The sequence below is a fragment of the Peribacillus aracenensis genome (assembly GCF_025175645.1).
Classification (GTDB): domain Bacteria; phylum Bacillota; class Bacilli; order Bacillales; family DSM-1321; genus Peribacillus; species Peribacillus aracenensis.
On the sequence record NZ_JANZMJ010000012.1, the window covers coordinates 1 to 115,343 of the forward strand.

Here is a 115,343-nt window from a genome sequence, read left to right on the forward strand (position 1 = left end):
TAAAAAACCTCACCATCCCACCCCCATTTCCTTCTTAAAATTTTTCGTTCATTCGATTATTGTAACCACCCTATTTAAAGTTAGTCATGATCCACCGATATCTTTAAAATAGGAAAAGACCTATCCGGAATCCACCGGATAAGCCTTTACGTCTTAATTTTCTTTAATGAATACCAATTACCTTGGACTTGGAAAAATACGTGTTACTAGATCACGGAACTCATCAGCGAATCCTGCAACGGGTTTTCCATTCTGAATATCATTCGCATACCCTTTCATCCTTTGAACAAAGTCCGGGTTTGTCGACACATAAACTTGGTCCACCGAAGGATCGGCTCCCCTTACTGCATCAGCAATCCTATCTTTAAGGTCATTTGAGATATCCTTATCCCCGCCGTCTTTCAATACTGCCCCTACATAGGCATTATTTTCAGTAACGATGACACTTGCGTTACTTACTTCCTTCAAGGCTTCGACCCGGTTTGAGATATCCTCGGAGACCCTCATATCGTTTATGCCATTATCATTGTTGTCATTATTATCATTAACGTTATTATTAACGTTATCATTAACGTTTTGCCTTGTGTCGCTTACATTCATCGGATTATCCAAATTATCTTGATGGGTGCGATTCAGGCCAAGATTTTCACTGGCACCTTCTTTATTATTAGCTGAACAACCTGTAATCACTAAAGCCATCATCACACTTGATACTATCGCTTTATAATTCATAATCTTCACTCCTCTAAATCGTTTAACATTACTATTTACGAGGAGAGGATAGATTATTCAGAAGAAGTGATTTTCAAGCCGATAATCCCCACCAAAATAAAACCGACGAATACCAAACGCATCGCATCCTTAGGCTCGTTAAAAACGATGATGCCAACCAGAACAGCCCCAAGAGCCCCTATTCCGGTCCAAATTGCATACGCTGTTCCCATAGGCAGGGTTTTTATCGCCGATGATAAAAAATAAAAACTAATAACCATACCGGCAATCGTTATGATAGAAGGCAATAATTTCGTAAAACCCTCAGTATACTTTAAACTTGTCGCCCATACCACTTCAAATAATCCGGCAATCACCAATTGAAGCCAAGCCATCTTTTTTCCCTCCAATTACAGAAAAAGCCCGAAAGGTCATAATTCATAACCTCCCGGGCTTTTTTCCCTCCGTGTACGCAGATTCCTGCGCGTTTCTCTTGGACCATTCCGGTAAAATTCAACCGAGGAACCCTAGAAACTCATTATTTCCATACTATATCATGTACATTTCAAATCGGTCAAACACTTATGCATCGCTTCTGTTTCTTAGCTTCCACTTGTCACCTTTTATTGAAAACCAAATATTTTTAAAGGGTTCAGGTATTTCTTTAGCCGCATCAACCGTATATTGTACGGCCTCTTTTTTATATTGAACATCTCCAGTGATTTCTTGCTGTGTCATGGCAAGTTGGTCCGTCTCCGATTTAATTTGGTCCGTTTTGGCCTGGATACGCGTAACGGTTTCAGTCACATTTTTAATTGTCGGTTTGGAATCCTTAAATGTTTTAAAAGCAAAAAACGCTAAATAGATAATCGAGCCGATAAAGAGGGCAAGACTAATATATACAATGATCACCTAGATTCCTCCTTTTATTTTACCTTTATTATACCCGTAATAATTGGGCAGAAAACGAATCCCCATGTATTTTCTTTTATGCCTGGTCATATTATTGATAGAAAAAGGAGGAATGAAAATGAATCAAATGCCTCTGCTTAAAGCCTGTTTTAAAGCTGGAATACACTACATTAGACATCTGACCATACAGCAGGCTGCCACTATTGCAGGAATCATTTTTTTAATCATTCATCCAGAAGTTTTCAGCCCCCTTTGGCTTACATTGGCAACCTCCGTCTTGATTCTGCTCCTGCTTTGAAGAATATTAGTAACCTCCCGCACACTGGTTGAGTTATCGATTTCTTCGCTAACATCCCCATCCAGATCAGGAGAACACCGAGGATATGCAACTACATTCCTCTCTTGATCTTAGAAGAACGTTCCTGCACGAATCAAGCTGCCATGGGGATTCGAAAAGTAGAACTGCTTCTATGCATACTATCCTATGGAAGTACATACAGTGGAAAACACTATTCCCGCTCTTCTGAAATTACGGCATTGAATTAAAAATCTGCACACTTAAATCTCAAACTCTTCATAATGATGGACTATTAAGTTTAATCAATCGATTGATTAAAAAGGAATTTGATTTGTACCCCCTTGTAACATCAGCACTTCCCTCCCCTTTATCTGTTGAATACACTACATTCACCATTTTATCAAACAGCAAACTATTAGAAAATTAGAAAACTTGTGTATAATTAGGTTATATTCATTAACTCTTAAGGAGGAATCATAGTCATGGATACTCTCATTCAACAGTTCAGGAATTTGCCCACCACGGCGATTTCCGATGCAATGGAAGGGCTGAGCAATCTGGAATCAGCGATTAAACCCTTAAAGGAAGAATTTCATATGGCCGGACGAGCTTTGACTGTACAGATGCCCGTTGGTGATAATTCAGCCGTGTTAAAAGCAATCGGCCAAGCCAAGCCTGGGGATATAATAGTCGTTGACAGCAAAGGTGACACATACCGGGCTATAGCAGGAGACTTCGTAGTCGGCATGATGCAGACCATGGAAATCGGCGGCCTCGTAGTAGATGGAGTCATTCGCGATCTTGAAGCCATTAAAGAGATGAATTTTCCTGTTTTCAGCAAAGGGACGACGGTTGCCTCAAGCGGCAAGGCAGGTGTAGGCGAAATCAATATTCCCATTTCCTGTGGGGGTGTCACCGTATTTCCAGGGGACCTTATCATAGGGGACATAGATGGAGTCGTGGTCGTGCCACAGGCCAGGGGTGAAGAAATCCTTACCAAAGCAAAGGATAAAATCATGAAAGATGAACAGCGTGCTGAAAAATATGCAGGGAAGCCTGATGAAATAAGAAAGTATATTGCCATGATGACCAATAAAGCATGAACTTGAGCATAAAAGAACAGGCAGGAAGCGATGGCTTCCTGCCTGTTCTTTTCATTAGCCTTATTTCTCGGTCTTGTCGTCTTCCTTTGAACCTTCTGCATCATATGTGTAATCATAATCAGTAGGGTCTATCGGTTTAAAACCATTTGGAGTATAGAAACGGAGTAAGTCACCGTTCACTACTTGGTCGGATAAATTGAGCATCGTTTCAGCTCTCTTTTTATAATTGAGGATGTCATCATTTTCCTCGACCAATTCCCCTGTTTTAGTATCGTAGTATTTACCTTTAATGGAAGTGACATCAGGTGTAACAAAATCACCATTCCTGAAAGGTACCACTTCATTATGATCTTTTGACAATAAATCTGAACCGAATTGTACATAATCTTTAGATTCGATTCCTAACAGATGCAATAAAGTCGGGAGAAGGTCGACCTGTCCTCCGTATTGGTGCATTTCCCCGCCTTCAACACCCGGAACATGAATCAATAATGGTACACGCTGCAATTGGGCATTCTCAAATGCGCCAACATCCTTGCCAAGCACTTTTGACATTGCTTCTTTATGGTTTTCGGAAATACCATAGTGATCACCATACATAACGATTACCGAGTTATCATATAGACCGGATTCCTTCAGATAATCGAAAAACTCTTTAAGCGCCTCATCGGCATAGCGTGCAGTCTGGAAGTAATTATCTACGGAAGCATCGCCTGTCGTATGCTTACCGATTGTTGCTTTTTCCTGGTCCATCGCATATGGGAAATGATGAGATACGGTTATGAATTTTGTATAGAAAGGCTGTTTAAGCGTTTCTAACATTGGAATCGATTCCTTGAAGAAAGGCTTATCCATTAATCCATAACTTAGTACTTCCTCTTTATTTTCCATATTATAATGGTTTGCATCAAAGAACTGATTAAAACCAAGAGACTTATACATATTATCCCGGTTCCAGAAAGATTTATAATTACCATGGAACACAGCCGATGTGTATCCTTGTTGTCCTAAAATCGCTGGTGCTGCTTGATACGTATTTTGGGAACGGTTTGTGAATGCTGCCCCCTGTGGTAAACCGAACAGGGAATTTTCAAGCATGAATTCGGCATCCGCTGTTTTACCTTGGCCCACTTGATGGAAGAAATTATCAAAGCGCATGAAATCCGACTTATCATGTGCAAGTGAGTTCAAGAATGGAGTTACTTCCTCCCCATTCAACTTATAATCGATCAGGAAATTCTGCATCGATTCCAAATGCAGGTAGATAACATTCTTACCTTTGGCTACACCAAAATACTTAGGGTTCGGTTCAGCGCTTGTTGCCTTCGTATAGTTGACGACTTCTGCGATATCCGTGCTGTTTGCAGTCGCACGCTGAGCATATGTTTTAGTATTCTGAACGGCATCATAAACCGTATAGTTATACATGCCTAGATATTTGACAATATAGTTCCTGTCAAACGTTCTCGATAATAATTGCGGACGATCCTTTTCAGCAAGTCCCAAATTGATAGCGAAAATTGCAAGTCCTGCAAGGTAAACCAATCCAACTGTACGACGTTTAACTTTGATGTCTTCCACTTTAAAGTCTTTGAATTTATATAAAACAATTAAAAGAACCGTATCAAGGAAATACAATACATCATGGGGTTTAAATAATTCTAAAACACTCGGTCCCAAATCCCCGGCATTATTTTGCACTTGTGTCAAGGTTGGTAATGTAATGAAATCTGTAAATGAACGGTAGTATACAATATTGCAGAATAGCCATAAGGACATCAATAAGTTCAACCTGATAATCCATTTAAACGATTTCTTGCCTCTAGCCAATAGTGCCAAGCCAAAGAATAAAATGGCTGAACTAATTGGGTTTATGAACAGTAAGAACTGCTGCAGGCCATTTTCAATACCTAAGTTAAATTCAACTCGATATCCAATATAAGTTTTTATCCAAAACAAGACTACCGCAATAAAGAAAAAGCCTAGTATGTTATCTGCAAATAAATGCCGGCTTTTTTTTAGAAAATTATTCATGCTTTCACCTCTATTAATCTAGTGGTTTATTTATATAAATTTTTACAAACTTACAAAAGACGGAAAATCAGAAACCCTATAATAGCATTCTTTCACTTGGATAGTCAAGATTGTGATAACCACCTTTTGTCACATCCATAACTCTTCTATCCAGAACACTTCTTTAGCTTATGAACAAGCCTTTGAAAAAATAACAGAGTTTCGCCCGTCTCGAATGTTCAGCGCACCTATAACAAATATATAGGAACTCCATGTCTTAATCCAATAAATATCACCGTAACTTTTTGTGATGAATGCGGATGACTGTCGCTAATTAGTTTCACGTCCTTCAGGCTTTTACCATTATAAACGACTCTTTATAAAAAAACCAGTACATTACAAAATATGTAAAGATGTAAATCTTCAATTGTTTAAAGCCATGGATAGATCCAGGATTTCTTTCCCGATGATTCGACAGTTAAAAATGGATGGCCGGTTACATGGATGCATCTCTCCTCCGCACTTTTGATACCCCATCCAAAATCCACTCCTTCAAAAGTTTGACTAGCTTATTATTGGGTCCTGCACCCTTTGAATTCCATAAAACAACAATTTAGTTTCGCGTAATATCGACATTATTCCCCTTCGGCATATTTAATTAGCTTTTTCAAATAATTTTTCCTGAAGGTGATGATCATATTGTGTTTATATTTTTAACTTTCCAGGATAATTTATCATCCATAAAAGATTCAATTTACCAAATTTCACTTAAATTACAATTTTAAGATCCCTCCTGGAAACGGAAAGGATGCAAATGACATTATAATAGGAAGAAACAGAATTTTCCCATATCGGCTGAAGGGTTATTTTCTTCCGATAGCAGCCCATATGACCATAGCCAGCGGTAAGAAGCTTGAATATAGGTCTTGTCTTTTCCATTCCCCTTAATGGTGGTTGTGGCGCCTTATAAGCTTACCTGTGTTTTGCTATAAATCTTCTCGTCCCTTTGTTAGTATATTTGTTTCATCCAGCTTTATTATAAAAAAATAAAAATCCTGCCCTCGATCGAGGACAGGATTCCTTATTTATATTACTTGATGCCTTCAGAAATTTCTTTAACCATAGCGTCAACAGATTCTAAACCGCCGCCTGATAGGTACCAGTAGTTAGGGTCTAGATAAATGATGTTACCTTCTTTAAATGCCTTTGTATTTTTCACAATATCATTTTCAATAGTTTCTTTTGCTGCAGCTCCATCACCGGCAACCGCATCCCTATCCACAACGAATAGGTAGTCAGGATTCTTTTCAGCGATGTATTCGAAAGAAATACTTTGACCATGTGTCGATACTTCCAATTTATCATCTACTGCAGGCACTCCGAATACATCATGGATGATACCAAATCTTGAATCCGGTCCGTAAGCACTTACTTTTCCACCGCTTGAAAGAACGATTAAACCAGTTTTGTCAGTTGGGGCTTTTTCTTTCAAAGCATTAATGTTTTCTTCAACACTTGCCAATTCTTTAGCTGCTTCGTCTTTTTTATCAAAGATTTTACCTAAAAGTGTTACGTTTTCTTCAAAGGATTCCATATACTTTGTTGTATCCACACCCACAAAAACAGTAGGAGCAATTTTGCTTAATTCTTCATATGCTTCAGATTGACGGCCAGAAATAAGGATTAAATCAGGAGCAATTTCGTTGATTTTTTCGAAGTCAGGCTCTTTTAATCCGCCGGCATTTTCAGTTGTACCTTCATATTTAGAAAGGTATTCTGGAAGGCCATCATGAGGAACAGCTGCTACGTCCACACCCAATTTATCAAGAGTATCAAGAGCACCCATATCGAATACAACGACTTTTTCAGGGTTTGTTTTCACTTTCGTTTCGCCTAGTTGGTGCTTAACCGTGATTTCTTCGCTTTTAGCATTATCTTTTTTCGCACTTGATTCTTCTTTTTCCTTATCTGATCCACAAGCTACAGCCACTACAGCCAGCATTGCAACCAAAAGCAGTAAGGATAATTTCTTAATCATTATGGTCACCTCGAAATTTTTTTTTATTTAAAATTACATGTTGAATCCTCACCTTCACAGAGTTCACCTTCATCACTTTCCCTGCCGTATGAACAGGAGGCGGCTAAAGTCTTGGGCGCCCGCCAACTCTTAACTGCCTAAGAAGCGTATGAGGTGATTCCGGGAAGGCTACGAATACTGAAGTAATTTAAAACCAAATGGAATGTTCTTACGTGAAGTACACACAGATCTTATTGTCATTGATGCTTTGGATTTCAATATCCATATCATAGATTTCCTTTAATACGTTGGAATTGATGACTTGCTCGGTAGGTCCATTATGAACAACCTTGCCATCCTTCAATGCAACAATATAGTCGGAATAGCAGGATGCAAAATTAATGTCATGAATGACGATGATGACCGTTTTCCCTAATTCATCGGCCAATCTCCTCAATACTTTCATGATTTGGACGGAATGCTTCATATCAAGATTGTTCAGGGGTTCATCAAGTAGTACATATTCCGTGTCCTGAGCAATTACCATGGCAATGAACGCCCGCTGTTGCTGCCCGCCGCTAAGCTGGTCAAGAAACTTATCCTGCATGTCGGCAAGTTCCATATATTCAATCGCTTCATCGACGTGTTTCCAATCCTCTTTGGTCAGCTTTCCTTGTGAATAAGGAAAACGGCCAAAGGCGACGAGTTCACGAATCGTTAAACGGATATTGATGTGGTTAGCCTGCTTTAAGATGGCAATCTTTTTAGCAAGTTCATTGCTATTGAATTTCCCCATATCCTTACCATCGATCAGGACTTCTCCCGAATCCCGGGTAATGAGACGGCTGATCATCGAAAGGACTGTACTTTTCCCCGCTCCATTGGGACCGATGAAGGATGTGATTTTCCCTTTCACTATTTCAATGGAAACATCCTCGACAACCGTTTTACTATTATATTTTTTGAATAACTTTTTCACTTCTACCATGATTTATTCTCCTTTAATAGAAGATAGATGAAATAGACACCGCCGACAAAGTTGATGATAACACTTAGAGTGGTGGAGAACGTAAAGATCCTCTCCACAATGAATTGGCCTCCGACCAGGGCAATCACACTGATCAGCATGGCACCCGGGATGATATGTTTATGCTGATAGGACTTAATGAATTGATAGGCCACATTTGCAACAAGTAATCCAAGGAACGTGATCGGACCGATCAGGGCAGTCGAAATGGAGATCAAAACAGTAACGACGATTAAAACCCGCTTGGTGACAAAATCATAATCCACACCCAAGTTTATGGCTTGGTCCCTCCCAAGGGACATGACATCTAAATATTTCAAAAATCTCATGAAATATACCATTGCCGCTATCATGAGGATAATAGCTAACGTTAACAGGTCCGTGTTGACATTATTGAAGCTGGCGAACATTTTATTTTGAATGATTTGAAACTCATTCGGGTCAATCAATACCTGCATGAATGAAGACATGCTGCCGAATAAGGTTCCGAAGATGATACCGATCAGCAATAGGAAGTAAATATTGCGGTTTTTCTTGAACATGAACTTGAACAGCAGGCTGGAAAAAATAAGCATGGCCGCAAGTGTAATCAGGAAATTGAGATTTTTATTCATGATCATGATATGCGTTGAACCGAAGATGAAAATCACTCCCGTTTGGATCAGCATATACATGGAGTCCAACCCTAAAATGCTCGGTGTCAGGATTTTATTATTCGTGACCGTCTGGAAAATCACCGTTGAAAAAGCTATTGCACAACCAACCACGATGATGGCGATGATTTTAATAACCCTTCTCGGCAGTGCATAATCCCAATTGGGGCCAAGGTCCCAAAAGATATAACCTGCCGTTAAAGCTGCTGCAAGAACAGCCAATATAATGATCCTACTTTTATTATTCATATGCCTTTCTCCTCAGTATCAGATAGATAAATATGGCGCTTCCTATCACACCAACCACGAGTCCGATCGGGATTTCAAATGGATATATGAGGATCCTGCCCAGAATATCGCAGAACAATAGGAATACGGCCCCTAGCAATGCTGTATGAGAAAGACTCTTTTTCAAATTGTCACCAAGGTAAAGGGATACAATATTCGGTACGATCAATCCTATGAAAGGAATCGTTCCCACCGTTAACAAAACGACAGTGGAGGATAATGCCACGATGATCAACCCAAAATTGACTATAAACTTATAATTGATTCCTAGATTGATGGCAAACTCTTCACCCATCCCTGCCACAGTGAATTTATTGGCAAAGAAGTATGCGAGAATGACTAGAGGGATACTTAGATATATAAGTTCGTACCTTCCCGACATGATCATCGAGAAATCTCCATTCATCCATGTGTTGAGGCTTTGAATCAAATCATATTTATAGGCAAAGAAAGTCGAGATGGATCCGACGATATTCCCAAACATCAAACCAACCAATGGAATGAAAATCGTATCCTTATATTTCACTTGATCAAGAATTTTCATGAACAAGAATGTACCTGCCAAAGCGAATATGAAAGCGAATGCCATTTTCTCAATAAGTGCTGCCGATGGAAAAATGATAATGGCAAGAAGAAGTCCAAGCCGTGCAGAATCCATGGTTCCGGCAGTCGTCGGGGAAACAAATTTATTGCGGCTCAATTGCTGCATGATCAGACCGCTTATGCTCATCACGATACCGGCAATGACTATGGTCACCATTCTAGGGAAACGGCTTTGCAGCATGATTTGCACTTTATCATCACTTAAATCCAATAAATCCAGGGGAGTAATATCTTTTACTCCAATGAATAATGACGTAAATGATAAAACAATTAACGCCATGACTAAATATCTTATCTTCATCTACATTTCCTACTCTTCCTATCTCATTTAATACAGCGATAATATTTTCAATTAAATATATTTGAATGAAGACTATCACAAAGTCACCTATTAAAGTGGAAATCATGAAGTCGCAATAGTTACAAAGTCTTCCCAATCGTGATAATGAGATTCATTATCATTAACTCTTATTCTATCATTTCTCGGACATGTGTCAATATATACAAGGGAATTACTTTGATATTCTCACAATAGTCATATTGTAATGAATTTGGGTGAACCAATCATGCATTTGGTTACAGGAAGTGATAAAATCAAAATAACAAATATTTACTCTTCCAATGAAAGAAGCGATATGATGAAAAACTTGCTATCCAAAGTATTCTCAAAAAAGGCGAAAATCCAGATTGAATTTTGCCAAAATAATCTTGACCGCTTCCTTAATGAAAAAACAGTTGCTGATTATGGTAAGTTCTTGGCGAATCCAATGATTCAATATAAGGAGTATGAATGTTTGAGTGAGTGTAAACTTTGTAAGAAAACCCCCTATGCGAAAGTGAACGGCCACGTAATGAGCGGCGAAGATTCACAGGATCTTTTAAATAAGCTACATGATGAATTGAAATGATACGGGCCAAGCAAATTGCTTGATCCGTATCATTTTGACTTTCCACCTGTAACTATACAGAATACAGGTGATGAACATCTATTAAAAGGAATTGCGAATCATGCCATGGAATCATTCATCTAGTCGTTAATTCCTGTTTTTCACTATTTCCTACGTTTTCACTGTATATATAGCTTAATATATGATAATTTATGGAAAAAGATAGACAGGAGGACGTCCATGAAAAAAATCATTCCTACCATCGTATCAGCCGTAACACTAAGTCTTGTCACTGGTTTGCCTGGCCCCATAGCCGAAGCAGAAGAATTCACCCCTTATTATGGAAATGGTCCAAGCTACATTCAACCAGATAACCTCTCCCACCTTTTCCCTGAACCTAATGTATCTTTTAACACCCCTGCCTTTAAACAAAACAAGATCGCCTTTACGAGCCAGGAAGAAATGCTGGATCATATCAAGTCCCTTTCCCATAAATACAAGTACATCCAGTTCAAGACGATAGGCAAATCCACAGAAGGACGCGACATCCCGATGCTTCTATTCAGTAAGGACTCAAAAAGACCGAATAAGGATTCCCATAAACCATTGATTTGGATTCAAGGTCAGATCCATGGCAATGAACCCGCTTCAGGTGAATCAACATTAGTCCTTGCACAATGGCTGGCTGAAGGCAAGCTTGGTGATGTTCTCGATAAAGTGAATGTTGCCATCGTTCCACGCGTCAATCCTGATGGCTCTTATTATTTCAAACGATATACCGCAAATGACATGGATGCGAATAGGGACTACTTAAAAGTGGAATATCCAGAAGTACAGACGATTCATCAGTCAATCGATGATTATGAACCGGAAGTCATTCTGGATGTACATGAATATACAGTGAATCCCGCTCCCCTGAAAAAAGTGGGAGCAAATGGATCGATCGCTTCCTATGATTTACTCATCTCCTCAGCCAAGAATTTAAATATTCCCAAACAGCTTCGAAAAGCTTCCGATGAACTGCTTTTACCTAATGTTTTTAAAGCATTGGAAAAAGAAAAGCTTTCGTACCACGATTACTATACACTGGCCACTTCTGATGATGGAGTCCTTACCGCCACGGAAGGAAGCACAGAAGCCCGGATTGGCCGAAACGCCCTCGGTTTGAAAAATACAATGACCTATTTAATTGAAACGAGGGGAATCAATATCGGCCGTACGGATTTTAAACGACGTGTTTTTGCTCAAGCTACAGCTCAGGCAGCCTTCATCAAAACGACAGCCGAACAGGCCGGTAAAGTTAAAAAGGCCGTTAAACAGGCCGAAACTGAAGTCGTCCAAAAAGGGCGAAAAGCAAATGATCATGATAAAATTGTCATCACAAGTGAAAATAAATTGGTTAAGGATCAAAAATTGACAGTAGTCGATTTAGCGACAGCTAAAATGGCCGATGCCTCCATCGATTGGCTGGATTCTACCGATGCCTACCCTACCCTTGTTAGAGATCGTCCGACAGCCTATATCCTTCCACCGGAATATAAAAATATCGCCAAGAAACTTCAGCTATTAGGGGTAGAAGTTAAACAATTAAAAAAACCTATGAAAATAGCTGTTGAAAGCTATAGTGTCAAGGATTTAAACGTTTCCGCTGAACTGGAAAGCGGACATTCCACAAGGGAAATCACGACCACCGTTACTTCAACAACCCGGGATTTCCCAAAAGGAAGCTATGTTTTCGACATGGCCCAGCCTGATGCCAACTTCATCCCCCTTGCCCTCGAACCTGAAGGCATTGACAGCTATGTGACATTCAATTTCATCCCGGCTGAAAAAGGAAAAGAACTGCCGATTTACCGCTATATGCAGCCATCTTCCTTACCAATTGAATGATGCATAGTATCTAAATGACGCATTGGCAGCTTTCATTGCCAATGCGTTTTTTAGTTTCCCCCTCCTTTATTCATGTGGGGCGACGCGCCTGACATGATTTCTTGAATGCGACGACAAGTTTTGAATATACATATAAACGGAAAATGTGTTTTTAGAGGAGGAAAATCATTGAACCAACATGTACAATTGGAAATCAATCGCCTTGTTCATCGCCTGAAACAAGACCAATCCGCTGATGGTTCGTGGAATTATCCCTTTGACACCGGGGTAACGGCAGATGCCTATATGATCATATTATTGAAAATTTTAGATATGGAAGATGCTGCCCTTATAGAGGCTTTAGTAAAAAGAATTGAAAGCAGGCAAACGGAGAACGGTTCATGGAAACTTTTCCAAGATGAGAAGGACGGCAATGTTACGGTTACGATCGAGGCTTATTATGGCCTTCTTTATAGCGGACTCCGCAATAAGAACGATCCCCATATGAGGAAAGCTCAACAATTCATTCTTTCCAAGGGTGGCATCAAACAGGCCAAAATGTTAACGAAAATGATGCTTACTGTCACCGGACAATATCCATGGCCGCGCCTGTTCCCCATTCCTCTCGAAGTGGTCTTGCTACCTCCCACCTTTTTCGTCAGCATTTATGATCTTTCCGTATATGGGCGGGTCCACATGATTCCATTGCTATTGCTAGGCCATAAAAGGTTTCAGATCAAACCCCCGGACACGCCAAGTTTAAAAGAATTATTTCAAACAAGGGAGGACCTTTCCGAAGAGCATGTGTGGGAAGAGTATCGTACAGAAGAATATCGTTCCTTCTTCTCCAAACTTCAAACAGGCGTCAAAACTTTGATTGGTTATCCCGATTATTTACATTCCCTAGCCTTGGATTCAACGAAAAGGTTCATGCTCGACAGGCTGGAACCAGACGGGACGCTGTACAATTATTTCGGTTCAACCTTTTTCATGATCTTTGCCCTCCTTTCAATTGGATATTCGAAAAAGGATCCAGTGATTCTAAAGGCCATTTCCGGTCTGAAGGGGATGGCCTGCTCCATTGAGGGACACACACATATCCAGCTCACGACGCCCCATGTTTGGAATACCTCCTTAATAAGCTACGCCCTTCAAGAAGCCGGCATACCTTCCAAAGACCCAACGGTCAAGGCCGCCAATCAGTATTTACTGTCTCGCCAGCATTATATGTATGGCGATTGGCTGATCCATAATCCTAACGCGATTCCAGGCGGCTGGGGGTTCTCGGATTTCAATACCATGAATCCGGATGTCGATGATACGACCGCCTCACTGCGGGCGCTGGCTAAGCAACTGCAAGCAAAACCTGATAATCGGGACAGTTGGGAGCGCGGTGTCTCCTTCACGATATCCATGCAAAATGATGATGGCGGATTTCCAGCCTTCGAAAGGAATAACGATCATAAATGGCTGCATCTTCTTCCTATAGAGGGTTCGAAATATCTCCTGACCGACCCTTCTACCGCTGATTTGACAGGGAGAACGCTGGAATTCCTGGGGAACTATATAAATATGAAGAAGCCGGAAGAGGTCAGTAAAAGAGCGGTGGATTGGCTATTGAAAGACCAGAAGCGTGACGGCTCCTGGTATGGGCGCTGGGGCATCTGCTATCTATATGGCACATGGTCTGCACTGACCGGCATGAAGGCAGCAGGGCAAGCCACTGGACATCCATCCATCCAAAAAGCCTTAACTTGGTTGAAGAAAATTCAAAATGAAGATGGTGGCTGGGGTGAATCTTGTTACAGTGATATTAAGCAACGATACATCCCCCTCGGAGAAAGTACACTGACACATACAGCTTGGGCTGTGGATGCGTTAATATCGGCAGCCGAAAAGCCGACAGCCGAAATGGAAAAAGGCATTGCCTATCTCATCCGTGCAGGTCAACAGGACAGCTGGACCAATGATTATCCTGCAGGCCAGGGAATGGCCGATTTTTTGTATATGCATTATCATAGCTATCGCTATATTTATCCCCTTTTAGCCTTAAGTCATTACAATAAAAAATACCTGAAGACTTAATTGCCAGTTTGTTTATCATATAAAGGTGAATATGTGGATTACCTGTGGAAAAGTAGTGAATAACACCGGAAAGTTATCCACAATCCGAGGTTATCCACATTCATTTATCCGTAAATGTGTTAAAAGCAAGAAATTCCCCGTCATATTTGTTGATTAATTCATTTCAGATATGTAAGAATGACTTGTTTTATCCAAGCTTTGTGGATAGTTTGGGGATGATCACTATTATGTGAAGATTTTATCCAGTTTATCACTATAAAATTCTATGGCCTTAGCATAAGATTGTATGTCTCGATCCTTAGAGGTTTCGGCAATTATCTTCAATAAAGATTCCATTGCAAGATCGTGTTGGCTCAAATTATAAAAAGCCATGGCCCTGAATACCAATAAATCCTTATGCCCAGGAAACTTCGCCAGCCCCGATTCCAATGTCTGTTTTGATTTTTCATATTCCCCTATGGTGCGATATGTGCTTCCCAATCCTAGGTAGGCCCCTTTTGCATCCTCCTCCGGCAAACCTAATTTGAGTGCCTCTTCATAATAGGGCACCGCCTTTACCTCAAGTCCGAGAATATCCAAACTCCAGGCACACTGATACTGTATGACTGCATCGCCGGGATTTTGCTTTGCCAGATCCATCAATAATAGATTGGATTTTTTGAACTCTTTCTTTCCTCGTAATGACAGTGCCATTTCCAAATTCCCCATTTACATTCCTCCATTATATAAGATTCCTTATTACCCCTATTCGTGATTCCTTTTTTAACTCCTTCATGACCGCGAATATTTTCAGAGGTCATCAGCTATACGGTGGTTTCTCCCCCCACCCGCCTCTTCATCTAAGGAAAGTTTCTTCTTTTCCCCTAATTTCGCTTGAGAACCGTAATGGCATAAAAAAAGGATCTGCCATTCGGCAAATCCTTTCATGCACTTCAGTTCATGATCATTCTTAGATCACAGATTACCATCGATTAATCATCCAATTGGTTTTTCAATACTTTTCCCGTAGTGGCATCCACCACTACATCATATTCCTTTTGTCCTTGTTTTATTTCCAGCTCGTACACAAGGGTGCCATTCTCCGAATCAAGCTCCATGTCCGTTACTTGACCATCCACCGCTTCCAAGGCAATCTTTTCGGCTTGATCACTGCTGACTTTTACAGTTTCCGCCGCTTGTTGTCTGCTCAGATCGTCATCGTCATCGTCACTGTCTTCCATTTCCTGAGAAAGTATCTCTCCTTTTTCAGCATCAACGTCAACTTCTTGGTAGCCTTCTTTCGTTTTAACGGTCATCTCATAGGTCATCGGCTGGTCCCAATCCTTTTCAAATTGAGTGACTTCCCCGCCTAGTTTTTCTGAAATCATTTTGACAGCCTCATCCTCGGATAGGTTACCCTTATTGACTGCATATACCGCAGTTCCAGCAGCACCGCCGAAAAGTAAAACGGAGGCCATGGACACCGTCATGATCACCTTTTTCCTTTGAATGATACCTTCTTTAATCGTCCTCCACTGTTTTTTCATGAATGAATTCCTCCTTTAAGTTGTTACCTTAATAATAAGCATCCTTCATGAAACGAACATGAGCGTTAGATTAGAATTTGATGAGAAAGAGTAATCGTCACCAACGTTCCCTTTCCCACTTCGCTTTGGATCTCCAATTTACCGTCGAATGACTCGACAAGCGACCGGGCAATGGAAAGCCCGAGTCCATTGCCTCCGGTTTTCCTTGCCCTCGATGAATCCACGCGATAAAAACGTTCAAATACATGCGGGAGATGTTCTGGTGATATCCCTGCGCCGCGATCTTTCACACCGATGATAATTTCATCCGCCTGCCGTTTTATCATGACCTGTATACTTGAGTCACTGTATTTCATAGCATTGTCCAATAGGATGACAATCACCTGTTCAAGCTTACTGGAAATCGTCATTGCATATATTTCCTTAAACTCTGATTCTATCGTTATTTCACGTTTCCCCGTCCTTCTGAATGTTTGGGCAATCCCTTCACAAAACGAAATAAGTTCTATTTTCCCCTCCACATCTGCTGAAGGTTCCGTCTGGGAGGCAGACTGCAGAAGATGTTCCGTCAGCTTTTTCATCCGCACGGCTTCATGATGGATTGCCTCCACCGCCTCTTCCTGAATCGCCTCATCCTTCATTCCCCAGCGTTTCAATAGGGAAGAGTAACTTTCTATGACCGTAATCGGTGTTTTCAATTCATGTGAAGCATCTGAAAGGAATTGCTGCTGTTGGTCATAATTCCGCTCAAGCCTTTCCATCATCTTGTTGAATGCCAATCCCATCACCTGCAGCTCATCCTTTGATTGGTCCGATAGCGGTATTCGTTTGAAGTCCCCGCTTTTCTCAATATCCTTCATCGTTCCGCTCATGATCGATATCGGTTTGAGGATCAGGTTGGCCAGCCACTTCCCTGCAAGAATAGATAAAAGAATGACAAAAAGCGATGCACCGCCTAAAACGAGGGCAAGCACCGATAAATTATCAAGGAGTGTATCTTGCGGCTGTGTGACCTCGATCATCCCAAGCTTCTTCCCTTCATCAGGATAAGGATAACGGTAGGTCATGACATATTCCCCGTCAGCTTTGGTAAAATCATAACCCTTCTCGTTAATGGCTTTAACCGCAAGCCCCTCAAGGTCCTCTTCATCGGTAAATGATTTTATCAACCTTCCGTCAGTATCGAATATCCGCACCATTCCATCGTCAGGGATATACGGCTCCATTAAAGCAGGATCACCGGAAATCAAATCTTTTGCCAAAATATTTTCTTCAATTAATGAAGCTTGATCTTCAAGCAGGTCCAGTTCCCTTTCTACTGATATCCAAAGGAAGGCGATTAAAACGATGATACTCAACAATATAAGCATGACACTTAAAAAAAGACTGGAATACGTTTGGATTTTCGTCCGGATCTTCATACTGGCTCCTTTAAGCTGTAACCTACACCGCGGTAAGTATGTATGAGCTGCAGCTCAAAGGGATAATCTATTTTTTTGCGTAAATAACGGATATACACATCAACCACATTCGTATCCCCTGCAAAATCATATCCCCATACATGTGTCAGGATTTGCTCTCTAGAAAGTACTTGATTTTTATTTTGCAAAAGATAAACCAGCAAATCGAACTCGCGGGAAGTCAGCTCAATCCTTTTGCCTTGCCTGTGAATGTCCCTTGTACCAAGGTTCAACTTCAGATCATGAATCTTTAGTTCATTCACTTCCACTTCTGGTTGGCGCTCCCGTACATTGGTACGGAAACAAGCACGGATCCGTGCGAGCAGCTCTTCGATTTCAAATGGTTTCGTTACATAATCATTTGCACCATGGTCAAGGCCATTCACCTTGTCTGGCACAGCATCCCTTGCGGTTAGAAGGATGACCGGTGTTGATCCATTCTTTTTCCGGTAACGCCTAAGTACTTCTATGCCATTCAGCTCGGGCAGCATCACATCCAATAAGATTAAATCCCACTCCTCGGCTTCTGCCCTTTCCAGACCTGCCTTTCCGGTAAATGCCGATTCTGTTTGATACCCCTCATGATTAAGTTCCAGCTGGAGAACCCTCGCAATTTTTTCTTCATCTTCTATAATTAAAATTCTTTTATTCATGATCATCACCACCTACCCCTTAGTGTACTGAAGAAATATGAAAATATCATGAGAAATTGAACTCTATGACTTTAATTTTTTGCGTCTTTAAAAAAGGTCAAAAAAAGAATCGGGTGTGAAAACACACCCGATCCTTTTCATTCACCGTTCCAATGCTGGTTAATGAATTCATCGCGGCCCGATTTCGCACGGTCCGCTTTATAGTCATCTTTGTTTTTTTTATGATAGCCTTGATGGTATTCTTCGGCAGGATAAAAGGGTTGGGCCCGAAGGATTTCCGTTACGATGGGTTTCTGGAACCTCCCGCTGGCTGCTACCTTTTCTTTCGATTCAAGAGCCAGTTTCTCTTGAGCTTCATCATGATAGAAGATGGCCGTCCGATATTGGCTTCCTCTGTCATGGAATTGACCGCCATCGTCGGTAGGATCAATTTGCTGCCAATATAGTTCCAGCAATCTTTCATAAGGAAATAACTGAGGATCGAAGGTGATTTCCACGACTTCATAATGTCCCGTAGTTCCCGTCTTCAATTCCTCGTAAGTCGGGTTTTCAATATGTCCTCCGGAATAACCGGATACGATTCCCCCAATCCCCGGTAGTTCATCAAATGGTGTCACCATGCACCAAAAACAGCCTCCAGCAAATGTAGCCTTTTGCATAATGGCCAGCCCCTTTCCTGTATGTAATAAAAATTAATATACCATATTCCAATCCTGACACTGCGCTTTTTTGATTTGAGAAGCCGCCATTAAATGCGCCAAAACTGATTTACCTTTGATCAATCTTTTGACCAGCCCTTTTCCTTGAATCTTACAATCGCTTCAACGCGGTTGCTTACATCCAATTTATCAAGGATGACCGATATATAATTACGAACCGTTCCATTAGTTAAATAAAGCTGGCTTGCGATTTCTTTTGTTGTCTTACCATCCGCAATCAATTTGAGCACTTGGCACTCTCGTTCAGTCAAAGGGTTTTCTTCTTCGAAAGCCATATCCACCAGCTCAGGGGCATAAACGCGCCGCCCGTCCATGATGACACGGATCGAATTCGCCAACTCATCACTTGGGCTATCCTTCAGCAGATATCCACCTACTTCTGCCTTTCTGGCTCTTTCAAAATACCCAGGACGTGCAAAAGTGGTCAAAATGATGACTTTGCATTGATGGCCCTGATCCTTGATCTCCTCGGCTACATCGAGCCCGGTTTTAACTGGCATTTCAATATCGGTTATGCAGATATCCGGCTTTAATTGATTGACGAGATTCATTGCTTCTTCCCCATTGCTCGCTTTTCCTACAACTTCCATGTCACTTTCCAAATCAAGGATGGAACCTAGCGCGCCAAGCAGCATCCGCTGATCTTCGGCAATTACGATTCGAATCAATGTCAATCTCTCCTATCCATTATTTTTTATCGCATTCGGAACCCTTATATAAAGCGTCGTTCCATCTGTCGTTTGAATATCCAGGCTGCCATTAACGAATTCAAGCCTTTCTTTCATTCCATGAAGCCCATTGCCTTTAAAAAACTCTGATCTATGTGAAAGCCCCACTCCATTATCCTGTACTGTGATCGTCACCCCTGTTTGTAATTCTTCAATGACGATATGACAGCAGTCGGCTCCGCTATGTTTGACGATATTGGTCACAGCTTCTTTCAAGCACATGCTTAAAACCGTTTCAACAAGCAATGGGGTATCTTTCAATTCCGTGGTGCCTTCCAAATTGAATTCTATCCCTGCCGCTTTCAATATTTGCTTGACCCGGATGATTTCATCGCTAAGCTTGGCCCCACGCATTTCCGACACCATTTCACGGACTTCCTTGAGTGCCGTCCTCGCCGTTTGACGGATATCCTTGATTTCCTTCTTGGCCGACTCCGGCTTCAAATCGATCAATTTCCCTGCAAGGTCACTTTTCAAGCCAATCAAAGACAGCTTTTGTCCAAGTGTATCATGTAAGTCACGGGCAATCCGCTGGCGTTCCTCCATTTTGCCAAGCTCTGATATTCTTTTATGTGCGTCCTCCAATTGTTCTTCCAGCCTGCCCCGTTTATTTCGATTATATGTGTTGAATGGGAGCAGGATCACGCCTACCACACAAATGAGCATAAAGGGAAATTGCGAAAAGAATGTAGGGTCCTTCATGATGAATCCAATATTGACCGACACGATGGTAGCCAATAGCTGGATCGAATATAATACGAAAAAACCAACCTTATTTTGAACATTCCCAATAAAGAATGCTAAAAACAGCGAAAAGTAAATATAGCTGAAAAATATGGTCATGGATATGGATATGACTATTTGTATCGCCGTCCATACGTATACAGGCCATCCCTTCGAAACGAATGAGAGACCATATGATATGAAAAACAAAATGATCATGACGATTCCAAAGACTATCTCCAACATCGATGAGGATTTGAAGATGAAATAAAAAGGAAGGATACAAAAAATGATCCAGACATAAGGGCTCAGCCCTGTGTTTTTCGGAAAGATATGATACCAACTTTGCATGGCGCCGCCTCTATTTCTTTTTATCCTAGTATATACTAAGGAGTTTCATCAAAAAACCATCCAATGGGAATTGGATGGTTTTTTGATGAACAGTTTATTGAAACCTGGACGTTCATTATTGATTTTGTTTTCTTTAAAACGACAGGCGTCTTGTTTTTGCCATTAAGCCATCCGTAACATTTTGGTACGCCCGGACTAAGATTGTACGTGGTGAAAACCATCATATAGCAAAAAACAAGATCCGCCGTTTGGCGAACCCATTTATAACTTGATGGCATACACCCGTTCAGGACGTCCTACCGTACCATATGTTAAATCGGCATCAATTTTTTCCTCTGACATCAAGTGCTCCAGATAACGCCTTGCCGTTGTCCTGCTCACCCCGATTTCCTTTGCCACTATTTCGGCCGTTAAGCCAGGGGAGGATTTCCCCAACACAGCCATCACCTTCTCCAAAGTCATCCGATCGATCCCTTTTGGCAGTGAAGACTGTTCCCTCTCATTTTCTTTCACTTCTTTTCGCAGAAGCTTATCAACCTGTTGCTGTGTTACTGGAAAATTGCCCTTTTCCAATTCTGACAGTTTAATGTGATACTCTTGATATCTGTGTAAAGACTGCTTGAAACGTTCAAATGCGACAGGCTTGATAATATAATCAAATATGCCGATTTTGATGGCTTCCTGGACTTTTTCTATTTCTTTAGCCGCCGTTATCATAATGACATCCATTTGTTTGCTTTGCTGCTTGATTTCTTTCAGGATATCGAGCCCATTCATATCCGGAAAATACATGTCGAGAAGCAATAGATCCGGCTGCATGATTTCAATGAAGCTTTTAGCTTCATCATAGCTTGAGGCGATCCCTATCGTTTGAAAACCCTCAAGCTTTTCGATGAATAGCTTTTGTATCTCGGCAATCCGCAGGTCATCTTCTACGATTAAAACTTCTATATCGCGATTGGCCATCATCAAATCACCCCTCTGTTTTTTGGCAGTGCTACAGTAAAAATCGTATATTCCCCTTCTTTTGTCGAAAAAGTGATATACCCCCCTAATCCATCTATCGCTTCCTGAACAAGTCTCAAACCTATACCTGAATTGGTTTGATGGCTTTTCGTCGTAAAACCGTTCTGGAAAATCAGTTCGGTAACATCTGGATTCATCCCTTTTCCATTATCTTCAACCTCTATGATCAACTCTTTACCCAAGTCCGTGACGAACAACGATACCCTTTTTTCCTCCCTTTCGTTTTCCCGTACAGCTTCGAAGGCATTATTGATGAGGTTGCCGATGATCGTCACCAATAAATCCCGATCTATTTCGGGCGGAACATCTTTAAAACTGCTCTCTCTATCAATTGTAAAATCAATTTTCAGCTCGCTCGCCAAACTCACCTTCCCTAAGATGAACCCAGCAATAATCGGATCAGGTATTTCCTTCATTAGAAAGTGAATGAAGCCTTGGGTGACATCGACTTCCTTCGATATGAAATCCATCGCTTCTTTATATGAACCAAGTTGAATCAGGCCTAGCAAAGTATAGAGCCGATTCGAATATTCATGTGTCTGGGCCCTCAGCCCTTCTGCATATGCCTTTACATGTGACAGTTCCTGAAGGAGATTGGATAGTTCCGATTTATTTCTCAAACTTGCAACGGCACCGATGACTTCACCCTGTCCATTCAAAATGGGAATCCGGCTTGCCAAAAAAACTTCACCGTCAATCATGAATTCCTGATCATACTCGGCCCGTGCCGTGCTGACTACATCCAGCAAATGTGTATGCATTATGACTTCTTCGATTTTTTGCCCGCGAAGCATGACGTCTTTAGGGATATGAAGGATTTTATGCGCTGTTTCATTGACGACCGTGATTTTCCCATGAACATCAATGGCAATGATGCCTTCATGAATGGTTTCCAAAATGGCATGCTTCTCTTGGAACATCCAGGCAATCTCTTTCGGCTCCAGACCCAATATCGCCTTTTTTATATTGAATGAAATGAAAAAGGCGATCAATAAACCGCCGATTAATATAAAAGAGATGATCCAGACGATCTTTCTTTGTATACTGGACACTTCTTTTTCAATATCATCCTGAAGGTAGCCAACAGAGACGACTCCAATGACTTTTTCATTTGCGATTATTGGGGCTTTCCCCCTTATGGAAGGACCCAATGTACCAATGGACTCCGTGATGATGGATTTCCCATCCCACACCTCGGCGTTATCTCCCCCTACCATTTTCCTCCCGATCATGTCGGGATTTGGATGGGACAGTCGTGTTTCATTCTTATCGCCTATTACTATGAATTCCGCATCGATCTGCCTGCGAACCCTTTCCGCGATGGGCTGAATGATTACAGAGGGATCATCCGTTCGAAAAGCTTGTTTAATTTCAGGCAGCAAAGAAATGGTCTGGGCAACCGATAATGCTTTTTCCCCTGTTTCCTGCTTCAGGTTATTTTCCAGGATATTTATAAAAATAACTTCAAAGATTCCGCCCATTAAGATGATTAACGTACAGATTCCCAGCATCAACTTGGTGTGTAAACGCATTCAATCACCTCTACTTACATCATATAAAAAAAAACCCCTTTAAAAAAGGAGTTTTTTCACAACATTCGGAAAATATGAGTTAACCTTCAATATTGATGACAACATCCTTCCCTCTCTTTTTAAGCAAAACCGGAATGAGCAGCCATAATGCCGTTATGATCAGGAATGTCAGGGAAAGCGGCCTGGTAAAAAACAAACTGTAATCCCCATCGGATATCGTCAGGGCCCTGCGCATATTATTTTCTATCATCGGTCCTAAAACCAGCCCTAATACCAATGGGGCGATTGGATAATCATTTTTACTTAAGAAATATCCCAAGACCCCGCACCCTAATAATAGCAATAAATCATAAGTCGATACTTGTACCGCATAAACGCCAAAAATGGAAATCGCGATAATGAGCGGAATCAAATATTTCTTTGGCGTTTCAATGATTTTCGCAAAAACCTTAACGAGCGGGAGATTAAGGATCAGCAGCATCAGATTCCCGATGAACATACTGGCGATAAGCCCCCAAGCTACCTGAGGATGGTCCTCGAATAATAATGGACCTGGCTGAACATTGTACATCATGAGCGCACCCATTAAAATCGCCGTTGTACCGGAACCCGGAATTCCCAGCGTCAATAATGGAATCATCGCTCCGCCAGATGCCGCATTATTGGCCGTTTCAGGTCCAGCCACCCCAGCGATCGCGCCTGTACCAAATCTCCAGGGTTTTTTTGAAATCCTTTTTTCCATAAGATATGAGAAGAACGAAGCAAGAGTAGCCCCTGCACCCGGCAAGATTCCTACAAAGAAACCTAAGAGCGACCCCCTCGCAATCGGACCGGCGGATTCCTTGAATTCTTCTTTGGAAGGAAACAAATTTTTGATCTTAGCAATGTCCCCATCATCCTCTTCTTTTTCCAAGATTGTCTTGAATACTTCTCCAAGTGCGAATAGACCCACTGCGATCGTCAGGAACTCGACCCCTTGATAAAGCCAAGGAATGCCGAATGTAAAACGGGCGATCCCGGATACATTATCGATGCCTATCGTCCCGATCAGCAAACCGCAAACCGTCATGATCAGTGCCTTGGTTACGGATTTTCCCGCGAGGCCGCTGACGGCCGCCAACCCTAGAAGCATGAGCGAAAAATACTCCGCCGGACCGAATTTGATGGCAATCGTCGATAATGGCTGTGCCAAGGCAATCATGGCGATAAGGGTGACTATCCCTCCGACGAAGGAGCCGATTGCCGAAATGGATAAAGCACTCCCGGCCCTTCCCTTTTTCGCCATTTGGTAACCATCCAATGTGGTGACGACAGAAGAGGATTCGCCAGGTGTATTCAATAGGATTGAAGTTGTCGACCCTCCATACATCGCTCCATAATAAACACCTGCAAGTAAAATGATGGCGCTTGTTGCCGCTTGCTCTGGTGGAAGTCCCCCTGTAATCGAAGCGGTTACCGGAATCAAAAGAGCCACTCCGCTCATCGGCCCGATCCCCGGCAAAACGCCGACAGCCGTACCGATCAATACTCCGACAAATGCAAAAAGGATGTTATACCAAGTTAGTGCCGTTTCAAAACCATGCAATAAATAATCAAAAGTGCCCAATTCACATCCCCCTTCCTTTTATGAAAACCAGATTGGCCAACCCGGCAGTGTTCCCTTTAAAACATTCACGAATAAATAATAGATGATTCCAGAAAATCCTGCGGAAATGATGAGCGATGTCATCCACTTATTCCGTTCCATCGTTTGAAAGCAAACAAACAAAAAGAGAAAGGTCGTAATGACATATCCTATCGTTTCCAATGTCAAAATATAAATCAGGGTGGAGACCAGAATGATGATAAAGGGTTTATATTCCAGCTTTCCCTTACCCGATTCCTGCACCTTGCCCCGAAATGCCTCATAGAACAGGCGAATACTTAAAACAGCGAGAACGAGCCCCAATACAAAAGGGAAAATGTCCGGTCCTACCGAACTTCCATAAGAAGAACTGGCCAGTTTCCTGCTTCCTATCATGAACAGCACCCCGACAGCCAGAAAGGCTACAGATGCAAAGCGATCAAATTTCACGTCCATCCTAATCCCTCCATTTCAGAAAACAAGAAGAAGGTGAAAGCACCTCCTTCTCCCCGATTATTTTTCCATGCCTAAAGCTTCTAATAATTGCTGCACCTGTTTTTCTTGTTCTTCTAAAAACTTGCTGAATTCTTCACTATTTTTATATTCCTGTTCCCATCCTTGAACTTCCACTTCCTTCTTCCATTCAGAAGTTTCAACTAGCTTTGCAATGGTTCCGTCCCAAAAGGTTTTCGCTTCACCAGACATATTCTGAGGTCCAAAAACCCCTCTCCAAATCGTGAATTCAGCATCAACACCCTGTTCCTTTGCCGTCGGTATGTCTTTAAGATCGCCACCCAAACGTTCAGTCGACGTTACGGCCAGCACTCTAATCTTCCCTGCTTTTAAAAATTCCCTGACACTGGATGCATCCGTTCCAATCACATCCGCATTACCGCCAAGCAAGGCCGTAATCGCTTCCCCGCCACCGTCATACGAAACGTATTTAAGTTCTGTTGGATTCAAGCCATATTCATAGGCTGGAAGAATGGAAATCAAATGATCCATGGATCCAGGAGCCGATCCCCCTGCAAACGTCAGCTTACGCGGATCTTTCTTCACCGCTTCCAGCACTGATTTCAAATCCTTGAATTCGGAATCCGCCTTTACCACTATCGCCCCATAATCCTTTGTCAGCTGCGCCAAAGGGGTCGTATTTTTATACCCATATGGACTGTTGCCTTCTTTTTTAAGGTTATTGATGATGATAGGCGGTGAATTCACGAACAGCATGTCATTATTATCCGCTTGCTGTGTTGCATAATCCGCCATGAATACAGCGCCCCCGCCACCGGGTTTGTTTTCGACGGTCAATGGCTGGTTCACCAGTTTGGTCTCACTCAAGACCTTTGTAAATGAACGGGCGGTTAAATCCCATCCCCCGCCTGCGCCCGATGGAGCAACGACCGTTATGGATTTTTTCGGATAGCCTGTACTTTCTTTCTTTTCTCCTGATGTATCCGAACTGCTGCATGCACCTAAACTTAAAGCTAACGAACCTGCCAAAATGACCGCTGAAATCTTTTTACGAGAAAACATAATAATCCTCCTTTTGAAAGCGTTTTCTTGATTCTACAAAAATATCTTCCTTTTTTTTGATTATTAACCTAAGATGCATAAATTCCATAACCTCTATATTGTTCATAAAGTTTTATCGGGAGACATGGGAAAAAGGCCCGCCCATTAAGAGCAGCCCTGCTAGAATAGTATTTTTGATAGATAGACGACCATCGTTACCGTTATACTGCTGAATAAAGTCGACATCAAGACTGCTTGTGCCGCATACTCCGGATGGTTGTCATATTCCAAAGCGAATAATGCGCTGTTTCTCGATGTTGGAAATGAACTTGCGATAAATAATCCCTGAGCGACAGTTCCTTCCAAGTCCAGCAGGAGGATGATAAGGAATGCGATGGATGGCGAGAGTATTAACCGGCCAATCAAGCTAAGGATAAGCGGAAGCGGGAATTGCGTAATTTTCAAATAGGCACTCTGTGCACCCAACGTGATCAAGGCAATGGCTATGAAAGCACTCGCGATATTTTCAATCGGGGTCCATAAGAACAGCGGAATGTCGAAAGAAGCGGAATGTAATAGAAAACCGAGTAATAAAGCATAAATGACGGGGTTCTTCAAGAACTCGCGAATGGCGCCCTTCGCACTTTTTGTATGGACGGAAACGGAATTCATCAATCCATAGGTATAGGTCAACAGGTTTTGAAAAATAATCACGATGACTTGGATCGACAGGCCAAGAGGATTCCCATTAAAAACCATCTGGCTTACGGGTAACCCGAAATTGGCTGAGTTATTCAGGACTACACTATTTTTAAACGTGGCAGAAAGACTTTGATCAAACCTGGCAAGTTTGGCAATCACTGTACTCACGATGATGAGGCTTACTGCTTGAAGGGCGAGGAAGCTGAATATCTGGACGATCATCCCCCCGCCCATTTTACTTTGATAGATATTGACAAAGCTAATGGCCGGCATAAGCAGGAAGTGATTCAATTTAGACAGCGTATTCATATCCAACTTGAATTTACGATGCAGGATGGCCCCAGCCCCTATTAGGAAAAAGACGGGCACAATGACATTCAGTACGATCAGAAACAGGACACTCACATGACTTCCTCTCCATTCCTTAGGCAAATTCATGATGATTTACATCTCCCATCTATCATAATCCCGGGATAACCATAGTTAAAATACCAATAAATTATCGTTATCCATTCATAAAAGGAATGACAAAAAAAGCACAGAGATATCTGCGCTTCCAGTTAAATATCACTCATGAAATCGACGTCTTTGACAAATTCGACAAACGCCTTGACCAGTTTTAATTCCAGTGACTTTTCATGATATAGCATCCACGTATTCCTGATAAGGGGATTACCCTGCTTATCCCTAAGGTCCATCTGACTTAGACTTTGGTCCTTCTCCAATAAAACACTGGGAAGGATGCCATATCCCAGGCCATTCCTGACCATTTCTTTGCATGTATCACCTTTGTCCACTTCCATCCCAACCAAAGGCGGTCCTGAAAAATTATCTCTCCACCAATTATCGATCATTGTTTTTAATAGGGCGTCCGTCCCATAATCGATCCTCGGCAAGAAAGGCAGGTCCCGGACTTCGATTTCTTCCTTGGAAGCAATGCAAATCGTTTCCTCAAAAAGATGGTGCCTTGACCCTGCCCATTGATAGTCCCCCCGAACGATCCCTACATGCACTTCTTCCTTGTAAATGAGGTTCAGCACTTCTTTACTCCAACCAGTCGTCACATGGAAATCCACTTTAGGATATCGCTCACGAAACAATCTCAACAGGCCAGGCAATTTATGCAGCGTGATATAATTGGAAACACCCAGCCGTAATGTCCCACTGATCTCCTGGCCCATATTGAACGCTGTCTCTTTTATCTGCCGGAGCCTGATCAGCATTTCATCTGCACAGTTGGCCAAATATTCCCCTTGAGGGGTGAACTGCACTCCCCTTGTTCCCCGCTCCACAATCTTTAGATTGAATTCCTTCTCTATTTGCTGAATTCGTTTCGTTAAAGAAGGTTGCGATATATATAAACTTTGCGCCGTTTTAGTAATATTCTTATGCTCATGCAACACCTTTAAAATATGCCAATCCCTTTCATTCATAACCCTTCCCCCGATACCGCTTTTTCCATGAATGTCCTATCGAAACTGTATCATCTAAGGCTTGTTGGATATATCCAAGCCATGCCGGCAGGGACTTTCCCAAAGCGCATTCTCCAGCTCGCCTTAGGAGCGGCATCTTTCACGCTCAGTCATTCAATTGTATTCTTTCAGGGCATGTATAGATATTCAGTGAATCATTACGAATGAACCCGACCGTGGTGATTCCCAATCCTTCAGCCAACTCCAAAGCCAATTCGGTTGGAGCGGATTTCGAGAGGATCAGTTCACAGCCGATTTTCGCCACCTTCAAGAGAATTTCCGATGAAATCCGGCCGCTGAACACGATAGCTTTCCCTTCTATCGAAATACCATTTTTCAAGCAATGGCCGTATATTTTGTCCAAGGCATTATGCCGGCCGATGTCCATCCTGCTTAATACGAGGCCATCGACATCACATAAAGCGGCATTGTGGACCCCTCCTGTGTTCTGGAAGGTGACAGCGGAATTTTGTAAATCCTTCATCAAGCGGAAGCAGTCATCGGGAGTCAGTTTCACCGAAACATTATCCATTTTCTTGGCCGTCAAAGCATCATTCACAAAGACGAACCCTTGTCTGCTCATTCCGCAGCATGATGTAATATACCGCTTATTTTGAAAGTCCTGGAAGTAGGGATTCACTTTATCTGTCTTCACATGAACAAAGCCTTCTTTTTCCTGGACCCAGATTTCTTTTATCTCATCATATTTTTTGATGATGCCTTCCGAAGCCAAATAGCCAATCACCATATCCTCGATGTATTCAGGTGTACAAACCATCGTGACGAATTCCTGGCCATTTATTTTGACAGTGACGGGATACTCCGTTACGATCGTATCTTCCGTCCGCCCGATGTTGCCTTTGGTTATCCGGATGATGTCCCTCTTGCTTTCAATCGCTTTCATGCTCCCACTCCTTTTACTATCCAGGAGCCAATTGACCAATATGTAAGGAACGTGGTCAATGCCCGTTGAGTTTGTCCGCTATATCCTTATCAAATACGAATACGGAAATCGCTATGTTCTCCTTGATTTTGATATCTGAAAACAAATGGACCAGTTTAGCTCCAACCAGTTCTTCCATTCCAACAGGAGGACTCTCCGAATACACATCCTGAACCATTTTGGTACGTGCAGAATGGACCATGTCCCTTCCTTCCTCCGATCTTGATATGAACATTTCCGTAGGAGTCAAATTCCCATATAACGTGGAAACGGCCATATTCTCCACGAAAACCGTGTGTATGCGTTCTGGTCCTTTACCGAATAGTTCCTTGCGCAGCTTACGAATCATATCATTGAATTCATGGATAACCTTTGACACCGTTACGTCACTCCAATTCAAGAAAATTAAGTTCTCAATTTTCTAATCATAAATCAACGCGAAGAAAAACGAAAGGAATTTGGGAATGATAGCCTCTTTCCAGGATTGTTTCTTGATAAAATTAAAGGTATACTATCAAAGAGGAAAGTTGGGAGCATAATAGTGTACTGTTGTGTCCTATCTTTTTTAAAAATCATCCTTTATGGTATGGATTGGTATATTGGCAAGCTTTGCTATTAAACTATTCCACCATGACCTACATTTCCGTTCAGAGCCGGAGGTGTGATCATGGTGGTTTTTTTTCGTGTTTTTGGCTATAAAAGGGGGAAATATAATGAGCGATTCAAACATCACCATCAAAATCAATGGGAAGGATTATACCGCTAATGAAGGAGCGACAATTCTGGAGGTCATCAACCAAAATGAGATAGCTCATCCACAGATTTGTTACGTTCCTGAAGTGGATCCGATCCAAACATGCGACACATGCATCGTCGAAGTTAATGGGGAACTCGTCCGATCATGTTCGACAAAAGCAGCGGGTGGCATGGATATAGCCTTGGATTCAAACAAGGCAAAAGAGGCCCAAACCGAAGCCATGGACCGGATCCTGGAAAACCATTCTTTATACTGTACTGTATGTGATAATAATAACGGAAATTGCAAACTGCATAACACAGCGGAATTAATGGAAATCGAACACCAAAAATATCCTTACACACCGAAAGTGGAATTGGGTGCAGTCGATATGTCCCATCCATTTTACCGCTATGATGCCAATCAATGCATCGCATGCGGCCAATGTGTCGAAGTCTGCCAAAACCTTCAGGTCAACGAGACGCTGTCCATCGACTGGGAAGCGGAACGCCCCCGGGTAATCTGGGATGAAGGAACGGAAATCAATAACTCATCTTGTGTAGGCTGCGGACAGTGTGTAACCATTTGTCCATGTAATGCATTAATGGAAAAATCAATGCTGGGTGAGGCTGGCTTCATGTCAGGTTTGAAAAACGATATGCTTGAACCAATGATTGACCTTGTCAAAGAAGTGGAACCTGGATACAGCGGGATTTTTGCCATTTCAGAGATTGAAGCGGCAATGCGTGATACACGGACGAAGAAGACAAAAACGGTCTGTACGTTCTGTGGGGTAGGATGCACATTCGAAGTCTGGACAAAAGGCCGTAAAATCCTTAAAGTCCAACCTACCCATGAAGCACCCGTCAATGCGATATCCACATGTGTCAAAGGGAAATTCGGCTGGGACTTCGTAAACTCGGAAAAACGTTTAACCAAGCCCCTGATTCGGAAAAATGGGAGATTCGTTGAATCAAGCTGGGATGAAGCACTTGATTTGGTTGCATCCAGACTTGGTTCGATCAAACAGCAATACGGCGGAAATTCAGTAGGCTTCATTTCCTCATCAAAGATCACGAATGAAGAAAACTATGTGATTCAAAAACTGGCACGTCAAATGTTCGAAACGAATAACGTCGATAATTGCTCGCGTTACTGTCAATCCCCGGCAACAGACGGACTGTTCCGTACGGTCGGCATGGGCGGAGATGCTGGTACGATTAAAGATATCGCCGCAGCAGGTCTTGTCATCATCGTTGGCGCTAACCCTGCAGAAGGCCATCCCGTATTGGCGACACGCGTAAAACGGGCACACAAGCTTCACGGACAAAAACTGATCGTAGCTGACATCCGCAAAAACGAAATGGCCGAACGCTCCGACATCCATATCAGTCCAAAACAAGGAACAGACCAGGTTTGGTTGATGGCGGTTACAAAGTATATGATCGATCAAGGCTGGCATGATCAAGAATTCATCAATGAAAATGTTAACTTCTTCGACGATTATCAGGAAGTACTTGAAAAATACACCCTGGAATATGCCGAAACACACACAGGCATTTCAAGGGAAACATTGATCCAAATAGCTGAGACCATTCGCGATGCAGACGGAACTTGCATCCTCTGGGGAATGGGCGTTACACAAAACACCGGTGCTTCCGATACTTCAGCGGCAATTTCCAACTTGCTATTGGCTACGGGTAACTACCGTCGTCCAGGAGCGGGAGCTTATCCGCTTCGCGGCCATAACAATGTACAGGGCGCTTGCGATATGGGTACCCTGCCAACATGGCTTCCAGGATATCAGCATGTTACCGATGACGTGGCACGTGCTAAATTCGAAAAAGCTTATGGAGTGAAAATCGATGGCAAACCAGGCTTGAACAATATTGAAATGCTTAAAGCGATAGAAAAAGGCGACATGAAGGCCATGTATCTCGTCGGAGAAGATATGGCACTTGTCGATGCGGATGCAAACCATGTTGATAAAGTGTTATCCGGATTGGATTTCTTTGTTGTCCAGGATATTTTCCTTTCAAGGACAGCCCAATATGCCGACGTGGTATTGCCAGGGGCCCCATCTCTTGAAAAAGACGGAACGTTCACCAATACGGAGCGCCGTGTACAGCGTTTATATAAAGCCCTTCCCACCATGGGGGATTCTAAAGCGGACTGGGAAATCACTCAAGAGATCGCCAACCGCTTAGGTGCAAATTGGAACTACACTCACCCTAGTGAAATCTATGAAGAAATGGCAAGCCTGTCACCGATATTCAGCCAAGCGAATTACGAGGTGCTGGAAGGGTGGAACAGCTTCCTCTGGGGGAGTCATGATGGATCAAACACACCGCTTCTTTATGTGGATGGCTTCAACTTCCCTGATAAGAAAGCGCGCTTTGCACTGGCTGACTGGGTGGAACCTCATAAATTCCCGGAAGAATATGACCTTCATATCAATAATGGACGCATGCTGGAGCACTTCCATGAAGGCAATATGACGAACAAATCCAATGGAATCCAATCGAAAGTACCTGATATTTTCGTTGAGGTATCACCGGAACTTGCCAAAGAACGTAAAGTCGGCGATGGCGGACTCGTTCGCTTAGTGTCTCCATTCGGGGCCGTTAAATTAAAAGCCCTGATTACAGACCGTGTAAAAAATAATGAGCTATTTTTACCGATGAACTCAGTTGATAAAGACTCTGCCATCAACTTCCTGACTGGTCCCATCTATGATCAACGCACAAGCACGCCTGCTTACAAACAGACGATGGTCCGCATGGAAGTATTAAGCGCAAGCGGAGACATCCCATTACCGGGTACCAATCCACGGAACAAAAAACGTCATCCTCAAAATGGTGTCGAGGTTGAACGTAAGTGGGCCCGTCCAGGGTATGTTCACTTAACGGATAAATAAACAGGGAGGGTGAAGATCATGGCAGCTCCTATTACGGAAATCCATAATCCCATTACTGAGGAAGAAATTAAGCTACAAAAACTCGAAGAACTGAAAACACTGATTACCGATAATGAAGAGGCATTGAACAATATGTTTAAAATCGTCAATGAACTGAATGACTCGGGAGTATTCGAAGCCGCAACCTCCATGCTTCAAGGAAAAGAACAAATCGCGAAAATCGCTCTTCAACAAATCACAAGGCAACCTGTCACAAACCTGATCAATACCCTAATGGGGGCAACAGGAGCCTTGATGAACGCCGATGCCGCACAATCCACGAAACTGCTAAACAGCGCACTTGCAGGAATCGATGAAGGAAACAAATTCCTTCAGGCCGATAAGAAGATCGGAGTTTTGGATTTAATGAAAACACTGAATGATCCAGACATAAACCGGGCGATCGGCTTTGGCGTCCACTTCCTAAAGGGAATGGGCAAGGAATTAAAAGAATAGAATCGGAAAAAAGACTCAAGAGAAGCTTCTTTTGAGTCTTTTTTTATCATGTTTGACGATATTGATGCAAAATTAATCTGGGGGATTTCCAAAATGTTGACTTACGTAGGGCCAAATCACTCATCAAAATAGAGGCTGTACACCCTCCCCTTATTCGCACCACTGCTTGTCAGATTCAATGATTGCAAGATCCTCGTTGCACTGGATGAAGAGGAAATGTTTAAAAAATCCCTCAACTGCCGGTTCGTTATGGTCGAGCCTAATAGATAAAAATAATCTCGTAAAGCCGGCATATGTGCTTTTTTACTGGATAGTTGGCATTGAGGGCAAATCCATGTGCCATGCCTTCTACATAACTGATTCCCCTTGCACTTCTCACATATCACTCCTTTTATTAGGTCCTCTTCGGTGAGGTTGTATCGTTCCAGAATGGAAAAGTCCGCATCGATGTGGTGTTTATTCATTACGCGAACGGCTTTTTTCAAATCTTTTTCACTAAAAATGGAGTCTGTTATGGAGTCTTCCATTTGACTAATTTTAAAAGGAAGTGCATCGCGATGGATAACTTTATAGTGGAGTTTATGGTTACCAGGAGCTGTACGGATGATTGTTTGGGGATTACTGATGACAATTAAAGAAAGGATGGGAAGTGAGGGAAAACCATTTTTCAAGAACCAATTGGTTAACTGTGATTCCTGGCGGTTGACTTGTATGATGGGATCTGGAAATGCCGTCTCTTTTCCTTCTATCGTTCGAATGAGCTGGTTGAAATGCGGATCAAAATAGATTGCCCCTGCAATGTTCTTCACTTCAATAATAAGCGCATATTTCTTGGAGATCAATAAGGTATCCAGTTGAAAAAATCGTGATTGATCCTGCAGCCTTAAATCGTGGAAGATGAAATAGCTTTTCGGTTCAAGAAAGCTTAATGGAAAATCAATGGAACATTCCCCTTTATGGCCCGCTTCCCTTTTTTTGAGATCGTTCATGATTAAGGGGAGTTTGGGGTGATTCGGAGGAAGCCTGTACGCTAATGCACGTAATTTGCGGATGGCAAGAGGAACTTTTCGCTTTTTTACAATCAATTTAATCGCTCCAATCTTGGTTTCTCCCAAATGATTCTACAGTAGAAGGGAATATCCCTTTAAATGATGACGATTGTACAATTTATCTGCGAATTTGGGAATATATCTTCGAAAATGGAAATATATCTGCGAAAACTCCTGATTTATCTGCGAATTATGCGATTTATCGATTTTTCGACAAAAACAACTACCTAATCCTTATAGGGGTACCGCCAACATTCCGCTTTTATCTGACGGTACCCCAAATGCCAGTCAGTGTTTTCTACGAACAGCTGATTAAGGACAAAGCGTGCTATTCAACGCAGGGAGGGCCTGCCGTACTGTCATGACAAAAGCTTAATAATAATTTTCCTTCTTCATACCGGCGCAATGTATCTTTAGCCTAGAATATCAGTAAGTGCACTTTGTACGTTTGGAAATTGAAAGGAGTAATTGTGGTAAAGTGCTTTTTGAGGGAGTACCCGCTGCCCTTTTAATACCAACTGACTCATTTCACCAAGTACTAATTTTACTACAACCCCAGGAACATGAAGCCAATATGGGCGGTGAAGGACGTCTGCAATGGACTGTCCGTATGATGACATGCGTATTGGATGAGGCGAGGTCACATTCAACGGTCCATCTACTTCAGAATTAATTATGGCGAAGTAAACCATCTCAACCGCATCTTGAATGTGCACCCAGGAAATCCATTGCATCCCACTGCCGATTGTCCCCCCAATACCTAATTTATACGGTAGCACTATTCGTGGAAAGGCACCCTCTTGACCCAGAATGATGCCGAAACGCGCGAAGACCGTTCGAACGCCTAATTCTTTCGCCATTGCCCCTTCTTTCTCCCAGCTCTTTACAACACTGGCCAAAAAATCGTTTGCATCACTTTCGGAGGACTCATTAAACGTTTTGAAGTCTGACATCCCGTAGTAACTTACACCTGAAGCGTTAACAAGAACTTTTGGCCTTGGATGAAGATGTCTCAAAATTCGAATGACCTCTTTTGTGGCTGTAAGACGGCTATTCAAAATAGCCTCCTTTTTACTTTGGATCCACCGTCCGCTATTTATTGATTCCCCGGCTAAATTGACCATCGCATCGACATCCTTAAGTTCGTTTTCAGGTTGATGATCTGCAGAAAGCCAATCAACATAATGAACGAATTCACTTGTACTTTTATGATCAGGAAGACGCGTTAATATGGTTACTCGATGGCCTTTTTGAGTCAACAGGTGAGTCAAGGCTTGACCTACAAACCCGCTTCCTCCCGTTATAACAACATGCAATTTCCTCACCGCCTTCTTCAACTGCTTTCTTATAAGTTAGTGAATAAAATAACGGCCTAAAAGATTGCCAACAAGAAAAATCGGGATCATGAGCAGGCTGACCGGGAGACTTGCAATAAGTAAATGCCCGTCTATCAGACCGTGTTCGAACAAACTGTCATAGGCAATAAGACAGTAAGGGATGAGAAGGAATAGCGCCGTTATGATGCCAGGTGTGTAGCCTTTGAAAAAGATGGACTGAACAATATGCATGATCGCTTGCAGAATAAATAAATTGAGAATAGCTGTATATAAAAGAAAGCCCCCTCCGTTTAATGTGAGATGGGCAGTCACCACTGTAGTGAATGAAATAATCAACAAAATCCATGTAGCCGAAACAGAAAGCTGGGCAGCGGTCGAACCTAGTTTTTCCCTCATATTTAATATTAGTTGGACGAAAGAAGATTTTTGAAACCTATTTTTACTTGCCTTCATGGAAGATTCAATGGTTATGATCTCTTCTAAGTCATGGAAAACAAAAATGATTGGGCACAACCAAATAATTGTATGAAGATCGAAAAATTGGCGGAAAGTTTCAAGCATCTTTTGCCTCCTGCTTGTTGTAGTTTTGTTCATTGAATGGGACAAACTTTAAAAATATGCAAAAAGTCACTTGAAAGCTATTTGAATCCACAGATCCCTGTTTAGCTCCCTTCAGCTAATTTTTGATAATGGGCCAAGGCCAATAACGGAAAAACGTATTCGTAACAATGATAATTGATATAAAAGGCTCCCGCCATTCCCCTTCCTTTCGGGTAGGCCTTTGCCCAATCTTTTTCTTTTCCATCTACTAAAAAAGCTGCGCCGCGTTTAATGTCAGGTGTGACTTCAGCCGCGGCTGAGATAAGTGTATCAAGGGCCCATGCTGTATGGGTGCGGGTACTTTCGCCCAACGGCACATAACAATTTTCGATATCGCTTTTACAGGATTCCCCCCACCCTCCGTCTTGATTTTGAATGGCTTTTAACCAGTTTACAGCCTTCTGAATGGCAGGATGCTTCGGGGAAATCCCAACCGCAACCATTCCCGTTACAGCCGCCCATGCGCCATAAATATAGACGCCCCAGCGCCCTACCCAAGAACCATCTGACTCTTGATTCTTTAACAGCCAACGAATCCCGCGTTTCACCATTGGATGATGAAAATCCAAATGGGTATAGTTCCCGAAAAACTCTAATGTCCTTCCCGTTAAATCAACCGTCGACGGATCAATCAACAAATCTTTTCCGCCCTCGATCGGTAACAGGTTCAATATTTTCTTATTTACATTCTTTTCGAATGCCGCCCATCCACCGTCATTGTTTTGCATGGAAATGAGCCAGCTGATTCCCCGATCCCATGCCTGTCGACAATCCACCCTTTCAATGGCTAACGTTCGAATCGCTCTTAGTGCTGCCGTTGTGTCGTCAATATCCGGATGGATTGTATTCATGTCCTCAAAGCCCCAGCCTCCCGGCAACAGGTCTGGTTCATGAATGACCCAATCCCCGTATTTGACATGTTGCCGGGAGAGGATATATCGGTTTGCCTTCTGGACGGTATTCGATGAATAAGGGATTCCGGATTCTTGCAGAGCATAGCTGATTAACGTCGTGTTCCAGACCGTAGCCGTCGCATATTGGCAGTGGAGTTCTCCATCAATCCGGCAGGTCATCTCCTTTAAGCCTTGCAAGGCACGGGTAATCACCGGATGTGTATTCGAATATCCCCTCGCCAATAAGGCAAAAATCATCATGGAAGTTGAACCGAAATAATTACATAAGGTGCCATCCGGTTCTATTCTATCCAGCATATATTGTTCGGCGCGATTTAAAGCTAACTCGCGAAGATTTCCGGGGTAGTCTTTCAGGCCTTTTATCCCTTTTTGAATCGAATCGATAACCGAGCGGAATTCCGGATCTTCTGTAAAAAAGCGATTTTCTTTTTTGAGATACAAATCAGAGAGATCAGGAGACCGCAGCGTTCTCCTGCTAAAACCCAAATTGGCCAGAATCAGTAACGGGATGATGTTCGTTCTGCCAAACATGGAGAAGTCAAAAAGATTAATTGGAAAGGAGTCCGGTATAAGCAGCACTTCAATCTTAATGGGGAAAGGCGGCCACTCGCACTGTCCGGTTAAAGCCAACAGGACTTTAAAAAACATATGGACTTCTGTAGCCCCTCCGTTGGCAAGGATAAACCGCCTGGCTGCCTGGATATCCGGGTCATCCCGATCCCGGTAACCGGAGTAAAGAAGGGCATAATAAGCTTCCACAGTGGACGTAAGGTTCCCTTTTCCTTCATCATAAAACAAACCCCATGAACCATCTTTCTGCTGTTTCCCTGCAATACGTTCCACCAGTTCTTTTATGAACGCCTCATCATTTATCTCCAATGTCCGCAATAAGATAATCATGTGACAGTCTGTTCCGATGCCGGTCTCAAAAGGATATTGCCAGGACCCGTCATCTGATTGGTCCCTAATGAACTGATCGACGATTCGGTTCATTTCCTCATTTACCCGATGTCCCATGTTACCCCCCTCTTTCGAATACTCACGTTGTATTCATATTCCTCTAGCAATATGAATATGCATTTCTTTAATGGGAGAATCGAACGCTGTTAAAATGAAATGTTGATAAGGGATGATGTATTTTTGCTTGATTCCTATTCGGATGTAAAGAAGGATTTGAAAAAAAAATTAAAAAGTAAATCTTCCGGCCTCCTGCCCTTTTTATCCGAAAACGATAAACAACGCATTCACTATATAAGAGAACAGACAAAACAACATAATCAAAACAATGTTACACGGACTCGGGCTTATTATAATTTTTATCTCGAGCATCCAGAAATCCATTGGGCCCTCCTTGGACATATGGTATCGAGGAACGTTGGCTGGAACATGACCGATTTAAAAGGGGATTTGCTGACAAAACTTCTGCCAGAAAGAGATCAGATGGCGATTTATTCTTTTTTGGAACGCGGCAGCTGGTTGATTTTTCAGGATGTGTATCCCCAGTGTTTGATTTATGACCTAAGTGTGAAAGCCAACCAGGAAATGTTCCACCTTTTACACTTTTTTCACATTTCCACCTTTATGGAAACGATGTGGCGTTATTTTTGGAACAGCGGGGATTCCTACACTCTTGCGATTGCGACTGTGATAAATGAACAAAGTTATTTGGAAAAAAGAGTGATCCAAAATGATCATTTTAAAAAAACCGTAACCGGTACGGCCAGCTTCAAGTTGTATGATTTTTTGCGTTTCAATCACATTCTTTTTCCATACTGTGCAGAGGGAAATAGGCAACGAGCCTTACTAGCCGGCGCTACCTCGCGCCATTTCACTTCACTTCACGAACGAATTTTATTCGGAAAAAGATTGTATGCCCTTCTTTTTCAGCGTACAAATATTTCAGCGGGCATTTTGAAATGGGCGAACGATCATCCCCATACGGGTTCACGAAAAGATTATTGGCCAGATTTGTTTAACGATGTAAACGAATTTTTCCCCCGTTCCCTTTATAAACCTCGGGTCAAGAATTGTAAGTTGAGAAAAGGCGCCGCCGACCGGTTGTACAGTCCACTGTTAAAATACGCCTGGCCGAATACTTCTCATGAAGATGCGGAAGGTGGTGACTGGTTTGAGGATTGGCATGTTCTGGACTATATTCATAAGGAAGTCGATGTGAATGGAGATATATTCGGGAATTATTGCAAAACGCTTGAAATAATTGAGCTTGCGGTCATGGGAAAGGAAGCCCTTCTGTTTCGGGAAGAGGAATAACCATCAACGTGCGGAGATTTTGACAGCTGTTCTATATATTTGCATTGGTCGCTCCTTTCATTTTGACTTTTATTCCTCGAATTGTTGATTGTGTACTTCGATTTAAGTGATCGGTTCCGTTATACAGCAGTTCAAATTAGATAAATGAAACAACATTCTTGTAGACTTCAGAGCCCCCGACAACTCCAATAGAAGTTGTCGGGGGCTCTGTGTAATATTGGACTAGATCAACATTATAAACGAATTTATAAAGCATAAAGATGTTATGATGACAATTTTATGCTTCAAGTCACACAAATAAAAAACCACCAATATATGTATTGGTGGAGACGGTGGGAGTCGAACCCACGTCCAGACATAACGGCACTTAAGCTTCTACGAGTGTAGTCGATATATTCGCATTTCGCGAACTCATTAGCCTATCGACAGGCGGCAGAGCAGCTAGTCTGATTGGTCTCTTCCTTCATCCTCAGACGGTGGATTCCGGCGTATCCCACTTAGAGTGAGTCCCTTACCCTACCACGTGGGCCATGGAGGGAGGAACAGCTATCGACTGTTATTAAGCAGCGAAAGCTAGGTTGTTGTTTTGTTTGCCAGTTATAGGCGTTGACGTTTTAACGAGGCCGATCCCCTCGACTCGCAACTTAAGCTCGAACTATCCCTGTCGAATCCGTAACGTCCCCATGATAGAAATGGAGCGTACGAGAAAAGAATAGTCAGCAAGTTGGCTGATATTCAATTGTCATCGGTACAGGATTAATTATAACAGATTGGTTCAAAAAATCAATTGTAAGGTCTTGGCAGTTCTACATCTTCTGCCGCTCACGGAAAGCACGTTCGATATCACGTTTCGCTTCCTTCTTCTTCAGGTCTTCACGCTTGTCATATTGTTTCTTCCCTTTACCCAGACCGATTAAAACCTTGGCAAAGCCATTTTTCAAATACATTTTCAATGGCACGATCGTGTAACCCGTTTCTTTCGTTTCGCCAATCAGTTTACTGATTTCTTTCTTATGCAAAAGAAGCTTCCGTGTCCTTAACGGGTCATGGTTAAACTGGTTTCCCTGCTCATATGGACTGACATGCATATTATGAAGATAGATTTCGCCATTTTCTATTTTAGCAAAGGCATCCTTCAAATTCACTCGGGCCGCACGGATTGACTTGATTTCCGTTCCTTTCAAAACGATACCCGCTTCAAACGTTTGTTCAATAAAGAAATCATGATAAGCTTTTTTATTTTGTGCTAGTTGTTTACCTGAGCCTTTTGGCATCTAACTCTCCCCTTTTTACATCCAATCGCGGCGAGAGGATGAAATGATCATCCCCCCGCCCAATCTTTATCTCTTTTTTGGTTTTCTCTTGCGCTTGGCAGCTGGCGCATTTTCGAAGAATTTTTTCTTCTTTTTCGGTTTTCTTCCAGAAGAAGGCGAATCTCCATTACGGCCGCCGCCTTTTCCTTCCTTACGCCCTCCATTGCCGCCTCGGCCGCGTTTGCGTTCGCCTGAATTGGCTTTGAATATTTTCTTCTCGCCAGATGGACGCGGACGGCTTACCTTCATGCCGATGATTTCAAAATCGATGGCGCGTTCCTCCTTATTGACGTTGGAAACACGTACGTCGATCTCATCGCCAATCCGGAACACATTACCGGTACGCTCCCCGATCATTGCAAGCTGACGCTCATCGAAGCGGTAATAATCATCCGTCATGAAGCTGACATGGACAAGTCCTTCAATGGTGTTCGGCAACTCGACGAACATCCCGAAATTCGTAACCGAACCAATGATCCCGGTATATTCTTCGCCGATCTTATCCAGCATATATTCCGCTTTCTTCAGATCATCCGTTTCCCGTTCAGCATCTACTGAGCGACGTTCACGTTTCGATGTGTGATCGGCAATCTCAGGTAAATTGGCATTCCATTTCTCCTTCGTGGCTTCATCCATTTTACCTTCCACCAAGTAGGTCCTGATCAACCTGTGCACAATCAAATCCGGGTAACGGCGAATCGGCGATGTGAAATGTGTATAAAACTCAGCAGATAAACCAAAGTGACCTAAGCTCTCCGGATCATATTTCGCCTGTTGCATGGAACGAAGCATGACGGTTGAAATGACCGTTTCTTCCGGTTTACCGGCAACTGCCTCAATGATTTCCTGTAACGCCTTAGGATGGACGTCATTGGCGGATCCCCGTACAATATATCCGAAATTCGTAATGAATTCGAAGAAACGCTGCAGCTTTTCCGGCTTTGGATCTTCATGAATACGGTAGATGAACGGAACGTCAAGACGGTGGAAATGCTCTGCAACGGTTTCATTTGCCGCAAGCATGAACTCTTCAATCAGCTTTTCCGCAACCGACCTTTCACGTAAAACTACATCAGTCGGATGGCCCTCTTCATCAACGATGACTCTCGCTTCATTGAAATCAAAGTCGATCGCACCGCGGTTCATCCGGTTTTTACGAAGGATGGCCGCTAACTTCTCCATGTCCTGGAACATTGGCACCAACGCTTCATAGCGTTCGAGCTGTTCTTCATCTTTATCCACAAGGATTTTATTCACATTGCCATATGTCATACGTTCCGTCGTCTTAATGACACTTTCAAAAATGTCATGATTGACGACTTTGCCATCTGGCGTGATTTCCATTTCACAAGAGAGTGTAAAACGATCGACTTGTGGGTTCAAGGAACAAATGCCATTCGATAAACGATGCGGGATCATCGGTATGACCCTGTCCACCAAATAAACGCTCGTCCCTCTTTCCAAAGCTTCCTTATCAATTGGAGATCCTTCCTTCACATAATGGCTGACATCAGCAATGTGAACACCCAGCTTGTAATTGCCATTTTCAAGTTTAGAAACAGTGACGGCGTCATCCAGGTCCTTTGCATCCGCTCCATCAATCGTGACCAAAACATCATTGCGCAAATCCCTGCGGTTGCCTATTTCACTTTCTTGAATGGTATCCGGAACGGCATTGGCTTGCTCCATTACGTCTTCCGGGAACTCCATCGGCAAACCATATTTATGGATGACAGAAAGAATATCCACGCCAGGGTCATTTTTATGCCCCAGAATTTCAATGACTTCGCCTTCGGCACTTATGCGTCCTTCAGGATAGGAAGTAAGCTTGACGACAACCTTATGCCCCTCTACCGCTCCATGTGAAGCGTGCTGCGGGATGAAGATATCACTTGCGATCTTTTTATCATCGGGTATGACGAAACCAAAACTTTTACTTTCAGAGTATGTACCGACCACTTGTGTAATTCCGCGTTCAAGGATTCTGATGACCGTGCCTTCTTGCCTTGAGCCGGATGTTTCCGAAGATACTCGTACCATGACGACATCCCCATGCATCGCTGTGCCCGTTTCATTTGGCGGAATGAAAATATCATCCATTCCTGGGTTGTCCTCAGGTGTCACAAAGGCAAACCCCTTTGCATGCCCCGTTAATTTACCGCGGAACAAATTCATTTTTTGCGGCAGGCCGTAACGATTGCTTCTTGTTCTGACCACCAATCCCTTTTCTTCCATTTTCACTAAAGCCTTAACGAAGTTCTTGAAATCTGCCGAGTCTTCGATTTTCAAAGCCTCTTCCAGTTCTTGTACCGTTAACGGCTTATACGCTTCATCCGTCATGTAGGTCAGAAGCTTATTAATATGTTCTTGAATGTTATCTTCCATGAAAACCCTCCTATTCAGGGTATAATAAATTTGTTATTCGGACCAATCCAGACTTTCTAAAAATTCCAATACATCTTCATGCAACTGGTCTTTTTCTTTATCAAGAGTTATGACATGGCCGGATTCTTCATACCACTTGATTCGTTTGACCGGTGATTCAATGGAATCAATAATAATATCGGCACTTTTTGGATTGATAACATCATCATGCCGGCCCTGCACGACAAATGTCGGAGCGTAAATAAGGTCGACGTGTTCTCTTACATCCGTTATCAATTCCTGAAGGGCCTTCAATGTATTCATCGGTTTATCGGCAAGGAGGTCCATTTCAAGCTCTATTTGCTCTTGAGTTTTTCCTTCATACTTCTTAAATTCTCTGGCGTACTCCAATACTCCTTTAAACATCATTTCTTCACTTTTAATATGCATAGGCGCACACATCGATACGATACCCTTTATAGGTACAGTGTAACCTAATTTTAGAGAAAATACGCCTCCTAATGAGAGTCCGGCAACAGCAATTTCTTCATGGCCTTTGCTTTTCAGAAAATCATAGGCCATCATGACATCTTTCCACCAATCTTCCGGGCCCGTTTTCACCAGCTCCTCTGGCGGGACGCCATGCCCTTTATAGTGCGGGGCATGGCAGGTGTATCCCTGTGTCTCCAAGTAACGGCCCAGCATCCGTACATCCGCCGAATTCCCCGTAAATCCATGTAAAAGTAAGACAGCCCTTTTTCCGGCTTCAAAAGTAAAGGGCTGCTGCAGCTTGATTTTCATGACTTCAAACTCCTTTATCAGTAAATAGAATGAAAAATATCCCTATCCTATAATTAAGTACTAAAATCACTATATCTATTCATGCAACTATTGTGCAAAGAAAAAAGCCTAGCTAATTAGCTAGACTCATTTTTGATCCATTACACATCAAAGAAAGCAACAAGTAAAGTTAAAGCAAAGAATAAAATCGCCAATACTATCGTTGCACGATGTAAAATCAGGTCCAAACCGCGTGCCTTTTGCTTTCCGAATAGCTGCTCGGCACCGCCGGCAATCGCACCAGATAAACCTGCACTCTTACCTGATTGAAGCAATACCGTCACAATGAGGGCGATACTGACAATCACTAAAAGCGTTATGAGAAATGCATGCATGCAATTACACCTCCTGAAGAACCAATAAACAATTACTTTAACTTTACCACACCCAATAAATATCCACAATCTTTGTTATACTATGATGGTAAGAATTCCTAAAACCCATAGTCATTTATTTCTTTTTGAAACAAAGTTTGAGATAATTTGCATAAATAGAGAAAGAGGTGTCAACATGTTTAAGTCCATACTTCGGATTCTTGATCTCCTGACCATCCTATTCTCGGCGGTTGCCGGCTATTCTTTATGGACAGGCGGAAGCAATCTTATCAGTGTCCTATTAATCATCCTATCACCGCTTTTATTGCTGCTGGCAAAGTATCACGGAAATCGATACTTATTATTTGCTGCATATATCACGACAACCGTTTATTTTACTGCTATTATTTATAATGGACTTTCCAATAGCGGTATCGACTTTTTCCAATCAAGCTTCCATGTCCTCCTGATCGGGGCAGCAGCCGTCTTGCTGAGCATCATAGCAGCGGTCATCGGGTTTGGGACCAATACCCTTACGATCCTTTGGTTATCGCTGCACGGTCTTGTCACATTCGAGACAATCAGGATGTCATCTGGTTTCCTTTCGCACTTTTGGTCTGATCCCGTCGTGCAAACCGCAATCCGTAATGATTATCCTTTTTTGTTGATGGTGGTCTGGATTGGCTTATTTCTTGATAAATATCAAAGTGAATTAACAAGGGATTACTTATCACGATAATCTTTCAAAACCATTTTTATTGGAAATCTTATATTAAAAGCAAGGGGCCTTTCATATGTTAAAACCTATATTTGCAGCAACTGCTCTATCATCTTTCATTCTGATGGCTGGCTGTTCATTCGACCTGACCAGCGATGATAAAAAAGAGCCAAAAGAAGAACAACCGAGCTCCCAGGATAAGGAGTCAGAAACTGATAAGAATCATGATTCAAATGAATCGGCCCAACGTCAGGTGGAAGTTGATGAAACGGTTAAGCCCGCACAGGCTGGCCTTCAGACATTAGCCAACCCGGAAAGCATACCTGTACTTGTCAATAAACAATACAGCCTGCCGGAAGATTACAAACCTGATGACCTTATCTACCCAAAAGTGGATTTCATCTTTCAAGATAAAATTGAAAAAAGAATGATGCGCGAAGAAGCGGGAAAGGCTCTTGAAAAAATGTTCCAGGCTGCCGAAAAAGAAAACATGCACTTTGCCGGTGTTTCCGCGTACCGTTCACATCAAACACAAATCACGGTCTTTAATAACTATGTGGCAAAGGACGGGGAAGAAAAAGCGAAAACCTACAGTGCAATGCCTGGGACAAGCGAGCATGAAACGGGTCTCGCGATTGATGTTACGACCCACGACGGTGCATGTGCTGCCCAAGACTGCTTCGGTGATACGAATGAAGCGACCTGGCTTGCCGAGCATGCCCATGAATATGGATTTATCATCCGCTATCCGGAAGGCAAGGAAAACATCACAGGGTATAAATACGAACCATGGCACATCCGCTATGTAGGTGTCGATGCCGCCACTGAAATTTTCCAAACGAAGAGCACATTGGAAGAATACTATAATGCCGTACCAGTGGAAGCTGTATCGAATAAATAAAAAAAAGGTGCCCGGATGCGGCACCTTTTTTTTATTAATCAAACGTTTGATTAACTCCTTTTATCAGCCCTGAACCAAGCCGGAATCAGTGACTGGACGGCTACGTTAAAGGCAAAAAAACCTCCCAATCAATGTGCATTCTCACATTGATTGGGAGGTTAAAAGAAATCATTATAATGAATCCATCCGCTTCTCGTCAGAAGCGGAATCCCCAAATAATTACTTCTTCAAGTTATAGAAAGATTTCAACCCGCCATATACAGCCAAGTCACCAAGCTGGTCTTCGATGCGAAGTAGTTGGTTGTATTTAGCGATACGGTCTGTACGGGACATGGAACCCGTTTTGATTTGGCCTGCGTTTGTTGCAACGGCGATGTCAGCGATCGTTGCATCTTCCGTTTCACCGGAACGGTGGGAAACGACTGCAGTGTAGCCTGCGCGTTTAGCCATTTCGATTGCATCAAACGTTTCAGTCAGTGTACCAATTTGGTTCACTTTGATCAGGATGGAGTTACCGATGCCTTTTTCGATGCCTTCAGCCAATTTTTTCGTGTTCGTTACGAAAAGATCGTCACCCACTAATTGAACTTTAGAACCGATGCGCTCCGTTAAAAGCTTATGGCCATCCCAGTCATTTTCATCCAAGCCGTCTTCGATGGAAATAATAGGGAACTCATTCACTAGCTCTTCATAGAAAGCAACCATTTCTTCGGATGTAACGCCATTGCGGCCTTCTCCTGCAAGATCATATTTGCCTGTTTCTTTGTTATAGAATTCAGATGAAGCTACGTCCATGCCAAGGTAGATATCTTCGCCTGCTTTGTAGCCAGCTTTTTCGATCGCTTCGATGATGACTTGCAACGCTTCACGGTTTGAACCAAGGTTTGGCGCAAAGCCGCCCTCATCGCCGACTGCCGTATTCAAGCCTTTGGCAGAAAGGACAGATTTCAACGCATGGAATACTTCAGCACCCATACGAACTGCTTCTTTGAAGCTAGGAGCACCTACAGGAAGGATCATGAATTCCTGGAAGTCAACATTGTTATCGGCATGTGATCCTCCGTTAATGATGTTCATCATTGGAGTGGGAAGTTGTTTCGCATTGAACCCACCAAGGTAACGGTACAATGGTAAACCTGAAAATTCCGCAGCAGCATGGGCAGCAGCCATTGACACGCCAAGGATTGCATTAGCTCCCAGGTTTCCTTTGTTTTCAGTGCCATCCAATTCAATCATAGTAAGGTCAAGGCCTGCTTGGTTCGTTACATCCAAACCGATGACAGCTTCAGCAATGATATCATTTACATTATCAACTGCTTTTTGTACCCCTTTACCCAGGTAACGAGATTTATCTCCGTCACGAAGCTCAACCGCTTCATGTTCCCCTGTTGAAGCACCTGATGGTACGATCGCACGTCCGAAGTATCCGGACTCTGTTTGGATTTCTACTTCTATTGTTGGATTACCACGGGAATCTAGCACTTCGCGTGCATATACATGTTCAATGTACGGCATTATAAATCTCTCCTTTTCCTATTCACAATTTTATTTAGATAATAGGGATTTCCCTGTCATTTCAACAGGTTTTTCGACTCCAAGCAAATCAAGCATCGTTGGAGCTAAATCGCCTAAGATACCACCTGTTCTTAATGTTACCTGATTTTTTGTGATAATGACAGGCACGGGATTCGTAGTATGGGCTGTCATGGGGTCGCCTTCAAGCGTTACGACTTCATCAGCATTACCATGGTCAGCCGTAATGATTGCTGTACCGCCTTTTGAGACGATTAAATCCACAATCCTGCCTAGACATTCATCCACTGTTTCAATCGCTTTAATGGTAGGCTCAAGCATCCCTGAATGACCAACCATGTCCGGGTTGGCAAAATTCAAGAGAATGGCATCAAAACGGTCAGCCTCAATCTGTTCCACCAATGCATCCGTCACTTCATAAGCACTCATTTCCGGTTTTAAATCATATGTAGCGACTTTCGGAGAATTAATTAAAATCCTCTCTTCACCAGGAAACTTCTCTTCACGTCCGCCGCTCATGAAAAACGTCACATGCGGATATTTTTCAGTTTCAGCGATACGAAGCTGGGTAAGCTGGTTTTGGGAAAGTACTTCCCCTAATGTATTATCAAGATTTGTCGGTTTAAATGCAACATATCCGTCAACTGTTTCTGAAAAATGTGTCAAACAGACAAAATGGAGATGCTTCGGATGTCCGGGACCGCGGTCAAATGAGCGAAAATCCTCATTCGTGAACGTATTGGAAATCTGGATCGCCCGATCTGGACGGAAGTTATAAAAGATTACGGCATCATCATCTTTTATCGTTGCCATCGGTTTACCGTCTTCCGCCGTTATGACCGAAGGTATCACGAATTCGTCAAAAATGCCATGTTCGTAGGAATCCTCGACACATTCCATCGCAGAAGAGTAAGCAGGGCCATCACCATACACCATCGAACGGTAGGATTTTTCCACACGTTCCCAGCGCTTATCACGGTCCATCGAATAATATCTTCCGGATATGGTCGCAAACTGACCAACACCGATTTCCTTCATTTTCGCTTCCGCTTCCTTAATAAAACCCTGTGCCGTTTTCGGTCCCACATCACGGCCATCTAAAAATGCATGTACATATACATTTTTAACTCCTTCTTTTGCGGCCAATTTCAGGAGGGCATACATATGATCAATATGACTGTGCACGCCGCCATCTGAAAGAAGACCGAAAAGATGAAGGTCCGTGCCTTTTTCCTTAGTATGGTTCATGGCATCGACCAAAGTTGGGTTTTGTGCAAACTCGCCTTCACGGATAGCCAGGTTCACCCGGGTCAGACTTTGATAAACGATCCGTCCTGCCCCGATATTCAAATGCCCCACTTCCGAGTTCCCCATTTGACCGGCAGGCAAGCCGACCGCTTCCCCGCTTGCCGTTAAATGGGAATGCGGATACTGTTCCCAATAACGGTCAAAGTTCGGTTTTTTCGCATGATAAACAGCATTTCCCTTTTCTTCGTTACGGCAGCCAAAACCGTCTAAGATAATAAGTGCCACAGGCGACTTACTCATAGTGACCAGCCTCCAGCAATTGTAAAAATGAATCGGATTTCAAACTTGCACCGCCAACCAATGCACCGTCTATATCAGGTTGTGCCATGTACTCTTTAATATTCTCAGGTTTTACACTGCCACCGTACTGAATGCGGATGGCTGCAGCCGCTTCATTTGAAAATTTGTCGGCAACAACTGAACGGATATGTGCACAAACTTCATTTGCATCTTGAGCAGATGACGATTTCCCTGTTCCAATCGCCCAAATCGGCTCATAAGCAATAACGGCTTGCTTCAATTGATCGTCAGATAATCCTGCCAAGCCTTTTTCAATCTGGCTGCCTACGAAATCATTCGTTTCGCCAGCTTCCCTTTGCTCAAGTGTTTCACCGCAGCATACGATCGGTGTCAACTTGTGGGCAAAAGCGGCATGAGCTTTTTTATTAACGGCTTCATCCGTTTCGTTGAACATTTCCCGGCGCTCGGAATGACCAAGTATGACGTAGGATACACCAAGATCAGCCAATGCGATTGGGCTGATTTCTCCTGTGAAAGCACCGCTTTCTTCAAAGTGCATGTTCTGCGCCCCAATTTTCACATCGGTTCCTTTTGCTGCTTGAACCAGCTGATCCAAAAATAAAGCTGGAGCACATACAACCGTATCGATTACATCTTGCTTCGGAATCAAATTGCTCACTTCTTCTAAAAAAGCAGTCGCTTCAGATAGTGTTTTATTCATTTTCCAGTTTCCTGCAATAATCGGTTTACGCATTTGGTTCCTCATCCCTTCTAAAGTTGAAATATGTAACGGATTGATCTTATTTATCGTTCAAGGCCACAACGCCAGGCAACTCTTTGCCTTCCATGAACTCAAGAGATGCACCGCCGCCAGTTGAAATATGGGACATCTTTTCTGCCAAGCCAAACTTTTCTGCAGCTGCGGCTGAATCCCCTCCGCCTACAATGCTGTACGTATCTTTCGCTTCCGCCAATGCTTCAGCAACCGTTCTCGTTCCATTCGCAAATTTATCGAACTCGAATACACCCATTGGTCCATTCCAAATGACAAGCTTAGAACTTTTGATCACATCCGCAAATAAATCACTTGTTTTTGGACCGATATCAAGAGCCATTTTATCATTTGGAATAGCATCGATATCGACATTCTCTGCCTCTGCATCAGGTGAAAATTCAGCCGTTACGACTGCATCGATAGGCAAATGAAGTTTTACGCCTTTTTCTTTTGCACTTTCGATGAAAGATTTGGCCAATTCTATTTTGTCTTCTTCCAATAAAGAATTACCGATTTCATGACCTTGCGCTTTAATGAATGTATAACCCAGACCACCACCAATGATCAAGTGATCGACTTTTTCCAAAAGGTTTTCGATAACGCCTATCTTATCCTTTACTTTTGCTCCGCCAATTATAGCTGTAAAAGGACGTTCCGGGTTCGATAGGGCTTTTCCTAGTACGGAAAGCTCTTTTTCCATCAGCAATCCGGCAACAGCTGGAAGATGGTGCGCTATCCCTTCAGTTGAAGCATGTGCACGATGCGCAGCTCCGAATGCATCGTTAACATAAACATCAGCCAGTGCAGCGAATGACTTCGCTAATTCTTGATCGTTTTTCTCTTCTCCTGGATAGAAACGAACGTTTTCCAACAACAGGATCTCGCCATTTTGCATGTTAGCAATGATTGATTGCACGTTCTCTCCATATGCTTCTTCTGCCTGTTGCACGTCTTTGCCACTAAGTTCGCTTAGTCTTTTTGCAACAGGTGCCAGACGCAATTCTTCAACGACTTGTCCTTTAGGACGGCCAAGGTGGCTGGCCAGGATGACTTTAGCCCCCTGTTCCGTCAGATAGGAAATCGTCGGCAGTGCTGCTTTGATTCTAGTATCGTCCGAAATCTCCCCGTCCTGCATCGGCACATTGAAATCAACACGGCAAAATACGCGTTTCCCCTTTAATTCAATATCTTTAATCGACTTTTTATTCATAATCCAAGAACCTCCTTAGATATTGTTATCATATTTTTGATCCTTTTAGTCAAAAAGGGAGAGGGCAAATTTCCCAACTCCCCTTTTCTCTTTTTCATTATAGTCGGTTTCCAGGAAATTATCCAAAAACAAGAAATGTAAACGCTTGACTGATTAATGACTTACTAATAATATCATCTTCTGCCAAGTTTTTTTAGAGGTGTGATAAAAAAAACCTCACCTTGGTGAGGTTTTTTTATTATTCTAATTACAATCCTTTTTTAGCCAAATAGTCGATCAAATCAACAACACGGCTAGAATATCCTGTTTCATTATCATACCAAGATAATACTTTAACCATGTTTCCTTCCATTACCATTGTGGAAAGGGCATCAATTGTAGATGATGATGGGTTACCGTTATAGTCAGTTGATACTAGCGGAAGTTCGCTGTACTCAAGGATTCCTTTCAATTCGCCTTCAGAAGCCTTTTTGAATGCTGCATTAACTTCTTCAACTGTTGTGTCTTTTTCAAGCTCTGCAACAAGGTCGACAACAGACACGTTTGGAGTAGGTACGCGCATTGCCATACCATTCAACTTCCCTTTAAGTTCAGGAAGGACAAGTGCAACAGCTTTTGCTGCCCCAGTTGTTGTAGGAATGATATTCTCGGCAGCTGCACGTGCACGGCGGTAATCTTTATGAGGCAAATCAAGGATTTGCTGATCATTTGTATAAGAGTGAACTGTAGTCATCATACCGCGTTTGATTCCGAATTGTTCATGAAGCACTTTAGCAAATGGAGCCAAGCAGTTCGTTGTACAAGAAGCATTAGAGATTACATGGTGGTTTGCTGCATCATATTTGTCTTCATTTACACCCATGACAATCGTGATATCTTCATCAGATGCAGGAGCAGAGATGATTACTTTTTTCGCGCCCGCTTCTAAATGCTTAGCTGCATCTGCACGTTTTGTGAAACGTCCCGTAGATTCTACAACTACTTCTACTCCTAGTTCACCCCATGCTAATTGTGCAGGATCACGTTCAGCCAATACTTTTACTTTGTGACCATCAACAACAAGGTAATCCCCATCAACTGTTACTTTTTCATTAAGAGATCCATGAATTGTATCGTATTGAAGAAGGTGCGCTAACATATTAGCATCCGTTAAGTCGTTAATAGCAACAATCTCTACCCCAGGATTACTCAATGCTGCACGGAATACATTACGTCCAATACGTCCAAAACCATTAATACCAACTTTTACTGCCATGAAAAATTCCTCCTTTTAAGTTCGCAAATATATTAAGGGGTGTAATTCCCCTGAATTAACTCTTGTGCCGCCGCTTCATCCGTGATCAAAACGGTTGATGAAGGTGCGCCTTTCATGTAGGAGCGGATAGCCTTTGCTTTAGTTTTACCACCTGCCACAGTTATCACTCGCTTTTCAGGGCTAAGATCATCTAACTGAATGCCGACTGTCAAAACTTTATGAACAACTTTGCCGTTTTCATCGTAGTAATAACCGAATGCCTCTCCTACAGCATTTCCATCTAACAGCTTCTTTAACATTTCTGGCGAAGAATTTCTTCTCTCTGCCATCGCCATGGCATCACCGATTCCATGAATGATCATATCGGCAGATTTAATTTGGGAAATCACTTCTTTAATTGCAGGTTCCTTCTGAAACGAAGCATAAACCTCACCGCTTAATTGATCGGGTACATATAGCACTCTGTATGAAGCCTGTGCCTTCTGTGCCATTTTTTCGACAATCGTATTGGCCTGATTCTGCACTGCTTCACCGATTCCCCCGCGGGCAGGGACAAATATCAATTTCTTCGACGCTTCATCAGGAGACAACGAATTGGCCACTTCGGCCATTGTCGATCCGCCAGTAACCGCAATGATATTCTTTGAGTTCCATTCCCGTTTCATACGGTTTGCACAAGCTTTACCCAATTCTTTTTTCACCCATGGGGTCTCATCACAATTTCCTGAGACGATAATGACCTCATCCACTTGTAACAAATCCTGCAATTGCCGTTCCATTATGTCTATACCCATTACTTCACGCATTATTCCTTCTAACTTATCCAGGATTTCAATCCCTTCATCAGTCAGCGTCATGCCAGAGCTGAATATGTTAACCAGGTTCTGACTTTTCAGAAAATCAACCTCGCCTCTAAGCGTCCGTTCTGTCAAATTAAGGCTCACGGACAGACTGCGCCTTCCAACCGGCTGCATCATTTTGATATAACGCAGGATATCATATCTTTTTTGCATAACCAGAAGGAAATCTGGTAATAATTTTCTTTGTACCTCGAGTAATGTACGCATATCTAAAACTCCTAAAAAGTTAAGTTGGACATTTATTGTCCCGCGTAGTCATTTTTTGTCCCACTTAAAACAAAAAAATATTCCTGCTACATATTTTATTCTAGCAGGAACGGAATGTTTCTTCAAATGATTTGAAAAATTATTTTTCCAAAAGCCTATTTAGAGCTGATTTATCAACATTTCCAAATTGAACGATATCATCTTTCCATTCTACGACAGGAATCATCAGCCCGAATTTCTCTAGCAAATCATCATCGGTATGGATATCTATTTCCTTATAGCCTATGCCCGACTCCGCCTTCACTTCATCAAGTACCTGCTTGGCTTTATCACATAACGGGCATTTATCCCTACTATATAAAACAAACGCATTTGATTCCAAACCACTCATCCTTTTCAATCATATCTTTTTCGTTTAGATGAAGAAGGGATCCCTAATTGTTCCCGGTATTTGGCAACGGTTCGGCGTGCCAGGATAATTCCATGCTCTTCTTTCAACCGTTCTGCCAGATCTTGATCCGAAAGCGGCTTTTGTTTATTTTCCCCATTGATGGCTGCCTGCAGGCTCTTTTTTGCTTGCATGCCCGACATATCCTCATCAAGGCCAACTGATTGTAAAGAAGTGGTGAAAAATATCCGCATCTCTATCGTGCCAAATGGTGTCTGAACGTATTTCCCTTTAACCGCCCGGCTTACTGTGGACTCATGTATACCAAGTTCGTCAGCTATTTCTTTCATCGTCATCGGCTTCAAATAGTTCAGGCCATGATGAAAGCACGCCGGCTGTTTTTCGACGATGCACTGAATGACCTTCAATATAGTTTCCTTTCTTTGTTGGATTCCTCTGGAGATCCATTGGTATTCCTGCCACTTATCCTGGATAAACCGTTGGACTCCCTGATCCTTATGGCTCTTCATTCGGTTTAAATACCCTTTATCCACATTAAGATTGGGTGTGTTACCATCATAATTCCCGACAAGCAGCATGCCATCCCGAACTTCCACGACAACATCCGGCACTATATAAGAAGGCTTTTCCTGAAAAAAGAGTGAAGCCGGACGCGGGTTCAACGTCTGGACATAATCAAAGACTTCTTGAATCTCCTTCATTGTAACACCGATTTTCTTACTTAGGTCTTTCCAGCGCTTTTCAGCAAAATCGAGGAAATGATTTTCTATGATCGATTCCGCCAGCAGGTTCTCCCCTTCTGCTTTCACCTGAAGCAAAAGGCATTCTTGAAGGTTTCTCGCCCCAATGCCATGCGGCTCGAGTTCCTGTAAGAACGAGAGACTCTCTTCCAAAGCGGCCGGAGATATGCCTGGGACGCATATATCATCCAGCTGTGTCCTTAAGTAACCGTTTTCATCAAGGTTATGAATTAATAGCAGCATTGCCTTCTGCTGCTCACCTGAAAACTGCTGGTGATTCACCTGGGACATGATATGCTGTTCAAGCGATAAAGTATCTTCACTGATCTGTTCAATCCAATAATTGGCATCATACGTATTTTTAAGAGTCCGTTTACCCTTTTTCCGGTCAAAAGTTGGCTGAAATAAAGAAGCTGTTGGCTGATCTATGGACAGTAATGGATTCTCCACCATTTTATTTTCTAAAAAAGCCGATAGCTCCTGCGAGGAGTATTGCAGCAATGTAATAGCTTGCATAAGCTCCTGGGTCATTGCCATCTTTAATGTTTGCTGTTGAAAAAGTCCTGCTTTCATATTCATACTCATCGATTCATCCCTCCCCTACTCCATTTTACATTATCAGGAGAAAATTCTACACAAAAACCCATGAAAACGCTTACGATTTTTTTCTGAATAGTTTATTTGTTTTAAATACTATATGTTAGAAATGCAAATTTAACAACTACTTTTATTGAAAAATCACCATTTTTCAATAGTGCGGGCGAATATTTTCAAGACGGGAATGACAGTACAGGATTCGATGGAATATTACGGAAAACGAGCGAATTCGCCAAAAATCTTAGGGAACCGCTTAAAAATGCCCAATAAAAAATCCCCCACTTTATTAAGCAGAAGATTGGTAATGCCCTCGGCAGGAATCGAACCTGCATTTCAAGCTTCGGAGGCTTGCGTTCTATCCGTTGCACTACGAGGGCGTAATAGAAAATATTTTTCAACAGACTTCATTATATGATAGAATCCCCTTCTTTGCAAGGGTTATCAGGTTTAAAACTTCGGCTTTTGGGTATTATGGGTAATATGGAAATTCATCCCTGTGCGGCATAATAGATAAAGTAATCTATCGGGAAGGAGCCTTAGCCAGAAAATTGTCGAACAAATTATTCATTATAGGGTTTGTTTTGTTTGACCTAAATTGACCAAAAAGTGTATCATACATACATAAAGAATTTAAATGATTCTCTTAATCGAAGGAGGAAATGAACATGAATTTAATTCCTACAGTTATCGAACAAACAAGTCGTGGGGAGCGTGCCTACGATATTTACTCCCGTTTATTAAAAGACCGGATCATTATGCTAGGAAGTGCAATTGACGATAATGTTTCCAACTCTATTGTTGCTCAATTACTATTTTTAGAAGCAGAAAATCCTGAAAAAGATATCACTCTATACATCAACAGCCCTGGCGGAAGCATCACTTCCGGTATGGCCATTTACGATACTATGCAATATATCAAACCAAATGTATCCACAGTATGCATCGGTATGGCCGCTTCCATGGGCGCTTTCTTATTGGCTGCTGGCGAAAAAGGCAAACGTTATGCGTTGCCAAACAGTGAAGTCATGATTCACCAACCGCTTGGAGGAGCTCAAGGTCAAGCTACGGAAATTGAAATTGCTGCCCGCCGTATCCTTCACTTGAAAGATAAACTGAACCAAATCCTGGCAGAACGTACTGGTCAGCCTATTGAAGTCCTTCAAAGAGATACGGAGCGTGATAACTTCATGACTTCCGAAAGAGCACTTGAATATGGCTTGATTGACAAAGTCATTACGCGCAGCATCCTTGATGACAAAAAAGACTCTAAATGATTATGCAACAAAAGGCTCCGGAGATCGCCTCAAGCGACTTCCGGAGCCTTTTTACATGATAAAAGAAAAGGATGCACTTTTAGGCATCCTTTTCTTTTAACCCTCTTGCTGAACGAACTCTTCCAATGCCTCTAACGCTTCTTTTTCATCGCGTCCTTCGACGATCAACTTCACGGACACGCCAGAACTGATGGCAAGGCTCATTAACCCCATTATACTTTTTGCATTCACTTTCTTTCCTTCTTTTTCAAGAAAAACATCTGAATGAAAGCGGTTAGCTTCTTGTACAAAAAGAGCCGCCGGCCGCGCTTGCAAACCCGTCTTCAATTTTACCTCAACTTGTTTTTCCACCATCTTGATCTCCCCTGTTAGCTTTATTTTTTCGCAGCAATAGCCTCTCCCCCACGGAGTCTGTCAGCTATTTCATCAATCTTTCGTAATCGGTGATTAATCCCGGACTTACTGATGGTTCCCCCGGATACCATTTCCCCAAGTTCCTTTAAGGTTATATCCTGAAACGCTATCCTAAGCTCCGCAATTTCCCGAAGCTTATCCGGTAATATGCTTAGCCCTACCGTATCCTCGATATAATGGATATTTTCGACCTGGCGCAATGAGGCCCCGATCGTTTTGTTCAAATTGGCTGTTTCACAATTCACAAGCCGATTCACTGAATTACGCATATCACGGACAATCCGTACATCCTCGAACCTTAATAAAGCTGAATGGGCGCCAACTATGCTTAAAAACTCGGCAATTTTTTCGGCTTCTTTCAAATAAATGATGTACCCTTTCTTGCGTTCAAGTGTCTTGGCCTTCAAGCCAAACTTATTCATTAGCTCACATAGGGCATCATTGTGCTCTTTATAAAGTGAGAAAATCTCGAGGTGATAGGAAGACGTTTCCGGATTATTTACCGAACCCCCCGCAAGAAATGCACCTCTCAGATAAGAACGCTTACAGCATTTCTTCCCAACAATAGTATCGGATATATCATGGAGAATTTCAAAGCCATCGCCTAAAATTTCCAAATCGGTTAAAACCCGCTGCCCTCCGGATGACATCCTTACAATATATACATTATTCTTTTTAAGCTTCATCTTTTTACGGACCAACAGCTCGACCTGGACCTCATAACTTTTTTTCAGCAGCGTATAAATCCTTCTGGCAATCGCAGCATTTTCAGTTTGAATATCCACAACAAGCTTCCGATTAGAAAATGAAAGGGATCCGTTCATCCGGATAAGCGCACACAATTCCGCCTTACCGCAGCAATCCTTTCCCTCTAATGTAGTAAGCTCTTTTTTCGTTTCTGAAGCAAAAGACATCCATTTCACCCCCAATCGAACGCAGGTAATCTATTTTTATCAATCAAAAAACCGGCCCCGCTTATATCTACGGTATTATGGGGCTTTTAGTTTCATTTATAAGCATGTTATAAAGCAAATCCGCCACTTTTTTCGTGTCATGGCGTATTACATTCCCCTCATAGCTGAAAATGCGTTCTTGTATGATTTCAAGACCCATCCGTTTTAAACTTTCCACATCATACATGACCGGTTTGGCATATTCAGCCTGATAGCGTTGCTGAATCTCGGTTGGTATTTCTTCATTGTTAACAAGTATCCTGTCAATATATGCATTCCCCATATGGTCATATATCGCTTTTATATGATCGCTCGCACTATAATCCAGCGTCTCGCCGGCTTGTGTCATCAAATTGCAAATGTACACCTTTTTAGCCTTGGAACGGGCAACCTCTTCTCCTAGGCCAGGGACAAGTAAGTTAGGCAGAATGCTAGTATATAGACTTCCTGGACCTATGACAATAAGATCTGCCTGCTTGATTTCCTGGAGAGTTTCACTGAGCGGCTTTATATGATGAGGAGACAGAAAAACTTTTTTTATTTTCTTTCCTGAGAAGGGGATCTTGGATTCTCCTGTAACAATCGTTCCGTCATCCATCTCCGCATGGAGAACCACACTTTGGTTGGCAGCCGGAAGCACTTTACCTCGGACATTAAGGAATTTGCTCATTTCCTGGATCGCATGGACGAAATCGCCTGTCAACGAAGTCATTGCCGCCAGTATCAAATTCCCCAGCGAATGACCGGACAACTCATTTTTACTCTGAAAGCGATGTTGAAACATTTGTTCAACAAGGGGCTCTACATCCGATAATGCAGCCAGCACGTTACGAATATCACCCGGAGCGGGGATATCCATATCCTCGCGAAGGCGGCCTGAACTGCCACCATCATCAGCTACCGTAACGATTGCCGTAATATCCACTGGATGCTTCTTTAACCCTCTCAGCAAAACGGGCAGGCCGGTTCCCCCTCCAATGATCACAACCTTAGGTTGTTTCTTATTATTTAACATCTGCTTTCCCCTTACTTTTCTCGATATCGCGATGTGATACTTGAACCCTGTAATCTTTTTTGAAGTGGTTTGAAATATACTCCGTCAGCGCTACCGAACGGTGCTGACCGCCTGTACAACCAATCGCAACAACAAGCTGTGCCTTCCCTTCACGTTTATAATATGGAAGCATGAATGCAAGCAGATCGGTCACTTTTTCCAAGAATTTTTGCGTCTCGCTCCATTTTAAAACGTAACTCGACACTTCCTGTTCCAAGCCAGTCCTTGGTCTCATATGGTCAATATAATATGGATTTGGCAGGAAACGTACATCAAACACTAGGTCGGCATCTATGGGCAGGCCATGCTTGAACCCGAACGACATGACATTGACTGTAAAGCCGACACTTTTATCGGCAGAAAATTCCGAAGCGATTTTCTCCCTCAATTCGCGCGGTTTCAGTTGGGAAGTATTAAAGATCAATTGAGCCCTTCCCTTCAATTCGTCCAAAAGTTCCCGTTCCATTTTAATGCCTTCCAATGGCCGTCCTAATGGAGCAAGTGGGTGGGTCCTTCTCGTTTCCTTATATCTGCGTACCAGGGAATCATCATCAGCATCAAGAAAAAGGATTCTTGGTGATACTGCAGCTGTATCCGTTAAATTATCCAGTGCAAGAAATAAGGAATCAAAAAACTCCCTCCCCCTTAAATCCATGACAAGGGCCACTTTATTCATCTTATTCCCGGAGTCCTTCATTAACTCCAAAAACTTTGGCAATAACGTGGGCGGCAAATTATCGACGCAAAAAAAGCCGAGGTCTTCAAAACTTTGAACCGCCACTGTCTTACCCGCTCCGGACATTCCGGTAATGATGACCAATTGCGTTTCACTCATCTGCCCTGTACTCATAGTTTCTCCGCCCCCATGTATATCTTTTTTTATATTTAAAAATTAACCTGGATCCAATCGGTAAGAAAGCAGCTTAAATTCAGGCGTATAGGTAAATGTTCCATAGATGATCCCACTTCCATGAACCATATAGTCAAGGATGTGAAAATCACCTTCGGCCATCATCAGCTTTTTAACATCTTCAACCGGATGCCAGCTAAGCTCCCCTTCTTCACAAACATCCACATTTACACCATCGGAATCCGTTGCAAAGAAAGTGAACATCATCCATTCTGACAAAACTTTATCTCCGTCCTTCATAATGAAGGTGAAAATACCTTTGATGGAAGGGTTTTTTAAATAAACACCCGTTTCTTCGCGATATTCCCTAATGCAAGCATCGCGTACAGATTCCCCAGGTTCCATCTTGCCGCCTGGAGCTACCCACCATCCGCGTCTAGGCTTTTTCAATAAGAGGATTTGATTATCTTTTATCAATACACAGTTTGTGACACGTTGCACGTTCTTCACCTCAATTGGCTCTGCTCGACTATAGAAACCTTCCCCCCCCATGTTGAAGAGATTCAGTTTATATCCTTAAACCGCCGCTAGATATCCATTTGGCGATTTACAAATGCTAATAGTTCAAACAAGTTGTATTTTTCATCTTCTTACCATTATGAAAGATTATGTTTAGTATATCTTATCATTATACTATTTTTGAAATGAGCTAACAATAAAGTAAACTTCCTGCATTGGGGGAATATTCATTCGCAAAGAATCACATAGGTAAGCCTTTATCCTGCTTAACTCCTATTCTTCTCCACTTTCGCTGCCTAAATGCAAAGGGCTAGCTTATTTCACATTAAATACCACCTAAAAATTGGAACCAAAGATATAGTCTCAAAGCAGGAAAACAAAAAAAAGACACAGAAACTCATTCTGTGTCCTTAAACGTTTATAATTAAAGGGGGTCAACTTCTACCCATACTATACCCAATAATTATTTCATGCGTGTTACAACGTCGTTAAAACGGAATTACGATTATATATTCTTGAAAATCAAGCCTTTGGCTGCAATTTTTCTTGAAGCTCCTCAACAAAATGCTGAGCGGATTGAGCGGCAATGCTTCCATCGCCTGTAGCTGTGACGATTTGGCGCAATGTTTTTTCACGAACGTCACCAGCAGCAAAAATACCAGGGACGCGTGTTTCCATCCGATCATTCGTTTCAATATAGCCTGTGGAGTTCAAGATGCCCAGGTCCTCAAATGGTTTAGTTAGCGGAAGCATTCCGATATAAATGAATACACCGTCTGCGTCCATCACTGTCTCTTCTCCGTTTTCAGTGGAAACTAGAGTGACACCGCCGACTTTGCCGCCTTTTTCATTGATTTCCTTCAAAGTATGATTCCAGATGAAGTCAATTTTTTCATTGGCAAATGCACGATCTTGAAGAATCTTTTGAGCACGAAGTTCGTCACGTCTGTGTACGATCGTCACTTTTGAGGCGAAACGGGTTAAGTACACACCCTCTTCAACAGCAGAGTCTCCACCGCCGATAACGAACAGTTCTTTTTGCTTGAAGAAAGCTCCATCACAAACTGCACAATACGATACACCGCGGCCGCCCAATTCTTTTTCGCCTGGAACGCCGATTTTCTTGTATTCGGCACCAGATGAAATGATGATTGAACGTGCTTTGAATTCCTTGGAACCGGATTTGATCGTTTTATACTCTTCACCGTCAATGATTTCCTTAACATCCCCATAGGCATACTCCGCACCGAATTTCTTTGCATGGTCAAACATTTTCGTTGAAAGTTCAGGTCCGAGTATCGTGTCGAATCCAGGATAATTTTCCACTTCTTCAGTATTTGCCATTTGCCCGCCCGGTACTCCGCGTTCCAACATCAATGTTGAGAGGTTCGCACGTGATGTATAGACAGCAGCCGTCATCCCTGCAGGACCAGCTCCAATAATAACAACGTCATAAATTTTTTCAGACATGTCTTCACTCCTCCATATTCCATTACAAATGGAACCTTCACTACGAGTTAGTGTTCCCTACCTATTATCCTATATAACAAATAATTTTTCGTCCAAATATTTGCTCATCCCAGTAAGTTTTCAACCAACTTCACGTACTTCGATAAGGTGGACACCGATATGAAATGTTTGTCTGCTATTGCCTGTTTGCTCACCTTCTCATTTTTAAGCTGATTCCACACGTACTCCACAGCAGATGCCCAGCCTGCTGGATTATTTAACTTCTGCTCGGATTTCACCGCTTCGATGAAGACGGAAAACCACATTAAATAGAGCCCGGCTTCATTTAATTGTATTGGTTGGAAATGCCGATATAATAACTCGGCTGTACGATCGGCAAAATCAATCGGTGTTAATTGGCGATCTTTAGCAGGAACTTGAACAAGTTCGGCATAATCACGTTCCAAATCAGTGAAATTCTGATTTAGGTTAAGGACCTGGTTTTTCAATAGCTTCTGTTTATGAACCGAATGTTTCAGAAGGAAAATGGCAAACAGCCTTTCCTCGATGAATTCACTTTCCAGCCTTTTTGTAATAGAAGGAAAATGATGTTCAAAACCATCTGAAGTGGCATTCATATCTCCCCAAGGCTCCATGCCTTCCTTTTCCGGGTTCATTTCCACGACTTTTTTCCATGCCTTTTTGGCAGACTGTTCATGGCCTAAGTGGTAAGCGGAAATGGTAAGCCAATAGTAGAAGGTTCCATCTCCCTCGAACCCTTGCTTTTGGAGTCCTTTCAGCCATTTATATGCAGAAGCATAGTTTCCGATCAAAGCGAAGGTCGCTCCAAGCTTGAAACGATGTTCGGATAGCATCGGCCGAATCTTCTCCAGCATCTGTATGAGCTCTTCAACCTTTGCTTCATCCTGTTGATAATGATGAAAAACGACAAGGTTACAAAGCGCATGCAGGTTTCCCGGACTTTTTTCCAATACCTCATCAAGTGTTTCAAAGGCTTCATTTACTTGACCAAGATAGAAATAGGCAAGTGCCAGGTTATTATAAGCGGACCAGTAATCCTTGTACTCTGCAATCGTTTCTTTCAGGACTTCGATTGCCTTCGGGAAATTGCCTGATTCCAGGTACTCACGGGCTTGTTCCTGTTTGGTAATGAGCCCATCATGCTTAAAGGGGTTTTCTTCGGATTCATCCGACTCAAAAGTTATCAGTTCAAGCAGATCCTCTGCGTCATCGCTGAACTCCCCGTCTTCTTCTTTATCAAGATAAGCACTGGCGTGACGATAAGCCTCCTTGAACATGCCTAAGTGGGCATAATTATTCGCCAGGAAGTAATGACATTCCGACATGTAGGGATCCATCACATCCAAGATGTTCTCCAATAGGTTGTTTGAATAATTATATTCACCGATTTCCGAGCAGGTGATTGCCAATTGACAAGCTATCATCGGCTCAGCAGGTTCAAGTTCCAGCGCACGTTCCAGGTATTTTTTTGATTTAGGTAATTCTCGTCTATGATAAGCTTTTAAACCCTTGGTGAAATAATACTCACCTGTTGGGTGAAAAGTTAGAATTTGTGCCTGTTGGCCAAATTTAGAGTCTTTACTCATGTAATCCTCCATCTACAAGTTGATTAACCATAGTATTATAACATATTGGAGAAAATTTGCCGAACAATTCAAGAAAATGGAAAACGTTAATTACCATGATTTCTTTAAGAAAAAAATCGGAATTATATCCCCAGCCAAATGGGAATTTTCTTTCATCATAATAGTCCCGAACAAAGCAACACCTTCAAATCTCAGGTATGGTTTTCACCAAAATTTTGTAGCTGAAGTGGATTGGAGAGGAAGGTGCGAGACCCCTGCGGGAAAGACGCGTCTAGGGGAGACCCCGCAGGCACAGGCCGAGGAGGCTCCCGGACCGCCCGCGGAAAGCGAGTGCCTGGAACGGAAATCAACGTCCAAAGGTACAACTCATAAAAAAACTGAAGACAAACTTGATTTTCATCGAGTTTGTCTTCAGTCTGAGCCCTTCAATTGACGGAGGGCGATCACCATTCATTCGGTTTCTTTCGGTTCGTCCTTATCGGCATGTCTAGCCTTCAATACATCAAGCACTGCTTGGAAAGGCAACTCCTGCTCCCGAAGAAGAACGAATAAGTGATAGAGGAGATCCGCACTTTCCATCGAAAGTTCCTCTGCATCCCGGTTCTTAGCTGCAATGATCACTTCTGCCGCTTCTTCACCGACTTTTTTCAGGATCTTATCAACGCCCTTATCGAATAAGTAGGTAGTATATGAACCTTCAGGCATTTCCGATTTTCTTTTTTCAATCAATCTTTCCAATTCCGTCAAGAAAGTCACATTCGCCTTCACGTCTTGTCCAGCTTCACTGTTTTGGTAAACCGTTTCATTAAAACAGCTTGTTGCCCCTGTATGGCATGCAGGACCTGCAGGAACGACCCGAACGACCAATGCATCTTGATCGCAGTCATACTTCATCTCGATGATTTTCTGGGTATTGCCGCTGGTCGCCCCTTTATGCCATAATTCATTGCGCGAACGGCTGAAGAAGACCGTTTCACCTTTTTCAATCGACAATTGCAGCGATTCTTGGTTCATGTAAGCAAGTGTCAGCACTTCGCCGGTTCCTGCATCTTGAATAATTGCCGGTACCAGGCCTTTTTCGTCGTATTTAATAGTTTCAAGATTCATCGTACAACCACTCCTTGTTGTTTGAGAAACGCTTTGACTTCTTTGACGGATGTTTCTTTATAATGAAAAATCGATGCGGCTAATGCTGCGTCGGCTTTACCTTCTTGGAAGGCTTCCTGGAAATGCTCGGCGTTACCAGCCCCGCCTGAGGCGATGACCGGCACTGAAACGGCTTCAGATACCGCTTTTGTCAAAGCGATATTAAACCCTTTTTTCTCGCCGTCACAATCCATGCTTGTCAATAAAATTTCACCTGCACCGCGGATTACGGCCTCTTTTGCCCACTTGACCACTTCCCATTCAGTCGGTTTCCGGCCGCCGTGGGTATATACGCGCCATGACCCAAGCTCTTCGTCATATCGGGCGTCTATGGCGACAACGATACATTGGGAACCAAAATAATCAGCACCTTCATTTATTAAATCAGGGCGCAGGATGGCTGCTGTATTTAAGGATACCTTATCGGCACCTGCTCGTAAGATTTTCTTCATATCCGCCAATGAATTAATGCCGCCGCCCACCGTGAACGGGATTGCCAAGCTGCCCGCTACCGCTTGAACGACGTCGACGATCGTTTCCCTGCCTTCATGTGATGCGGAAATATCCAGGAAGACAAGCTCATCGGCACCTTCTTGATCGTAAAAGGATGCAAGTTCGACCGGATCTCCAGCATCCCTAAGGGACACAAATTGTATACCTTTGACTACGCGCCCATCCTTTACATCGAGACATGGAATAATTCGTTTAGTGAGCATTTAACCACGCACCTTTTCTAGTGCTTCTTCTACAGTAAAGCGATTGGTATAAAGTGCCTTGCCAATGATTGCCCCTGCAATGCCTTGGGCTTCATACTCTCTGAGGGTGACAAGGTCTTCGAGTGAACTAATGCCTCCCGAAGCGATCACGTTTTTACCAGTTGCCTCCGCCATGGCCAATATGCCTTTCACATTCGGACCTGAAAGCATGCCGTCCGTCGCAATATCGGTCACGATAAAGGTCTCTGCACCAGCATCGGCCAGTAATTTGCCAAGATCTATCGCAAGGGTTCCAGAAGTTTGAAGCCAACCATGAGTGGCAACCTTGCCATCTTTCGCATCGATCCCGATTGCGATGTGGCCTCCATATTTCCTAATCATATCTTTAGTGAAATCAGGGTCTGAAACGGCCGTGCTGCCTAAAATGACCCGTTCCACTCCATTATCCAGGTAATGGGCTATATCCCGTTCCGTACGGATACCGCCGCCGATTTGAATGCGTGCCCCTAACTCACTTGCAGCCTTTATTACGTATGAATCATTAATGCGCACTCCCTCTTTGGCTCCGTCAAGGTCGACCATATGTATCCAATCGGCTCCTTGGTCCGCAAAGCTTTTAGCCATATCGAAGGGGGAATCGCCATAAACGGTTTCCTGATTGTAATCTCCCTGGATTAAGCGGACGCACTTGCCTCCGCGCATATCAATCGCCGGGTAAATAGTAAAGTTGCTCATGCTTCTTCCTTCCCTTCTACTAGTGACAGATAATTTTTCAAGAGTGACATGCCCATCTTCCCGCTTTTTTCCGGATGGAACTGCATGCCGAAAACATTCCCTTTACCGACGATCGCCGGCACTTCCACATCGTACGTCGCCGAAGCGGTAACGAATGATTCATCCGTATCGACATAGTAAGAATGGACGAAATAAACATGTTCCTCTTCCAGTCCCTCATTCACTGGTGACGCCTGTTTAAATTCAAGACGATTCCAGCCCATGTGCGGCACTTTATAAGCCTGGTCATCCGCATCCACACCTTTGAAACGAACGACTTTACCTGGGATGAGGGATAATCCTTTTGCAGGTCCATTTTCCTCGCTTTCATCAAAGAGAAGCTGCATACCAAGGCAGATGCCTAAAAGATAACCTCCATCGGCTACATATTCCTTCAGGAATTCATCAAGCTTTTGTTTTTCCAAGAGACTCATGGCATCCCTGAAAGAGCCCACGCCGGGAAGAATGATCCCATTCGACTTTGAAAGTTCTTTTGGGTCATCGGAAATGAAAGAATCGGCACCAAGGCGCTCCAGCCCTTTACTTACGGAAAATAAATTCCCCATGCCATAATCGACGATCCCGATCATTTACAACATTCCTTTCGTCGAAGGGATGCCCTTTACACGCGGATCGATGGTCGTAGCTTCATCCAATGCACGTCCAAGCGCTTTGAATATCGCTTCGATCATATGGTGTGTGTTGTGTCCGTAATGAACGACTACATGCAGATTCATCCTGGCTTCAAGAGCGAATTTCCAAAGAAACTCGTGCACCAGTTCAGTATCGAAAGTACCGACCTTTTGCGAAGGAAACTCAGCCCGGAACTCCAGATGCGGACGATTGCTTAAGTCGATGACAACCTGGGCGAGTGCTTCATCCATAGGTACGAAGGCATTTCCGTAACGTTTTATCCCGCGCTTGTCTCCAAGGGCCTCCAATAACGTCTGCCCTAAGCAAATGCCAATATCTTCAGTTGTATGATGATCATCCACGTCTGTATCTCCGTTTGCATCTACAGTCAAATCAAACTTCCCGTGTTTGGTGAACAAATCCAGCATATGCGTCATGAACGGAACGCCCGTCTTAATGGAGGAATTACCTTCCCCATCCACACCAAATTTCAAGCTTATTTCCGTTTCATTCGTCTTTCGCTCCACACTAGCAAAACGTTCCATTACAACTCCCCCTCAATTCCCAAGATGTAAAAGCATGTCAAAAGTCTTTATATCAGTGATTTCACTTATTTTATAATTCAGGACTTTTTCCCGGATTCATTCACACCACGTGATTCAATGGCACGGGCGTGAGCCTCGAGTCCTTCCATCCGGGCAAATGCAGCGATTTTTTCTGCATTTTTGCGGAAGGCCGTTTCACTATACATGATGATGCTCGATTTCTTTTGAAAATCATCCACATTCAGCGGGCTGGAAAAACGGGCGGTTCCATTGGTAGGCAACACATGATTGGGACCTGCAAAGTAATCCCCGACGGGCTCCGAACTAAAGCGTCCAATGAAGATTGCCCCGGCATGGCGGATTTTAGCCATGATTTCAAGTGCATCTTTGGCCAAAATTTCCAAATGTTCCGGTGCAAGTTCATTAATTGCTTCAACCGCTTCTGCCATATTCCCGCATACGACGATCCGTCCGTAATCCCTTATGGATGCTGCAGCAATATCATGGCGTGGAAGTAACGCCACCTGCTTGGTCACTTCAGCTTCCACTTCTTCTGCAAGAGACGTTGACGTCGTCACCAAAACACTGCATGCTCGTGCATCATGCTCCGCCTGTGATAGCAAATCTGCCGCAACTTCTGCAGCAATGGCCGATTCGTCCGCCAATATCGCTATTTCACTTGGACCGGCTATCATATCAATGGCAACATCCCCGAATACTTCGCGCTTCGCTAACGCCACATAAATATTTCCCGGACCCACTATTTTATCCACTTTCTTAATTGTTTCCGTCCCATAAGCGAGAGCAGCTATGGCCTGGGCCCCGCCAACTTTATAGATTTCCTTGACCCCGGCAATTTTGGCAGCTGCCAAGACCGCTGGCGATAATTTCCCGTCTTTTCCTGGAGGGGAAACCATGACGATCCGTTCCACCCCCGCGGCCTTCGCAGGCAACACATTCATCAATACCGACGAAGGATATGCCGCTGTGCCTCCAGGTACATAAACACCTACAGCATCAAGCGGTGTCAATTTTTGTCCTAGCATCGTTCCTGTATCATCAGTCGTAAACCATGAATTTCGAATTTGTTTCTCGTGAAACATTCGAATGTTATTTGCAGCTTCTTGAATAATATCAAGCTGCTCAGCAGTCAAGGTCGCCGTCGCTTCTTCCAATTCCTGTTGCGATACAAGTAATTCTCCTGGACTGACACCATCGAAACGTTCGGTATAGGTATGTAAAGCGGCGTTTCCGCTTTTCCTGACATCATAAATAATATCCTGAACCGCTTTTCTTTGATCGGCAGTACCTGCCTCAACCGAGCGTTTCAGTGAAATCCCTTCAGCAAACCGTTCTATTTTCATACCTTCACCTCATTAGCGATTCTTTACTATTCAATAATTTCTGCTAGCCGTTCCACGATTTCGGTAATCCTTGCTTCTTTAATTCGATAGCTGACAGGGTTTGCTACCAGCCTCGAAGTCACATTGGCGATTTTTGCATATTCCACAAGACCATTTTCCTTCAATGTCCGTCCCGTTGAAACGATATCCACGATTCGTTCAGCTAAACCGATTAACGGTGCTAGCTCAATAGACCCATTCAACTTTATAATCTCGACTTGCTCCCCCTGCTCGCGAAAATAACCGGAAGCAACGTTCGGGTATTTACTCGCTATTTTGGGGGCGATGTCACTTATTTTCGTACCAGGCAATCCAGCTACTGCCAAGTAGCAGGCACTGATTTTCAAATCAAGTAACTCATAGACATCACGTTCTTCTTCCAACATGACATCCTTCCCTGCAATTCCAATGTCAGCGACGCCGTGTTCCACATATGTTACGACATCCATCGGTTTTGCTAAAATGAAACGCAGATTCTCCTCTTCCACTTCTAGGATCAATTTCCGGGAATCATCAAACTCGGGAGGGAGACGAAAACCGGCTCTTCTTAACAGCTCTGCCGCTTCTTCAAATATTCTCCCTTTCGGCATGGCAATCGTTAAAAAGCTATTATTCATCTTTTCCATTCCCCCCATTCCCTACGAATAAATGAACTTCAGAAAATGTCCGTGTAAAAGCATCGACATTTTGGACGACCGTAATATCTTGAATCGTTACCAATTTCCCTTCGGAGCGTTTTTTTCTTGCAAATTGTATTGCTTCCAATCTCCGTTCGGGACTGAATAAAATGCATTCTGGCGCGACAGGCTGGATTGGCTCCCCAAGAGCTTCCGCAAGGCGATCCACCCGGATTGCAAAACCTGTGGCCGAAGCATTCCAGCCGAATTTCGCAAGCAGATTATCATACCGGCCGCCATTGCCGATTGGCGAACCCACTTGTCCGGCATACACTTCAAATAAAGTTCCCGTGTAATAACTCATATGACTGACCAACGTTAAGTCGAAGCTAACATATTGTTCAACGTCAAATTCTTTCAGCTGCGCAGACAATTCCTTCAGTTCAGTCAAAGAATCTTGCCCTTTATTATTTTCAACCAACCCTAGCGCCTTGATCAGGGTTCCTTCACTGCCCCTTAATGAGGTAAATTCGATAAGCCGTTGCTTATCAATCGATGAAAGCGGCAGTGATTTAACATGCTCGCGATAACCGACATAATTTTTTTCATACAAAAACTTCCTTAATATAGAGGCTCTTTCCTCCGTACCTAGAATGCTTAAGAAAAATTCTTGCAGAAATCCGATATGTCCAATGGAAATCTTAAATTCCTGAAGCCCTGCAGCCTTTAAAGCATCCGCAAGCAGGGCAATCATTTCAGCATCGGCACTTATTGACTTATTTCCGATACATTCAATGCCAATCTGTTCGAATTCTGCCGGCTTGCCCCCTTCACGCTGCTGTGCACGATATACATTCGCGGAATAGGCCAGACGAAGCGGGATTTGCTGTTTTAACAGTTTGGATGCTGCCACCCGTGCAATGGGAGCTGTCATCTCGGGACGGAGTACGAGTGTATGCCCCTGGGAATCAAGAAGTTTAAACAACTGCTGATCCAAAATTGCCGAAGCATCGCCAATTGTTTCATAATATTCCAAAGCAGGCGTTTCAATAAATTGATAGCCCCACTTCTTGATTTCATCACTCATTTTATTTCTTGCCGACACTTTCGTTTCATACAGCACCGGCAATGTATCTCTCATGCCTAACGGTTTTTCAAACATAAATGGCTTTGTCACGACTGCACATCCTTTTGAAATTTTGATTACTATCTATATCCAATCGGTCCGCCTATAGGCAAAAACCGATGTGCCCATTCCTAATTTTGCTTATCCCTTTATCTTTCCAAGGTTTCACACTTAAATCCAAATTTCGGATAACATATAAAAATAGTATCAAATTAACTGACATAATAATATAAATAATCACAATAATCGATTAATACACTTTAGTTCGCTAATATGGTAGTAGGTTGAAGTTATTAATAGTTTACCCCTGCCCCCACCTTACGTCAAGGGAAATATACCTAATCTCATTACTTCAAATACCTTTGCAGTCTTGGTTATTCTTCATGATCGGTTTAGGTCCAAACGGAAGGAGTTGTACCTTTTCACCCAAATATTTCTTCCTATTTTTAACCTTTCTCTGTTATTAATGTATACCTTTTGGTTTAGCTGTTTTATAATGTTTAGGAGTTTGGTAATATTAGAAATTTTTAGGGGGATTTGGTAATGAAGAAATATTTTTCGTTTATTGTGGCAGTTATCATTCTTTTTTCACTGGGTTTAAGCGGAACGAAGAGTTTTGCGGCAACTAAGATCAACCAAGATGAACTTAATGCATACCTTACCGAAGTTAGAATGACGCAAAAAGAATTGGAAGAGTATTTATCCTATTACGATTTATCATTGGATGAACTGAAATCAGTAGAAGAGTTGCGTGATACATTAGGACCGACCGTCACTCCTAAGACCATACAGAACCTACTTAAAAAATATGAAATGACAGAAGCGGAACTTACGGAATTATTAATAGAATACGGCGAACTGGAAGAGGGGGAATCGATCATCGATACCTTCCATTTCATTTACGACATTGAGGATATCATCGATTTAGAAATGGATTACGATGAGGAAGAGATGGAATATGATGATGAAGAGATCATCGATTTAATGGATGGTCTCTTTACTGAGATTGGCCTTACAGACGAAGAGCTCGACAGATTCATGAACCACCTTTTGCCTATCGTCGAAGACCCTTCTTTTGAAGCTCGTTTAATGGCGATCTCCGATAGGATGGATCAACTCGAGTATTTTGAAACAATTGATGAATTATCTGCTGAACAAGTGGCAGAATTGCTTTCCATATATAATGATCTTCAAAGCTTGCTGCAAATTCAATCCAAATTCGCCTTAATTCAGGATGGTGTCACGAAAAACCTATCCCTTGAGGCTTTATTCCAACTTAGGGAATTGACGAATGCTAGTTTACTAGTTTCCATTTATGATTTAAACGGCAATTTTTTGTTCGATTTTACATTGACAGGTGAAATGATCGGTTCCGATTTAGTGAAAGAAACCGGTAATGACATTAAACAATCCACTGAGGTCATTTCTAAAGTGGTTGAGGTAAAAAAGGAAAAGAAAAAACCCACAAAACCTGATCATAAAACGGAAAAAGGCGGAATGCTTCCTAAAACGGCTGGTAATTACTTATTCGGCGCTTTAATCGGTTTAGTGTTGATGGGTATCGCTTTCGGATTAATCAGAAAAGCGAGACTCACTAATTAAGATGAGCAAAAATAGGCAATCCAGGCATAAGAAAAAAACGTTACTTATCGCTGCTGTTTGCATTTTAACCTTAGGTTTTTATTTTACAACGACAAATGCCTATACGCTGATAAAAGGCTATGCCCTATATAAATGGAATAAATCTGATACAACGGAAGCGACGGCTAAGCTACCCGAACCGAAGTTGAAATCTGATATTCCCGATGGGCTTGAACTATATGAGCAACGACCGGAGACAGGTGATTTGATGGGTGAGCTTTATATTCCAAAAATCGAGGCAACACTTCCAATTTATCACGGAACGGACGAAGATGAACTCGAAAAGGGCGTCGGCCATTATGCGGGGTCCGTCCTCCCCGGCGAAAAGGATAATTCCGTTTTATCCGGTCACCGGGATACAATTTTCAGGGATCTGGGTAATGTCGGCGAGGGCGACTTGCTGATTGCCAAGACAGAAGCCGGTACGTTTACATATAAAGTCAGGAAGGTTCGTATCGTCGATGCAGATGACCGTACCGTGATCGTTCCCAAGCCTAAAGCCACACTTACAGTAACAACCTGCTATCCTTTTTCATATATTGGTAGTGCACCGGAACGATACGTATTGGTTGCCGATTTATTGAAATCGGAGATAGGTAAATGAGATTCGGGGCTGAAGTTGTTCTGCCCCCTCTTCATAAATCTTTAATAGATGATAGGAGGACAAGCTCAACATGGATGAGCAGGCACAGCAAAGGTTTTTTCAAATTTTAAAAGAAACGTATGAAGCGACGGTGGACCAGGAAAATGTATCAATCAACGAAGTGATAGAGCATCTAAAGAATGAACTGACTCCGTTATACCCAAAATGCCATTAAAAAGGACTTGCCGCATATATGGGCAAGTCCTTTTTCTCATAAGGAAGTTTGCTGCTCTCTCTCAAGCATTTCCTCTTTGGTATATATGATCTTCATTGGATTTCCCCCGACGAAAGCCCCCTCCGGAACATCCTTATGGACAAGCGTCCCCGCAGAGACAATCGCCCCATTACCAATTGAAAGTCCTGGAAGAATGGTCGAATTGGCTCCAATCAATACTTCATCACCAATGACTACATCTCCTAAACGATATTCATGAATCAAATATTCATGAGCAAGAATCGTCGTATTATAGCCAATGACAGTATTCATCCCAACCGATATTTTCTCCGGAAACATCACATCCGGCATGACCATCAATGCAAACGAAGTATGCTTTCCTACTTTCATATGTAAAAAAGTCCTGTATAGCCAATTCTTCATGCCCAGAAAAGGCGTATAACGCGCTAGCTGTATCACCACAAAATTCTTTACGACTTTCCAGAATGGAACGGTCTTATATACATGCCATAGTGAATTAGCCCCTTCAACTGGATAGCGGGACGTGCGTCTCATTTTCTAGCCTCCGTGAGTTTTTCAACCTCAACGATATTCAATAAATCCGCCATCTGCTCAAGCATATAATCAGGGTGATAGCTTTCCAAGAATTCACGGCCTTTAATGGACCATGAGACCCCCGCCGTTTTTGTTCCTGCATTTTTACCGCCCATAATATCATGATAATTGTCGCCAATCATGATCGCTTCTTCAGGAACCGAACCTAGTTGATTTAAAGCTTTTACCAAAGGCTCTGGGTCGGGCTTTGCCTTTTCCACTTCATCCAGTGTGACCACCACTTCAAAGAATTGATCCAGTTTGCTTAAACGCAGGCCCTTTTCGACGACATCACGCTTCTTTGTCGTAACGACTGCCAACTTATAACCGCTCTGCTTCAACGTTTGAATGGTTTCGAACACCCCGTCAAATTGTGTGACAAGCAAATCATGGTTCCTCCAATTATGCTCCCGATAGTAAGCGATCATTTCATCCACTCGTTTTGGATCAATGGAAGAGAAAGTATCGACCAAAGTCGGTCCGATAAATGGAATGATATCTTCCCGATTGAACTTTCCAGGACAAAAGTGATTTAAAGTTTCCGTAAAAGAGGCGATGATCAATTCATTTGTATTGATCAACGTCCCATCAAGATCGAATAATAATGTAGTTATCTTACTGTTCATATTACAGCTTCCTTTCTCTGTACCCTGTCAGTCCGATTCCATATATACGCAACGGCCATCGTTAAAACAATGGCAGTGAGCAGCCGAATAAGCAACAACGGCAAGACCGGAATCCCCAGCGGAATAAAAATCAGTGTGTCTTCTACAACAGCATGGCAGGCAACTAAAAAGATGAACGCAATCGTCATATCCTTCTTCGAAACATTATCTTCTTTAGCGGCTTGAATCATTACGCCCGCCCCATATGCCAAACCTAGAGTCAGGCCTGTAACGAAAGGCATGGAAGCATTCGGCTTCATCCCCAGGACCTTCATGAAGGGAGCAAGGGCTTTCGAGAAGGCTTCCAGCCATTTTAAATCTTTCATGATTTGAACCGCCACCATGAGCGGAATAACGATGACCGCCAGCTGACCGATGCCTGAAAGGGCCTGGAGAACCCCATGTAAGAGGATTGCACCTGCTCCGTTAATCTCTGCAGCCTCCCCGATAGCCACTCCTTGGGCCATTTCAGATCCGCCCTGCCAGACAAGATTGATGACGATCGCTGATAATAGGGCAAGACCGATCCGTACTGTTAAGATGATCCACAGCTTGACACCGGTTTTCATCGCCACACCTGACTCGATCAATAAATTATGTGAAAAAGATAGCATCATAGCAATAATAAAAACTTCTTTCACAGTCAAATCAAGTGTTAATATGCCAGCGATCGCCGCGTATAAATTCAGGAAATTCCCTAACACAAGCGGAATTGCCGCGTCCCCTGGAAGACCGATGAGATTCATTAAAGGCGCTATCAAGTTAATGATGAATGGCAATACAGGCGTATATTGAAGCACAGTGACGATCAAAGTGACTGGAAATATCACTTTCCCCAAAGACCAAGTTGTATTCAAGCCTGAAAGAAGTCCCTTTTTAACCGAATTTACTATCACTATGCCCTCTCCCTTTACACATATTCCCTATGCATCTAAATATCTTTTGTTAGCATGCCCGCTGACCCTTCTATAGACCACTAAAGCAATGGCTACAACCACCAACACAATCGAGATCACTTGTGCGATACGCAGTGACTCCGTCAGCATCAAACTATCCGTCCGCAATCCTTCAATGTAAAAACGGCCGATGGAATACCATAATACATAGGTTAAAAATAGTTCTCCCCTGCGCAAGTTCACTTTCCGTAAACTTAAGAGGATAATGACACCGACGATATTCCAAATCGATTCATACAAAAAGGTCGGATGATAGTACGTTCCGTTTATGTACATTTGATTTATGATGAATTCAGGCAAATGCATATTTTCCAGGAATGACCTGGTTATTTCTCCCCCATGCGCTTCCTGATTCATGAAATTTCCCCAACGGCCAATCGCCTGCCCCAACAATAAGCTTGGTGCAGCAATATCCGCCAGCTTCCAAAATGACACTTTCTTGACCTTGGCAAAAACGATGGCAGTCAGCACCGATCCAATCAACGCACCATGTATGGCAATTCCGCCATTCCATATTTTTATGATATCCCCCGGGTTTTGTGAATAGTAATCCCATTGAAATATCACATAATAAATACGGGCACTAATGATCGCGATCGGGACAGCAAACAAAATCATATCCGTAAATATTTCCTTATCAAGACCTCTCCGCTCAGATTCCCTCAAAGCGATAATAAGACCCAATAACACACCGAAACCGATGATCAGTCCATACCAATGTACCTGGATGGGGCCTAGATCTATCGCGATTGGATTCAGCGGCTGTATTCCTTGTTCCATTTTGTCCCCTCTTTTCCTATAACCTATTAAAATTCATCATGTTCCGGATCTGCAATGGCATGGTTCAAGCGATCTGAAAACTGTTCCGCAGCATTTACTCCCATTCGTTTCAGGCGGTAATTCATGGCTGCCACTTCAATGATAACAGCTAAATTTCGCCCTGGACGGACAGGTACGGTAATTTTCGTCACTTCCGTATCGATGATTTTCATTTTTTCTTCATCAAGACCAACCCGGTCATACTGCTTGTTTTTTTCCCATAGTTCCAGATTGATGACGATTGAGATCTTTTTGTTGCTCCGGACTGCACCAGCTCCAAAAAGTGTCATTACATTAATGATTCCCAACCCTCTTATTTCAAGAAGATGTTCGATTAAATCCGGGGCATTCCCCACTAGCGTATCTTGGTCTTCCTGCCTGATTTCGACGCAGTCATCGGCTACGAGACGATGACCCCGTTTCACCAATTCCAGGGCTGTCTCACTTTTACCGACTCCGCTTTTCCCGGTGATCAACACCCCTAACCCATAGATATCCACCAATACACCATGAACAGCAGTAGTTGGTGCCAACCTGCTTTCAAGGAAATTGGTCAGACGGCTGTATAACCTTGTTGTCTTCATATTAGATCTCATCACAGGAACGGATTCCCGCTCAGAAGCTTCGATCAATTCTATCGGCACTTCCTGACCACGCGTAATGATGATGCCTGGAGTAAAGTCCCTGCACAACTCTTCCATCCGCTGTATTCGCTCCGGTTCATTCAACCGATTAAAAAAGGACATTTCAGTCATACCTAAAAGCTGTACTCGATCCGCGGGATAATAATCAAAAAAACCGGCTATTTCAAGTCCGGGACGAGATAAATCACTCGTGACTATTGGTCGGTTAATTCCTTCTTCCCCACTGATAAGTTCTAGACCGAACGCTTCTACTATGTCCTTTGTACGGACTTTTGCCATATATCTTTCCTCCTTTTGGAGCGTTGCTATTTTTCGAGATACTTTTTCTATTTTAGCATTTTTCTGTTAATAACCAAACAAAGCATTATCGATTTATTGTTTTTTTATTCACAGACCCGGATGATGACAGCGGTATGGTCCCCGTAAACTGGAAAGAGATGAGATGAAACTGCAAAATACTAAGAAAGCCCGCCTGTTTAAATTGGCGGGCTCACTTTGTAGACAAAAGGGTTCAGAAAACGTATCTTTCATCAAATAATGTTCCCGAACCTCCTCCAAGCAACACCCCTTAGATATGATTTCTATCAAAATTTAATAATAAAGTTGATTGAAGCAGGTGTGCGAGACTCCTGCGGGAAACGAGTGCCGGGAGAGGAAATCAACATCCAAATTGTACAAGCCATAAAAAAATGTAGCCAAGCCCGGTTTTCACCGAGTTTGGCTACATTCTGGGCCCGCCAGTTATATCTGCGGGCTTTCTTTTTCTTCAGGAGACCGTTATCGCTGCAGTCTTGGTTTCTGCAAAAACATGAAGCACAGGTACTTCTTCCTTAACGGTTTTAAACTTAAGGACCTTCTGAACCACATCACTTTTCTCTTCGATGATGGTCATCCCTTCCAAAGTTACATTAAAGCTTCCTAAATTTGATTTCAACTCTCCTTCGATCGCCTTCCCTGGCGGCAGGGTCAGCTGGACTTTTCCAGTGATTGACTTAGCATGGATCGAATCGCAATCCATCCCTGAATTCGTACAGATGATTTCCCCATTGAAAGTTTGAACATCCAATTTCTTGAAGTATCCATCGGCATTAATCGCTCCATTCAAGGTCTCGGCTTCCAGGTCATTAAAGTTGGTATCCGAAATGGTGATCATCCCGTTACCTGTTTCAAGCTCACACGAATCACCCGTACCCTGCATGATATGAATGGCGCCATTCGCCGTCTTCGCTTTAAGGTTCTCTGATTTCAATGATTCAGTCGTGATTGCGCCATTGAACATCCTTACATGGATATCCTCATATTCCTTCCTCGGGATGTACATGATCGCATCAACCTTTATGGACTTTTCACGAACCTTGAACCTCAATTTTCCATTTTCAATCGTGAAATCGACTTCTTCCAAAAAGTTCTTCCTGGCTTCTTCTATATCTTCCACACGGTATACTTTAGCTTCGCATTCAACCCGGACATCATCATGGTCCCATGTGGCGATTTTTATTTTCCCATTTGCTATATCCACATCAACTTCATTCAGGAAATCATGATCATGCTGGAAAATGTGACTGACCTCCACAGATTTCCCAAAGTTGAAATCAAGGTCCGTTTCTTTGATTTTCTTAAAAGCACTTTCAACGAAATCAATAATCTTTTCTTTCGATGACTGGATATTCTTCTTAAACGTATCCTGAGTGCTTCCCTCGCTTTTCTTATCCACGACTACCGTCGATAATTCATTTTGCAATTTCTGCTCTTTAGCTTCACTTTCCTGACTGGCTTTATCTAATTCTTCCAATAAGCTCATGGCTTCTTCCGCTGATAACTTTCCATCCTGAACCATTTCCAATATTTTTTTTCTTTCCTCCTGCATGAACATTCCTCGCTTTCTTCTTTCATTTTATTCATACATACGCCCAGATATCTAAAAAGTTTCATAAATACCATTTTTCCCATCATTCGACAAAGGGAAATGACAATTTCCGAAAAGGATGATGTATGATTTCCCCGGAAATATCTTGTTTTCCTATTCTTTAATCAAATGATTGATTAAATGCACACCGTCATTTTTCTACAAAAAAACAAGCCGGAGGGCTTGTTCTTTTATGCATGTTCATGCTGAGTTTCTTTTTCTTCAATCCAATTTTCCATGCGAATTTGATCACGGGTAAGTACAGGTTTTAAGTATTTACCCGTATATGATTCGGAAACCTCACATATTTTTTCAGGAGTTCCATAAGTGACGATTGTACCGCCCTTATCTCCGCCTTCCGGACCCAGGTCAATAATATGGTCCGCCGTCTTGATGACATCCAGATTATGCTCGATCACCAAAACTGTATCCCCATTGTCAACCAGCCGCTGCAGAACCTTTAGCAGCCTTGCTATATCGTGGACATGAAGTCCGGTAGTTGGTTCATCCAAGATATAAAAGGAGCGCCCAGTGGAACGGCGATGCAATTCAGAAGCAAGTTTCACCCTTTGCGCTTCACCGCCTGATAAAGTGGTAGCAGGCTGCCCAAGCTTGATATAACCCAAACCAACATCATAAATCGTTTGTAGCTTCCGTTTGATTTTCGGGATATTTTCAAAGAAACTAACGCCTTCCTCAACTGTCATATCGAGAATGTCGGAAATGTTTTTCCCTTTATATTTCACTTCAAGAGTTTCCCGGTTATAACGTTTCCCATGACAGATTTCACATGGGACATAGACATCCGGAAGGAAATGCATTTCTATCTTGATAATGCCATCGCCTCGGCACGCTTCACAGCGGCCGCCCTTCACATTGAAACTGAACCTTCCTTTTTTATAACCGCGGATCTTCGCCTCATTAGTTGAGGCAAATACGTCACGAACATCATCGAATACACCCGTATAGGTAGCCGGATTCGATCGTGGGGTTCTGCCGATCGGTGATTGATCGATATCAATGACTTTATCTAAATGCTCAATTCCCTTGATCTCACGGAAATCACCTGGTCTGGCTTTTGCCCGATTCAGCTTTTGAGCCAACGATTTATGGAGGATCTCATTCACTAATGTACTTTTCCCTGATCCAGAGACTCCTGTAACGGCTGTAAAGACCCCAAGCGGGAATTTCACATTAACGTTTTTCAAATTATTTTCCTTGGCACCCTTTATCTCAATGACACGGCCATCATTTTTCCGGCGTTCCAATGGCAATGGAATGAATTTCTTCCCTGCTAAATATTGGCCCGTTAAGGATTTAGGGTTATTCATGACCTCTTCCGGAGTGCCAGCGGCAACTATTTCCCCTCCATGCGCTCCTGCTCCAGGACCGACATCGATCAAATAGTCCGCAGCAATCATCGTATCTTCATCATGCTCGACAACAATCAGGGTGTTCCCGATTTCGCGCATATTCTTCAATGTTTCGATCAATCGATCGTTATCCCTCTGATGCAGCCCTATTGAAGGTTCATCCAAAATATAGAGTACTCCCGTCAATCGGGAACCGATCTGCGTAGCCAATCGTATACGCTGCGCTTCACCGCCTGATAATGTTCCAGCTGCCCTGCTCAACGTCAAATATTCCAAACCTACATTAGCCAGGAAACCGAGCCGCTCGCGAATTTCACGTAAAATCAATCTCGCAATTGCCGCTTCCTTTTCAGTCAAATCAAGTTTTTCGAAAAATACTAACGCATCTTCCACTGATAAAGCTGTCGTCTCACTTATATGGACCCCTTGAATGAGCACGGAAAGACTCTCTTTTTTTAATCGATGTCCCTTACAGGTCGGGCAGTGATGTTCCGACATATATTTTTGCATTTGCTCACGAATATAGTCTGAACTCGTCTCCTTGAAGCGCCTTTCGATGTTTCTTAAAACTCCTTCAAAAGAAATATATCCTTCTTGCACTCTTCCAAAATCATTTTTATAACGGAAATATATCTTATCTTTACCTGAACCAAGCAAGACCTTATCCATCTTCTCTTCCGGTAAATCTTTAACGGGCACATCCATATCTATCCCATAATGGTTGGCTACCGCTTCAAGGAGCTGCGGATAATATTGAGAGCTCGTCGGCTCCCATGGCGCAATCGCATGTTGACGGAGGCTTAATTCGTTATTCGGGATGACCAGATCACGGTCCACCTCAAGCCTCGCCCCCAAGCCATCACAATCCGGGCATGCCCCAAACGGGCTATTGAAGGAGAACATTCTCGGCTCTAACTCTTCAATCGAAAATCCGCAGTATGGACAAGCATGATGTTCACTGAACAGCAGCTCTTCCTCACCCATGACGTCAATGATGACTTTGCCCTCGCCAAGCTGCAAAGCACTTTCCAATGAATCCGCGAGCCGCGCCATGATACCCTCTTTAATGACGATCCGGTCTATGATGACCTCAATTGAATGCTTTTTATTTTTTTCGAGAGTGATCTCCTCACTGAGATCATGCATTTCCCCGTTCACCCGAATGCGGACATATCCTTGTTTCTTGACTTCCTCCAAAACTTTTGCATGTGTTCCTTTTCTGCCTGAGACAAGCGGTGCCAATACCTGAAGCTTGGTCCGCTCAGGGTAATCAAGAATGCGGTCCACCATTTGCTCAATCGTTTGTGAGGTTATTTCAATATTATGGATCGGACAGGTCGGCCTGCCGACCCGTGCAAATAACAGCCTTAAATAATCATAGATCTCCGTAACAGTCCCTACGGTTGAACGAGGGTTTCGACTGGTCGTTTTCTGGTCTATGGAAATGGCTGGTGACAAGCCTTCGATCGCATCGACATCCGGTTTATCCACTTGGCCTAAGAATTGACGGGCATAAGCGGACAGTGATTCTACATAACGTCTTTGCCCTTCTGCATAAATCGTATCAAAAGCCAAGGAAGACTTTCCAGATCCGGATAATCCGGTCAGCACAACAAGTTTGTCTCTCGGTATCGTGATATCAATATTCTTTAAATTGTTGGCCCTGGCGCCTTTTATCACAATTTTATCCATTGCCACGTTTCGTCACCCTTCCGCTTTCAACTCTAGTAATAAATCACGCAGCTCGGCAGCTCGCTCGAAATCCAGTGCCTTTGCCGCTTCCTTCATTTCTTTTTCCATGCTCTCCATCACTTTTAAACGCTCTTTTTTAGGGAGCTTCGCGAGGCTTGGCGCAAGGTCTTCTTTATACTCTTCGCCTTCTTCGGCTACATGGGTCGCCCTTATGGAGTCACGGATATCCTTTTGAATGGTTTGAGGCATTATTCCATGCTCTTTATTATAACTTTCCTGGATTTCACGGCGCCGCCTCGTTTCATTGATGGCAAGTTCCATCGAATTCGTGATGCGATCTGCATACATGATGACATGGCCGTTGGCATTGCGGGCTGCACGGCCCATCGTTTGAATAAGCGAACGTTCCGAGCGAAGGAACCCTTCCTTATCGGCATCCAGTATGGTCACCAATGACACTTCCGGTATATCAAGGCCTTCCCTTAAAAGGTTGATTCCAACGAGTACATCATATTTGCCCATTCGAAGTTCCCGGATGATTTCTATCCGTTCCAAGGTCTTCACTTCCGAATGAAGATATTGGACCTTGATGCCGATTTCCTTTAAATAATCAGTTAAATCCTCAGACATCTTTTTCGTCAAGGTCGTAATGAGCACACGCTCGTTCTTGTTGACGCGCTCCTGTATTTCACCGATCAAGTCATCTATCTGCCCTTCAATCGGCCGCACTTCCACCGTTGGATCCAGCAGTCCGGTAGGACGGATGATCTGCTGAACCATTTCTGGCGTATGTTCGAGTTCATATGGTCCCGGAGTTGCCGAAACGAATATGGATTGATGTACCTTTTTTTCAAATTCCTCAAATCTTAGCGGGCGGTTATCTTTTGCAGACGGCAGACGGAAGCCATGATCGACGAGCACTTGCTTCCGCGCCTGATCTCCATTGAACATTCCGCGGATTTGCGAAAGGGTTACGTGTGATTCATCCACGACCAATAGGAAGTCCTCTGGAAAGTAATCGATTAAAGTGTATGGTGTCGCACCTGAGGGACGGAGGGTTAAATGGCGGGAATAGTTCTCGATCCCTGAACAAAAGCCCATTTCCCGCATCATTTCCAAATCATAACGGGTCCGCTGCTCCAAGCGCTGTGCTTCAAGGAGTTTTTCATCTTCCCTTAATTCCTTCAATCGCTCTTCCAGTTCCGTTTCGATATTTTGAATGGCTATCCGCATTTTCTCTTCGCGGGTTACGAAGTGGGAAGCAGGGAAAATCGCGATATGTTCCCGTTCACCAGTGATTTCACCAGTCAGGGCATCGACTTCACGGATACGGTCAATCTCATCCCCGAAAAACTCGACCCGTACGCAATGTTCATCACGTGAAGCCGGGAAAATTTCGACCACGTCACCGCGAACGCGGAAGGTCCCCCGTTGGAAAGCAATATCATTCCTCTCATATTGAATATCCACGAGTCTGTGCAGCAGGGCATTCCGGTCTATTTCCATGCCTGTCCGGAGGGAAACGACCATCTCCCGGTACTCTTCAGGGGAACCGAGCCCATATATGCACGAAACGCTGGCAATGATGATGACATCTTTCCTTTCGAACAAAGATGAGGTTGCCGAATGTCGCAGTTTATCGATTTCATCATTGATGCTTGCATCTTTTTCGATGAATGTATCCGTGGATGGAACGTAAGCCTCTGGCTGGTAGTAATCATAATAGCTAACGAAGTATTCCACGGCATTATTAGGGAAGAACTCTTTGAACTCACTGTAAAGCTGCCCCGCCAACGTTTTATTGTGGGCAATGACAAGAGTCGGTTTGTTGATTCTTTGAATCACATTGGAAACGGTGAACGTTTTCCCTGTCCCCGTCGCCCCCAATAACGTCTGCATTTCCTTGCCTTCCTTAATCCCTTCGACCAGCATGTCAATCGCTGCCGGCTGATCTCCTTGAGGAGAGTATTTTGAGACTAACTCAAACTTATCCTTCACCAAGCATAGCCTCCTATTGAAATATTTTTATATGAAAACGGGACATGCCTATATCCCTTCTATTTATTCCGGTTTAATAAAGCATATATACACATTCTACCACAATAGCCTTAAAACAAACCAGCAATAAGCGAACATCCATTCTATTTTTGTTTTAAGGACTTCATGATGTATTGAAGCGAATGGCATGTTTGAGTACAAAAAAAGCACCTTTAGTGTCAGGCGCTCTTGGATGTACGTTTCATCATTCTTTTTGATAACCAAAATCCCACTGTCAGGGATAAGGCATCCACGATGATCAATAAGTTTGTATGCGTATAACCTTTATATGCAGAAGCTGTAATCAAGGCAACAGTTAAAACAAGACCCACGACATTGTTATAGGTGACTCTTGAAAATAGCATGACAAGTAGACAAGGAAGGAAAAGGGCAGAAAGAAGTTTAATCATTTTTTCATCTCCTTTATAAGAGAAAAATAGAGTAGTTTCAGTTTAAATGATTATCAAGTTTTTTGCCAATCAATTTCCTTCTTGATTCTCAAGCATCATCAGAAGAGCATTCCATACATCCTCCAATTATGCCCATAAAAAAAAGAGGCAAACCCCTTTAAAGGGAAGTTTGCTTCTTTTGAGCCCAATCAATATGGATCCGCTTCATGTCCTTTTCTAACGGCGTCCTCAGGGCTATCAGTCCCGCCCAGAGGTTTTGAAGAGTTTGTATGTTCAGAAGCCGCGGCCAGCCCCTCTTTCAATCTGCGGCCATACTCTTCATCGGCCTCTTCGGCAAGAGCTATCATTTTTTCCTGAATGCGCTTGTCGGCAGGAGCCAATGCCGCCACTAAATTGGAAATTAAATCGTCTTTTTCCCAATCCTCGAATTCACGGAATGTCTCACCAGCCTGTTTCGTATTGTTTTGGCGATCGATTGTCTCACGAACAAGTTTCCCTTCCACCATGGGTGTATACTCCTTGCCCGTCTGCTTGGCTTCCTTCAAGCCGCCGACAGTTGATGGTTCGTAGTTGATATGGGGGCTTTGGCTGCCTCTGCCAACTTCATATTGCATCTGTCCGCCAGTCTGATTCGTGGCTGTCGGTTTCTTTGGAGCATTAATCGGCAATTGCAGATAATTCGCACCAACACGGTGACGCTGTGTATCGGAATAAGAGAATGTACGTCCCTGTAACATCTTATCATCAGAAAAGTCCAGTCCATCCACTAGGACACCGGTGCCGAATGCAGCTTGTTCGACTTCAGTGAAATAGTCTTCAGGGTTTTTATTCAATACCATCGTACCGACATGCAGCCATGGGAACTCATCTTTCGGCCAGATTTTCGTATCATCCAGCGGATCAAAATCCAATTCAGGATGATCATCATCACTCATGATCTGTACGTTGAGATCCCATTCAGGATAGTCTCCGCGTTCGATCGCTTCATATAGATCCTGTGTGGCATGATTGAAATTCGTAGCTTGAATTTCATTTGCCTCTTGCTGTGTCAGGTTCTTGATCCCTTGTTTCGGTTCCCAGTGATACTTGACAAGCACCGCTTTCCCTTCCTCATTCACCCATTTATAAGTATTGACCCCTGACCCTTGCATCATGCGGTAGTTAGCCGGAATGCCCCATGGGGAAAACACAAAGGTAATCATATGGAATGTTTCAGGTGAGCTCGAGCAAAAATCGAAGATCCTCCTGCCGTCCTGAATGTTCGTGACCGGATCGGGTTTGAAGGCATGAATCAAATCCGGGAATTTCATGGCATCACGGATAAAGAAAATTTTCAGGTTATTGCCTACAAGATCCCAGTTTCCATCCTCCGTATAAAATTTAACCGCAAATCCCCTTGGATCACGTAACGTTTCCGGGGACGTCCCTCCATGAATAACAGATGAAAATCTCACGAATACCGGGGTTTTTTTACCCTCTTCCTGAAAAACCTTCGCTCTCGTATATTTTGAAATCGGCTCGTCCCCCGCTTTACCGGTCGGAACGAAATAACCATGTGCACCTGCACCGCGGGCGTGCACCACCCGTTCAGGGATACGCTCCCTATCGAAGTGGCTGATCTTTTCCAGGAAATCATAGTTCTCAAGTGTACTAGGTCCTCTGTTTCCTACAGTTCTAAGACTCTGGTTATTCGTTACCGGGTGACCTTGCCTGTTCGTTAATGTTTCTTGCGATTCATCATTTGGTTTTTTGGATTTATCGGACAAAAATATCCCTCCTCTGTTAATAAAAGCCATAATACTACTATACTTTCCCCTATTCCCCATATTTCACTCTTCAATCTTCAAATTTAATTGAAATTATTTGAAACTCCCCTATATACCGCTGACCATATGTTTATGCCATTAACAACTGGTGTAAATCATATAATGATATGAAGGCTTTGAAGCATTCAGTAAAAAACATGGAGGAAGCATACCCATTTTTGTATATGACAACAGCGCTCCATTATAATGAACTAAAGATAAAAAATTTTAAAAAACGGGGTGCCTTCATTGGAAGAATCAATATTAGGAAGACTTGGCAGGAGGATGACTGGAAAAACCGGTCGTTGGGTTGTCATTGCTGTATGGATAATTGCAGCAATCGCATTAACCTTCACATTGCCTGCCGTTAATGATCGAACAGCAAATAATGCCGCAGACTTGCCCGAAGACTCACCTTCTGTCGTGGCTGATGAACTTATTAAAGAAGAGTTTCCAACATCCTCTGGATTACCTGCCCTCCTTACATGGCATCGGGAAAGTGGACTGACGGAGGCCGACTTGGCTGAAATCCAGTACCTTTCCAAAGAACTGACAGATAACCCATTGACACAGCAATCCTTTTTACCGCCGCTTCATGAAATTCCGTTGCCTGCTCTTCAAGGATCGGTTTCAGAAGATGGAACGACTTTTGTACAGCCGCTTTTCTTCAAAGAAAATACCGAGACCGAAATTCTCGAAAAAAATCTTGAAAGCATTAATGAAGCTGTATCGGAACGCATTGGATCGGACCCATTCAAGGTCCCGACAGATTCAGGTGAATTATCCCTTCGAGTGACAGGCCCTGTAGGGATATCCGTCGATGCAACGGGTTTATTTTCAGGTGCTGACTTCAAATTGCTGTTAGCGACAGTAATACTTGTACTTGTCGTGTTATTACTCATTTACCGCTCTCCTCTTTTAGCCATCATTCCTCTAATCGGAGTGGGCTTCGCCTATATTGTCACAAGCCCGATTCTAGGATTCATGGCAGATCATGGTTGGATTACAGTCGATTCACAGGCAATTTCAATCATGACCGTATTATTATTCGGTGCCGGAACGGATTATTGTCTATTTTTAATTTCTCACTACAGAAGTGAATTAAGGAATCATGAAAGCAAACGGAAAGCCATGATCGCCGCATTTAAAGATTCATCGGGTGCCATTGCGATGAGCGGCCTTACGATCGTCATCTCCCTGCTAACATTGCTTGTAGCCAAATACGGAGCCTACCACCGTTTCGCTGTACCATTCAGCTTGTCCATTTTTATCATGATGCTGGCAGCTTTAACACTTGTACCGGCATTGCTTTCTGTATTCGGAAGGGCTTCCTTCTTCCCGATTGTTCCGCGTACACCTGAAATGGAAGAAGCACGGGCTAAGAAAAAGGGAAAAGCCGTCAAAAAGCATAAAGAAGGCCGCATCGGTAAATGGATCGGTCATATCGTCACGACCAGGCCATGGACTGTCATTCTTACATGCCTGATCATCTTCAGTGTTTTAGCTGGATATTCTTCACAAATAAAATATTCATATGATATTCTCTCTTCCTTCCCTGAAGATATGAACTCCCGTGAAGGCTATTCTGTCATTTCCGACTCGTATTCACCGGGCGAACTGGCACCAGCCACAGTGGTTATCGATACGGATGGTGAAGATGTCGATTTAGCGCCGGCATTAGAAGGGATGAATATTGTTGAAAGTGTTGCCGCTCCAGTCATAAGTAAATCCAATAAAGATCTGCAATCCTATGAGGTCACATTCAACTTGAACCCATATGCTATCGAGGCCATTGATTCCATTCCGGAAATCCGGAAAATGGCGGAGAGAGAATTGAAGGCCGCCAATATATCTTCCGTTGATGAAAAGGTTTGGATTGGCGGGCAAACTGCGACGCAATTCGATAAAAGGGACACCGTAAAATCCGATGAATTCATGATCATCCCGATCATCATCGTCCTGATTTCCTTGCTCCTCTTAGCCTACTTGCGATCTGTGACAGCCATGGTGTATTTAATGGGAACAGTCATTCTCTCATTCTTTGCAGCAATGGGCTTAGGCTGGATAATCCTGCACCATTTCATGGGTGTCGATGCCATAGAGGGTACCATTCCACTTTATTCTTTCGTATTCCTGGTTGCACTTGGCGAGGATTATAACATTTTCATGGTTTCAAGCATTTGGCGTAAGAAAGAAACGATGCCAATCAAGCAGGCCATCAGAAAAGGCGTTGCCGAAACTAGTGGTGTCATCACTTCCGCCGGAATAATCTTGGCAGCCACTTTTTCCGTTCTAGCCACACTTCCGATTCAAGTATTGGTTCAATTCGGTCTCATTACTGCACTTGGTGTGTTAATGGACACATTCATTGTGCGCCCGTTCCTTGTTCCTGCAATCACCGCCCTACTTGGCCGACTTGCTTTTTGGCCGAGTAAAGTGACCACTCAAGAAGAGAAAGAACATGCCAATCACTAAAGGTGCCAGCTTTACTCTCCTTGGATAAGCAAAAACCCTGTGCCCGATAAATGCACAGGGTTTTTCATGTTTTCAAAATTAAGGAAAACTTTCAGTTGACACTATTGATTTCACCTCTTATAATTACATTAAGTTAAGATATCTCAAATTAAAGATATATAAATTCAAGATTAATAATCAGGAGGAATAAAACATGACAAATACAAAATGGACCATCGATCCGACTCACAGTGCTATTGAATTTTCCGTAAAACATATGATGATCGCTAAAGTAAAAGGTAGTTTTAATAAGTTTGAAGCAAGCATCCTAGCAAACCCATTGGATCTAACAACTGCAGAAATTGATTTTACCGTTGATGTGGCCAGTATCGACACACGCAATGCAGACCGGGATAATCACCTGCGTTCCGCTGACTTCTTTGATGTAGAAAACAATCCTACTTTAACATTCAAATCAACAAAAATCGTGAAAACGAATGAAGATGAATATGATGTAACTGGAAATGTGACTCTTAATGGAATCACACAAGAAGAAACTTTCAGCATCACCTTCGAAGGCCAAGGGAAAGATCCATGGGGGAATGAAAAAGCAGGATTCAGCGGAAAAGGGAAAGTCAAACGCAGTGATTATGGTCTAACCTATAACGCGGCGTTAGAAACAGGCGGAGTACTGATTGGCGATCAAATCACGCTTACCATCGAAATCGAAGCAGCTAAAGAAGCTTAATGAAAAGAAAGCGAGCTTGCCTACAGTTCTTTTAAGTGTAGACGTTGATTTCCACTTCAGGCACTCGCTTTCCGCGGGCGGTTCGGGAGCCTCGGCGCCTTTGCGCCAAACCCCTTTTGTCTACAAACAGAAGCAGCAGCCATCCCTAGGATGACTGCTGCTTTCTACATTTACCGGATTTACGAATTCCTCGTTTTATATAGTAAATAAATGAAGTATGGTGCCCCGATACTCGCTGTGAAGACACCAGCCGGTATTTCCAAAGGTGAGAATAAGGTCCGTCCAATTAAATCCGCCACCATAACCAGGATGCCGCCAAGCAAAGCTGAAGTGGGCAGTAACACTCCAAAACTCGAACCAACCAGCCTTCTGGCCATGTGGGGTGCCATTAATCCCACAAACCCTATTCCGCCGGCAAATGCCGTGGAACCACCAATCAAGGCCGTACTGATCATCAATAATGCAAACCGCTGTTTTTGGACATGGCCCCCAAGCCCCGTTGCAAGATCATCGCCTAGCTCCTGTAAATTAATATTCCTGGCATAAAGGAAGGCGATTAACAGGAATAGTATCGTCCATGGTGCCAGTACAGCGATATTATTCCAGGTGGAGTTAGACACTGACCCCGTGATCCAAAGGTTGGCCTGGCTCGCTTGATAGACTGGGCCAAGAATCATCATCATCGTAGTGAGTGCCTTCATTAAAGCCATCACCCCAATCCCGATCAACACAAGCCTTATCGGGGGAACTCCATTTTTCCAGGCTAATGAATAAACAAGAAAGGCCACGACCGTCGCCCCAATGAATGCAGCTAACGGCAGCCAATTGATGCTCACCGTTAAAGAATGATTCTTATCGCTAAAAATGGCCAGGAATCCAACGACCGCTACTGTCGCTCCTCCTGTTATCCCCAAGATATCCGGCGAAGCAAGTGGATTTCGAATCATCCCTTGAAGGATCCCTCCAGCTACAGCAAGGCCCATCCCTACCAGCAGGGCAACAATTATTCTAGGCAGCCGGAAAGATTGGATAATAAGCCGATCGCTCTCCGTCCCCCCTCCGATAAAGACCTGGAGGACACTTAACGGATTTATATTCATTTCACCCACTCCAGTACTGATCACAAACACTAGTGAAGTGACTAAAAATAATATGAAAATCACGATCATAGCTTTTTTATCCATCAAGAATGATATTTTTTCATTAAATAAACGAAAGCTCTTATATGACTTCATCGGCCGCTGAACCCCTTTCTAGCAATATAAATAAAGAATGGGGTCCCGATTATGGCTGTCATGACTCCAACCGGAACTTCTCGAGGCATCAGGATATACCTGGATATGACATCGGCCGCAATCAAAAGCACCGCCCCGAAAAGTCCAGAGAAGGGAATCACCCACCGATGATCAATGCCTACTATAGAACGGGTAAGATGCGGAACGACGATTCCTATAAAGCCAATCGGACCCGCAACCGCCACTGATCCGCCAGCAAGCAGGATGATTGCCAGCCCCAGCACCAGTTTAAGGAAAACTATATTCAGTCCAAGGCCTTTCGCAACATCTTCACCCATTGATAACACATTCATTTTACCGGACATGATCAAGGCAAGGCCCCATCCTACGACAAGATAAGGCAGGACGGCAATTAAATTGTCTAGACTTCTACCGGAAACGGATCCGGCAAGCCAGAATAGGACTTGATCTAAAAGAGCCTCATTAGAAACAAGAAGACCTTGTGTAAGTGAAGCTACCATGGCCGTCATGGCTGCACCAGCCAATGTCAGCTTCATCGGTGTCAAGCCGCCGCGCCCCATGCTTCCAATCATATATATGCTTATCGCGGCTATGGCCGCCCCTATGAATGAGAGCCATGTGAATACTTGAAGATTGCTTATCCCAAACACGGTGACCCCAGTGACAACTGCCAATCCCGCCCCGGCGTTGACCCCGAAGATATCTGGAGAGGCCAGGGGGTTTTTAGTTAGCGTTTGCATCAAAACCCCCGAGATGGCTAAACTTGCACCAATTGCAGAAGCAATCAGGGCACGCGGAAGTCTTACTGATTGAATGACAATGTGTTCATTCGTCCCATTGAAATGGGTAAAAGCATCGATGGCCATTTTCCATGTTGTATCTGTATAACCGTATACAATGCTTGAACACAGTAAAAACAGCAGCAAAAGAATGGTAATGAACAGCCCCATCCATCTCTGCCATGTATTTTTTAATAACATATCCAGTTACCTTTCCAATCACGTTTGTATAGTAATATTTTACTGGTGGTAATGGGAATATGTCAATGAATTTGAGAATCATTTTCATTTATATATTGACAGAAAAGTATATTCATTTTATGATGATGCTGTTAAGTGCGAATGATTATCATTTGCTGAAAAATTGGGAGGGGTACATAGATGTTTAGATTCAAGTCATTATTAACGATTTTTACAATATTTGCAGTCTTTCTTCTAGCAGCTTGCGGGAATTCGGATGATAAAGCCGATGGAAATAAAGCTGAAGACAAGAAAGAAGATACAAGCTACACAATTGAGCATGCCATGGGCACTACCGAGTTGAAAGAAACGCCTAAAAGAGTGGTCGTTTTAACAAATGAAGGTACTGAGGCATTGCTTGCTTTAGGAATTAAACCTGTTGGTGCCGTTCAATCATGGCTTGGTGACCCTTGGTACGACCATATTAAAGATGATATGGATGGGGTCGAAGTTGTTGGTGTTGAACATGAAGTTAACTTAGAAAAAATCGCATCACTAAAGCCTGACTTGATTATCGGAAGCAAGATTCGCCAAGAAGCTGTTTATGATAAATTAAGTGCAATCGCCCCTACCGTTTTCTCGGAAACGCTTAGAGGAGATTGGAAGGAAAACTTTAAACTATATGCAAAAGCCGTTAACCTTGAAGATAAAGGGAACGACGTTATTGCTGAATTCGATAAACACACAGAAGATCTTAAAGCTAAATTGGGTGATAAAGTAAATCAAGAAGTTTCCGTTGTTCGTTTCATGGCTGGAACTACCCGTATTTATTACACGGATTCATTCTCTGGAGTGATTTTCGATCAATTAGGATTTAAACGTGCAGAGCAACAGAAGGAACTGTTCACTGCAGATAATAAATTAGGTAACCTTGCCATCGAGGTAGGTAAAGAAGTCATCCCTAAAATGGATGGAGATCTTCTCTTCTACTTCACTTACGCTCCTGAAGGCGACAAACAAGCCCTAAGCACAGCAAAAGAATGGACGAATGATCCACTTTGGAAAAATCTTGATGCAGTTAAAAATGGAAAAGCTTATGAGGTTAGCGACGCTACTTGGAATACATCTGGCGGCGTAATTGCAGCTAATAAAATGCTGGACGATATAGAAAAGATCATGCTTGAAAAGTAATATTTTAAAAAAGGCCTTTCTCGATATAATTCGAGAAAGGCCTTTTTATTTTGGAATAATGTATCATTAACCCACTTGTCCGCTTTCCTTTAATTGATCATCTACGAACAAGATGCCCAATTCGTAATGCTCCCCGTCAAAAAGGGCTCTTTGCACAAAGCGGATCTGTTCATTGTTATCGATGACCTCAAGCTTGCAATGTGCCCGGTTTATTTGGAGCGCCCTGTATAACTCTTCTTCTTCCCTGACGACGACCCCATTTATTTTCGAAATGACCTCGCCTTTTTGCAACCCCATTTTATCTGCCGGAGATTGAGGGATAACGCCTAAGATCTGGACACCCAGCTTACTTTTTGAAAAATAAAAAGGAAGCTTTTGATCCATTGCCTTTTGGGTATAGTGCAGGAATTCACGACCAAGGATGGCTAAAACAGCCGTTATGATTGCCAATGGTGGGTACCAGTAACCAACTGCCGCCAATAGCGTAATCACAATTCCCAATGCCCCTACCTTTTTGCCTTGCGCCCTAATGGCCAGTTCCGGAAGCGTCCCATGTACTTTTTGCTTAAAGCCGATTAAAATGGGCAGTACGATCGGCGATAGGGACATGTCCCCGATCGAAAAAACCGGATACCATTCGAAAGGCACTGGAAGTTGTCCTCCAGGAATCATGACGAACATGGGAATTAACCAGATTCGCTGTGAAACATACACACCTATCGGCTGACCCCTCTTGGATACCTCCAACTGAGGAGAGACCTTTTCACTTCCATTGCCAGCAATCAAAAACCCTTCAGCAATCAGTAATAATCCTATCAAAATAACCAGTGTCGGATATACGGACCGATCCAGCTGATTAAAGGCATCCTGAAATAAAGTCAGCTGGATGTCACTATCATATAAAAAGAAAAGAATAAAGAAGGTGAGTCCCACTGTATAAACGGGGGAAACAAACCTCTTTTTCATGGATAGCATGGATAAAACCGTAACTACTGCCATGATGAACAGAGCCGCCAAAGGAATGGCTAGTCCAGTAGCCAGCGTGAGGAGAGAAAGGATCAATCCCCATATCAATCCTTGAGGTAACATGGAACGCAGCTCCATGGAAAAACTGTAAATCTTCGTATTGAAATCATGGCGTTCCCGTTTAACGCGAAGATAGCCGATGAATAAACAATAGGCAATCGAAACATAAAGCAAAGGATGAAGGAAGAGTTTTCCTAATCCCATTAAGCATGCAATCAGCCAATCCGTTGTCAATTTCTTTGCACCATCCTCAACAGTAATCAAAATTTTGTCAAACTTCGTTCTGGTCAGTTACCTCCTATTCTATCAAATATGTAACCTTCATGCCTATTAAGATGCAGAAAAAGTAGCTTTATCTTAAGTTTCACATAAACTGCCTTCATGTTCGCAGACGGGGTTCGATCAAATGCGAAAGAGGCACCATTCCAAGGGGAACGGTGCCACTAATTTATTTCACTAAATAATTCAAAGCCGTGCGTAACTGAATATCATTATCTTCATCCCGGATCTTATCCAGAATGGCGGATTCCAGATGTGCTGCGGTTTTAGCGTCCAGCTTACCAGTCACTTCCAGGCCAAATTGTTTTTGGAATGCCTTTACTGCAATCTCTGTACTCCAATCATAATATCCATCCTCACGACCCGGTTCAAATCCGAGTCCTTTCAGAATGCTTTGCGCATACTGGATTTGTTCATCATTCATATCCCGCTGCAACACCTTCTCAATAGCCAGCTGATGTGCATCAAAATAATCCGGTTGTTTCACTTTGATTGCCGGTTCGATCCCTTTTTTATGGATCCATTTCCCTGATGGCGTCAGCCACTTATATAACGTAAGTTTAATCTTACTGCCATCACCCATTGGTACGGCTTGCTGTACAGTGCCTTTCCCGAAGGTCTTCTCACCGACCAATGGATAGCCCCCCGCCTCTTGCATCGCGCCAGCCAGGATTTCCGAGGCTGAGGCGCTGCCTTTATCCGTCAAGACAGCAACGGGATAAGCTTTCGCTTTCTTAAGGCTTGTAAAAAACGATTGTGTTTCTCCCGTTCTTTCCGCAATTTGCAAATAGGGTTTGTCTTTTGTGATAAACTCGCCAAGAATCGTTTCCACACTGGAAAGAAGGCCGCCCGGATTGCCGCGTACATCTATGACCAAGCCCTCGATCCCCTTCTTTTCCAGCCCCTTTAACTGCTTTTTGAAATCAGTCGCAGTATTTTCCGAGAATGAGGTCAACTCGATATAACCGATTTGTTCTCCCGCGACTTCCTTAATTGATGAAAATACGGTATCCAATGGGATTTCGGCACGCACCATATTGAATTCTAGAGGATTGTCCACCCCGGCCCGCTTTATTTCCATTTTGACGGGTGATCCTTTTTCGCCACGGATTTTCAGGCGTGTCTCATACAGATCCAAACCTTCTACACTCTCGCCATTCACCTTAAGGATTTGATCTTTCGGCTTTAATCCCGCTTTTTCAGCAGGTGAATCTTTGTAAGGAGAAACAATGATGACCTTACCATCTTCCATTCCGATTTCAGTCCCAATCCCTTCAAAAGAGGAGTCCAGGGTTTCATTGAATTGTTTGGCGGTCTCCTTGTCCATATATACGGAATAAGGATCTTTCAACGCTGACAGCATGCCTTGAATGGCACCCGCGACCAGTTTGGAACCGTCCACCTGTTCTACATACTGACTTACGATCAAACCGTAAGCTTGTTCAACTTTTGCCCATTCCTTATCCTTCGATATCGCTTGGCTTTCATCCTTTACTTCATTCTTGGCCGAGAAGCTTGTCCAATATATGCCCCCCACTGCTCCAATGGCTAGTGACATGATGATTGCTAGAGGAAGTACCCATTTTTTGACCATATTTATCCCCATTTCTGACCTGATATGTATTTCACTATATGAAGGGAATGGAAAGAATATGCTTAAAGAAAATGGTGACACCACACAAAAAAACAGACAAGGAATTTACCTGGTCTGTTTTTTCGTTGATATATTGGGTATTAATTAGGTATATAGTTTAATGGATTAACAGCATTTGACTTGCTATAATTCCATGGGCCTTTATGTAGCTCAAAGTGTAAATGCTGACCGAAGGAATGTCCTGTGTTACCCATGATGCCAACTTGTTGACCTTTGGCAACTACAGCACCTTCGCCTACTTGTCTAGAACTTAAGTGTGCATACACAGTAGTCCATTGCTGACCGCCGATTGAATGGGTAACGAAGACGACGTTACCGTATGTACTTGAGAAGTAAGAACGGCTTACGACTCCGTCGGCTGCCGCTACAACTGGAACCGTTCCGCCAGCAGCTATATCGATGCCGGCATGCTGTTTATTCCAACGTTCACCCATTGTTGAAGATACATATCCTGCACTTGGTCTAGTGAATGTACCAGATGATACAGCTGGCGCTTGACTTACATTAGACGAAGATTGTGAAGATGATGATGATGAGCTGTTGCTTTTTGCACTATATCCTGAAGAAGTGGATTGTTTTTTAGTTTCGGATGCTTGTGATGCTTGAGAAGCCGCTTGTGCTGCTGCTTGTGCTGCCGCTTGCGCAGCTTCTTGCTCTGCACGTTTTTTCGCTTCGGCTGCCGCTTTTTTACGGGCTGCTTCCAATTCTGCAAGACGTTGATGCTCTAAGCTGATGGCAGATTTGATCGCTTTTTCTTGAGCGGCAAGATTCGCTTTCTCTTCCTCTAGACCCATCTTCTCATCCTCATGCTTTTTAGTTTGTTGCTTTAATTTCTTAACCAAAGCATCCTTTTCTTGCTTCTGCTGTTTTTGCTGCTTTTGAATTTCCAATAGTTCAGCTTTTGCCACTTCTAAACTGGCTAGCTTCGTTTCTACGGCTTTTTGCTTTTCTTCCAGATCCTTTTTATCCATTTCATGCTGCTTTAAAATATCGCGGTCGGCTTCTGCGATTGTCGCTACAGCTCCCACACGGTCAACTAAATCCCCAAAACTGGATGATCCGAATAATACTTCAAGGTAGTTCACGTCCCCGCCAGTCTCCTGGAAAGAAAGGGCCCTTTCCTTCAATACCTCATTACGCTTGGCGATCCGCTCTTTTAATACTTTAATCTCTTTTTTCAATGCCTCGATTTCTTTTTTCGTTTGAGTAATTTCAGCATTTTTAGCATCGATCTTTTTTGCGGACTCGGCAATTTTCGCTTCAATGGCAGCGATTTGGTCTTCTGCTGTCATTTGCTTATCCTGCAGGTTATCGATTTTCTTTTCCGTTTCGGAAATATTCGATTCCACACCCGAACGTTTATCCTGGATGGATTCTTTCTGTTTTTCTAAATTCGAAATCGACTCAGCATAAACTGAAGGTGCCGCTAGAATGCTTCCCAACCCGATCATGATGGAGGCATTCATGGCAATGATATTTTTTTTCAACGTTTCATTTCCCCTTTCAACCCGTTACATCCATGCCTTGTAACGTCTCTCTATTTATGTCTCGCTTCTTTTGGCTTTCGAGTAAAAATACACTTTTATACTTTCAAGAACTTCCTGACGGACATCAAGCTGCCCCATATCCCGATAACGGCACCAATTACGATGAGGATGGCCGAGACTTGATAAATAAATGGATTTGCAGGCAGGAAATCTATGAATTTGAACGTGATCTGCGGTGCAGCATATTTATATAGATTGTAGTAGAGTGCGGAGACCAGACCTATCGGAATGATGGAACCGAGCACTCCCAGCCAGAGACCTTCCAAGAAGAATGGCCAACGGATGAACGTATTCGTCGCCCCTACCAACCTCATGATCTCAATTTCTTTTCTTCTGGCTACAATGGTAATTTTAATCGTATTCGAAATCAGGAACATTGCAGTAAATAGTAAACCTACAATAAGAACGATTCCTATGTTTCTAGCAATATTAACAAAGCTGAATAGTTTCTCGACATAGCCTTGTCCATATTTAACGCTTTGGATATACTCCAAACCTTCGATCTTTTTTGCCACCTTGATGACATCTTGCGGGGATTTCGTTTTGATAACATAAACGTCCCTTAATGGGTTATCTTGTTCAAATGGTTTAAAAGCATCACCATTATCTCCTAAATCATCTATTAAATTAGTAAGCTCTTCATCTTTTGGAGAGAAAATCACTGATTCAATGCCGTTCATCTCCGTAATTTGCTTACCGATAGCTTTTATATCGTCATCATTCGCCGCATTATCAATATGTGCCCGAACTTCGACATCTTTCTCCACATTTCCCGCGATATGATTTAAATTCATCATGAGCACTAAAAAGACGCCAACCAATGTTAGAGTGACCGTTACTGCACTGACTGAAGCAAACGTCATCCATCCATTACGGCCAATATTTTTAAAACTTTCACGGAAGTGACGGAGCAATGTTCTAAATTTCATATCCGTAATCACCTCGATGTTCATCGCGTACTATTTTTCCACTTTCAATGGCAATGACACGTCGTTTAATATTGTTGACGATGTCCCTATTATGAGTGGCCATGACAAGCGTAGTTCCGCGTTTATTAATTTCTTCAAATATGTTCATGATTTCCCATGATGTTTCGGGATCAAGATTACCTGTAGGCTCGTCGGCTATGACTACCTTAGGATCATTGACGATCGAACGGGCTATTGCAACCCTTTGCTGCTCCCCACCGGATAACTCGGAAGGCAGCATCCTCGCTTTATGTTTAATGCCAACCAGATCGAGGACTTCCATGACTCTCTTTTTGATTTCTTCTGGTTCCTTTTCAATAACTTCCATGGCAAAAGCAACATTTTCATATGCAGTGAATGTTTGAAGGAGTTTAAAATCTTGGAATACCATACCGATATTACGGCGGAATAGAGGAACTTTCGAATTGCGGATACTTGGCAGGCTAATGCCATTGACCAAAATATTACCGCTTGTAGGCTTTTCTTCCCTATACATCATTTTGATGAAAGTCGATTTTCCGGCACCGCTCGGACCCACTACATAAACGAACTCGCCTGGCTTTATTTTCACATTGATTCCATTAATGGCAATTACGCCATTTGGATATGTCTTTTTCACATCTATCATTTCTATCATTCTAAAACCACCTAATTTGCTTGGATTATCACTATGTACCTACAGCTTTTTCGACAATTTTCACTGAAATCTGACAGGAATCTCTCTTACTTGAGCACAGAAACATTATAACATCATATTTTGTCAAATTAAGCATAAAAAATATTACAGTTTCATTTCAGTTAGTCATATATCAACATCTATGTAATAATTCCAGGATTTGATTGCTTGATAAGGGATTAAATGAGAGTTGTTTCGAGGTTTTAAAGGAGGCTAAATGAAACGCCCTGCTAAAGCAGGACGTTTCGTCGATCATTATTTATGTCCAGCAAGCCATTCAGCGACCATGCTCGCTTCCTTGCCCTGGATTATACCTTTTGGCATTCCACCTTGGCCATTCGCAATGACTTTTTCGATGTCTTCTTTCGAAAGCCTAGAACCGACCTTCGTTAAATTCGGTCCCACGCCGCCTTCAAGGTTCACGGCATGACAACTTGAACATTTGTTTTCATAAATTTTAGCGGCATCACCTGCACCCGCCGTAGTCGTTTCATTATTTTCATTTGCAGGCTCTTTATCTGCAGTATCATCGTTCCCGCCGCATGCAGCCAAGGCCAAACTAGTACCCAAAACTAAGGCTAACCATTTCCGTTTCATTGAATTTACCCCCTCTGATTTATACCAGCACAAGAACATTATACCAATTTCAATCCAGTTTAAAACCCTCCCCGAGTACCTCCGATGCGTCCATGACAATTACAAACGCTTTAGGGTCAACGAGTTTCACCAATTGTTTCAATTTGGTGAATTCCGACTGGTCTATTACGCACATCAAAATTGGACGTGTATCATCCGTATAGCCGCCATACCCGGATAGGCCTGTTACACCCCGGTCCAGCTCATGTATGATAGCATCCCTTACTTCCGTTTCTTTATTCGTGATAATTAATGACATCTTCGAATGGTTCAATCCAATCTGGACGAGGTCGATCGTCTTGCTTGTCACATATAAACCTATTAATGCATACAGCCCTTTTTCAATATCAAAAACGATGGCAGCACTTAAAACGATGATTCCATCAATGACAGCCACACAGGTCCCCAATGACAGATGGGTATATTTATGGAATATCTGGGCCGCCAAATCGGTCCCCCCTGTGGAGCCCTTTCCGCGAAAGACGATCCCCAGGCCAAGCCCGACCATCATCCCCCCGCAAATCGAACCAAGCAATGCATCGTTCGTCCATGCATCCCAACCCTTTGTCAGAAATACCACCAAAGGCAGAAACAAGGTTCCAATCAGGCTTTTGGCTCCGAAATGTCTTCCAAGGATAATAAGCCCCGAAATGAACAAAGGGATATTAAAACCCCAAAGTACATAAGCCGGCTCCCAACCGAGAGTTGAATCGAGAATCGTGCTAATCCCGCTGACCCCGCCGGATGCAACCTGGTTAGGCAGTAAGAATACATTAAAACCAATGGCAATTATGGCCGAACCGACAATCACCAATCCGTACTCCATTAACTTTTGAATTAAAGGGTGCTTCTGCTCCCGGTACCTTTTCTTCATTCTGCATAAGTCTCCTCGAACCATCATTATTATCTAGTATTGGCCGAACGAGGTAGGGCATCCCTTTTCCATCCTGTAAATGTCAGCCAGATAATTCGTTATAAAGGAAATCATAAAAAAAAGCCGGACCGGGGGAACCGGTCCGACTGGCTGATCTTATAATTTTGAACGCAAGTACGCATCAATGAACATATCGATATCCCCATCCATGACTGCTCCCAAGTTTCCAGTCTCCGCACTGGTACGGTGATCTTTAACCATGGAATACGGGTGGAAAACATATGAACGAATTTGGCTGCCCCAGCCAATTTCCTTTTGCTCACCACGGATTTCATCCAATTCCGCTTGTTGCTGTTCAATTTCACGTTGATACAATTTGGCTTTCAGCATATTCATGGCCTGGGCCTTGTTTTTTATTTGAGATCTTTCGTTTTGGCACGTTACCACGGTGTTCGTAGGTATATGGGTGATCCGGACTGCGGAGTCCGTTGTATTGATATGCTGACCACCTGCACCACTTGCCCGATACGTATCGATTTTCAAATCTTCCGTGCGTACTTCTATATTGATCGTCTCATCGAATTCCGGCATGACTTCACATGAAACGAATGAAGTATGGCGTCTCCCTGAGGAATCGAAAGGGGAAATCCGGACAAGACGGTGGACCCCTTTTTCCGCTTTTAAATAACCATAGGCGTTATGGCCTTTGAAAATTAAAGTGACACTCTTGATTCCAGCTTCATCACCTGGAAGGTAATCAAGGGTTTCCACTTTAAAGCCTCTTTTTTCACCCCATCTTGTATACATACGAAGCAGCATGGAACCCCAATCCTGGGACTCCGTTCCGCCCGCTCCAGGATGCAGTTCAAGAATGGCATTTTTCGAGTCATATTCTTCACTTAGTAAAAGTTGAAGTTCAAAATCATTCATCTTTTGTGAAAGAATCGTAATTTCTTCTTCCAGCTCAGCCAAAAGTTCTTGATCATTCTCCTCTTTCACTAATTCATATGTCAAATCCAGATTTTCATATGATTCATTCAGTTCGGACAATTGATTGACCTGTTCTTTCAAAGCATTCGTTTCATTGATGACAATTTGTGCTTTTTGCTGATCATTCCAAAAATCGGGATGTGTCATCTCATTTTCAAGCTGTGCGATTCGTGCCTCTTTTTCATCTAAGTCAAAGAGACCCCCTAAAGTCCGTTAATCGTTGCGCTGTCCGTTCAAGTTCATTTCTTATTTCTGCTAATTCCATTTCTCTTCACCTCATTAAGTATGTTAAAAGAAATCCCAGAAGAGGGATTCGCTTCATTACAAATAAACCTCTTCAAACTATATGCAAGTATATTGCTTTATGCAAACTAAACATGAAAAGAGGCGGCAAGCCTTACACTTAACCGTCCCATATTCATTATACACCTAACTTTAGCCTAAATTGCCATGGCAATTCTTATATTTTTTACCGCTGCCGCATGGGCATAACGCGTTTCGGCCAACGTCTTCCTTTTTACGGGCAGGGGCTTTTTTCACTTTGCCCCCATCTTCTTCCTTCGGATTTACCGCTTGTCCTTTTATGACTTCCTTACGCTCCAAATTGTTGCGGATTTCAGCCTTCATGATGTATTTGGCGACTTCATCCTCCATTGAAGCAATCATGGCTTCGAACATTGCGAAACCTTCAGATTGATATTCACGTAACGGATCGATCTGGCCATAAGCACGAAGGTGGATCCCTTGGCGCAATTGCTCCATTGCATCAATATGGTCCATCCACTTACTATCGACTGCACGAAGAACGATTACTTTTTCGAACTCACGCATTTGTTCTTCAGATAGCTCTTCTTCTTTTTGGTCATAGCCTTCTTTCACTTTTGCTAAAATGAACTCAACCAATTCCGATTCATTTTTCCCATCCAAATCAGCTACAGTGATTGAACCTTCATTAAATAGGTTACCATTCAGGTAATCCGCAAGGCCTTGTAAATTCCAGCCTTCCTCATCACCCATTGGTGCAAACGCGACAACATTCCGCTCGATGGATCCCGTAATCATCGTTTCGACGATTTCACGTAAGTTTTCACTTTCCATGACATCGAAACGCTGTTTATATATAATTTCCCGTTGTTGACGGAGAACATCATCATACTGCAGTAATTGCTTCCGTGAATCGAAGTTATTGCCTTCGACCCGTTTCTGTGCGGATTCAACGGCCCTTGTCACCATTTTACTTTGAATTGGCTGGGAATCATCCATTCCAAGGCGTGCCATCATGTTTTTCATATTATCCGAACCGAAGCGGCGCATCAATTCATCTTCCATTGATAAATAGAATTGAGTGACCCCTGGGTCTCCTTGACGGCCTGACCGACCACGCAGCTGGTTATCTATACGCCTGCTTTCATGACGTTCCGTACCGATGACAGCAAGGCCGCCAAGCTCTTTGACACCTTCACCAAGCTTGATATCCGTACCGCGTCCCGCCATGTTCGTAGCAATCGTAACTGAGCCTTGATTACCTGCATTCGCAATGATTTCCGCTTCACGCTCATGGTTCTTGGCATTCAAAACATCGTGAGGGATTCCTTTTTTGGATAAATAGGCGGATATGACTTCAGATGTTTCGATGGCAACCGTACCGACAAGCACAGGCTGACCCTTTTTATAACGCTCGCCGATGTCTTCCACAACTGCCTTGAACTTCCCATCAGTTGTCGCGTATATAAGATCCGCCCTGTCATCCCTGATGATATTCCTGTTTGTCGGGATCGCAATGACATTCATATTATAAATATTGCGGAATTCCTCTTCTTCCGTTTTAGCTGTCCCGGTCATACCTGAAAGTTTTTCATACATCCTGAAATAGTTCTGGAATGTAATCGTCGCAAGAGTCATGCTTTCATTTTGAATTTCAAGTCCTTCTTTCGCTTCGATCGCCTGATGGAGACCTTCACTGTAACGGCGGCCTTTCATCAAACGGCCAGTGAATTGGTCAACGATGACTATCTCGCCTTCCTGGACCACATAATCCACATCCAAATGCATGGAAACATGCGCCTTTAACGCCTGATTGATATGATGGTTCAAAGTAACGTGATTAATATCGAACAAATTATCGATATTAAACGCTTTTTCAGCTCGATTCATCCCATCTTCCGTCAGCTGAACACCTTTTGTCTTTTCATCATATGTGTAGTCCGTTTCTTTTTTTAAGGTTCTTACAAACGCATTGGCCTGGATATAAAGTTGAGCCGACTTTTGTGCGGAACCGGAAATGATCAATGGCGTTCTCGCCTCATCGATCAAAATCGAATCGACCTCATCAATGACAGCAAAGTGCAGCGGGCGCTGTACCATTTGTTCTTTATATAACACCATGTTGTCACGAAGGTAATCAAAACCTAACTCATTATTCGTACTGTACGTAATATCCGCATTGTACGCCGCCTGCTTTTCTTCTTTAGAATGACTGTTCAAATTCAATCCGACGGTCAAACCAAGGAAATCATACAATACACCCATCTCGGTGGCATCACGGTGTGCCAGGTATTCATTGACAGTAACGACATGTACACCTTTACCGGTAAGCGCGTTTAAATAAACAGGCATGGTGGATGTTAAGGTTTTACCTTCCCCAGTTTTCATCTCGGAGATATTTCCATCATGGAGGGATGCCCCACCCATGATTTGAACACGGTAAGGATATAAGCCCAGAGCACGCTTTGCACCTTCACGCGCAACCGCAAACGCCTCGACAAGCAAATCATCAACGGTCTCCCCATTTTGATAACGCTCTTTAAACTCATCCGTTTTGGCACGCAACTGTTCATCCGATAGTGCAGCCGTCTCATCAGCCAGTGCTTCGACCTGATCGGCGATTTTTTCTAATCGTTTGATTTCTCGCTTATTCGGATCAAAAACTTTATTTAATATATTAAGCATTCAATAACGCTCCTCTATTATGGTAATGATCGTTCAATGACTAAATTCATATAAGTAAGAAGAAACACAACTTCTATTATTACTAATGCACGCTTAATTTTACCACTTCTATTCTAGAGGTACAACTTCATGTCACTTCCCTGGTATAGACCTGAATTCAATTCTTGCGAAAAACAATGGATAAATGAGGAGGAAAACTGTTAAAATAGGAGGAAGTATAAAAAATATGTTGCAAACTCCCCACTATTCCATATGCAAATGAGAATTATCCATAACCTTCCATCACTAGATGCTATGTCCTCTCTAGCGATAGCATGTCAAGGTAATCCAGCCTTACAGGCGTCATGTTTTGAATGATAAGGTGGGCTACTGAAACTTAATAGCGGAAGATAAATAGAACATGTTTCGAGGTGGTATTGATGATTGGTGAACGTGTAAAAAAACTGCGAGAAGAAAAGAAAATGTCAATGACTGAACTTGCCGATAAAGCGGGTGTGGCAAAGTCTTATTTAAGTTCGCTCGAGCGGAACTTACAAACGAATCCTTCTATTCAATTTCTTGAAAAAATCTCCGCCGTACTTAACATTCCTGTCGATGCCCTGCTTTATGATGCTCCAAATAAGGAAACCTTGGACAATGACTGGATGAAAATCGTTGAGGAAGCCATGAATTCAGGTGTTTCAAAACAACAATTCAGGGAATTCATCGAGTTTAATAAATGGAGAAAAGATAAAGAAGAGTAGAGTGGTAGTGCACTAGTTTACCTACATAATCCAATAGAATATAGTTTGGATAAGCTAGACTCACCAGAATCTCAAGGAGACATCCCCCCTATAAACAGCTAATGAATCGAACCACTGTTTATAGGGATGTTCTCAATCTTGTTCGGAACCTATTTTCCATCGTTCTCCTCAAAAGTTACCTCAACGCTTTCCCTTTTCAAAAAAGCACTGATTTCCTCTTTTTTGAAACCCAAACTCCTTGCTTCTGAAATCAACTTCACCCATTCTTGATCCATTGCCACATTAGCCACCTCTTCTACCTCCTAAAATACTCTTGTATTTCAGGCAGACCAGCCATCATAGTCACAAGGACCTTAGACCTGTGCCTTTGCGCCCTAATCTTTCAATCAGTTTGCCTTTGTCATGGTATTTATTACCAAATACAGTGCTTATAATCATATTATAACGGAAACACACTCCATATATTGCTATTTTATGTCGGTAATCCACATAAATGCAAAAACTTTCATCCGACAAAATATTACAATATTAAGAAAATTCACAGTTTAGGCAAGTTAACATAGGCTAATTCAATTTCTTTTATTTGAATAATAGTGAATATTGCTCTTCTTACTATTCCATTGAGGTGTATTGATTCTTTCAATTATAAGTGCATCAAGGGTTTTTTGCGCAGTTAAATCCTCACCGCAGGTCGGACAAAGCCACTTTCCATATTCCGCACTGCTAAAAGAAGCCCTATGGCATGTATGGCAATTCTTTCGATACAAGTTTTCCAACCCCTCTGCATCTTATTCAAATTGTTTTTTTATAAATAACCAATTGTTCTCTTTAAAGAACTAACAACTTGAGTATAGTGCAAAAGTTAGGGTGTTTAAATAGGTAAAACTAATCATTTATCTTAATAAAGAACATTATTTGTTCTTTTAAATGAACTGAGAACAAGTCTTTTTATAGTATATCAAACAGCCAACGCATTCTATCAAAAAAGCACAACCCAGAGGCTGGGTTGTGCTTTTGATCTAAGATTAATAGTTAACTAGGTTCAATCAATCCATAGCGTCCATCTTTTCGGCGGTACACTACGTTTGTTGTATTCGTATCCGCATTCGTGTAAACGAAGAAACTGTGACCAAGCATATTCATTTGTAAAATCGCCTCTTCACTGTCCATTGGCTTTAAATCAAAGCGCTTATTGCGGACCACTTCAATATCGTGATCGTCTTCGAATTCATCCACCACTTCGTCAACATCCGTATTGAAGGCGAATGCATCGGGTGTCGTAGATAGATTGTTGCGGAACTTACGATTGACCTTCGTTTTATGTTTACGAATTTGGCGTTCAAGCTTATCATTGATCAAGTCAATGGCAGCATACATATCCGCATTTTCTTCTTCAGCGCGAAGAACCAAATTCTGCATGGGAATCGTCACTTCGACTTTAGATGTATTATTGTTCACTTTTAAATTCACTAACACATTTGCATCTGGTGTATTGTTAAAATATCGTTCTAACTTGCCAATTTTCTTTTCGACGTATTCTCGAATTGCTGGAGTTACCTCAATGTTTTCACCGCGTACGTTGTAATTCATAAAGTGAGTCCTCCTTAAATTAAGACTATACAGTTAGATTCTACAATACCCCTCCGGTTCCCTTTAGAAACACATCATGAAACATGTCGAAATCATAAAACAATTGTCGGAAGGTTTGGAAAGGGTTGATGTCTGCCCTAGCTACATTATATCAAATGCTATGCTATAAAGAAAAAATTAAGCCTATTTTATTTACAGAAAATTTAAAAAAACTTAACATAAAAACCGTTTGGCATCCAAACGGCAGGGTAATCAATTTCTTTTATCATAAAACATGCCATCCACTGATAGACTTTCATACGGATTCGTGTATTTATTGGATGATCGTTTCTTCTTATTTATTTCCTGGATATCCCGCTGTATCTCCTGCCTTTGGAGCTTCAGCAAGTGATCGACCTGCTGGTTGAGCAACAGTACCGCACGGCCCAATTGTTGCTCTTCACCAGTAAACGGCGGGTTGATTTGTGAAAGAAGCCCATCCCGCCGATCAATCAGTTTTGTAACCCTTTCTATTTTATCATCACGTTCTGTGATCGTGCGATCTTCCAGAACGGCAAGCAATTCAGCAGTCAATTCATGAAAGGTTCTAATCATCATTACACTTGACCGCTTTGGGTAAATTGTTTTTTCCGATTGATCTGAATTACTTCCTTCCAAGTATTCCGGAACTCAGTAACAAGCCCCTCCACTTCTTCCAAGGCAGCAACATCATTTTTCATATTCGCTTCGATCAGACGCCGGTTCATGAAATCATACAGACTCATCATATCTTTGGAAACATCCGCATCCATATTCAGCGTCACCATCAATTCGCGGATAATATTTTGCGCCTTGATGATGTTCGTATTCTTCACTTCGATATTTCCTGCTTCAATGGCTTTCTTCCCAAGCATGATGAACTTCAAACAGCCATTATAAAGCATTAATGTAAGCTCTCCCGGGGATGCTGTATTGACTGAATTTTGCTGGTACGATTGATATGGATTATTTATCGCCATGCTTAACTACTTCCTTTCTGACATACCTTAACTAAAATAAGAAGCTAACGATGCACTTTGGCTGTTTGCCTTTTGAATCGCTTTTTCCATCGCCGTAAACTGGTTATAATAGCGCGATTCCAGTTTCGTTAACTTCGCTTCGAATGTGGAAATCTTCTTATCCAGCCCATCAACCAATTTTCCGAGTGTAAAATTGTTATTAACATAGCCGGCCTTTCCGGCTTTTTCAGTAATCACCTTCATCGATGATTCTATATCATCCCTTAACCGGCGTGCGAGTCCTTTGTCGCTCTTTTCCGGACCATTGGCCATGAACATATCATAAATCGCATTGGGATCCTCACTAATGGCTGCCCGGAGCTTGTCCTCATCAATCATTAATTTACCGCCCTCCAAATAATTTTTGGTGGTGGTGATACCCAAACTGCTAAGACTGTTTTTTCCCGTGATTCCATCCACCGAGGTGTATAGAGATGACCTCATTGTGGTCAGGAGACTTTTTAATGTCGAGTCGCTTTTCAATGTTCCGCTCTTCGCTTTTTCTTCCCACAGCTTCACTTCATCCTCTGTCATTGCCTTCTTTTGCTCAGAGGTAAGCGGCGTAAAGGAGCGATATTTCGCTTCACCCGTTTTATCTTGAACCTTTTTAATGACTTCATTGTATTTATTCACAAACTGTGTGATCGTATCCAGGATGGCATCCACATCAGCTGTTGATGAGAATGTGACTGTATCGGTCGTTTTTTGCTTTACCGTTATTTCCGCTCCATTAATCTGAAACGTATTAGAAGGCCGGGAAATTTCCAGTCCATTATAAACAATGGACGCATTTTCCCCTTTTGTGCCCCCAGTTCCTTCATTGTTACTGGCCATTTTTAGCACATTGAAGAAATCTCCGGTGCCCCCTAATTCAATTTCAGCTCTATCCTTAACATCGCCGGTATTTTTAGCAGTGATGGAAAACTGCTGGGACGCTTCATCAAAAAATAGGGTCACTCCAGAGTTAGCGTTAACTTTATTTATCACACTCTCTAACGTATCGTCCCCACTAAGGGTAAGCGTGTACGGTTTTTCCACTGTCACTCCATCTTTATCTTCCATATCAAAACCGCCATCTTTATTGATGGCGAGTATCGTAATATCTTGTGGTGTCGTGAAACCCAATTCCGATAGTTTCTTTTTGGGGTCGGTAACAGCTGATTTTTCCGTACTTGTCATGGTTGCTGCTTTGGCAAGTCCATTCACTTGTACATTCCCGGAAAAATCACTAGTCGAATTCACATTTCTCACTGATACAGCATCTGGATTCGAAACCGACACCTTCTTTTTTATAAAGGAGGATTGCTTCCCGATTCCATCACGAATGAGCGTATCCAATTCTGATAAAGCTGTATTGATCGAACGGTAATCATCCCGCTGCCATTCGGAATACTGCTTTTTCTGTGTTAATTTATCCAATGGCACCCGTTCTGCCTGCATCATGCTCTTAACTAGTTCATCAATATCCATCCCGCTTGCTAAACCACTGATTCGCACCATAATAAATCACCCGCTTATATTTTTTCATCCACCATTATGCCGACAAACTCCATCATTGCCGCATAGAAATCCAATAACTTCTTCGGAGGAATTTCCCTGATCGTCTCATCCGTCACGTCATCGACTACCTTGACATAGTATTCATTCAGCTTCTCGTGATATTCAAAACGAACGGCCATATGTGCCGGATTCAGGAAGGTGTTCAAATTATCCACCATTTCCTGCATCTTTTCTTTTGAAGGCTCATCAGTAGATTCCACACTTTGCTCCGAATAGGCAAGCGTATTCATTTCCCGCTGATAATATGAACTGATTCCTTCCGAGATTGCTGTTCTAAGTTGTGAGGAAAGAATATTCGTGGACAAACTCTCCAGCATCTAAATAGCCCCCCATATGATGTCTTTACTTTTTATATCGGTTCTTACAGTTTTATATTTAGTAATGCTTTTTGATTTTGGTTTAGTGTAGACTATCTGAATGCTCCTTTGCTATAAAAGAGATTCCACTAAAAAAACTCCAGTAAAATATCTAGAGTCTCAGTTATTTTAGGCTTTTAAATTTTGACCGTTGATTTCCTCTCCAGGCACTTGCTTTCCGCGGGCGGTCCGGTAGCCTCCTCGGCGCTTTTGCGCCTCCGGGGTCTCCCTTGGACGTGTATTCCCGCAGGAGTCTCGCACCTTACGTTCTAATTAGATCTCCATTAAATATAAGATGGAATCCCTATTGCCCATACGTTTTGAGGGTTTATACTGTGACCGTTGATTTCCTCTCCAGGCACTCGCTTTCCGCGGGCGGTCCGGGGAGCCTCCTCGGCGCTTTGCGCCTGCGGGGTCTCCCTTGTACTCGCATTCCCGCAGGAGTCTCGTACCTTCCGTTCCAATCAACTTTGTTTTAACAGTTAGATTGCTCCTTTTACCTAAGTCTTTTTTATAATAGAAGGATTAAAACTGAGGTGATAATCGCTTCTATACTTTTTGAAAAAATTATGACTGACTATTTAATTTTAGGACTTCTCTTTTTATTCATCTATTAGGATTGTAGCCATAAGATTCCTTGGTGACATAACGAATGGCCCCCAACTTTTAAGGGGCAGTAATCTCTTTTTTTATACATGTTGTGTTCCTTACACCCCTCAATCAGAACAAATAAAAGAGCCTAACACAAAGTGTCAGACCCTTTATTGTTAGGCTAACTATCCAATTAACGAAGTAATTGAAGAACGCCCTGGGGTTGCTGGTTTGCTTGCGCGAGCATTGCTTGAGATGCTTGCGCCAAGATAGAGTTTTTAGTTTGCTCCATCATTGTTTTAGCCATATCTGTATCACGAACGCGTGATTCAGCAGCCGTTAGGTTTTCAGAAGAAGTACCTAAGTTGTTGATCGTGTGCTCTAAACGGTTTTGGTTAGCACCTAATTTAGAACGCTCTGCTGATACTTTATCAATTGCACCTTGGATTTTTGTGATTGCTGCAGCTGCAGATTCATGAGTAGTCACATCTAAAGCTTGTTCAGTCGTTGTGTTGTTTGTTCCGTCTGTTACTGCAAGTTTATCTCCTGTACCTGTAGTAGTAAGACCTAAAGCTTTCGCTCTCATATCAGCGATATCAAGTGTTAAGCTTTGATTTTCGTTTGCACCAATTTGGAATTTTAGACTCTTGCTATCATCTGCTTCCTTAGCTGCTTTACCAACTACTCCTGCAGTAGTGGTTGTAACATTCCCACCCGCAACTTTTGGAGCACTTGCAGATTCAGCATCTGCTAATTGAGTAAGTTTTAATTTCCCATTATCATCTGCTGCTAGATATTTAAGGTTTAAAGTGGTATCTGCGTTAATTTTATCAGCCAAATCAGCTACATTATCACCTGTAGCACCAGCAATTACAACATCATCTATTGTAATTCCAGCTTCTGCATCAGTAACTCCTATTGAATATTCACCCTGAACAGCAACTACTTCGGCAGAACCCGCACCATTTTTATCACCGTTTAATAACTTTTGAGTGTTGAACTCAGTAGTATTGCCGATTCGGTTAATTTCAGAAGTCAAAGAGTTAATCTCTTTTTGAATCTCTCCGCGGTCGTTAGTTGTATTGGTAGCTGTTGCTGATTGGTTGGCAAGTTCACGCATACGTTGAAGGATATCAGTCGTTTCATTTAATGCACCTTCAGCAGTTTGGATTAAAGAAATCGCATCTTGTGAGTTACGGGAAGCTTGATCCAATCCGCGGATTTGTCCACGCATTTTTTCAGAGATTGCTAAACCAGCTGCGTCGTCACCAGCTTTATTGATACGCATACCAGAAGCTAGTTTTTCCATTGATTTAGATTGAGCGTTCGTTGCACTTGATAATTGACGGTGCGTGTTTAGAGCTGAGATATTGTGATTGATAATCATTTATGTTTCCTCCTTGAGTCTTAAGTCCCCACGTCCATGTGGTTGTTTACGATGGGCAGTGAATAAGTCGGCCGCCTATTTCACTACCCATCGTTGTATAGTTAATATCGACCTGCCCGGAAACATATTTAGCGGATTTTACGATTTTTTCTTGAAATGCTCATTTATGCCTTCCAGAAAACTGGTTTCTGTTTTTGAGGCTGTTCTATTTTCCTGCTGGATGGACAGGTAGACTTCCTTCCTATGAATATCGACGTTTTTAGGGGCATTGATCCCCAGTTTAATCTGTTCCCCCTCAACGGACAGGATCGTAATTTCGATATCATCGCCGATCATGATCGCTTCATTTGGTTTTCTGGTCAATACGAGCATCATTTCCCCCCCTGTTCTGCTTGAGGTTCAAACAGTCTGTGCTTTGTACGGTATTCACTAGCATTCATGATAAATTGCTTACCGACTTTTTTGGGGCCGTTTATGATGATGGGAGCCTGTAGATTGGCCGTCGTTTCATTGAAAGGGTCCTGGATCGTTAAGATGACGAAAGTGATGACTTCCAGTTCCGTTTCAATTTGTAAAGAAGATAACACCTCATCCGTGAGCTTCACTTCGTAATCATGAAACACTTCAAAAGGGTCCGTTACAATGAAGGCAAGTCCTTTTGTTTCTATCGATTGCAGGACGAAAAAGGGCGTATCATCCAAAGCTAGCAAGCAAAACTGTTTTTCTTCTAAAAACCCTGGTATCCCGTTTTCAAATATATAAATCTCTTTCTCTGCCAATTCGAGTTCGCCATGAAATTTTGTTTGTATGATCATCTATGTTTTCACTGCCCTATCTCATCTGGAAATAAATTGATGAAATCTATATCCAGCGCATTTTTTTGTAGAATTTCGACATCCACACTTCCTGGTGTGTATGTATGGTCCGCCCCATTGATTTGAGCATCAATGATCGGTTTTTGCACGGTTGCTTCAATCTCCACCCGGGCCGGCTCGTAGTCCAGCTTCACGCTGAAATGAGAGGGAATCCATCCGAGGTTGAATTGCTTATCAGGCCCTTTGCTGTTTTGCCCGGCCTGTTCAGCGATTGGATTACCGCCTTTTTCAATATGCCTCAGCTCCGTTCCCTGCTGGGCACGTCTTGCCATACCCGCCAGCCAATCCTGATATCCCTGCTTTGCAAATTCATCGACTCTTCTTGAGAGGCTTTTCAAATCCATGTCTTCCCTTGCTTGTGACTGATTGATCGTCAGCTTGCCTGGTGTCGTTTGAATCTCCAGTATGGCTTGCGGCTGTTCGATAGATTGGACCGCCGCCTTCTGTTCGATTTGCTGTACAGGCTGCTCTAGATTCAATCCAATCTTCATGGGGGTGGATTGCAATCTGATTTGTGGAATCTGCATCATCAACACTCCTTATAGAAAAAAAGCTATCCATTTAAGAATAGCTTAGCGAAGAAAATCCAATAAACTCGGTTGCATGATTTTTGCTCCGATACTTAATGCAGCACTATGGACACTTTCCTGGGTCGTCAAATCCATGATCGCCTTTTCGATATCGACATCCTCATTTTTCGAAAGGATTTCAGTGGCAAAAACCTCTTGCTGCTTGAGACGGTCCGTCATCAGCTCAATCCGATTCTGCCTTGCGCCAACCTGAGCCTGCATGCCTAAGAACGTATTTATCGTTGCGTCAAGCCCCTTAAGCGTCCCGCTCACGTCCCCGCCATTTTCGAGTGCATCGATCGTCTGGTCGATGCTTCCGCCGGCAGCGAGTGCATCACCAAAAATCTTGGAACCGTCCGTATTGATTTTAAGGGAGATCCCGGAAAACACTTCAAGGTTTATATCCCCTGTGCCATACACCGTATTTCCATTCGAATCTTTAACGGACGATGGCCTCACATTCGTATCCTGACCGTTGAAAATATATTTCCCGCCAATCTGTGTGTCGCCAAGAGTTATGAGATGTTCTTTTAATTGTTTAATTTCTTCAGTAATCGTTTTAATTTGTTCCCCTTCATACGTGCCATTGCTTCCTTGAACGGTTAATTCACGAATCCGCTGCATGGCGGAAACCGCTTCCGTAATGGCATCATCCGTGCTGTCGATCCAATTGGTCGCCTCGGCAATGTTACTTTGATACTGCCCTATTTGATTGAGGTTTGTCCGGTACCCCATTCCCATCATGGCCGCAACAGGGTTATCGGATGGTTTGGAGAATTTCTTTTGAGAGGCAACCTGCTCTTGCAGCTTGGACATCTTTTCGTAACTGCTGCTTAAATTGCTCAACATATTATTGGTTAGCATCGATTGCGTTACCCGCATGTTCGTCCCCTCCTATTTATCGGCCTACCGTACCCATTCCGTTTATGATTTTATCGAGCATTTCATCCATCATCGTCATCATTCTTGCAGATGCGTTGTATGCCTGCTGGAACTTGATCATGTCCGTCATTTCTTCATCAAGGGATACGGAACTGACGGACTCCCTATTTTGATTGACCGATGCAGCAAGCACGACAGAATTGGAAAGGTTCTTTTGGGCGCTTTGGGAATCCACGCCAAGCTTTCCGATGATACCGGAATAATAGGTATCGAAGCTTCCCGTCAATTCGTCAGAGTTTTGGTCTTTAGTCGAGTACTCACTGAACGCCTTCTTTTTAAGATCAGCCAGGAGTTTGGCATTTTCATTATCACCGGATGCCCCTCCGCTTTTTCCGCCTGCGGCTATTTTTGTGGGATCCTTAACGATTTCACCATTCACCTTGAGGCTTTGGGCGGCACTTTTACCAGGTTCAAGTTCAAAGAAGTTCAATGTTGAAGTGCTGTCATCACCTAAGGCATACCCTTGTTTATGGATGGCATTGAACTCATTCACAAAAGCCGTCGTCATATTATCGAGCTTTTTCAGCATATCAGGATAAGCGCCGCCAATCGTGCCATCAGCCTTCTTATAGCCGAAGCTTTTGATCAAACCGGATAGTTCCCCCGAGAATTTGTAATCCGTCAATGTTTTCGAACCAAACTTCAATCCGTCTACCATACCTGTCTTTTTATCATGGCTAACTTCAACTTTCGAAGTTCCCACCATCCCGGTTTGGTTAACACTGACAAGATTGATGGGCGGTACGAAAGATGAACCGTCTTCTTGCATCAATTCGATGTTGTATAGCCCTGTAGCCACATCGCTTGCCCTGCCGTAATCCGTCGGAATGACGTTATTCACTTTAATGCTGACAAGCTGCGAGAGATTGTCCACGAGTACATCACGTTTATCATAAAGGTCATTGGGGATATAACCATGCGGCTCCACTTTACTGATCTGTTGGTTAAGCTGATCAATACTGCTGATGAGCGTATTGATTTCGTTCGCTTTGACGTTTATCTGATTGCCGATATCCGTTTGAACACTCGTTAGCGAGTTGTAGTAGTAGTTCAGGGTATCCGCGACCATGACCCCCGTAGAGGCAACGACTTCACGGGCCCCGGAGTTTTCCGTATTGGCCGTCAGCCCCTGCAGCGAATTCCAGAACTTCTCCATCGTGGCGGCTAATCCGCTGTCGGTCGGTTCGTTCATGACCCCTTCCATTTTCGTCAGGGATTCACTCATTGCCCCGTAATAACCGATTTTATTACTTTGTGTCCTGTATTGTGCATCAAGGAAACTGTCGCGGATCCGCTGAACCGTTTCAGCTGCCACCCCTGTCCCGATTTGGCCGGCAACACGCGGGCTGTTCAAACCGACAGTAGGAAAGCCCGACGTCTGGACCAAGTTGACCCGCTGCCTTGAATATCCTAATGTATTGGCATTGGCCACATTATTTCCTGTTGTATACAAGGCTCCTTGAGAGGTGGATAATCCGCGCTTGGCGGTCTCAAGACCCATAAAGGTTGAAATCATTTGCTCGCACCTCCATCTTTTTCTGTTTCTTATGCTTTGGAATCAAACATCCCCATGCCGATTTTTGCCGTTTTCCTAACCGAATCCCCGTAATTCAGATTCTGGTTCCGCGGCCTCAGAATATCCAAAGAGACATTGATGAATTGAAGGGACTGATAGATCAATT

Annotated in this window: 107 protein-coding genes, 1 tRNA gene, 1 other RNA gene and 2 riboswitches (1 of these 111 running past the window's edge); of the genes, 18 read left to right on the forward strand and 91 right to left on the reverse strand. The window is 42.9% G+C overall.

What is annotated here, in order from left to right; translation table 11 throughout:
* Positions 1-177: 177 nt before the first annotated feature.
* From N0M92_RS13485 to N0M92_RS13495, 3 genes are all read right to left on the reverse strand, one after another.
* Positions 178-732, reverse strand: a complete 555-nt coding sequence (locus tag N0M92_RS13485) for a YhcN/YlaJ family sporulation lipoprotein (RefSeq protein ID WP_260286249.1) — start codon at positions 730-732, stop codon at positions 178-180.
* 53 nt (positions 733-785) lie between these two features.
* Positions 786-1,106, reverse strand: a complete 321-nt coding sequence (sugE, locus tag N0M92_RS13490; RefSeq protein WP_260286250.1) for a quaternary ammonium compound efflux SMR transporter SugE — start codon at positions 1,104-1,106, stop codon at positions 786-788.
* Between the two features lie 48 nt (positions 1,107-1,154).
* Positions 1,155-1,253, reverse strand: a riboswitch (guanidine-I (ykkC/yxkD leader).
* A 40-nt stretch (positions 1,254-1,293) separates the two neighbouring features.
* Complete coding sequence (locus N0M92_RS13495; RefSeq protein ID WP_260286251.1) at positions 1,294-1,623, reverse strand: DUF948 domain-containing protein; 330 nt, start codon at positions 1,621-1,623, stop codon at positions 1,294-1,296.
* A 118-nt stretch (positions 1,624-1,741) separates the two neighbouring features.
* Here N0M92_RS13495 and N0M92_RS13500 point away from each other — a divergent pair, with 118 nt between their 5' ends.
* Positions 1,742-1,921: a hypothetical protein gene (locus N0M92_RS13500; protein ID WP_260286252.1), complete on the forward strand. Its 180-nt coding sequence runs from the start codon at positions 1,742-1,744 to the stop codon at positions 1,919-1,921.
* Between the two features lie 482 nt (positions 1,922-2,403).
* Positions 2,404-3,024 (forward strand): RraA family protein, encoded by a 621-nt coding sequence (locus N0M92_RS13505; protein WP_260286253.1) that lies wholly within the window; start codon positions 2,404-2,406, stop codon positions 3,022-3,024.
* A 60-nt stretch (positions 3,025-3,084) separates the two neighbouring features.
* On the opposite strand, the gene N0M92_RS13510 is transcribed toward N0M92_RS13505, so the two are convergent.
* The 5 genes from N0M92_RS13510 to N0M92_RS13530 all read right to left on the reverse strand — a co-directional run bounded on the left by N0M92_RS13510 (position 3,085) and on the right by N0M92_RS13530 (position 9,926).
* On the reverse strand, positions 3,085-5,058 hold the full coding sequence (locus N0M92_RS13510) for an LTA synthase family protein (RefSeq protein ID WP_260286254.1): 1,974 nt from the start codon (positions 5,056-5,058) through the stop codon (positions 3,085-3,087).
* A gap of 1,069 nt (positions 5,059-6,127) precedes the next feature.
* Positions 6,128-7,072 carry a siderophore ABC transporter substrate-binding protein gene (locus N0M92_RS13515; RefSeq protein WP_260286368.1) on the reverse strand — a complete coding sequence of 315 codons (945 nt, stop codon included), beginning with the start codon at positions 7,070-7,072 and terminating at the stop codon, positions 6,128-6,130.
* A gap of 211 nt (positions 7,073-7,283) precedes the next feature.
* Positions 7,284-8,042 (reverse strand): iron ABC transporter ATP-binding protein, encoded by a 759-nt coding sequence (locus N0M92_RS13520; protein ID WP_260286255.1) that lies wholly within the window; start codon positions 8,040-8,042, stop codon positions 7,284-7,286.
* On the reverse strand, positions 8,036-8,983 hold the full coding sequence (locus tag N0M92_RS13525) for an iron chelate uptake ABC transporter family permease subunit (RefSeq protein WP_260286256.1): 948 nt from the start codon (positions 8,981-8,983) through the stop codon (positions 8,036-8,038). The genes N0M92_RS13520 and N0M92_RS13525 overlap by 7 nt, the downstream gene beginning before the upstream one ends.
* A complete protein-coding gene (locus tag N0M92_RS13530; protein WP_260286257.1) occupies positions 8,976-9,926 on the reverse strand; it encodes an ABC transporter permease in 951 nt (316 codons plus the stop codon). Before N0M92_RS13530 ends, N0M92_RS13525 begins: the two co-directional genes overlap by 8 nt.
* 265 nt (positions 9,927-10,191) lie before the next feature.
* On the opposite strand from N0M92_RS13530, the gene N0M92_RS13535 reads away from it, so the two are divergent.
* The 3 genes from N0M92_RS13535 (at position 10,192) to shc (N0M92_RS13545) (ending at position 14,466) form a co-directional block, all read left to right on the forward strand.
* A complete protein-coding gene (locus N0M92_RS13535; protein ID WP_260286258.1) occupies positions 10,192-10,533 on the forward strand; it encodes a YuzB family protein in 342 nt (113 codons plus the stop codon).
* Between the two features lie 219 nt (positions 10,534-10,752).
* A complete protein-coding gene (locus tag N0M92_RS13540; RefSeq protein ID WP_260286259.1) occupies positions 10,753-12,402 on the forward strand; it encodes a M14 family metallopeptidase in 1,650 nt (549 codons plus the stop codon).
* Between the two features lie 168 nt (positions 12,403-12,570).
* A complete protein-coding gene (gene shc, locus N0M92_RS13545; RefSeq protein ID WP_260286260.1) occupies positions 12,571-14,466 on the forward strand; it encodes a squalene--hopene cyclase in 1,896 nt (631 codons plus the stop codon).
* Between the two features lie 225 nt (positions 14,467-14,691).
* On the opposite strand, the gene N0M92_RS13550 is transcribed toward shc (N0M92_RS13545), so the two are convergent.
* The 16 genes from N0M92_RS13550 to N0M92_RS13625 all read right to left on the reverse strand — a co-directional run bounded on the left by N0M92_RS13550 (position 14,692) and on the right by N0M92_RS13625 (position 29,819).
* Positions 14,692-15,174: a tetratricopeptide repeat protein gene (locus tag N0M92_RS13550; protein WP_260286261.1), complete on the reverse strand. Its 483-nt coding sequence runs from the start codon at positions 15,172-15,174 to the stop codon at positions 14,692-14,694.
* Positions 15,175-15,437: 263 nt separating this feature from the next.
* Positions 15,438-15,992, reverse strand: a complete 555-nt coding sequence (locus N0M92_RS13555) for a PepSY domain-containing protein (RefSeq protein WP_260286262.1) — start codon at positions 15,990-15,992, stop codon at positions 15,438-15,440.
* A gap of 65 nt (positions 15,993-16,057) precedes the next feature.
* The gene (locus tag N0M92_RS13560; RefSeq protein WP_260286263.1) at positions 16,058-17,413 is read right to left on the reverse strand and encodes a sensor histidine kinase; all 1,356 of its coding nucleotides are present in this window, start codon (positions 17,411-17,413) and stop codon (positions 16,058-16,060) included.
* Positions 17,410-18,105, reverse strand: a complete 696-nt coding sequence (locus tag N0M92_RS13565) for a response regulator transcription factor (RefSeq protein WP_260286264.1) — start codon at positions 18,103-18,105, stop codon at positions 17,410-17,412. Before N0M92_RS13565 ends, N0M92_RS13560 begins: the two co-directional genes overlap by 4 nt.
* 137 nt (positions 18,106-18,242) lie before the next feature.
* Positions 18,243-18,764, reverse strand: a complete 522-nt coding sequence (gene msrA, locus N0M92_RS13570) for a peptide-methionine (S)-S-oxide reductase MsrA (protein WP_260286265.1) — start codon at positions 18,762-18,764, stop codon at positions 18,243-18,245.
* 119 nt (positions 18,765-18,883) lie between these two features.
* Positions 18,884-19,492 (reverse strand): response regulator transcription factor, encoded by a 609-nt coding sequence (locus N0M92_RS13575; protein ID WP_076368214.1) that lies wholly within the window; start codon positions 19,490-19,492, stop codon positions 18,884-18,886.
* A 12-nt stretch (positions 19,493-19,504) separates the two neighbouring features.
* On the reverse strand, positions 19,505-20,626 hold the full coding sequence (locus N0M92_RS13580; RefSeq protein WP_260286266.1) for a sensor histidine kinase: 1,122 nt from the start codon (positions 20,624-20,626) through the stop codon (positions 19,505-19,507).
* A 261-nt stretch (positions 20,627-20,887) separates the two neighbouring features.
* Positions 20,888-21,595 carry a response regulator gene (locus N0M92_RS13585; RefSeq protein WP_260286267.1) on the reverse strand — a complete coding sequence of 236 codons (708 nt, stop codon included), beginning with the start codon at positions 21,593-21,595 and terminating at the stop codon, positions 20,888-20,890.
* Positions 21,595-23,184 carry a sensor histidine kinase gene (locus N0M92_RS13590; RefSeq protein WP_311202556.1) on the reverse strand — a complete coding sequence of 530 codons (1,590 nt, stop codon included), beginning with the start codon at positions 23,182-23,184 and terminating at the stop codon, positions 21,595-21,597. Before N0M92_RS13590 ends, N0M92_RS13585 begins: the two co-directional genes overlap by 1 nt.
* 79 nt (positions 23,185-23,263) lie before the next feature.
* Positions 23,264-24,790 carry a tripartite tricarboxylate transporter permease gene (locus N0M92_RS13595; protein ID WP_260286268.1) on the reverse strand — a complete coding sequence of 509 codons (1,527 nt, stop codon included), beginning with the start codon at positions 24,788-24,790 and terminating at the stop codon, positions 23,264-23,266.
* Positions 24,791-24,808: 18 nt separating this feature from the next.
* Positions 24,809-25,264 carry a tripartite tricarboxylate transporter TctB family protein gene (locus N0M92_RS13600; RefSeq protein ID WP_260286269.1) on the reverse strand — a complete coding sequence of 152 codons (456 nt, stop codon included), beginning with the start codon at positions 25,262-25,264 and terminating at the stop codon, positions 24,809-24,811.
* Between the two features lie 57 nt (positions 25,265-25,321).
* A complete protein-coding gene (locus N0M92_RS13605) occupies positions 25,322-26,344 on the reverse strand; it encodes a Bug family tripartite tricarboxylate transporter substrate binding protein (protein WP_260286270.1) in 1,023 nt (340 codons plus the stop codon).
* Positions 26,345-26,503: 159 nt separating this feature from the next.
* Positions 26,504-27,430 carry an AEC family transporter gene (locus tag N0M92_RS13610; protein WP_260286369.1) on the reverse strand — a complete coding sequence of 309 codons (927 nt, stop codon included), beginning with the start codon at positions 27,428-27,430 and terminating at the stop codon, positions 26,504-26,506.
* A 155-nt stretch (positions 27,431-27,585) separates the two neighbouring features.
* Complete coding sequence (locus tag N0M92_RS13615; protein ID WP_260286271.1) at positions 27,586-28,458, reverse strand: LysR family transcriptional regulator; 873 nt, start codon at positions 28,456-28,458, stop codon at positions 27,586-27,588.
* A gap of 145 nt (positions 28,459-28,603) precedes the next feature.
* The gene (gene fdhD, locus N0M92_RS13620; protein ID WP_260286273.1) at positions 28,604-29,401 is read right to left on the reverse strand and encodes a formate dehydrogenase accessory sulfurtransferase FdhD; all 798 of its coding nucleotides are present in this window, start codon (positions 29,399-29,401) and stop codon (positions 28,604-28,606) included.
* A gap of 55 nt (positions 29,402-29,456) precedes the next feature.
* Positions 29,457-29,819, reverse strand: coding sequence for a DUF2294 domain-containing protein (locus N0M92_RS13625; protein WP_260286274.1), 363 nt, complete (start codon positions 29,817-29,819; stop codon positions 29,457-29,459).
* Between the two features lie 334 nt (positions 29,820-30,153).
* Between N0M92_RS13625 and fdhF the strand changes: the two genes are divergently transcribed.
* Together fdhF and N0M92_RS13635 are read left to right on the forward strand one after the other, a co-directional pair.
* Positions 30,154-33,093, forward strand: a complete 2,940-nt coding sequence (gene fdhF / locus N0M92_RS13630; protein ID WP_260286275.1) for a formate dehydrogenase subunit alpha — start codon at positions 30,154-30,156, stop codon at positions 33,091-33,093.
* An 18-nt stretch (positions 33,094-33,111) separates the two neighbouring features.
* On the forward strand, positions 33,112-33,588 hold the full coding sequence (locus N0M92_RS13635; RefSeq protein WP_192207054.1) for a DUF1641 domain-containing protein: 477 nt from the start codon (positions 33,112-33,114) through the stop codon (positions 33,586-33,588).
* Between the two features lie 116 nt (positions 33,589-33,704).
* Here N0M92_RS13635 and N0M92_RS13640 read toward each other — a convergent pair whose 3' ends face one another.
* The 4 genes from N0M92_RS13640 to shc (N0M92_RS13655) form a co-directional block, all read right to left on the reverse strand.
* Entirely contained in the window at positions 33,705-34,673 is a 969-nt protein-coding gene (locus N0M92_RS13640; protein ID WP_260286276.1) for a nuclease-related domain-containing protein, read from the reverse strand.
* A 377-nt stretch (positions 34,674-35,050) separates the two neighbouring features.
* Positions 35,051-35,953, reverse strand: a complete 903-nt coding sequence (locus N0M92_RS13645; protein ID WP_260286277.1) for a TIGR01777 family oxidoreductase — start codon at positions 35,951-35,953, stop codon at positions 35,051-35,053.
* 36 nt (positions 35,954-35,989) lie between these two features.
* Positions 35,990-36,535: an HXXEE domain-containing protein gene (locus tag N0M92_RS13650; RefSeq protein WP_260286278.1), complete on the reverse strand. Its 546-nt coding sequence runs from the start codon at positions 36,533-36,535 to the stop codon at positions 35,990-35,992.
* Positions 36,536-36,636: 101 nt separating this feature from the next.
* Positions 36,637-38,505, reverse strand: a complete 1,869-nt coding sequence (gene shc / locus N0M92_RS13655) for a squalene--hopene cyclase (protein WP_260286279.1) — start codon at positions 38,503-38,505, stop codon at positions 36,637-36,639.
* A gap of 99 nt (positions 38,506-38,604) precedes the next feature.
* On the opposite strand from shc (N0M92_RS13655), the gene N0M92_RS13660 reads away from it, so the two are divergent.
* Positions 38,605-39,759 (forward strand): DUF2515 domain-containing protein, encoded by a 1,155-nt coding sequence (locus tag N0M92_RS13660; RefSeq protein ID WP_260286280.1) that lies wholly within the window; start codon positions 38,605-38,607, stop codon positions 39,757-39,759.
* Between the two features lie 321 nt (positions 39,760-40,080).
* Here N0M92_RS13660 and ssrA read toward each other — a convergent pair.
* The 5 genes from ssrA to secG form a co-directional block, all read right to left on the reverse strand.
* Positions 40,081-40,442: a transfer-messenger RNA gene (ssrA, locus tag N0M92_RS13665) on the reverse strand.
* 123 nt (positions 40,443-40,565) lie between these two features.
* Positions 40,566-41,033 carry an SsrA-binding protein SmpB gene (gene smpB / locus N0M92_RS13670; protein ID WP_260286281.1) on the reverse strand — a complete coding sequence of 156 codons (468 nt, stop codon included), beginning with the start codon at positions 41,031-41,033 and terminating at the stop codon, positions 40,566-40,568.
* 66 nt (positions 41,034-41,099) lie between these two features.
* Positions 41,100-43,457 (reverse strand): ribonuclease R, encoded by a 2,358-nt coding sequence (gene rnr / locus N0M92_RS13675; protein WP_260286282.1) that lies wholly within the window; start codon positions 43,455-43,457, stop codon positions 41,100-41,102.
* Between the two features lie 33 nt (positions 43,458-43,490).
* Entirely contained in the window at positions 43,491-44,237 is a 747-nt protein-coding gene (locus N0M92_RS13680; RefSeq protein WP_260286283.1) for an alpha/beta hydrolase, read from the reverse strand.
* A 140-nt stretch (positions 44,238-44,377) separates the two neighbouring features.
* Positions 44,378-44,611 (reverse strand): preprotein translocase subunit SecG, encoded by a 234-nt coding sequence (gene secG, locus N0M92_RS13685; RefSeq protein WP_057912046.1) that lies wholly within the window; start codon positions 44,609-44,611, stop codon positions 44,378-44,380.
* A gap of 175 nt (positions 44,612-44,786) precedes the next feature.
* Between secG and N0M92_RS13690 the strand changes: the two genes are divergently transcribed.
* On the forward strand, positions 44,787-45,329 hold the full coding sequence (locus N0M92_RS13690) for a hypothetical protein (RefSeq protein ID WP_260286284.1): 543 nt from the start codon (positions 44,787-44,789) through the stop codon (positions 45,327-45,329).
* A 55-nt stretch (positions 45,330-45,384) separates the two neighbouring features.
* Positions 45,385-46,209: a M15 family metallopeptidase gene (locus tag N0M92_RS13695; protein ID WP_260286285.1), complete on the forward strand. Its 825-nt coding sequence runs from the start codon at positions 45,385-45,387 to the stop codon at positions 46,207-46,209.
* Between the two features lie 219 nt (positions 46,210-46,428).
* Here N0M92_RS13695 and eno read toward each other — a convergent pair whose 3' ends face one another.
* From eno to N0M92_RS13740, 9 genes are all read right to left on the reverse strand, one after another.
* Positions 46,429-47,724 carry a phosphopyruvate hydratase gene (gene eno / locus N0M92_RS13700; protein WP_034309992.1) on the reverse strand — a complete coding sequence of 432 codons (1,296 nt, stop codon included), beginning with the start codon at positions 47,722-47,724 and terminating at the stop codon, positions 46,429-46,431.
* Between the two features lie 30 nt (positions 47,725-47,754).
* Positions 47,755-49,290, reverse strand: coding sequence for a 2,3-bisphosphoglycerate-independent phosphoglycerate mutase (gene gpmI / locus N0M92_RS13705; protein ID WP_260286286.1), 1,536 nt, complete (start codon positions 49,288-49,290; stop codon positions 47,755-47,757).
* Positions 49,283-50,044, reverse strand: a complete 762-nt coding sequence (gene tpiA / locus N0M92_RS13710) for a triose-phosphate isomerase (protein ID WP_106027029.1) — start codon at positions 50,042-50,044, stop codon at positions 49,283-49,285. The genes gpmI and tpiA overlap by 8 nt, the downstream gene beginning before the upstream one ends.
* Positions 50,045-50,090: 46 nt before the next feature.
* Complete coding sequence (locus tag N0M92_RS13715) at positions 50,091-51,275, reverse strand: phosphoglycerate kinase (RefSeq protein WP_260286287.1); 1,185 nt, start codon at positions 51,273-51,275, stop codon at positions 50,091-50,093.
* Positions 51,276-51,522: 247 nt separating this feature from the next.
* Positions 51,523-52,530: a type I glyceraldehyde-3-phosphate dehydrogenase gene (gene gap, locus N0M92_RS13720; protein WP_076368241.1), complete on the reverse strand. Its 1,008-nt coding sequence runs from the start codon at positions 52,528-52,530 to the stop codon at positions 51,523-51,525.
* Between the two features lie 32 nt (positions 52,531-52,562).
* Positions 52,563-53,597, reverse strand: a complete 1,035-nt coding sequence (locus N0M92_RS13725; protein ID WP_098371545.1) for a sugar-binding transcriptional regulator — start codon at positions 53,595-53,597, stop codon at positions 52,563-52,565.
* Positions 53,598-53,736: 139 nt separating this feature from the next.
* The gene (locus tag N0M92_RS13730; RefSeq protein ID WP_397443851.1) at positions 53,737-53,988 is read right to left on the reverse strand and encodes a glutaredoxin family protein; all 252 of its coding nucleotides are present in this window, start codon (positions 53,986-53,988) and stop codon (positions 53,737-53,739) included.
* Between the two features lie 5 nt (positions 53,989-53,993).
* Positions 53,994-55,331 (reverse strand): RNA polymerase factor sigma-54, encoded by a 1,338-nt coding sequence (gene rpoN / locus N0M92_RS13735; RefSeq protein WP_311202557.1) that lies wholly within the window; start codon positions 55,329-55,331, stop codon positions 53,994-53,996.
* A 317-nt stretch (positions 55,332-55,648) separates the two neighbouring features.
* Positions 55,649-55,720 (reverse strand) — tRNA-Arg (locus N0M92_RS13740).
* Between the two features lie 288 nt (positions 55,721-56,008).
* On the opposite strand from N0M92_RS13740, the gene clpP reads away from it, so the two are divergent.
* Positions 56,009-56,617, forward strand: coding sequence for an ATP-dependent Clp endopeptidase proteolytic subunit ClpP (gene clpP / locus N0M92_RS13745; RefSeq protein ID WP_063233960.1), 609 nt, complete (start codon positions 56,009-56,011; stop codon positions 56,615-56,617).
* 96 nt (positions 56,618-56,713) lie between these two features.
* Here the strand turns inward: clpP and N0M92_RS13750 are convergent, their stop codons facing one another.
* The 15 genes from N0M92_RS13750 to N0M92_RS13820 form a co-directional block, all read right to left on the reverse strand.
* Entirely contained in the window at positions 56,714-56,971 is a 258-nt protein-coding gene (locus tag N0M92_RS13750; protein WP_048688029.1) for an HPr family phosphocarrier protein, read from the reverse strand.
* A 20-nt stretch (positions 56,972-56,991) separates the two neighbouring features.
* Positions 56,992-57,945, reverse strand: a complete 954-nt coding sequence (gene whiA / locus N0M92_RS13755; RefSeq protein ID WP_034309971.1) for a DNA-binding protein WhiA — start codon at positions 57,943-57,945, stop codon at positions 56,992-56,994.
* A 67-nt stretch (positions 57,946-58,012) separates the two neighbouring features.
* Positions 58,013-58,999: a gluconeogenesis factor YvcK family protein gene (locus tag N0M92_RS13760; RefSeq protein WP_260286289.1), complete on the reverse strand. Its 987-nt coding sequence runs from the start codon at positions 58,997-58,999 to the stop codon at positions 58,013-58,015.
* Positions 58,989-59,888 carry an RNase adapter RapZ gene (gene rapZ, locus N0M92_RS13765; protein WP_076368244.1) on the reverse strand — a complete coding sequence of 300 codons (900 nt, stop codon included), beginning with the start codon at positions 59,886-59,888 and terminating at the stop codon, positions 58,989-58,991. The genes N0M92_RS13760 and rapZ overlap by 11 nt, the downstream gene beginning before the upstream one ends.
* 42 nt (positions 59,889-59,930) lie before the next feature.
* A complete protein-coding gene (locus N0M92_RS13770) occupies positions 59,931-60,389 on the reverse strand; it encodes an NUDIX hydrolase (RefSeq protein WP_063233957.1) in 459 nt (152 codons plus the stop codon).
* A gap of 540 nt (positions 60,390-60,929) precedes the next feature.
* Complete coding sequence (trxB, locus tag N0M92_RS13775; protein WP_260286290.1) at positions 60,930-61,877, reverse strand: thioredoxin-disulfide reductase; 948 nt, start codon at positions 61,875-61,877, stop codon at positions 60,930-60,932.
* A gap of 104 nt (positions 61,878-61,981) precedes the next feature.
* Positions 61,982-63,484: a tetratricopeptide repeat protein gene (locus tag N0M92_RS13780; RefSeq protein WP_260286292.1), complete on the reverse strand. Its 1,503-nt coding sequence runs from the start codon at positions 63,482-63,484 to the stop codon at positions 61,982-61,984.
* Between the two features lie 450 nt (positions 63,485-63,934).
* Entirely contained in the window at positions 63,935-64,591 is a 657-nt protein-coding gene (gene hisIE, locus N0M92_RS13785) for a bifunctional phosphoribosyl-AMP cyclohydrolase/phosphoribosyl-ATP diphosphatase HisIE (RefSeq protein WP_260286293.1), read from the reverse strand.
* Entirely contained in the window at positions 64,588-65,346 is a 759-nt protein-coding gene (gene hisF / locus N0M92_RS13790; protein ID WP_260286295.1) for an imidazole glycerol phosphate synthase subunit HisF, read from the reverse strand. The genes hisIE and hisF overlap by 4 nt, the downstream gene beginning before the upstream one ends.
* Positions 65,347-66,081, reverse strand: coding sequence for a 1-(5-phosphoribosyl)-5-[(5-phosphoribosylamino)methylideneamino]imidazole-4-carboxamide isomerase (gene hisA, locus N0M92_RS13795; protein ID WP_260286296.1), 735 nt, complete (start codon positions 66,079-66,081; stop codon positions 65,347-65,349).
* Complete coding sequence (gene hisH, locus N0M92_RS13800) at positions 66,078-66,710, reverse strand: imidazole glycerol phosphate synthase subunit HisH (protein ID WP_260286297.1); 633 nt, start codon at positions 66,708-66,710, stop codon at positions 66,078-66,080. The genes hisA and hisH overlap by 4 nt, the downstream gene beginning before the upstream one ends.
* Positions 66,711-67,298 (reverse strand): imidazoleglycerol-phosphate dehydratase HisB, encoded by a 588-nt coding sequence (gene hisB, locus N0M92_RS13805; protein WP_063233950.1) that lies wholly within the window; start codon positions 67,296-67,298, stop codon positions 66,711-66,713.
* A gap of 77 nt (positions 67,299-67,375) precedes the next feature.
* Positions 67,376-68,662 (reverse strand): histidinol dehydrogenase, encoded by a 1,287-nt coding sequence (gene hisD / locus N0M92_RS13810; RefSeq protein WP_260286298.1) that lies wholly within the window; start codon positions 68,660-68,662, stop codon positions 67,376-67,378.
* A gap of 26 nt (positions 68,663-68,688) precedes the next feature.
* Positions 68,689-69,318, reverse strand: a complete 630-nt coding sequence (gene hisG, locus N0M92_RS13815; protein WP_241593134.1) for an ATP phosphoribosyltransferase — start codon at positions 69,316-69,318, stop codon at positions 68,689-68,691.
* Entirely contained in the window at positions 69,311-70,495 is a 1,185-nt protein-coding gene (locus N0M92_RS13820; RefSeq protein ID WP_260286300.1) for an ATP phosphoribosyltransferase regulatory subunit, read from the reverse strand. Before N0M92_RS13820 ends, hisG begins: the two co-directional genes overlap by 8 nt.
* Before the next feature lie 492 nt (positions 70,496-70,987).
* On the opposite strand from N0M92_RS13820, the gene N0M92_RS13825 reads away from it, so the two are divergent.
* The 3 genes from N0M92_RS13825 to N0M92_RS13835 all read left to right on the forward strand — a co-directional run bounded on the left by N0M92_RS13825 (position 70,988) and on the right by N0M92_RS13835 (position 72,903).
* Positions 70,988-72,046, forward strand: coding sequence for a processed acidic surface protein (locus N0M92_RS13825; RefSeq protein WP_260286301.1), 1,059 nt, complete (start codon positions 70,988-70,990; stop codon positions 72,044-72,046).
* A 1-nt stretch (position 72,047) separates the two neighbouring features.
* Complete coding sequence (locus N0M92_RS13830; protein WP_260286302.1) at positions 72,048-72,689, forward strand: class D sortase; 642 nt, start codon at positions 72,048-72,050, stop codon at positions 72,687-72,689.
* 70 nt (positions 72,690-72,759) lie between these two features.
* Complete coding sequence (locus N0M92_RS13835; protein ID WP_260286303.1) at positions 72,760-72,903, forward strand: hypothetical protein; 144 nt, start codon at positions 72,760-72,762, stop codon at positions 72,901-72,903.
* A 36-nt stretch (positions 72,904-72,939) separates the two neighbouring features.
* On the opposite strand, the gene N0M92_RS13840 is transcribed toward N0M92_RS13835, so the two are convergent.
* The 10 genes from N0M92_RS13840 to N0M92_RS13885 form a co-directional block, all read right to left on the reverse strand.
* On the reverse strand, positions 72,940-73,458 hold the full coding sequence (locus N0M92_RS13840) for an acyltransferase (protein ID WP_192207107.1): 519 nt from the start codon (positions 73,456-73,458) through the stop codon (positions 72,940-72,942).
* Positions 73,455-74,123: a pyrophosphatase PpaX gene (gene ppaX, locus N0M92_RS13845; RefSeq protein WP_260286304.1), complete on the reverse strand. Its 669-nt coding sequence runs from the start codon at positions 74,121-74,123 to the stop codon at positions 73,455-73,457. The genes N0M92_RS13840 and ppaX overlap by 4 nt, the downstream gene beginning before the upstream one ends.
* Entirely contained in the window at positions 74,120-75,058 is a 939-nt protein-coding gene (locus tag N0M92_RS13850) for a nucleoside recognition domain-containing protein (RefSeq protein ID WP_260286305.1), read from the reverse strand. Before N0M92_RS13850 ends, ppaX begins: the two co-directional genes overlap by 4 nt.
* 27 nt (positions 75,059-75,085) lie before the next feature.
* Positions 75,086-75,898 (reverse strand): prolipoprotein diacylglyceryl transferase, encoded by an 813-nt coding sequence (gene lgt / locus N0M92_RS13855; protein ID WP_260286306.1) that lies wholly within the window; start codon positions 75,896-75,898, stop codon positions 75,086-75,088.
* 26 nt (positions 75,899-75,924) lie between these two features.
* Positions 75,925-76,860, reverse strand: coding sequence for an HPr(Ser) kinase/phosphatase (gene hprK / locus N0M92_RS13860; RefSeq protein ID WP_076368260.1), 936 nt, complete (start codon positions 76,858-76,860; stop codon positions 75,925-75,927).
* Positions 76,861-77,347: 487 nt separating this feature from the next.
* Positions 77,348-78,448: a DUF4097 family beta strand repeat-containing protein gene (locus N0M92_RS13865; protein ID WP_260286307.1), complete on the reverse strand. Its 1,101-nt coding sequence runs from the start codon at positions 78,446-78,448 to the stop codon at positions 77,348-77,350.
* A gap of 230 nt (positions 78,449-78,678) precedes the next feature.
* A complete protein-coding gene (uvrA, locus tag N0M92_RS13870) occupies positions 78,679-81,558 on the reverse strand; it encodes an excinuclease ABC subunit UvrA (protein ID WP_260286308.1) in 2,880 nt (959 codons plus the stop codon).
* A 6-nt stretch (positions 81,559-81,564) separates the two neighbouring features.
* Positions 81,565-83,550 carry an excinuclease ABC subunit UvrB gene (gene uvrB, locus N0M92_RS13875; RefSeq protein ID WP_260286310.1) on the reverse strand — a complete coding sequence of 662 codons (1,986 nt, stop codon included), beginning with the start codon at positions 83,548-83,550 and terminating at the stop codon, positions 81,565-81,567.
* A gap of 218 nt (positions 83,551-83,768) precedes the next feature.
* A complete protein-coding gene (locus N0M92_RS13880) occupies positions 83,769-83,999 on the reverse strand; it encodes a CsbA family protein (RefSeq protein ID WP_192207123.1) in 231 nt (76 codons plus the stop codon).
* Between the two features lie 188 nt (positions 84,000-84,187).
* Positions 84,188-85,795 (reverse strand): catalase, encoded by a 1,608-nt coding sequence (locus tag N0M92_RS13885; RefSeq protein ID WP_397443852.1) that lies wholly within the window; start codon positions 85,793-85,795, stop codon positions 84,188-84,190.
* Positions 85,796-86,053: 258 nt separating this feature from the next.
* Between N0M92_RS13885 and N0M92_RS13890 the strand changes: the two genes are divergently transcribed.
* Together N0M92_RS13890 and N0M92_RS13895 are read left to right on the forward strand one after the other, a co-directional pair.
* The gene (locus tag N0M92_RS13890) at positions 86,054-88,279 is read left to right on the forward strand and encodes an MMPL family transporter (RefSeq protein WP_260286312.1); all 2,226 of its coding nucleotides are present in this window, start codon (positions 86,054-86,056) and stop codon (positions 88,277-88,279) included.
* Between the two features lie 193 nt (positions 88,280-88,472).
* Positions 88,473-89,006: a YceI family protein gene (locus tag N0M92_RS13895; protein WP_260286313.1), complete on the forward strand. Its 534-nt coding sequence runs from the start codon at positions 88,473-88,475 to the stop codon at positions 89,004-89,006.
* 179 nt (positions 89,007-89,185) lie between these two features.
* Here N0M92_RS13895 and N0M92_RS13900 read toward each other — a convergent pair whose 3' ends face one another.
* Both N0M92_RS13900 and N0M92_RS13905 read right to left on the reverse strand, forming a co-directional pair.
* Positions 89,186-90,241, reverse strand: a complete 1,056-nt coding sequence (locus N0M92_RS13900; protein ID WP_098371567.1) for a FecCD family ABC transporter permease — start codon at positions 90,239-90,241, stop codon at positions 89,186-89,188.
* Entirely contained in the window at positions 90,238-91,242 is a 1,005-nt protein-coding gene (locus tag N0M92_RS13905) for a FecCD family ABC transporter permease (RefSeq protein WP_260286314.1), read from the reverse strand. The genes N0M92_RS13900 and N0M92_RS13905 overlap by 4 nt, the downstream gene beginning before the upstream one ends.
* Before the next feature lie 180 nt (positions 91,243-91,422).
* On the opposite strand from N0M92_RS13905, the gene N0M92_RS13910 reads away from it, so the two are divergent.
* On the forward strand, positions 91,423-92,412 hold the full coding sequence (locus tag N0M92_RS13910) for an ABC transporter substrate-binding protein (RefSeq protein ID WP_260286315.1): 990 nt from the start codon (positions 91,423-91,425) through the stop codon (positions 92,410-92,412).
* Positions 92,413-92,478: 66 nt separating this feature from the next.
* On the opposite strand, the gene N0M92_RS13915 is transcribed toward N0M92_RS13910, so the two are convergent.
* The 9 genes from N0M92_RS13915 to secA form a co-directional block, all read right to left on the reverse strand.
* Positions 92,479-93,702, reverse strand: a complete 1,224-nt coding sequence (locus tag N0M92_RS13915) for a PDZ domain-containing protein (RefSeq protein WP_260286316.1) — start codon at positions 93,700-93,702, stop codon at positions 92,479-92,481.
* 184 nt (positions 93,703-93,886) lie between these two features.
* Positions 93,887-95,311, reverse strand: coding sequence for a S41 family peptidase (locus N0M92_RS13920; protein WP_260286317.1), 1,425 nt, complete (start codon positions 95,309-95,311; stop codon positions 93,887-93,889).
* Between the two features lie 140 nt (positions 95,312-95,451).
* Entirely contained in the window at positions 95,452-96,858 is a 1,407-nt protein-coding gene (locus tag N0M92_RS13925; protein ID WP_260286318.1) for a murein hydrolase activator EnvC family protein, read from the reverse strand.
* Positions 96,859-96,953: 95 nt separating this feature from the next.
* Positions 96,954-97,847 carry a permease-like cell division protein FtsX gene (gene ftsX, locus N0M92_RS13930; RefSeq protein ID WP_260286319.1) on the reverse strand — a complete coding sequence of 298 codons (894 nt, stop codon included), beginning with the start codon at positions 97,845-97,847 and terminating at the stop codon, positions 96,954-96,956.
* Positions 97,837-98,523, reverse strand: coding sequence for a cell division ATP-binding protein FtsE (gene ftsE, locus N0M92_RS13935; protein ID WP_089361962.1), 687 nt, complete (start codon positions 98,521-98,523; stop codon positions 97,837-97,839). The genes ftsX and ftsE overlap by 11 nt, the downstream gene beginning before the upstream one ends.
* A gap of 294 nt (positions 98,524-98,817) precedes the next feature.
* Positions 98,818-99,159 (reverse strand): cytochrome c551, encoded by a 342-nt coding sequence (gene cccB / locus N0M92_RS13940; protein WP_260286320.1) that lies wholly within the window; start codon positions 99,157-99,159, stop codon positions 98,818-98,820.
* 49 nt (positions 99,160-99,208) lie between these two features.
* Positions 99,209-100,072 carry a YitT family protein gene (locus N0M92_RS13945; RefSeq protein WP_260286321.1) on the reverse strand — a complete coding sequence of 288 codons (864 nt, stop codon included), beginning with the start codon at positions 100,070-100,072 and terminating at the stop codon, positions 99,209-99,211.
* 156 nt (positions 100,073-100,228) lie between these two features.
* Positions 100,229-101,327 (reverse strand): peptide chain release factor 2 gene (gene prfB / locus N0M92_RS13950; RefSeq protein ID WP_228467568.1). Its coding sequence is split into 2 segments (ribosomal slippage): positions 100,229-101,263 and positions 101,265-101,327, totalling 1,098 coding nucleotides; the frame shifts between segments, so codons are not numbered across the junction.
* Positions 101,328-101,497: 170 nt separating this feature from the next.
* On the reverse strand, positions 101,498-104,011 hold the full coding sequence (gene secA, locus N0M92_RS13955) for a preprotein translocase subunit SecA (RefSeq protein ID WP_260286322.1): 2,514 nt from the start codon (positions 104,009-104,011) through the stop codon (positions 101,498-101,500).
* Positions 104,012-104,430: 419 nt separating this feature from the next.
* Here secA and N0M92_RS13960 point away from each other — a divergent pair, with 419 nt between their 5' ends.
* Positions 104,431-104,754, forward strand: coding sequence for a helix-turn-helix domain-containing protein (locus N0M92_RS13960; protein WP_061141195.1), 324 nt, complete (start codon positions 104,431-104,433; stop codon positions 104,752-104,754).
* 149 nt (positions 104,755-104,903) lie between these two features.
* On the opposite strand, the gene N0M92_RS13965 is transcribed toward N0M92_RS13960, so the two are convergent.
* From N0M92_RS13965 to N0M92_RS14025, 13 genes are all read right to left on the reverse strand, one after another.
* Positions 104,904-105,044, reverse strand: a complete 141-nt coding sequence (locus N0M92_RS13965; protein WP_260286323.1) for an anti-repressor SinI family protein — start codon at positions 105,042-105,044, stop codon at positions 104,904-104,906.
* A gap of 30 nt (positions 105,045-105,074) precedes the next feature.
* Positions 105,075-105,160: riboswitch (cyclic di-GMP riboswitch) on the reverse strand.
* Between the two features lie 626 nt (positions 105,161-105,786).
* Positions 105,787-106,344 (reverse strand): ribosome hibernation-promoting factor, HPF/YfiA family, encoded by a 558-nt coding sequence (hpf, locus tag N0M92_RS13970; protein WP_260286324.1) that lies wholly within the window; start codon positions 106,342-106,344, stop codon positions 105,787-105,789.
* Positions 106,345-106,596: 252 nt separating this feature from the next.
* Positions 106,597-106,941, reverse strand: a complete 345-nt coding sequence (locus N0M92_RS13975; RefSeq protein ID WP_260286325.1) for a flagellar protein FliT — start codon at positions 106,939-106,941, stop codon at positions 106,597-106,599.
* Positions 106,941-107,342 carry a flagellar export chaperone FliS gene (gene fliS, locus N0M92_RS13980; RefSeq protein ID WP_260286326.1) on the reverse strand — a complete coding sequence of 134 codons (402 nt, stop codon included), beginning with the start codon at positions 107,340-107,342 and terminating at the stop codon, positions 106,941-106,943. The genes N0M92_RS13975 and fliS overlap by 1 nt, the downstream gene beginning before the upstream one ends.
* A gap of 27 nt (positions 107,343-107,369) precedes the next feature.
* Positions 107,370-108,881 carry a flagellar hook-associated protein 2 gene (locus N0M92_RS13985; RefSeq protein WP_260286327.1) on the reverse strand — a complete coding sequence of 504 codons (1,512 nt, stop codon included), beginning with the start codon at positions 108,879-108,881 and terminating at the stop codon, positions 107,370-107,372.
* A gap of 14 nt (positions 108,882-108,895) precedes the next feature.
* Positions 108,896-109,258 (reverse strand): flagellar protein FlaG, encoded by a 363-nt coding sequence (flaG, locus tag N0M92_RS13990; RefSeq protein WP_260286328.1) that lies wholly within the window; start codon positions 109,256-109,258, stop codon positions 108,896-108,898.
* 823 nt (positions 109,259-110,081) lie between these two features.
* Positions 110,082-111,275 carry a flagellin N-terminal helical domain-containing protein gene (locus N0M92_RS13995; protein ID WP_260286329.1) on the reverse strand — a complete coding sequence of 398 codons (1,194 nt, stop codon included), beginning with the start codon at positions 111,273-111,275 and terminating at the stop codon, positions 110,082-110,084.
* 138 nt (positions 111,276-111,413) lie between these two features.
* On the reverse strand, positions 111,414-111,647 hold the full coding sequence (gene csrA / locus N0M92_RS14000) for a carbon storage regulator CsrA (protein ID WP_260286370.1): 234 nt from the start codon (positions 111,645-111,647) through the stop codon (positions 111,414-111,416).
* Positions 111,647-112,090 carry a flagellar assembly protein FliW gene (gene fliW / locus N0M92_RS14005; RefSeq protein ID WP_260286330.1) on the reverse strand — a complete coding sequence of 148 codons (444 nt, stop codon included), beginning with the start codon at positions 112,088-112,090 and terminating at the stop codon, positions 111,647-111,649. Before fliW ends, csrA begins: the two co-directional genes overlap by 1 nt.
* 8 nt (positions 112,091-112,098) lie before the next feature.
* Positions 112,099-112,677 (reverse strand): DUF6470 family protein, encoded by a 579-nt coding sequence (locus N0M92_RS14010; RefSeq protein WP_260286331.1) that lies wholly within the window; start codon positions 112,675-112,677, stop codon positions 112,099-112,101.
* A gap of 45 nt (positions 112,678-112,722) precedes the next feature.
* Positions 112,723-113,601 (reverse strand): flagellar hook-associated protein FlgL, encoded by an 879-nt coding sequence (gene flgL / locus N0M92_RS14015; RefSeq protein ID WP_260286332.1) that lies wholly within the window; start codon positions 113,599-113,601, stop codon positions 112,723-112,725.
* Between the two features lie 16 nt (positions 113,602-113,617).
* Positions 113,618-115,177 (reverse strand): flagellar hook-associated protein FlgK, encoded by a 1,560-nt coding sequence (gene flgK, locus N0M92_RS14020; protein WP_260286333.1) that lies wholly within the window; start codon positions 115,175-115,177, stop codon positions 113,618-113,620.
* 29 nt (positions 115,178-115,206) lie between these two features.
* On the reverse strand, positions 115,207-115,343 hold the 3' end of the coding sequence (locus tag N0M92_RS14025; RefSeq protein ID WP_260286334.1) for a flagellar protein FlgN. The gene runs 352 nt beyond the window's last position; 137 of the gene's 489 nt are visible here — the last part of the coding sequence; the start codon falls outside the window, past its right edge; the stop codon is at positions 115,207-115,209.

What these genes read in the sequence shown, in the direction of transcription:
- N0M92_RS13485 (WP_260286249.1), bottom strand. Translation starts at nt 732, where the DNA reads ATGAATTATAAAGCGATAGTATCAAGTGTGATGATGGCTTTAGTGATT.
- sugE (WP_260286250.1), bottom strand. Translation starts at nt 1,106, where the DNA reads ATGGCTTGGCTTCAATTGGTGATTGCCGGATTATTTGAAGTGGTATGG.
- N0M92_RS13500 (WP_260286252.1), top strand. Translation starts at nt 1,742, where the DNA reads ATGAATCAAATGCCTCTGCTTAAAGCCTGTTTTAAAGCTGGAATACAC.
- N0M92_RS13505 (WP_260286253.1), top strand. Translation starts at nt 2,404, where the DNA reads ATGGATACTCTCATTCAACAGTTCAGGAATTTGCCCACCACGGCGATT.
- N0M92_RS13510 (WP_260286254.1), bottom strand. Translation starts at nt 5,058, where the DNA reads ATGAATAATTTTCTAAAAAAAAGCCGGCATTTATTTGCAGATAACATA.
- N0M92_RS13520 (WP_260286255.1), bottom strand. Translation starts at nt 8,042, where the DNA reads ATGGTAGAAGTGAAAAAGTTATTCAAAAAATATAATAGTAAAACGGTT.
- N0M92_RS13525 (WP_260286256.1), bottom strand. Translation starts at nt 8,983, where the DNA reads ATGAATAATAAAAGTAGGATCATTATATTGGCTGTTCTTGCAGCAGCT.
- N0M92_RS13530 (WP_260286257.1), bottom strand. Translation starts at nt 9,926, where the DNA reads ATGAAGATAAGATATTTAGTCATGGCGTTAATTGTTTTATCATTTACG.
- N0M92_RS13535 (WP_260286258.1), top strand. Translation starts at nt 10,192, where the DNA reads ATGCATTTGGTTACAGGAAGTGATAAAATCAAAATAACAAATATTTAC.
- N0M92_RS13540 (WP_260286259.1), top strand. Translation starts at nt 10,753, where the DNA reads ATGAAAAAAATCATTCCTACCATCGTATCAGCCGTAACACTAAGTCTT.
- N0M92_RS13550 (WP_260286261.1), bottom strand. Translation starts at nt 15,174, where the DNA reads ATGGGGAATTTGGAAATGGCACTGTCATTACGAGGAAAGAAAGAGTTC.
- N0M92_RS13555 (WP_260286262.1), bottom strand. Translation starts at nt 15,992, where the DNA reads ATGAAAAAACAGTGGAGGACGATTAAAGAAGGTATCATTCAAAGGAAA.
- N0M92_RS13560 (WP_260286263.1), bottom strand. Translation starts at nt 17,413, where the DNA reads ATGAAGATCCGGACGAAAATCCAAACGTATTCCAGTCTTTTTTTAAGT.
- N0M92_RS13565 (WP_260286264.1), bottom strand. Translation starts at nt 18,105, where the DNA reads ATGAATAAAAGAATTTTAATTATAGAAGATGAAGAAAAAATTGCGAGG.
- msrA (WP_260286265.1), bottom strand. Translation starts at nt 18,764, where the DNA reads ATGCAAAAGGCTACATTTGCTGGAGGCTGTTTTTGGTGCATGGTGACA.
- N0M92_RS13580 (WP_260286266.1), bottom strand. Translation starts at nt 20,626, where the DNA reads ATGCAAAGTTGGTATCATATCTTTCCGAAAAACACAGGGCTGAGCCCT.
- N0M92_RS13585 (WP_260286267.1), bottom strand. Translation starts at nt 21,595, where the DNA reads ATGATGGCCAATCGCGATATAGAAGTTTTAATCGTAGAAGATGACCTG.
- N0M92_RS13590 (WP_311202556.1), bottom strand. Translation starts at nt 23,184, where the DNA reads ATGCGTTTACACACCAAGTTGATGCTGGGAATCTGTACGTTAATCATC.
- N0M92_RS13600 (WP_260286269.1), bottom strand. Translation starts at nt 25,264, where the DNA reads ATGGACGTGAAATTTGATCGCTTTGCATCTGTAGCCTTTCTGGCTGTC.
- N0M92_RS13605 (WP_260286270.1), bottom strand. Translation starts at nt 26,344, where the DNA reads ATGTTTTCTCGTAAAAAGATTTCAGCGGTCATTTTGGCAGGTTCGTTA.
- N0M92_RS13615 (WP_260286271.1), bottom strand. Translation starts at nt 28,458, where the DNA reads ATGAATGAAAGGGATTGGCATATTTTAAAGGTGTTGCATGAGCATAAG.
- fdhD (WP_260286273.1), bottom strand. Translation starts at nt 29,401, where the DNA reads ATGAAAGCGATTGAAAGCAAGAGGGACATCATCCGGATAACCAAAGGC.
- fdhF (WP_260286275.1), top strand. Translation starts at nt 30,154, where the DNA reads ATGAGCGATTCAAACATCACCATCAAAATCAATGGGAAGGATTATACC.
- N0M92_RS13635 (WP_192207054.1), top strand. Translation starts at nt 33,112, where the DNA reads ATGGCAGCTCCTATTACGGAAATCCATAATCCCATTACTGAGGAAGAA.
- N0M92_RS13650 (WP_260286278.1), bottom strand. Translation starts at nt 36,535, where the DNA reads ATGCTTGAAACTTTCCGCCAATTTTTCGATCTTCATACAATTATTTGG.
- shc (WP_260286279.1), bottom strand. Translation starts at nt 38,505, where the DNA reads ATGGGACATCGGGTAAATGAGGAAATGAACCGAATCGTCGATCAGTTC.
- N0M92_RS13660 (WP_260286280.1), top strand. Translation starts at nt 38,605, where the DNA reads ATGTTGATAAGGGATGATGTATTTTTGCTTGATTCCTATTCGGATGTA.
- smpB (WP_260286281.1), bottom strand. Translation starts at nt 41,033, where the DNA reads ATGCCAAAAGGCTCAGGTAAACAACTAGCACAAAATAAAAAAGCTTAT.
- rnr (WP_260286282.1), bottom strand. Translation starts at nt 43,457, where the DNA reads ATGGAAGATAACATTCAAGAACATATTAATAAGCTTCTGACCTACATG.
- N0M92_RS13680 (WP_260286283.1), bottom strand. Translation starts at nt 44,237, where the DNA reads ATGAAAATCAAGCTGCAGCAGCCCTTTACTTTTGAAGCCGGAAAAAGG.
- secG (WP_057912046.1), bottom strand. Translation starts at nt 44,611, where the DNA reads ATGCATGCATTTCTCATAACGCTTTTAGTGATTGTCAGTATCGCCCTC.
- N0M92_RS13690 (WP_260286284.1), top strand. Translation starts at nt 44,787, where the DNA reads ATGTTTAAGTCCATACTTCGGATTCTTGATCTCCTGACCATCCTATTC.
- N0M92_RS13695 (WP_260286285.1), top strand. Translation starts at nt 45,385, where the DNA reads ATGTTAAAACCTATATTTGCAGCAACTGCTCTATCATCTTTCATTCTG.
- eno (WP_034309992.1), bottom strand. Translation starts at nt 47,724, where the DNA reads ATGCCGTACATTGAACATGTATATGCACGCGAAGTGCTAGATTCCCGT.
- gpmI (WP_260286286.1), bottom strand. Translation starts at nt 49,290, where the DNA reads ATGAGTAAGTCGCCTGTGGCACTTATTATCTTAGACGGTTTTGGCTGC.
- tpiA (WP_106027029.1), bottom strand. Translation starts at nt 50,044, where the DNA reads ATGCGTAAACCGATTATTGCAGGAAACTGGAAAATGAATAAAACACTA.
- N0M92_RS13715 (WP_260286287.1), bottom strand. Translation starts at nt 51,275, where the DNA reads ATGAATAAAAAGTCGATTAAAGATATTGAATTAAAGGGGAAACGCGTA.
- gap (WP_076368241.1), bottom strand. Translation starts at nt 52,530, where the DNA reads ATGGCAGTAAAAGTTGGTATTAATGGTTTTGGACGTATTGGACGTAAT.
- N0M92_RS13725 (WP_098371545.1), bottom strand. Translation starts at nt 53,597, where the DNA reads ATGCGTACATTACTCGAGGTACAAAGAAAATTATTACCAGATTTCCTT.
- N0M92_RS13730 (WP_397443851.1), bottom strand. Translation starts at nt 53,988, where the DNA reads ATGAGTGGTTTGGAATCAAATGCGTTTGTTTTATATAGTAGGGATAAA.
- rpoN (WP_311202557.1), bottom strand. Translation starts at nt 55,331, where the DNA reads ATGAGTATGAATATGAAAGCAGGACTTTTTCAACAGCAAACATTAAAG.
- clpP (WP_063233960.1), top strand. Translation starts at nt 56,009, where the DNA reads ATGAATTTAATTCCTACAGTTATCGAACAAACAAGTCGTGGGGAGCGT.
- N0M92_RS13750 (WP_048688029.1), bottom strand. Translation starts at nt 56,971, where the DNA reads ATGGTGGAAAAACAAGTTGAGGTAAAATTGAAGACGGGTTTGCAAGCG.
- whiA (WP_034309971.1), bottom strand. Translation starts at nt 57,945, where the DNA reads ATGTCTTTTGCTTCAGAAACGAAAAAAGAGCTTACTACATTAGAGGGA.
- N0M92_RS13760 (WP_260286289.1), bottom strand. Translation starts at nt 58,999, where the DNA reads ATGTTAAATAATAAGAAACAACCTAAGGTTGTGATCATTGGAGGGGGA.
- rapZ (WP_076368244.1), bottom strand. Translation starts at nt 59,888, where the DNA reads ATGAGTACAGGGCAGATGAGTGAAACGCAATTGGTCATCATTACCGGA.
- trxB (WP_260286290.1), bottom strand. Translation starts at nt 61,877, where the DNA reads ATGTCTGAAAAAATTTATGACGTTGTTATTATTGGAGCTGGTCCTGCA.
- N0M92_RS13780 (WP_260286292.1), bottom strand. Translation starts at nt 63,484, where the DNA reads ATGAGTAAAGACTCTAAATTTGGCCAACAGGCACAAATTCTAACTTTT.
- hisIE (WP_260286293.1), bottom strand. Translation starts at nt 64,591, where the DNA reads ATGAATCTTGAAACTATTAAATACGACGAAAAAGGCCTGGTACCGGCA.
- hisF (WP_260286295.1), bottom strand. Translation starts at nt 65,346, where the DNA reads ATGCTCACTAAACGAATTATTCCATGTCTCGATGTAAAGGATGGGCGC.
- hisA (WP_260286296.1), bottom strand. Translation starts at nt 66,081, where the DNA reads ATGAGCAACTTTACTATTTACCCGGCGATTGATATGCGCGGAGGCAAG.
- hisH (WP_260286297.1), bottom strand. Translation starts at nt 66,710, where the DNA reads ATGATCGGGATCGTCGATTATGGCATGGGGAATTTATTTTCCGTAAGT.
- hisB (WP_063233950.1), bottom strand. Translation starts at nt 67,298, where the DNA reads ATGGAACGTTTTGCTAGTGTGGAGCGAAAGACGAATGAAACGGAAATA.
- hisD (WP_260286298.1), bottom strand. Translation starts at nt 68,662, where the DNA reads ATGAAAATAGAACGGTTTGCTGAAGGGATTTCACTGAAACGCTCGGTT.
- hisG (WP_241593134.1), bottom strand. Translation starts at nt 69,318, where the DNA reads ATGAATAATAGCTTTTTAACGATTGCCATGCCGAAAGGGAGAATATTT.
- N0M92_RS13825 (WP_260286301.1), top strand. Translation starts at nt 70,988, where the DNA reads ATGAAGAAATATTTTTCGTTTATTGTGGCAGTTATCATTCTTTTTTCA.
- N0M92_RS13830 (WP_260286302.1), top strand. Translation starts at nt 72,048, where the DNA reads ATGAGCAAAAATAGGCAATCCAGGCATAAGAAAAAAACGTTACTTATC.
- N0M92_RS13835 (WP_260286303.1), top strand. Translation starts at nt 72,760, where the DNA reads ATGGATGAGCAGGCACAGCAAAGGTTTTTTCAAATTTTAAAAGAAACG.
- N0M92_RS13840 (WP_192207107.1), bottom strand. Translation starts at nt 73,458, where the DNA reads ATGAGACGCACGTCCCGCTATCCAGTTGAAGGGGCTAATTCACTATGG.
- ppaX (WP_260286304.1), bottom strand. Translation starts at nt 74,123, where the DNA reads ATGAACAGTAAGATAACTACATTATTATTCGATCTTGATGGGACGTTG.
- lgt (WP_260286306.1), bottom strand. Translation starts at nt 75,898, where the DNA reads ATGGAACAAGGAATACAGCCGCTGAATCCAATCGCGATAGATCTAGGC.
- hprK (WP_076368260.1), bottom strand. Translation starts at nt 76,860, where the DNA reads ATGGCAAAAGTCCGTACAAAGGACATAGTAGAAGCGTTCGGTCTAGAA.
- N0M92_RS13865 (WP_260286307.1), bottom strand. Translation starts at nt 78,448, where the DNA reads ATGCAGGAGGAAAGAAAAAAAATATTGGAAATGGTTCAGGATGGAAAG.
- N0M92_RS13880 (WP_192207123.1), bottom strand. Translation starts at nt 83,999, where the DNA reads ATGATTAAACTTCTTTCTGCCCTTTTCCTTCCTTGTCTACTTGTCATG.
- N0M92_RS13885 (WP_397443852.1), bottom strand. Translation starts at nt 85,795, where the DNA reads ATGGCTTTTATTAACAGAGGAGGGATATTTTTGTCCGATAAATCCAAA.
- N0M92_RS13895 (WP_260286313.1), top strand. Translation starts at nt 88,473, where the DNA reads ATGACAAATACAAAATGGACCATCGATCCGACTCACAGTGCTATTGAA.
- N0M92_RS13900 (WP_098371567.1), bottom strand. Translation starts at nt 90,241, where the DNA reads ATGAAGTCATATAAGAGCTTTCGTTTATTTAATGAAAAAATATCATTC.
- N0M92_RS13905 (WP_260286314.1), bottom strand. Translation starts at nt 91,242, where the DNA reads ATGTTATTAAAAAATACATGGCAGAGATGGATGGGGCTGTTCATTACC.
- N0M92_RS13910 (WP_260286315.1), top strand. Translation starts at nt 91,423, where the DNA reads ATGTTTAGATTCAAGTCATTATTAACGATTTTTACAATATTTGCAGTC.
- N0M92_RS13920 (WP_260286317.1), bottom strand. Translation starts at nt 95,311, where the DNA reads ATGGTCAAAAAATGGGTACTTCCTCTAGCAATCATCATGTCACTAGCC.
- ftsX (WP_260286319.1), bottom strand. Translation starts at nt 97,847, where the DNA reads ATGAAATTTAGAACATTGCTCCGTCACTTCCGTGAAAGTTTTAAAAAT.
- ftsE (WP_089361962.1), bottom strand. Translation starts at nt 98,523, where the DNA reads ATGATAGAAATGATAGATGTGAAAAAGACATATCCAAATGGCGTAATT.
- cccB (WP_260286320.1), bottom strand. Translation starts at nt 99,159, where the DNA reads ATGAAACGGAAATGGTTAGCCTTAGTTTTGGGTACTAGTTTGGCCTTG.
- N0M92_RS13945 (WP_260286321.1), bottom strand. Translation starts at nt 100,072, where the DNA reads ATGAAGAAAAGGTACCGGGAGCAGAAGCACCCTTTAATTCAAAAGTTA.
- secA (WP_260286322.1), bottom strand. Translation starts at nt 104,011, where the DNA reads ATGCTTAATATATTAAATAAAGTTTTTGATCCGAATAAGCGAGAAATC.
- N0M92_RS13960 (WP_061141195.1), top strand. Translation starts at nt 104,431, where the DNA reads ATGATTGGTGAACGTGTAAAAAAACTGCGAGAAGAAAAGAAAATGTCA.
- hpf (WP_260286324.1), bottom strand. Translation starts at nt 106,344, where the DNA reads ATGAATTACAACGTACGCGGTGAAAACATTGAGGTAACTCCAGCAATT.
- N0M92_RS13975 (WP_260286325.1), bottom strand. Translation starts at nt 106,941, where the DNA reads ATGATGATTAGAACCTTTCATGAATTGACTGCTGAATTGCTTGCCGTT.
- fliS (WP_260286326.1), bottom strand. Translation starts at nt 107,342, where the DNA reads ATGGCGATAAATAATCCATATCAATCGTACCAGCAAAATTCAGTCAAT.
- N0M92_RS13985 (WP_260286327.1), bottom strand. Translation starts at nt 108,881, where the DNA reads ATGGTGCGAATCAGTGGTTTAGCAAGCGGGATGGATATTGATGAACTA.
- flaG (WP_260286328.1), bottom strand. Translation starts at nt 109,258, where the DNA reads ATGCTGGAGAGTTTGTCCACGAATATTCTTTCCTCACAACTTAGAACA.
- N0M92_RS13995 (WP_260286329.1), bottom strand. Translation starts at nt 111,275, where the DNA reads ATGATTATCAATCACAATATCTCAGCTCTAAACACGCACCGTCAATTA.
- csrA (WP_260286370.1), bottom strand. Translation starts at nt 111,647, where the DNA reads ATGCTCGTATTGACCAGAAAACCAAATGAAGCGATCATGATCGGCGAT.
- fliW (WP_260286330.1), bottom strand. Translation starts at nt 112,090, where the DNA reads ATGATCATACAAACAAAATTTCATGGCGAACTCGAATTGGCAGAGAAA.
- N0M92_RS14010 (WP_260286331.1), bottom strand. Translation starts at nt 112,677, where the DNA reads ATGCAGATTCCACAAATCAGATTGCAATCCACCCCCATGAAGATTGGA.
- flgL (WP_260286332.1), bottom strand. Translation starts at nt 113,601, where the DNA reads ATGCGGGTAACGCAATCGATGCTAACCAATAATATGTTGAGCAATTTA.
- flgK (WP_260286333.1), bottom strand. Translation starts at nt 115,177, where the DNA reads ATGATTTCAACCTTTATGGGTCTTGAGACCGCCAAGCGCGGATTATCC.